Consider the following 108,904-nt stretch of genomic DNA (forward strand, 5'->3'; position numbering starts at 1 on the left):
TCTGCTCCAACGGCACACGTGTTTTCGTGCAGCGCAAGGTGAAGGACCGTTTCCTCGAGAACCTGAAAAGCCGGACCGAGGCGATGGTGCTGGGCGATCCCTTGGATTACGCCACCCACCTCGGCCCGCTGGTGTCGAAGGCCCAGCAGGAAAAGGTTCTGGCCTATATCGAAAAGGGCAAGGCCGAAGGCGCGACGCTTGTGACCGGCGGCGGCATTCCCAACAATGTTTCGGGTGAGGGCGCTTATGTGCAGCCGACCGTTTTTGCCGATGTGACGGATACCATGACCATTGCCCGCGAAGAGATCTTCGGGCCGGTCATGTGCGTTCTGGATTTCGATGATGAGGATGAGGTTCTGGCCCGCGCCAACGCCACGGAGTTCGGGCTTGCAGGTGGCGTCTTCACCGCCGACCTCTCCCGCGCCCATCGCGTCGTGGATCAGCTGGAGGCGGGAACACTGTGGATCAACACCTATAACCTCTGTCCGGTGGAGATACCGTTCGGTGGCTCCAAGCAGTCGGGATTCGGCCGTGAGAACTCGGCGTCGGCCCTCAATCACTACAGCGAATTGAAGACGGTGTACGTGGCAACGGGCAAGGTCGAGGCGCCTTACTGACGACAGGCGCTCCCCTGCTAAGGGAGTATACCGACCCGAACCCCCGACAGGACATTTGAGAGCAGAAGACATGCAGCAGGCAGATTTCGTCATCGTCGGTTCCGGCTCCGCAGGCTCTGCGCTTGCCTATCGTCTGTCGGAAGACGGCAGATATTCCGTCATCGTCATCGAGGCCGGTGGCTCCGATTTCGGTCCCTTCATCCAGATGCCCGCGGCACTTGCATGGCCGATGAGCATGAAGCGTTACAACTGGGGTTATCTGTCGGAACCCGAGCCGAACCTCAACAACCGCCGCATCACCGCGCCGCGCGGCAAGGTCATAGGCGGTTCGTCCTCTATCAATGGGCTGGTGTATGTTCGCGGCCATGCCGAGGACTTCAATCGCTGGGAAGAGCTCGGCGCGCACGGCTGGTCCTACGCGGATGTACTTCCCTACTTCAAACGCATGGAGCACAGCCACGGCGGCGAGGAGGGCTGGCGTGGCACGGACGGTCCGCTGCATGTGCAGCGCGGCCCCGTGAAGAACCCGCTGTTTCACGCCTTCATTCAGGCCGGTCAGCAGGCCGGTTTCGAGCTGACGGACGACTATAACGGCTCCAAGCAGGAAGGCTTTGGCCTGATGGAGCAGACCATCCATCACGGCCGCCGCTGGTCGGCCGCAAATGCTTATCTTCGCCCCGCGCTGAAGCGCGGCAATGTCACGCTGGTCAACGGGTTTGCACGCAGGATCGTTATCGAGAACGGCCGCGCCACAGGTGTCGAGATCGAGCGCAAGGGCGTGGTTGAAACCCTGCGTGCAAACCGCGAAGTCATCGTGTCTGCCTCGTCGTTCAATTCGCCCAAGCTGCTGATGCTGTCCGGTATTGGCCCCGCGGATCATTTGCGGGACATGGGTATCGAGGTGAAGGTGGATCGTCCCGGTGTCGGGGCCAACCTTCAGGACCACATGGAGTTCTATTTCCAGCAGGTATCCCTGAAGCCGGTATCGCTCTATTCGTGGCTGCCATGGTTCTGGCAGGGCGTGGCGGGCGCGCAATGGCTGCTGTCGAAGGGTGGGCTTGGCGCTTCCAATCAGTTCGAAGCCTGCGCGTTCCTGCGCTCAAGCGCCGGGTTGAAGCAGCCGGACATCCAGTTCCATTTCCTGCCCGTCGCGATCTCCTATGACGGAAAGGCAGCCGCGAAAAGCCACGGCTTTCAGGTGCATGTCGGCTACAACCTGTCCAAGTCACGCGGTAACGTGACCTTGCGCTCGTCGGACCCGAAGGACGATCCGCTTATCCGCTTCAACTATATGAGCCACGCGGAAGACTGGGAGAAATTCCGCCACTGCGTTCGCCTGACACGCGAAATCTTCAGCCAGAAGGCATTTGACGAGTTTCGCGGGCCGGAAATCCAGCCCGGCGAGAAGGTGCAGTCGGATGCCGAGATCGATGCCTTCCTGCGCGAGCATCTCGAAAGCGCCTATCACCCCTGCGGCACCTGCCGGATGGGTGATCGCAACGACCCCATGGCGGTCGTCGACCCTGAATGCCGCGTCATCGGCGTCGATGGCCTGCGCGTTGCGGACAGCTCGATTTTCCCGCATGTGACCTATGGAAACCTCAACGGCCCCTCGATCATGACCGGCGAAAAGGCGGCCGACCATATTCTCGGAAAGCAGCCGCTGCCGCGCTCCAATCAGCAGCCGTGGGAAAATCCGCGTGCAGCGGTGAGCGACCGGTGAAGGCTTAGTGGTAGTCGTCTTCGCGATGGTGGCGAGCTGCGGCAATTGTTACTGTTTCCGGGCCGTCGATCCTGAACAGAACGATGTATCCGGATGAGCCGAAGGGGATGAGGAGTTCGGGCATAAGGCTGGTGCCGCCTTGCGCCCGACGGCAACTGAATGGAAATTCGACCAGCATGTTAAGGCCGCTTCGAAGGGCTGTTATGGCTCGCTCTGCCGTTTCGATATTATAGATGACGATGTAATCATAAATCCGATCAAAGTCTTCAACCGCCTCCGCTGTGTTCCGAAGCGTATAGCTCATTTCTGTCTGGCTGCCTTAGCGGCATCCAGTTTTCATTGCACCATGGAGAGTATGTCGTCGGTTGTATAATAAACGCCGGTACGTTCAGCCTCCTCCAGCGACGCCAGTCCGCTCGCGACGAATTCTGGCTCGATGCGGAGGGAGGGGAGGGTCGCCGTTTTCATGGGAAGTCTCCATGCGTTGCAATTGCGATGCGTGATTGCGCGCCGGTCGGTGGCGATTGTCAAAGACGTGGTTGCAATCCCGGTCGGGGAGGCAGATAAACGGGCCTTCCCACCTGACGTTTGCCAAAAATCCGGTCTGGACTGCCATGCCTGCCAATTATAAGAAGATGAAGATGCTCCGCCGTTCCCGCGTTGTCTGGGGATCCTGGCGGGTGTGGAAACCGCGTGCCGTTTTCTGGCTTGGCGCGCTGGCCGTTGGTGTTATCAGCGTCGGCTTCGCATGGCTGGCGGACCGCGCCCAGCATCTGTTCTTTGCGGCAACATCGTCGGGTGAATGGTCCTTTCTTCTGCCGCTCCTCATCACACCGCTCGGCTTTACGCTGTGCGCATGGCTTGCGTTCACCGTGTTCCCGAATGCTGGTGGCAGCGGCATTCCGCAGGCCATTGCCGCCCGCCATCTGCGTGATCATGAGGATCGCTCGCGGCTACTGTCGCTCAAGCTTGCCTTCGGCAAGGTCGTGCTGACGGTCGCGGGGTTGCTGTCCGGCGCGTCGATTGGCCGGGAAGGGCCGACGGTGCAGGTCGGCGCCTCGATCATGCTGCAGGCGGCACGCTGGGGCGGCATGGCGCAGGCGAGGGGGCTTATTCTGGCGGGATCGGCGGCTGGCATTGCCGCGGCCTTCAATACGCCGCTTGCCGGCATCGTCTTCGCCATCGAGGAAATGAGCCGCACCTATGAATCCCGCTCCAACGGGCTGGTTCTGACCGCCGTCATCCTCTCCGGCCTTGCGTCTCTGGGGCTGGTCGGCAGCTATACATATTTCGGCACCAGTTCGGTGCTGGCTGAAACGGCAAGGGACTGGGCGCTGGTGCTGGTTTGCGGCATCGGTGGCGGTGCTTTCGGTGCACTGTTCAGCGCAGGCGCACTGCGCATTTCCCAGCGCATCCGTCGCTGGGCGCAGGCCATGCCGCTGAAAAGGATGCTTCTGGTCGCGGCGATCTGCGGCCTGGCTTCCGCTGTCATCGGCATTGCCACCGGCGGTGCGACATTCGGCACCGGGTATGAGCAGGCGAGGGCGGCCGTCGAAGGTGAAGCTGCTCCTGCATTCTTTTTCATCGAGAAGCTGGCATCAACCTTTCTGGCGATGATGTCTGGCATTCCAGGCGGCATCTTTGCGCCGTCGCTGTCCGTTGGTGCGGGTTTTGGCAGCACGGTCGCCACACTGCTTGGCACCAGCATCGGCCTTGGCGCAATCGTCGGCATGGCGGGATATTTTGCGGGCGTCGTGCAGGCACCGATGACGGCCTTCGTCATCATTCTTGAAATGACCGGCAACCATGAAGGTGTTATCCCGATCATGGCGGCGGCGATGCTTGGTTACATCACGTCGCGCCTTGTTTCGCGTGAGCCGCTCTATCACGGCCTCTCCCGCGTCTTCATCGCACAGAGCATTCGTGCCAAGCGGGCCGCACGCGCTGCGGAAGGCTGACCGTCAGCTGTCGATGCTGGCGACGCCGAAGTAACCCAGCCCCGGCACCTTGATGCCGGGCTGGTTGAAATCGATGCCTGCGACGAGGCCGAGGAAGTTCACCTCGAAGCCGCTGCGTACACCGGCAGAGACACCGAACAGGCCACCAAGCGACACGCTTATATCCTTCCAGTCATCGGCGATGTGGACGAACTCGCCATTCGGCAAATAATCGCGGCCCACGGCATCCGGTGGCAGCACCACGCCAAGTTCGGGAACGCTGCGCAGCACATGCGCGACGAAGGTATTGGAGTTGGGACCGGGATAGATACGGTAGCCGCCGGGCTTCCCGTAGGGGTAATCGGCAATCGCCTGCTCGATCCTCGGGATCAGCTGTTCCGCCGCCTCGCCATGAATGGCCACGACCTGACGCGGCATGTTCGAATACCAGTAGGCGTCGGCGGCATAATTGTTGCGACGGATCGGCGTTCCCCAGCCCACCTTGTCGTAACGGTCATAGGTATTGGCGCCCGGTTTCTTCAGAACGATCCATGCATGGCTGGCAACAGAGCCCTTGAAGCCGCCGGTCATCGCCGAAAACACGTAGACCGCCGCTTGGCCGTCGGCGCTCGCGTCGGGAAGTGTGCCGGATGACGACCAGCGGGCCTTGCTCCATCCCTGCGGATGGTCCTTCATGGCCCACAACCCTGCCGAGGAGAGCGCTGGCAGGAGGTAGATAACGGCGATTGCCAGAAGAAGACGTCTTGCAAATTTCACGAACTGCGCCCCGTGCATCTGAATGTGACTTGCGGTATCAGCGGAGTAGATTCCGGATTTTTTGAGGCTTGGAAAATGAACAATTCCGTTACCGTCGAAGTCACCCGCGGCAATCTCGTCGAAAGCCGCCATCACGGGCTTGCCGTGGTGGTGGATGGCGATGGCGGCGTGCTGTTTTCCGCCGGTGATGTCGATCGCGGCGTTTTCCCGCGTTCCGCCTGCAAGGCCATGCAGGCACTGCCGCTTATGGAAAGCGGTGCTGCGGATGCCTATGGCTTCGGCCACCGCGAGCTGGCGCTTGCCTGCTCCTCGCACTCGGGTGAAGACGCCCATGCCGAACTGGCCGCTTCCATGCTCGCAAAGGCGGGCAGGGATGTCGAAACGCTGGAATGCGGCGCGCACTGGTCGTCCGACCAGAAAACCATCATCCATCAGGCCCGCACGCTGGAAAAACCCTCGGCGCTTCATAACAACTGCTCGGGCAAGCATTCCGGCTTCATCTGCGCCTGCTGCCATACCGGCACGGATCCGAAGGGGTATGTCGCCTACGATCATCCGCTGCAGCGGGAGATTCGCGCCATCATGGAAAGCCTGACGGGTGCCGCGCTCGCCGAGGACAACTGCGGCGTGGATGGTTGCTCGATCCCGACCTATGCGGTTCCGCTGACAGGACTTGCGCATGGTTTCGCGAAGATGACGACGGGCAGGGGGCTTGAAGTCAAACGTGCCGCCGCATCGCGCCGCCTGATCGAAGCCTGCATGGCGGAACCGTTTTACGTTGCCGGAACCGGCCGTACCTGCACGAAGCTGATGCAGATCGCGCCGGGCCGGATTTTTGCCAAGACGGGCGCGGAAGGCGTCTTCGTCGCCACCCTGCCGGAAAAGGGCATCGCCATGGCCGTGAAATGCGAGGATGGCACGACGCGTGCGGCGGAAGCGATGATCACCGCACTGCTCGCCCGATATTTCGAAAAGGACAGCGCCGAGCAGGTGGCCCTGCTTGCCATGGCAAATCGTTCCATGAAGAACTGGAACGGCATTCATGTCGGGGATATCCGCGTCGTCGGCCTTTGATCGTTTCATGTGTTGACGCCAATGGATGGAGGCTGGATGATCGTCGTGCGCATGTCACGGCGGTCGCCCGAAATCTGCCGGCACGCGCCCGTTCGCGCCGTTCCCGGTGGCGAAGGTGTTCATTGTCCGGAGGTTGCCCACCATGTTTACACTGTTTTTCTCACCCGGCTCCTGCTCGCGTGCCAGCCATATCGTGCTCGAGGAATCGGGCCTGCCCTACAAGGCCGAGCGCGTCAATTTCGCTGAAGGCGAGCAGCGCTCCGAGGCGTTCCTGAAGATCAATCCGAAAGGCCGGGTGCCAGCGCTCGTCACAGCCAGCGGCGTGCTGACCGAAACACCGGCGATCCTTACCTTCATTGCCCAGATGGCGCCTGAAAAGAAGCTGGCGCCGCTGGACGACCCCTTTGAATTCGCGCGCATGCAGTCCTTCAACGCCTTCATCTCGTCCACGGTGCATGTCGCGCACGCCCACGGACGCCGCGGCAGCCGCTGGGCCAGCGAGGAAGTGTCACTGGCGGACATGAAGGCAAAGGTGCCGCAGACGATGACCGAGTGCTTCGAGCTGATCGAGCATGGCATGCTGCACGGCCCGTGGGTTCTCGGCACTTCCTATTCCGTCGCCGATCCCTATCTGTTCGTGATGTCCGGCTGGCTGGAAAGCGACGGCGTGGACATCGCCCGTTTCCCCAAGGTGCATGATCACTTCAAGCGCATGAACACCCGTCCGTCTGTGCAGAAGGTTCTGGCGGTGGAGAAGGGTTGAACCGCCACGCTTGCTTTCGTCATCCTCGGGCTTGACCCGAGGATCCAAAGGCGCCTTGCAACATCAAAGGTTTATGGATCCTCGGCACAAGGTCGAGGATAACCTAGAGTGTAGGGAGATGTTCGTTATGGTCGACTCCCTATGGTGGCCTCAGGCAGCTTCCGCTGAGCGAGAATCCCACATGGCCTTGAATGCCGTTCGGGCCTGGCAACGCTCCAGCCATGCCTTCAGCGCCGGGTGGGCGTCGAACAGAGCCTTGTGGCCCTGCGCATAACGTACGATTTCGGCGACGTTCAGATCAGCCACGGTAAAGCGGTCGCCGACCAGATAGTCGTGTTTGGAGAGATGCTGCTCGAGCACACGGAAAGGACGCTTCAGCAAGCGACCGGCAACGTCGATGACGGCCCGGCCGGTTTCGCTGTCGGCCAGTCCTTCTGCAACGGCGGACGAAATCTTCAGCGAATTTGTTTCGATCTCCGTGGCGGCGAAGAATGACCATTGCAGCATGGCCGCGTCTTCCTTCAGGTCCACGGGGGCGAGCGGTCCGCCATATTTGCGCGCAAGATAGAGGTTGATGGCCATGGATTCGTACAGCACCATGCCATCATCTTCGATGCAGGGGATGGTCCCCATGGGATTGATGGCCAGGAACGACGGGGAAAGCGTGTTGAGCGGCGCATCGGTGGCCAGCGGATCGGAGAGGCGGCGGGCCTGTATGACCGGGACATGCTTGAATTCTATGCCCAGCTCACCGGCAAGCCAGAGCGTGCGTGTGGCACGCGAGCGGTAGACACCGTAAATCGTCAACATCGACATAACCCTTTTCCCAGTTCGATGGCGGCAAATTAGGGTTTCGGTCGATTAAAGGGAAGCTACCAGAAGGGCTGGGATTTATGATTTTTTCTGATCCGTTGCGGGATCAGCATCGGGCGAAAGGCGGCTTTCGAAACGGCCGATGAACCTGTCGAAAAGGCGGGCAAAGGTTTCGATATCCTCTTCCGGCCACCCCTCCATGACATCCCGGACAATCCCCATCTTGGTATTGCGCATTTCCTGAAGAAGGCTCGTCCCCATGGGGGTGATCTCGACGATGCTGCGGCGGGCGTCTTCCTGCGAGACGGCACGTTTCAGCAGGCCGCGACCAACCATGTCCGCCACGATCCTGCTCCCGCGCGAGGGGTCGATCCGCATGCCTTCGGCAATCGCACCGATGGTTACTTCGCCCTCTGTCCTTCTCAGAATGTCGAGTACATCGATATGGGACAGCTCAAGGCCGGGGCCGAATTTGGCAATCGCCATGCGGCCGATCATCCGCCGCCCGATCATGATGCGCATCCGGGTCATCGTGTTGCCGATGCGGATGATGTTTTCGGGCATGTCCTCGTTCCGGTCCTCGTCTGTCGACACTCTCCGCCACTCCGTTCTCAGCGTCCCCAAATCACGTTCAACGCTCATAACACGCAATTCAAAAACCTGCTATTGACATATATATGCTGATAGCACACAAATTGCCGCAGCGAAATCGTAGAGATAATCTCATGGACATGTCCGCTGCTACCGTGGCGCCGCTGGTTTCGGATCGCCGACGCCGGCTCGTTGTTTTCCTGTTTCTGATGCTCGCCATGTTCATGGCGACGCTCGACAACCAGATCGTTTCCACCGCACTGCCGACGATTGTCGGGGAATTCGGCGCGCTTGAGCGGTTCGGCTGGATCGGTTCCGCCTATCTTCTCGCCACGAGCGCTGTCATGCCCGTCTACGGGAAGCTCGGCGATCTGTTCGGCCGCAAATATGTGATGATCGCTGCCGTGGTGATCTTCACGCTCGGTTCGCTTGCCTGTGGGCTGGCATGGTCGATGGAATCTCTGATCGCCGCACGCGTTTTGCAGGGACTGGGCGGCGGCGGCATCATGGTGTCGATCTTCTCCGTCAACGCTGACCTGTTCGAAACGCGTGAAAGAGCCCGTTATCAGAGCTATTCGAGCCTTGTCATCATGGCATCGGGCAGTGTCGGTCCGCTGCTGGGTGGAACGATGAGCGATCTGTTCGGCTGGCGGTCCATCTTTCTCATCAACCTGCCCATCGGGTTGGTCGTCATCGCCGGCCTGGTTTTCATGCTGCCGTACAGACGCCCGCAGCGTCAGCCGAAGATCGACTATCTCGGTGCCGTGCTGCTCGCGGCCACGATTGCAAGTGTTGTGTTCTGGGCAGACAGCAGCGAATTGTTCGGTTCGCTCATCGCAGGCCCGAGCCTCGGCATCATCGGTTTTGCCGTGGTCACTGCTTTTCTTTGGGTTCAGGTGGAGCGTCGCGCCCCGGAACCCGTGGTGCCGCTGCGCCTCTTCAAGGATTCCACATTTCCGTTGATGATGATTGTCTCGCTGACCAGCGGTGGCATTGGCATCGGCATGGTCAACTATTATGCCCTGTTCCTGCAAACGACGACGGGCCTGTCTCCGTCGCACGCCGGGCTTTTCTTCATTGCGGTGACGAGCGGTATCGTCATCGGTTCGCTGTCGGCCGGGCGGTTGATTTCCATCACCGGCGTCTACAAGCCTTTCTCCGTCGCGGGGCTGACAATCAACGTCATTGCCATGTTGTGCTTTTCGCAGGTCCATGCCGGAACGCCGCTTGCGCTGATTGCCGCGCTGATGCTGGTTCAGGGATTCGCTGTCGGGCTTGGCCAGCAGGCGCCGATCATTGGCGTGCAGAACTCTGCCCCCAAGGCCGATATCGGTGCGGCCAGCGGCGCGGTGACGCTGACGCGCATGGGCGGCGCTGCCATCGCGATTTCGGTGTATGGCGCGATCATCACATCGGGGCTCAAGGGCGTTGCCGTCGATATTCCGGGTGTCGGCAATATCGAGCAGCTGACGCCCAAGGTGCTGACTGAATTGCCAGCGGCGTCACAGAGTGCCGTCGCAGCGCTTTATGCGGATGCTTTTACACCGCTGTTTCTGGCCGCGGCCGCGACGGCGGCGATCGGGCTTGCCGCTGCTCTCATGCTCAAGCCGGTCAGGCTCCCGGCGCCAGATCAGGTGAAATGAACTTGGCGTAGGCCGGGCCGATATCGATGTCGCCACCCCTCACGACGCGGTTCCGGCCGCGTCGTTTTGCTTTTGTATAACCCGTGGTCCGTCTCGCCCCACAGCGGAACCATATCCCGGCGGTAGGTAAAGCTCACGGTTCCTCACCATCCGCCCGGCCGGGAAATCGGTCAAAAGGGAGCGAAGAAAACCTTACATCCGGGTGTCAGGCATGGCTGGTGTGAAATACGCTTGATGACGATGAAAATAATTAAGCTGCATGGCAGGGAAATTTACCAGCACCTTCCGCGTTTTCAGGCCGTCAACTTTCGATTACCTTCAGAACCTACGCGAAGACGTACCAGATGCCGATGAAGCCTGAACAATTTCTCAGCTCGACGCCCAAGGGTTTGTATTGCCCGGTCGGGGATTTTTATATCGACCCCGTGCGACCTGTCTCCCGGGCGCTCATCACGCATGGTCATTCCGACCACGCGCGGGCAGGACACGGTGCGGTGCTAGCGACTCGGCAGACTCTGGATATCATGCGCATCCGTTACGGCGACGATTTCTGCGGTAGCGAACAGGCTGTTGCATTCGGCGAGACGGTGGATGTCAACGGCGTGACGGTCGGTTTTCATCCGGCCGGGCATGTCCTCGGTTCCGCGCAGATCTCCGTTGAGCAGCTGGGTATGCGCATCGTCGCATCGGGCGACTACAAGCGCGGTGTCGATCCCACCTGCACGCCCTTCGAAACGGTGCCATGCGATGTTTTCATCACGGAGGCGACATTCGGACTGCCGGTGTTTCACCATCCGCTGCCGCGTGTGGAAATCGGCAAGCTGCTGACCTCCATCAAGCAGTTTCCCGAGCGAACCCACCTCGTCGGAGCCTATTCGCTCGGCAAGGCACAGCGTGTCATCCGGCTTTTGCGCGACAATGGTTACGCCGACCCCATTTACATTCACGGCGCGCTGGCAAGGCTCTGCGACTATTACGTTTCACAGGGTATCGAACTCGGCGATCTTCGGGCCGCGACGCTTGAAAAAAGCGATCCGGCAGCGTTCAAGGGCGCTATCGTCGTCGGACCGCCCTCCGCCTTTCAGGAGCGCTGGGCGCGCCGGTTCAACGAACCGCTCATCGCCTTTGCTTCCGGTTGGATGATGGTGCGGCAAAGGGCAAAACAGGGCGGTGTGGAACTACCGCTGGTCATATCAGACCATTGCGACTGGCCGGAGCTTCTCGAAACAATCCGCGAAATCGGGCCGCAGGCCGTCTGGGTCACGCACGGGCGCGAGGAGGCGCTGGTGCGCTGGTGCGAGTTGCAGGGCATCGCCGCCAAGCCTTTGCATCTCGTTGGTTACGAAGACGAGGGGGATTGAGCCATGAAAGCCTTCGCCACGCTTCTCGACCGTCTGGTTCTCACCCCTTCGCGCAACGGCAAGCTCAAGCTGCTGACTGACTATTTCCGCGACACGCCCGACCCGGACAGGGGTTACGGGCTGGCGGCGATTGCCGGCACGCTCGATCTCAAGAGCGTCAAGCCCGCCATGCTGCGCGAGCTTGTGCTGGAGCGCATGGACGAGGGGCTGTTCCGCTATTCCTATGATTATGTTGGCGATCTGGCCGAAACCATCTCGCTCGTCTGGGGTAATATCGGTGGCCGCGAGGATGGGCAGGCCGAAGACCCGCGCCTTGGCGACGTCGTGACGCTGATGAATTCGCTGGGCCGCACGGAAGTCCGCTCCGCGGTGCGCGATCTTCTCGACCGCCTCGATACCTCGTCGCGCTTCGCTTTCCTGAAGCTCGTCACCGGCAGCCTGCGCATCGGTGTTTCGGCACGGTTGGCGCGGCAGGCGCTCGCGGATTTTGCGGGTAGGGATATCACCGAGATCGAGACGCTCTGGCACGGTCTGACGCCGCCCTATACGTCGCTGTTTGCCTGGCTGGAGGGCGCCGCGGAGCGGCCTGTGCTGGCGACGCCCGCGATCTTCCACTCCGTCATGCTGGCGACGCCGGTGGCCGATGGCGATCTGGACACGCTCGACCCCGCTGATTACGCCGCCGAATGGAAATGGGATGGCATCCGTGTCCAGCTTTCTCGATCCGGCGCCACCCGAAAACTCTATTCCCGTTCCGGTGACGATATCTCCGCCGCCTTCCCGGATGTTCTGGGCGCTATCGATTTCGAAGGCGTGATGGATGGCGAATTGCTTATTGGCGGCACAGCCCGCTCCAACGCCACCACGCGCACCTTTTCGGATTTGCAGCAGAGATTGAACCGCAAGACGGTCACGTCGCGCATGCTGGATGACTATCCGGCCTTCATCCGCGCTTACGACCTGCTGTTCGATGGCGAGAGGGACGTCCGCGCTGTCAGCTATCTGGAACGACGGGAGCGCCTGACGGACATCATCGGCCACGCCCCGCATGACCGTTTCGATTTGTCGCCGCTGGTTCCTTTTGAAAGCTGGGCGGAGCTGGACAAGCTGCGCGCCGCACCGCCCGATCCCGTCATTGAAGGGGTGATGATAAAGCGCCGTGACAGCACCTATCAGGCAGGCCGTGCCAAAGGGCCGTGGTTCAAGTGGAAACGCGATCCCTATAATGTCGATGCCGTGATGATGTATGCGCAGCGCGGCCACGGCAAACGCTCGAGCTATTATTCGGATTTCACCTTCGGCGTCTGGGCGGAGGGTGAGGATGGCGAACAGCTCGTGCCGGTGGGGAAAGCCTATTTCGGCTTTACCGACGCGGAGCTGGAGGTGCTGGACAAGTTCGTGCGCGACAATACCGTCGAACGTTTCGGCCCGGTGCGCGCCGTGAGAGCCACGCCGGATTTCGGCTTCGTGCTGGAAGTTGCTTTCGAAGGCATCAATCGCTCCAGCCGCCACAAGTCCGGCGTGGCCATGCGCTTTCCACGCATCGCCCGGTTGCGCGCCGATAAATTGCCTGCCGAGGCGGATCGCCTGTCGACCCTGGTCGCCCTGATCGACGAGCGGGAGGCATAGAGCGTTTCCATTTTAACAAGGAAACGCTCTAGCGCCCGCCGCCGTCCAGAAATTGCCATGATGCCTGCCAATAAAATGTTGTTGTCATTCGCGAATCCGTGACTGGACAGCCTCCCGCCGCAGTGCTGAACTGTTTCCTCTGTTTTCGTCCCTCAGGTGCACACATGGCAGACAAGCACGTTTTTTCCTCGACCGGTGGACAGGAAGAGAAGGGTGCTGCGTTTGGAAACCTCACGCGCCGCAACCTGCTGATTGGCGCTGCGGGCCTGTCGGCTGCGGCTCTCCTGGGGTCAGGCGCGCGGGCGGCGATGCCGGCAGTGCCGACGCCAGAGGTTCTGCCTCTGGAAAAGCAGGACTATGCCGAGGCGCGGCGGCGGTTTCACACGCACCTGCTGCGCAAGATGCCGGCACCGGAAAAATCGTCAGTCCTCGGTACGCCGCCGGGCGCGGAGCGTGTCACCTATCGCGGCGGGCCGGATGGCTCCATCGAACTCGTCGCATGGCTGTCGCACTCTCAGCCGTCGAAAACCCTGAAACCAGCCGTCCTGTTCCTGCATGGCGGCAACGCGACGGGCGACGGCCACTGGGCGCTGATGAAGCCCTACTGGGATGCCGGGTTCGTTGTGCTTCTGCCGTCATTCCGGGGGGAAAACGGCCAGAGCGGCAACTATTCCGGTTTTTATGACGAAACGTCGGATGCGCTTGCGGCGGCGACATATCTGGAAAACCTGCCCGGCATCGATAAAAAGCGGTTCTTCATTGCCGGCCATTCGAATGGAGGAACGCTGACGCTGCTCGCCTCCATGAGCCGTAACTTCCGCGCTTCCGCGCCGATGTCTGCGGGTGTCAATTCGTGGCGCTATTTCAATCGTTATACGGATGAAATCTGCTTCGACGAAACGAACGAGATGGAATTCATCATGCGTTCGTCTGTCTGTTTCGGTCCCAGCCTCAAATGTCCGACACTCCTGCTGCGTGGAACGGAGGAGCGGCCTTTCGATGCCGATCACCAGCTTTTTGTCGAGCGCGCCTGGACGTCGGGTTTCAGGATAGACAAGAAACTGTTGCCCGGAACGCACAATGGCGTGGTCCCGGGCGCGGTGGATGAAAGCATCCGCTTCTTCAACCAGTTCAGCTAAACGGCTTTGCCCTTGAAGTAGCCGAGCAGCCGCATGGCATTGGCGGTGACGAGGACCGTGGCGCCGGTATCGGCGAAGACAGCCAGCCACAGGCCGGAAAGACCGGCAATCGTCGTTACCAGAAACACGGCCTTCAGGCCGAGCGCGATGGCGACGTTCTGGTGGATGTTGCGCATGGTGGCGCGAGACAGGCTGATGAGGCGTGCGGCGTCGCCGATATTGTTGCGCATCAGTGCCGCATCGGCCGCTTCCATCGCGACATCCGTGCCGGAGCCGATGGCGACGCCAACGCTGGCCGCCGCAAGGGCAGGCGCGTCGTTGATGCCATCGCCGACCATCACGACAGTTTCCTGTTCCGCCAGCTTGCGAATTTCCTCGACCTTGTTCTGCGGCAGCAGTTCGCCGCGTGCCTCAAGACCCAGCTTGTCGCCGATTGCCTTTGCCGTGCGGGCATTGTCGCCGGACAGCATGACCGAGGAAATGCCAATTTCACTGAGCGCCCTGATGCCGTTCGCCGCGTCCTGACGCGGCTCGTCACGCATGGCGATAAGACCGCTGGCTGTGCCGCCCGCCATCACCACGGCAACCGTCTTGCCTTCGCTTTCAAGTAAGGAGATACGCTCCATCAGCTCGAACGGCACTGTCCCTGCCTCAGTCGCGAAACGCGGTGCGCCGATGAAGAATGTCCTGCCGCCGATAACACCTTCCATGCCGCGCCCGGCAATCGCCTTGATGTCCGATCCGGGAAGCGGCTTGATGCCCTTCTGGCTGGCGTGATCGACAATCGCCTTGGCCAGCGGATGGCTGGATTCGTGCTCGATGGTGGCTGCCTCGGCGAGCAGCCTGCTTTCGTTGCCGTCGATGGCGATCACATCCGTCACCACGGGTTCGCCGCGTGTCAGCGTGCCGGTCTTGTCGAAGGCCACGGTTTGTGTGCGAGCCAGCGTTTCGATGACCGCGCCGCCCTTCACCAGCATGCCGTGCCGTGCCGCAGCCGAAAGGCTCGACGCAATGGCGGCCGGAACCGATATGACCAGTGCGCAGGGGCAACCGATCAGCAGCAGGGCAAGGCCGCGATAAATCCACGTGTCCCAGTCGCCCAGACCTGCAAGCGGCGGCACGATGGCGGTCAGCACCGCAATCGCCACGACCAGCGGCATGTAATAACGCGAGAAGGTGGCGATGAACCGCTCTGTCGGCGCACGCGCATCCTGTGCCTCTTCCACCAGCGCGATGATGCGGGCGATGGTATTGTCTTCCGGTGTACGGTCGACCCTGATGCGCAGCGAGCCGTCATGGTTGATCGAGCCTGCAAAGACGCGCTCGCCCTTGGTCTTGGAAACAGGAATGCTCTCGCCGGTCATAGGCGATTCGTCCACGCTCGAATTGCCATCCAGCACCTCGCCATCGGCGGCGATACGGTCGCCGGGGCGGGAGACAACCACCTGACCGATTTTCACCTGATCGGCGGTAATCTCTTTCAGCGATCCGTTTTCCTCGACAAGTGCGGTTTTCGGCAGCAGCGAGCCGAGCGCCTTTATGCCGGAACGGGCGCGGGCGGCGGCGAAACCTTCCAGCAGCTCACCGATTGAGAACAGAAGCACGACGATGGCCGCTTCTTCCGCCTCGCCGATGATGATCGCGCCAATGGCGGCAATGGTCATCAGCATCTCGATGGTGAAGATCGCGCCGAATCGCGCGGCGTTGAAGGCGTTGCGGGCAATCGGCAGGAGCGTCACCAGCGTCGCGACGATGAAGGCATATCCGCCCCAGGCCGGGAACGCCAGTTCCGCAGCATAGGCAACGGCGACGAGAGCCGCGCCTGTCAGGGTGTTTCGGGCCTTGGCACCCTGCCACCACGGGCCTTTTTCATCAGCGCCATGGGCGTGGCCCGCCGCCGCGACTGCCTCTGCCTTTTCGCCGTTGCCGTGTTTGTGTCCCAAGTGGTCATGCCCTGAGTGGTCATGATCCGACTGGTCATGGCCTCCGCAGCATCCGGCATGGCTGTGATCGTGGTCCTGATCGACCTTAGCGGCAAGCGCTGTCGTGCCACGCGGCAAGAGGGCAGGCGTGTAGCCGAGCTTGCGGATCGTATCCTCGATCTTCGCCACCGAGGTCTTTTCCTCGTCCAGCGACAGCTTCATGAGCTCGCGGGCGACTGAAACGGTAATGTCGGCCACACCCGGCAGCCGCGTCAGCGCGGTTTCGATCTTTGCCGCGCAGCTCGCGCAATCCATGCCGCCAACCGTGAAGGTCAGCTGCTCTTCGTCTTTTCCGCCCTGTGCTTCGGGTGTCGAGAGGCTCATGATGTCTGCTCCTGAATTCCAGTTCGCAGTCAATCTGCCACCTCTAGCAACTAGAGGTTCAAGAGGTGAAATGCGCTTTTTTCATTTTTTCGCAAGCCGGACACCAGCTTCGCGCCAGCGCCAGGAGTCATCATGCACCAACGATAGTTCTGTGAAGCGGTTTCCATGGCACCTCATATCTCGACAACCTGCCGCCGTGCGGCCTCGATGGCCGGCATCATGTTGCTGCCGCTTCTCAGCGGTTGCCTCTTCGTGACGGATACGACGCGGATGGACCCGGATGTCTTCGTGCGCGAAACCGCGCCGGTCTTCGGCTTCAACTCGGTGGGTTCCAATCGCCGGCCGGAATTGCCGCCTCAGCCGGGCCAGCTTTCCACACGTCCGCCGGATCTGTTCAGAACGCGCTTCCATCAGGAATACGGTCCGCCGACTCAGGGGCAGGGCCTGAACTATGTGCCGCCGACGCAGGGTCAGCCCGTCATCGGTCGGCCTGTGGCGGGCAGGTCCATGCCTGACCAGACGGTGACCTATGGTCTGCCCGTGTCGAACCCGCTGCACCGGGTCATCTACAATTCGATACGGGATGACGACCGGACCCTGCCGGCCATACCCTACAGCCGCATCGATCCGCGTTACCTTCGTCAGGAGGTTTCGTACCAGACGGCGGAAGCGCCCGGCACCATCGTGGTCGATACCAAACAGAACTTTCTGTATCTCGTGCAGTCCGGCGGCAAGGCGATCCGTTATGGCGTCGGCCTGGGTCGCGATGGTTATGCCTGGTCGGGCCGTGGCAAGATCCAGTGGAAGGCAAAATGGCCGCGCTGGACGCCTCCGGATGAAATGGTCGAGCGCCAGCCGGAACTCGCCCCCATCTCTGCCGCCAATGGTGGGATGACGCCGGGCCTCAACAACCCGCTCGGCGCGCGCGCTCTCTATATATTCAAGGACGGCAAGGACACGCTTTACCGCGTTCACGGCACCCCGGACTGGCAATCGGTGGGCAAGGCAACGTCTTCGGGATGTGTGCGCATGCTCAATCAGGACGTGATCGATCTTTACGAACGTGTGCCGCAGGGCGCGCAGATTGTGGTTATCTGACCACGTTTGCGAAGAAAGCGCTGCTCCTTTCGGAGCGCAAACAGGCTTGTGACTGGCTTTTAGCCGTCCATTAACTATTTTCGCAATACCTCTGATCCCGCGGAACAAACAACGTACATGTTGTGGCGTAATGCGGCGATCAAGCCGTTCGAAATGTGGGACAATCCGGCTTATGACAAGCACCGACACAGATCTTTCCAGACGTACTTTCCTTTCCCTTCTGGGTATTTCCTCGGCCTCGCTTCTGGCTGGCTGCGCGTCTTCTGGGACGGGTGATGCCATCCGTCAGCAGGCAAGCGCCATTGGTAGCGATTTCCGGCAGATGTTCTCGCCGGGCGCCAGCGCGGCCGAGCTGGCCGTCATGTACGGTTCGATTGAAGATGGCGGTTACGTCATTCCGGCCGTGCCTTACGAGAAAATCGACAGACGTTATTACCGCCAGCGTGTGGTCGATCCGACCGGCGAGCGCCCCGGCACCGTGGTGGTCGATACCCGCTCGCGCTTCCTGTATCTGGTGGAGCAGGGCGGCAGCGCCATGCGTTACGGCGTCGGCATCGGTCGCGAAGGCTTCGCATGGTCGGGCGAAGGCGTCATCCAGTGGCGTCAGAAGTGGCCGAAGTGGACGCCGCCGGATGAAATGGTCGCGCGCCAGCCTGAACTGGTCAAATATTCTTCCAAGAACGGTGGCATGCCGCCGGGCCTGAAAAACCCCCTTGGCGCCCGCGCGCTTTATATCTTCCAGAACGGCAAGGATACGCTCTACCGTCTGCACGGCTCGCCGGAATGGAACTCCATCGGCAAGGCCGTGTCTTCCGGCTGCGTTCGCCTGATGAACCAGGACATCATCGATCTTTACGACCGCGTGCCGAACAAGGCCCGCGTGGTCGTCTGGCAGTAAAAGGCCGAAAAACGGAAAATGAAAAGGCGGCCCTGAGCCGCCTTTTTCGTTTGTGCTGCCGATGTCGGTTTCGCAAGGCTGGTGTGTGCTTTTGCGTTGCGATGCCTCATGTATTGAGAAGATTTTGTCGCAGCGCGTTCACCCGGTCGCGTATCTGCACAAGCTCCTCAAGCCCGCAGCCGGTCGCACCGCCAATGGCGGCCATTATCTTGACGCCCTCTTTTTTGAGGTCCGCACCCTTGGGCGTCAGCGCGATCAGCACCTGCCGCTCATCCACGGTGCCGCGTCTGCGGGTAATCAGTCCCGCCTGTTCCAGCCGTTTGAGCAGGGGAGAGAGCGTGCCGGAATCGAGCCCTAGCATTTCGCCCAGCACCTTGACGGTCGCTGTCTCCTTTTCCCACAGCGCCATCATGACGAGATACTGAGGGTACGTCAGGCCCAGCGGCTCAAGCAATGGCTTGTAGGCGCGATTGAACGCATGCGCCGCGCCGTAAAGCGCAAAGCATATCTGCTGGTCCAGCCTCAGCATGTTGTCCAGCGTGGTGTCATCGCCATGGGCGCTCATTGATCGTGCTCCAAAAAATTGCCGGATAGGGAACAAATGAACCCGTCCTCCGGTTCCTGCCGCATGGGAGCGCGGCAAAACTTATTGGAAATTATCGCAAAAAAGAATTCGTTATTCAATGTGCAAAATTGTATTGCGCGCAATTGAATTGTGTATTATACAAAATCCAACACCAACCAAAGGGAGTACATCACATGGCAATTCTCTACACGACCAAGGCAACGGCAACCGGTGGCGGTCGCGCTGGCAACTCTAGGACCGAAGATGGCGTCCTCGACGTTACCCTGACCGTTCCGAAGGAACTCGGCGGTGACGGCGCCCATGGCACGAACCCGGAGCAGCTTTTCGCAACCGGTTATTCCGCCTGCTTCCTCGGCGCGCTGCGCTTCGTCGCTGGCAAGGAGAAGGTAAAAATCTCTGACGACACCACTGTGACAACCTCTGTCGGCATCGGCCCGCGCGATGATGGTACCGGCTTCGGCATCGAGGTTTCCATCAAGGTCGATATTCCGGGCCTCGACAAGGCGACGGCTGAAGATCTGGTTCAGAAGGCGCATATCGTCTGCCCTTACAGCCACGCAATGCGTACCTCCACGGAAGTGCCAGTTTCGCTGGCCTGATTCCCAGCGGTAATGACAAGGAGGCCGGGTTCACGCCCGGCCTCCTTGTTTTATGAAATATTTGAGCTATATTCTTTCTGTGGAAAGGATATGGACGATGAATATCCATGTAAACAATGCGCCCGAGCCCGCCGCACAGGGCAGGGTCGTTACGAAGGCCGTCATCGCGGCCACCGACAGGCTTGGCCTCAATGCCGCCCGCACGGCCGATATTCTCGGTCTTTCCGCGCCGACGATTTCCCGCATGAAGCGCCTCGATTTTCTGCTGGAACCGGGCAGCAAGCCGTTTGAGCTTGCCGTGCTGCTGATCCGTGTCTTCCGTTCGCTGGACGCGATAACCGGTGGCGACGAGGCGGTGGCGAAAAACTGGCTGCGCAACCACAACATCGCGCTTGGCGCAGCCCCCGCCGATATGCTTGCCACGATTACCGGATTGATCGATGTCCTTTCCTATCTGGACGCCCGCCGCGCTCCTGTCTGAAAAACGCAAGCTGTCAGGAAGGTACTGGCGGCTGGTGGAGGCGCAGCATCAGGTCTCCACCATGAAGCTTGTCGATACGGTCGATGAGCAATCGCTGCTGGAAGATATTCTCGAATCCAGCAAGCGGTCGTTTCCACCGGAATGCGCTGGTCTGGATTACCTCCTGGCGACGCCGTTCCGTTATGGCGCGGCTTATCCCCATGGTTCGCGCTTTCGCCGGGCAGGTTTCACCGAAGGTGTCTATTATGCTGCCGCCCGCGTCGAGACGGCGCTTGCCGAAATGGCCTTTTACCGGCTGCTGTTCTACGCGGAGTCGCCCGGCACGCCGCTGCCTGCCAATCCCGCCGAATATACCGCCTTTGCCGCCGCGATTTCCACGGATGCAGCGCTGGATCTGACAGAGCCGGAACTCTGCCGCGACGAAGCTGTCTGGACCGATCCCGGAAACTACGAGCCATGCCAGGCGCTTGCCGATGCGGCGCGCCAGGTAAAGGTGGAGGCGATCGTCTATCGCTCGGTGCGCGATCCCGATGGCGGAGACAATATCGCGCTTCTGACGGCGCTGGCTTTTTCGGAAAAGACGCCAGTGGAACGGGCCAGCTGGCGCATCAGGCTGTCAAAGGCCGGGGTGCAGGCGCTCTGCGAGTTTCCAATGCGCAGAATTGGCTTCTCTGCATCGGATTTCGCCGCCAATCCCCGGCTTGCAGGTCTGTTGAGTTAAGTTCGTCTCACTGGCGTGAAATGCGGTTGCGCAGCTCTTCCTCATGCGCGACGATTTCGGGCGTGAGCGCCTCGCCGAAGTCTTCCATTTCTAGAAACGGGCGGATTTCGATTTCGCTGCGTTCCGGCATGGGGTTCGGGCAGCGCTTGACCCAGGCGACGGCCTCATCCAGATCCTTCACCTCCCAGATCCAGAAGCCCGCGACGATCTCGTTGGTATGCGGGAAGGGGCCGTCAACGACGGTGCGGTCGTCGCCATCGAAAACGACACGTTTGCATCTGGAGGTCGGGCGCAGTCCTTCACCCGCAAGCATGATGCCGGCATTGACAAGCTCTTCGTTGAACTTGCCCATAGCCTCCATCATTTCGGTGGAAGGCATGGCGCCGTCCTCGCTGCTTTGGGTTGCCTTCACGAATACGATCACGCGCATTGCCGTTCTCCTCCCAGATAAGGCGTCGTGCCTTTTGACGTGGTTGAAACGCTGTTCGTCCCAACAGGTTTTCCTCGCTCGATATTTTTAACCGAGATCGATGAGATCGCGGCGCAGGCGGTCGGGGTCGCCGCTGCCGATCCTAGCCTCGATTTCCCCGTGTGTCTTTTCCCATATGGGCAGGGCAGCGGAAAGAACCGCCATGCCATCTGCCGTCAGGCGGAGCCGCTTGCCACGCTTGTCCTTCGGATCCTGCTCGATGCTGATAAGGCCGCGCCGCTCGAGCGGCTTCAGCGCCGCCGTCAGCGTCGTTCGGTCCATCGCCAGCAGGTTGGCAACAGGACCCATCGGTGGCGGCTCCGGCCGGTTGAGCGACATCAGCAGAGAGAATTGCCCGTTGGTGATGCCTGCCGGTTTCAGCGCATTGTCGAAAAGCCGGGCCAGCGACCGCGCTGCACGTTGCGCATGCAGGCACAGGCATGCATCCCGCACGAAAATGGTTGCCGAAAAAGGAATCAGGGCTGCGTTTGACATGATCTGAATATGTTGATATCAACGTAAATAGTCAAGCGGAACCTGCTGCAGTCTGGATGGTTGTTGCGAGGTGCGTGTGACGATGCAGGGCGCGCCTGCGGGATCAGGCCCGCTCTTTCGCGCCGAAAGACAGATCAAGGAGGAAAGATCATGTCTCATCCCGTCGTATCGAAAGAGGAATGGTTGGCGGCGCGCCGCGATCTGCTGGTGAAGGAAAAGGAGCTGACCCGCGCACGCGACCGGCTGAACGAGGCCAGGCGCGCCTTGCCGTGGGAGCCGGTGACGAAGGACTACATTTTCGACGCGCCATCCGGCCCGAAGTCACTGGAAGAGCTGTTCGGTGATTGCAGTCAGCTGATCGTTTATCACTTCATGCTGGCTCCCGACTGGGAGGAGGGCTGCACCGGATGTTCCTTCCTCGCCGATCACATCGACGGCGCCGTCATTCACCTGAAACATGCCGATGCGACCTTCGTTGCCGTATCGCGTGCGCCGCTTGAAAAGGTCGAGGCCTACAAGAAGCGCATGGGCTGGAAGTTTCCGTGGGTTTCGGCGAGCGGCAGCGATTTCAACTACGACTATCAGGCATCCTTCCGGGATGAGGATGTGGCTGCTGGAACGATCAATTACAATTACCGGGATATTCCGGCGATGGGTGATCTCAAGGATCTGCACGGCATCAGCGTCTTCGTGAAGGGTGACGATGGCAAGATCTATCACAGCTATTCCACCTATGCCCGCGGCGCGGAGGAGGCGCTCGGTACACTGATGCTGCTGGATCTCGTGCCGAAAGGCCGTAACGAGAATGAGGTGATGGACTGGGTGCGCAGGCACGATCAGTACGAGGATGCGCCGAAAGCGGCGGCTTCCTGCTGCCATTGAACGGCATGCTTCATCAAAAAGAACCGGGAGGAGAACACGACATGGCTATGGAAAGCCCCAAACCGCAGAAGGAACACGCCTTTCTCAATCGCATTGTCGGCGACTGGGTAATGATTTCAAGCACAGGCCACGAAAACTATGATGCCAACGATCCCGATCAGGTCTTTACGGAAAAGGTCCGCTCCATCGGCGGGTTGTGGATCGTGGGGGAAGGCTCTGGAAAAATGCCTGACGGCACGCAGATGACGGCAGTCATCACGGTCGGGTTCGATCCGCTCAAGGACAGGTTCGTCGGCACCTGGGTCGGCTCGATGATGAGCAATCTTTGGGTCTATGACGGCTGGCTCGAGGCGGATGGGAAAACGCTGACGCTCGAATCCGAAGGTCCGGCCTTCGACGGTTCCGGCCGCACCGACATCTACCACGATGTTCTCGTCCTGCACGACGACAATCACCGCAGCTTTTCCGGCAGCGTGAAAAAGCCCGATGGCAGCTTCGAGACATTCATGACCTCGGAGTTCCGCCGCAAGACATGAGATGATGCGAACGCCTTTCCAGACAACCGGAGAAAAGCAATGTCCGATACGCATGGGAAATTCATCTGGGTGGAGTTGATGACGCCGGACACCCCCGCGGCTGGCCGCTTTTACAGTCACGTGATTGGCTGGGGGCTGAAGGATTACGGATCGCCCGATATGGACTACACCATCTTTGAAGCCGATGGTGTCGGCATCGGCGGCATGATGGCACTGACCGAGACTTTCGCTGCGGAAGGCATTCCGCCGAACTGGACCGCCTATGTTGCCGTGGATGATGTCGATGCGTCGGCACGGCAGTTTTCGGAAAACGGCGGTTCGGTGATGCGCCAGCCGCAGGATATTCCCGAAATCGGGCGCTTCGCCGTCGTTACCGACCCGTTCGGCGCGGTGCTGTGCATCATGACGCCCCTGCCGATGGATACCGGCGATTTTCCGAAGGATACGCAAAGCCTTCAGGGCCACGTCGGCTGGTACGAACTGTTCACCGACAACGTGGACGAGGCGACAGACTTTTACGGCGCGGTTTTCGGCTGGACCAAAGACCATGATTTCGACATGGGCGAGATGGGGCCGTATCGCATCTTCGCCCATAACGGCAAGGCTGTCGGCGGCATGATGAAACGTTTGCCGCAGGTTCCCGTCTGCCATTGGGGATATTACTTCAATGTCGACGGTATCGACGATGCGATCACCCGCGTCAGCACCGGCGGCGGCAAGGTGGTCAATGGTCCGATGGAAGTCCCCGGCGGAAGCTGGATCGTCAACTGCGTCGATCCGCAGGGCGCCTATTTTTCGCTGCTGTCGCAGAAGAAATAGTGCCGTTTCTTAGCAGGGATGATCCGTCGCGGTACGGCGGATCATCCCGTCCTTGAAAACCGCATATGGTCGATGAAGGCGCGAAGTTTCGGTGCCAGATTGCGGCGATTTGGATAGTAAAGATAGAAGCCCGCAAACGTGGGAGAGTAATCGTCCAGAATGGAAACGAGTTGTCCCGCAACGATGTAGGGGCGAAACGTCTCTTCCATTCCAAACGTGATGCCAGCATCCGCACAGGCCAGTTTGATCATCAGTTGCATATCGTTGGTGGTGAATTCCGGCTCAACGGCCACGGCAAACTCGCGACCATTTTCCGCAAATTCCCAGCGATAGGGCGCAATGCCCGGACGGGGCCGCCAGCCGATGCACCTGTGATGGATCAGATCGCGCGGGTGCGAGGGCAGGGGGAAACGTGCCGCGTAATCCGGTGAGCAGACGGCAAGCTGACGCTGATGGGACGAAACCGGTACGGCGATCATGTCCTGCTCGATGAGTTCGCCCAGCCGCACGCCCGCATCGTAATGCTCGGCAACGATATCGAACTCCTCGTCCGTGACGGTAATGTCCAGCTGCACCTGCGGATGTGCTTCGGCGAAACTCGCAAGCAGCGGCCCTGACAGGAAACGTTCGGCAATGGAAGAGACGGCAAGCCGCAACTGTCCGCGGGCCGTCCCGCTCAGCGAAGAGGTGGCCTGCGCTGCATGAACAAGGCTGGCGATGGAAGGAGACACTTCCGCATACAGTTGCTGTCCCGCTTCCGTCAGGCTGACGCTGCGCGTGGTGCGGTGCACCAGCGCGATGCCCATTGTTTCCTCGAGCTTGCGAATGGTTTGGCTGACCGCGGAGCGGGTCACGCCCAGCCGGTCGGCAGCCGCGCGGAAATTTCGCTCATCGGCGACCATGCAGAAGATCGAAAGCGCATTGAGATCGATATTCATTGGTTAGAAAATCTACCCATTGAGTTAAACATTGAGGCGGTTATCGCGACAATGCCAGCGAATTATCTTTCTTGCAACGACGCCTTCAACGGGTGAACGCGTCGAAACACGAAGGAGATCAACCATGGCAATGAACAAGGTCGTTCTTATTACCGGCGCATCCAGCGGCATTGGCGTTGGCATCGCGCGGGAACTCGCTGCGGCGGGCGCAAAGCTCGTGCTGGGCGCACGTCGCACCGACCGCCTTGAAGCGCTGGCGCAGGAGCTTCGACAAACGGGAGCGGAGGTTCTGACGTATCCGCTCGATGTGATGGACCGAAGGAGTGTTGAAGAGTTCGCCGAGGCAGGCCGCAGGGGTTTTGGCCAGATCGACGTCATCGTCAACAATGCGGGTATCATGCCGCTGTCGCTTATGTCCTCGCTGAAGGTCGATGAGTGGGACCGCATGATCGACGTTAACATCAAGGGCGTACTCTATGGCGTTGCCGCGGTGTTGCCGGAGATGACCAGCCGCAAGTCCGGCCAGATTATCAATATCGCCTCCATCGGAGCGCTTGCCGTTTCGCCAACGGCAGCGGTTTATTGCGCCACGAAATTTGCGGTGCGTGCCATTTCCGATGGATTGCGGCAGGAGAACAGGGACATCCGTGTCACCTGCATTCATCCGGGGGTGGTGGAGAGCGAACTTGCCGGCACCATCACCGATCCGGTGGCCGCCGATCTGATGAAGACCTACCGTTCGGTCGCGCTGAAACCAGATGCGATCGGCCGCGCCGTGCGCTTCGCGATCGAGCAGCCGGACGGTGTGGACGTGAACGAAATCGTCGTTCGCCCAACCGCAAACCATGGAGGTTGAGATGAATGCGATTTTCGTGAGCACGATCGCCATCGCAACGCTGATGGCAGCCACCTCCGCTGCCGCCAATCCGGAGCAGCTGGACAGGCGGCAGCGTGGCGATCAGGTTGTCCGCACGCTTAACAACGGCCGCCCGCAGCAGAATCTCGAAGGCATGCGGCAGGAATTTCCGTTCCTCGCTGAAGCGACAGAAGGTTATGCGCTGGGTGAGGTCTGGTCCCGGCCGGGACTGGACAACCGCACCCGCCAATTGGCGGCGGTCGCGGTCATGGCCGCACTTGGCGAACGGGCTCTGATGAAGGTGCACGCCGGTTACGCGCTTAATGTCGGCGCGACCGATGAAGAACTCAAGGAGATGATCTACCTCATCACCGTGCCTGCTGGATTTCCCAGGGCGATTGCGGCGTCGCAGACGCTTTCGGAACTATTCGAAGAGCGCCGTCAGAGCGCTCCACAGGGGGTAGACAAGCCATGAATATTCTTTCCACATCTGTTGTTCTGGCACTTGCGACTGCCGTGTTCGAAGCAACTCCATCCCAGAAAGCCAGCATTGTGAAAGCGAACATGACGGACGCGGCGGCTCAGAATCAAAACCATCCCTATGTCGGCATGTGGGTGACAGGCGATGGCCGTATCCGGCAGGAACTTTTGCCGAACGGGCGCTATGATGAGGCGCGCGGAACGCGCAAAAGCGCCTATCAGGGACGGTATGAGGTCGAAGGGAATCATATCGAATACTGGGACGATACGGGCTTTACCGCCGATGGCGAGTTCATCGACGATGTTCTGTACCACGGCGGCATGATCTTCTACCGCGAGAAATGAGATGGACAAACGCGTCGCCGCTCCACAGCAGGCGGCGCGTCTGTTGTTATACGGGAATGACGAGGCCGTCTTTACCCACGTAAAGCCTGCCGCTCCAGACGGACGACACGGCATCCTGCCAGTGCTGTTCATGAAAATCGGGATCGTCGGACGGGATGAGATGGTGAAGCGCCAGCGCTTTTACATCGGCGTCGCGCGCGATCCTTGCGGCATCCGCCGCAGTCGTGTGGGAACGTAGCAGATGCGTCAGCAGCCGGTCATCGCCGTTGCCGACGCGGGCGACGAGCGCTTCGATCCCCTCGCGCAACATCGCCTCATGGATCAGAAGGTCCGCACCCTTGACAAAATCTGCCAGAGGCGGAAGGTACGCCGTGTCGCCGGAAAAGACGACGCGCTTGCCATTGCCTTCAAACGCCAGTGCATAGCTGTGCTTGAGAGGCGGGTGCTCGTTGAGCATCGCATGCACCCGAAGCGAACCGCTGTCGTGGAACAGCCCTTCCTGAATAGCGCGAACGGTGACGAGATCGCGCAGGTCAGGCCGTCCCTCATCCTCGATACGCAGATCGATATCGTCCCTCATCGACGAGAAGAAGTGGGCGATATAACGCTCCAGCCCCAGCGGACCATACACGGTGACGGGCGTTTTCAGCCCCGCCGTCCATGCCGTATGCAGCAGCGGCCCAAGCTCTAGGTAATGATCGGAGTGAAGGTGCGTGATGAAGATCAGCGCCACGTCCTTGAGCGATAGCCCCTGATCAACGAGCCCCCGTGTCACGCCAAGCCCACAGTCGATGATCACGGCTTGGCCGCCAAGCGTTAGCAGGCTGGATGTGGGCATGGTGGAGCCGGGCCGGATCGCCGGTCCGCCCTTGGTGCCCAGAAGCGCGATGTAATCGCCATTCGCCGTCATGACGTCTCCATGGGGATTGGCCGACTGTTTGCCGGATTCCCCTTTTTTGATTGAAATGTGCGAACGATCAGCGCTTCAGACTACCCAGAATACCGCGCACGATGGCGCGGCCGACGGAGGTGGCCACGGACCGGGCAGCGCTTTTCATGGCCGCCTCGATCACCGTTTCCCGCTGGTAGCCGCTCGTCTTGCGTGCCGTGCCGCCATTGCGTGCTCCGGTGGTGGAGGTCTGTGTCGGCTCGTCGTCCCCGAAGCCGGGCAGGCGCCAGCGTCCGGCGGCGCTGTCGGGCTGGTCTGCGGCATTTTCTTCCGCGGCGCGTTTGGCTGCTTCCGCTTCGGCAGCTTTGCGGGCGCGTTCAGCAAGGATTTCAAAGGCGGATTCGCGGTCGAGATCCTGATCGTACTGGCCCGTGACCGGGCTTGTGGAGAGGAACGACTGGCGCTCGGCGTCGGTCAGCGGTCCGACGCGGCCGGATGGCGGGCGGACCAGCGTGCGCTCGACGATGGACGGTGCGCCCTTGTCGTGCAGCGTGGAAATCAGCGCCTCGCCGGTGCCGAGTGTGGTGATCGTGTCGGAGGTGTTGAAGGCCGGGTTCTGGCGGAACGTGTCGGCTGCGGTTCGCACTGCCTTCTGTTCGCGTGGGGTATAGGCGCGCAGCGCATGCTGCACACGGTTGCCAAGCTGCGCGAGAACGGTTTCCGGCACGTCGAGGGGGTTCTGCGTGACGAAATAGACGCCCACACCCTTGGAGCGGATGAGGCGAACCACCTGTTCCACGCGCTCGACCAGAACCTTGGGCGCATCGTTGAAGAGGAGATGCGCTTCATCGAAGAAGAACACCAGGCGCGGCTTTTCCGGATCACCCACTTCCGGCAGCTCTTCGAACAGTTCGGACAGCATCCACAACAGGAAGGTCGCGTAGAGGCGCGGGTTCATCATCAGCTTGTCGGCCGCCAGCACCGAGATCGTGCCGCGCCCGTCGGTCGAGGTGCGCATGATGTCGGAAATCTTCAGCGCCGGTTCGCCGAAGAAATGCGCGGCGCCCTGCTGTTCGAGAACGAGCAGGCCGCGCTGCAGCGAGCCGACCGAAGACTTCGAAATCAGGCCGAACTGGTTGGAAAGCTCGGAGGCGTTTTCGCCCATGTAGTTCAGGAGCGATTGCAGATCCTTGAGGTCGAGCAGCGGAAGCCCGCCCTGGTCGGCAATCTTGAAGGCGATGTTCAGCACGCCTTCCTGCGCTTCGGATGCATCCATCAGCCGCGCGAGAAGCAGCGGTCCCATCTCGGCGATGGTGGCGCGCACCCGATGACCCTTTTCGCCATAGAGATCCCAGAAGATCACCGGCGACTTGCCATAGGCGAAATCCGTAAAGCCGATCTGTTCGGCGCGCTTGGTGATCCAGTCCTTCGGCTCGCCCTGCGCGGCGATGCCCGAAAGGTCACCCTTGATGTCGGCGCAGAACACCGGCACGCCAGCCTTGGAAAAACCTTCGGCGAGAACCTGCAGCGAAACGGTCTTGCCCGTGCCGGTGGCGCCGGTGATGAGGCCGTGGCGGTTGCCGAATTTCAGTTCCAGATATTCGCCCTTGTTCAGGCTGTCGTCCGGATTGCGGCTGGTCCCGATGTAGAGCTGTCCGTCCTGCAACATTGACTGTTTTCTCCTGCGGCCGAAGATAAGCTGTTCATAGTTTGGTTGTGATGATCTTATAAGGACAGTTCGAAGGCGCAACAACTGCTTGATGGCGATGGATAAAAACCGCTTCGGAAAGTTGTTTTGAACGCGCCTCCCGCACTTGAACGGGACTGACGATTGTTTTACGTTGACGTTAACGTCATTTATTCGATGTTGACGTCGTTTTTCAACAGGAGGCAAGAATGAACGAAGTCGTGAGCCAGATCGCTGACAAGGTGGGGATCAGCCCGGAACTGGCCGAAAAAGCCCTTGGCATGATGCTTGGTTTTCTCCAGCGCGAAGCGGAAGACGGCCCGGTCGCACGCATGATCGAAGCCATTCCCGGCGCCAGCGAACTCGTGGCGCAGTTCAACGGCGAAGGTTCCGGCGGTGGCGGTCTTCTCGGTGGCCTGATGAGCGCCATCGGTGGCGGCGGCATCATGGGGCTTGGCCAGCAGCTGATGAGTCAGGGCCTCGGCATGGGCGAGATTTCCGCACTCGCCAGGGAAACCATTTCGGTCGCCCGCCAGCATGCAGGCGACGAGGTTGTCGATCAGGTCGTTGCCTCGGTTCCGGGCCTCAGCCAGTTCGTCTGACAAGACAGGTCTATTCCGTCATAGGGCGCGGCGACTGTTCGCTGAACAGTTGTCGCGCATTTTCTATTTCGGCGTGATGGGTTTCCGCCCATATCCACACACCGCAGAAGGCGCTGCCAAGCGTTCTGCCGAGATGCGTGAGGCGGTAATCCACATGTGGCGGAATAACCGGATGCACGGTGCGCTGCACGAGCCCGTCGCATTCCATCTGCCGTAGGGTCTTCGTCAGCATCTTCTGGCTGATATTGCCCACCACCTTGCCGATCTGCGTGAAACGCATCGTGCCGTGTTCCTCCAGCGCCTCGAGGATCAGCATGGTCCATTTGTCCGCCACCTTCGAAATGATATCCTGAACCAGCGCCTCGATGACGGAATCCGTCTCTTCCGGCGGCGGGTGCTGGCGTCTGTTTTCAATGACGGGATCGGCCAGATGCCTTTTCATACAGACGCTCTCCTTTTGGTAAGTATAAATCTTTTGGGTGCCTACTTTCGATTGGAGAGCATCATAGCTAGTTTTCTGTCATCCAACAAGGAAGCCACGGCGAAAGGATTTCCCGATGAAAACGACAGGCAACACCATTCTCATCACGGGCGGCGGTTCGGGCATCGGACGCGCACTTGCCGAAGCGTTTCATGCCCTCGGCAACAAGGTCATCATCTCGGGCAGACGCAAGGCAGTGCTGGACGAGGTGACGGCGGCAAATCCCGGCATGGCCTCGCTGGTGATGGATGCGACGGACGCCGAAGGCATCCGCACCTTTGCCGATGAACTGGTCAAGACCCACCCCTCGCTCAACACCGTCATCAACAATGCCGGTATCATGAAGAACGAGGACATCGCGGCTGCGCCGGGTTATCTGGACATTGCCGAAGAAACGATTGCCACCAACCTGCTGGCGCCGATCCGGCTGACCGCGGCGCTGCTGCCGCATTTCCTCAATCAGCCCCAAGCCGCGGTGCTGACGGTTTCGTCCGGCCTGGCCTTCGTGCCGATGGTGGTGACGCCGACCTACAGCGCCACCAAATCCGCCATCCATGCCTATTCGGTTGCCCTGCGCGAACAGCTGAAGGACACCCCGGTCGAGGTGATCGAGATCGTGCCGCCTTACGTGCAGACGACCTTGCAGGGCAATCATCAGGCGACCGACGAGCGCGCCATGCCGCTCGATGCCTTCATCTCGGAGGTCATGGACATCCTCACCAACCGTCCGGATGAAAAGGAAGTGGTGGTGGAACGATGCAAGCCGCTGCGTTTTGCCGTGCAGAACGGCAACTTCGACAAGGTATTCACGATGGTCAACGGCATGCACGGCTAAACGGCATGGTTCCCCGCCACCCCGGCCTTTTAGCCGGGGTCCCGCCAATCCAGGTCGGGCTATGTTGACCCGACGGGCGTCTGGTCGCCGCATTCCGGCTCAGGGCCGGAACGGCGAAGGAATTCCGCGACGAGGTTGGCTCAAGCATCCCATTCCGGCGCGAGATGGCCGGGATTGACGATGCGGCCGTCCGGTTTGGCCAGCGCGTGAATGGCCCGCATCTCTTCCAGCGTCAGGGTGAAGTCGAAAATATCGAAATTCTCCTTGAGCCGACTTGCCGTGGCGGTCTTGGAAAGCGCGATCACGTCCGATTGCTGCACGGCCCATCGCAGCGCCACCTGTGCAGCCGTCTTGCGGTGGCGGGAACCGATGTCCTTCAGAACCGGGTCGTTCGGCACCGCGCCGTTTGCCATCAGGTAATAGGCGGTGATGGACAGGCCATGCTTGCGGGCGGCGGCAATCACCTTCGTCTGGCTGAGATAGGGGTGATACTCGATCTGGTTGGTGGCAAGCGGCGCATCGGAGAGCTTCACGGCTTCCTCCGTCAGCGCCATGTTGAAGTTGGAAATGCCGATGTTACGGGCCTTTCCGGCCTTGTGTACCTCGTTCAGCGCACCGATGCGCTCCGCCAGCGGCACATCGCTTTTCGGCCAATGCAGAAGAAGAAGATCGACGTGATCCGTTTTCAGCTTGGTGAGGCTTTCGTCCACCGATTTGAGGAAATCGTCGTGGCGGTAGCGGTCCACCCACACCTTTGTCGTCACGAAAAGGTCGGCGCGCGGGATGCCGGAAGAGGCGAGAACCTCACCGACTGCGGCTTCGTTCTGATAAATCTGCGCCGTGTCGACATGGCGGAAACCGAGTTTCAGCGCTTCCGGCAGGATGCGTCTCACGTCGTCTTCCGGCATGCGGAATGTGCCGAAACCGAGTGCGGGGATATTCGCGCCGTTGGCGTTTACAACATACATCGTGTCGTCTCCATCGTCTTTCGGGATTGCCTGATCGGATTGCCCGATCGGATTGTCTGGCAGGCGGCTTCCAGGAAAGCTACCCTATTAACGGCTGCAAACGGCGTGGGTTTCAAGCGGAAGATGTCTTTCCTCGCGGTATTTTACATCAGCACGTAATCCACCGGGCGCGGATAGGCCGGAAGGTCCGTCTCACCCATGCCTTCACGCAGATTGATCTCGATGACGGTCGCAAGCGCATCGATCGGCAGGGCGTTCAGCCCTTCGCCGAAGGGTTCTTCCAGCTCGTCCGAAAGCGCGTCGAGGCCAAAGAAGGTGTAGGCGATCAGGGCGCTGGTGAAGGGGGTGGCCCAGCCGAGGAGGTCGGTGAAACCGAACGGCAGCAGAAGGCAGAACAGGTGCGCCGTTCGATGCAGAAGCAGCGAGTAACCGAAGGGAACCGGCGTGTGACGGATACGCTCGCAGGAGGCCAGCGCATTGCCCATCTGCTGTACCGTCGTGTCCAGCATCTGTAGCTGGATGTCGCTGATCTGCTGTTTTGCATTGGCGCGGAACAGGTCGGAGGAGAGGCAGCGCAGCAGCGTATCCGGCCTGTTGCGGCTTTGCGCGTAACGTTCGGCAAGGTCGGTGGGAACGAGTTTGACGATGGCGCTTTTGCTGCCGCCGGGCCGCAAGCAGCTGACCATCTCATGACAGAACGCGATCGTCACGTCGACCACCCGGCGGCGGCTGACGGGATCGGCAACATTGTCTTTCATCTCAAGCATTTCGCTCTGCCGCCCGAAGGTGCGCGCCGCCATGATGAGCACGCCCCATTGCTTGCGGGCCTCCCACCAGCGGTCGTAACAGGCGTTGGCGCGAAAGCCGAGAAAGACCGAAAGCGCAATGCCGAGCAGAGAGAACGGTGCGCCGTTCAGGGCCGGAATAACATCCGGCCGATCCTTGTGCGCCCAGACGACCAGCGCCGACAACAGGAAAACCGCAAGAACCTGCGGGAAAATCCGGCCGACGATGGAGCCGCGCATGATGAAGAACAGTTGAAGGAGACTCGGGCGGGAGCGAACGATCATGATGAAACTCGAAGGGAAAATCAGGCTATGGCCAAGGAGGCTGGCAGGCTCTTATTCGCACCGGAAAACTGACATTTGCCAGCCTTCATTTTCTCGGCCGTGCGGGACATATTGCCGCAATGCCGCCCCTTGGGAAATCCTCTGTGGCCATGTTTTTCGGGTGAGCGTGCTGCGTCCTACTTCTTCACCGCGACCACGAACAGACGCGGGAACCGCAGCAGCAGTCGTCCATCCGCCATCGGCGGATAGGCCGCCGCGACGCGGGCGGTATAGTCCGTGAGGAAAGCCGCCCGGTTTTCCTCGCCCGCCGCTGCAAGGTAGGGGCGAAGGCCGGTGCCTTTCACCCATTCCACGATGGCTTCGGCATTGGCCATCGGATGATTGTAGATCGTGTGCCACACATCGACGCGCGCGGACTTCGGCATCAGCCGGTCGAAATAGGCCGATGGCGGGGGCAGGGGCTTGCGGCGCAGGAGATTGCCCGCAAACGCGTCCTTCCATGGACCCGCAGCAGCGGTTTCCTGCATCATGACATGGGTCGGTTCGGCAAGATTGTCGGGCATCTGCACGGCCAGAACACCGCCTGGCGACAGGCTGTCCATCAGTCGTTCCAGAACGGACAGGTGATCGGGTACCCACTGGAACACGGCGTTGGCGTAAAGCAGGTCGGCCGGTTGCGCCGGTTTCCATGCGGTGAGATCCGCCTTGCCGAACTGTGTCGTCGGCAAGCGATCGGCGGCTTTGGCCAGCATGTCGTCGTCGCTGTCGATGCCGGTTATGACGTTCACGCCGAAGCGGTCCGTCAGAAGCTCCGTCGAATTGCCCGGCCCGCAGCCAAGATCGTAACCGTTCATGACGCGCTCGAGCGGCACCTGTGCCAGAAGATCACGCGCCGCACGCGTCCTTTCATCCTCGAATTTCAGATATTGCTGCGCGGACCAGGCCATGGCGTCCTCCTGCTGAAAACCGATGAGGTCGGAACATGGCACGCGCCACACATCGTCACCACCGGATTATCCATGAATTCTTGTGATGAATATATTCATCAACTGATTGTTCCGGCTTGGAAAATATCGTCACCACAGCTCGCTGGGGTAATTTTCCATCAAAATCGTAGACCGTGGAAATAAAAACTTGACCTTGAAGGGCGACAGGCATTCACTCCGGCCACTTTCAAGACAGGAGACAGTTATGACCGTCGATACCGCACCCCGATCAACCACCTGGACCTATGTTGACGGTCAATGGCTGCCGGGCAATCCGCCCCTCATCGGCCCGACCTCACATGCCATGTGGCTGGCCTCGACGGTGTTCGACGGTGCGCGCTGGTTCGAGGGTGTAGCGCCCGATCTTGACCTGCATTGCCAGCGCGTCAACCGCTCCGCGACCAACATGGGCATGAAGCCGACGATGACGGCGGAAGAAATCGAGGCTCTGGCGCTGGAAGGCGTCAAGAAGTTCGACGGCAAGACCGCCATCTACATCAAGCCGATGTACTGGGCGGAACATGGCGCGCCCGGCAGCGTCGTCGCGCCAGATGCGGCTTCAACGCGTTTTGCGCTTTGCCTGTTCGAAGCGCCGATGGATGCGGGCAAGCCGCTGACGTTGACGGTTTCGCCGCTGCGCCGCCCGTCGCCGGAAACCGCCATGACCGATGCCAAGGCGGGCAGCCTTTATCCCAACAGCGGCCGCGCCATTCTCGAAGCCCGTTCGCGCGGCTTCGATAACGCACTGATGCGCGACATGAACGGCAATGTTGCCGAAACAGCCGCCTCCAACATTTTCATGGTCAAGGACGGCGTGGTCATGACGCCGGTGCCGAACCGCACCTTCCTCGCTGGCATCACCCGTTCGCGTGTCATCGGCCTGCTGCGTCAGGCGGGTTTCGATGTTCGTGAAGCAACTCTTTCAGTGGAAGATTTCCGCGACGCCGATGAAATCTTCTGCTCCGGCAACTATTCGAAGGTTTCGCCGGTCACCAAGCTCGATGACCGCGAGTTCCAGGAAGGTCCCGTGGCCCGCAAGGCGCTCGATCTCTACATGGATTGGGCGCGTCTCGGCAGCGACGTCTGAGCCGACCTGAACTCAATCCTTGAAACCGCGGAAAGCTGAAGCTTCTCCGCGGTTTTTTTATGCGCCATCCGACATTGCGAAATGGTTTCTCGATGTTGCAGAAAAGCGTTCGAGCATAGGAAAAAGGAACGATTTTAATCCAATCTTAGAAATCCCCGGTCAGAAATATATGTCGATGCCTGCAGGCCATAGGGGCTTTTGAAATGTTGTTCAGCATACGTAATATTCTCATCGGGTTTTTTCTTCTCGTCAGTGTCGCTTTGGCCGGATTTGTCGGCAATGCGATGTGGGCATCCGTCAACAAGGCGCGCGCATTTACCCAGGTCGCGCAGCTCGTCTCGCTCGACAAACTTCTTTTTAACACGTTGTTGAATTTCCGCAGCGAACGCGGCGACAGCGCCACCGCGCTGACGGTCGATCCATCGAAGGCGGCGGGTTCGATTGCCAGCGTTCAGGGGTCGAGAAAGAAGGTCGATGAGGCCATGACTGCGTTTCTGGAGCAGTCGGCGTCCCTCGATCAGGCAAAGCTTCAGGCACCTCTCGGCAAGGTGAAGGATATCTACAGGCAGTTCGTTGATCTGCGTAAAAAAGTGGATGCCAACCTTGCGCTACCGCTGGATCGCCGTGAGGCGGGCTTCGACAAGACGGTCATGGCAATGGGGGGCGACTTCCTCACCTCGCTCGAAGCCGGCTCCGTCGCGTTGGAGGGAGAGATCCGTTCGCTGGACCAGACTCTCACTGGCCTGATCCAGTTGCGTTCCTATGCCTGGGCCGCCCGCGCGATGGGTGGCAGCGCCACGGTTGTCCTGAATGGCGCCGTCGCACAGCAGCGCGCCTTGACGCCGCAGGAAAACCAGCAGCTCGGCGCTTCCGATGCCGGTGCGGCATTTGCATGGAAGGCTGCCGGAGAGCTCGTGGCACATGAATCCGCGCCGCAAGAGTTGAAGGATCTCTATGCCTCGGCAGACAGCGCCTATTTCAAGGGCGATTTCGCCGCGCAGCGCACCAAACTCATCGATGACCTGATGAACGGCCGCACGCCTGCCTTCACCATGGACACATGGCGCACGACGGTGACCAACAATCTGGGCGCGATTGCCAAGATTGCTTCGACGGCGATGGATATCCTCGATGCCAACGCCGCCAAGGCAAAGCAGGGCGCGATCTTCGACGCAGGGCTCTATCTCGCCGTCTTTGCACTCGTTGTCGCAATCTGCGCTGCCTCTATGGCGGTCATCATCGGTCGCGTCACTGGCCCGATCGCCCGTATGACGAAATCGATGATGGAATTGTCGAATGGTAATCTTTCCATCGACGTCCCTGGCGCAAAGCGCAGCGATGAAATCGGCGAGATGGCCCGTGCGGTCGAAATCTTCCGTGAAGCCGCCATTCGCAACAAGCAGCTCGAATCGGAAGCGGAAGCAAACCGCGAAAAGGCAGAGCGGGACCGCATCGAATTGCAGCGGCGTGCCGAAGCAGAGGCGGAAGAGCGTCTCAATCAGGCAACTGGTTCTCTGGCCAGTGGCCTTCGCAAGCTCGCGTCCGGCGACATGACATGTGAAATCGCCACGCCCTTCGCACCGCAGTTCGAAGACCTTCGCCACGATTTCAACAGCTCCGTCCACCAGCTTCGCGAGACGCTGGCGAGCGTCGGCCAGTCCGTCCAAACGGTCAATGGCGGCGCACATGAGGTGTCGTCGGCCTCCGACGACCTGTCCCGCCGCACCGAACAGCAGGCTGCGTCGCTGGAAGAGACAGCCGCAGCGCTCGAGCAGATCACTGCCAACGTATCGGCGACCTCCAGGCGTGCCTCCGAGGCGCGTGACACGGTGCGCGATGCCCGCTCGAAGGCTGACGTATCTGGCAAGGTGGTGCGTGATGCCGTCGCCGCCATGGAGCGCATCGAGCACTCGTCGCGCCAGATCGGTCAGATCATCGGTGTTATTGACGAGATCGCATTCCAGACCAACCTGCTCGCACTGAATGCAGGCGTCGAGGCGGCCCGTGCTGGTGAGGCCGGTAAGGGTTTTGCCGTCGTGGCTCAGGAAGTACGTGAACTTGCGCAGCGTTCGGCGAGCGCAGCGAAGGAAATCACCCAGCTCGTCAATACCTCTGCCGTTGCAGTGGGCGAAGGCGTGAAGCTGGTGGCAGACACCGGCGCCGGACTGGGTGAGATTGAACAGCTCGTCTTGTCGGTCAACGCGCATATGGAGGCGATCGCCACAGCCGCGCAGGAACAGTCTGCCGGTCTTTCCGAGGTCAACACCGCAGTCAACCACATGGACCAGGCCACGCAGCAGAACGCTGCGATGGTCGAGGAAATGAACGCCGCCGGGGCCGGACTTGCGCAGGAGTGCGTCAACCTCCAGACGCTGTTGTCCCAGTTCCAGCTCGGTCATCAGGTGTCGGCGCTTCATGGAGCCGCACGTCAGATGCAGAAGGCGGCAAGCCCGGCGAGAGCCGCAGCACCGCCAAGGCAGGTGGCCTCCGCACTGAGGGCTGCTGCAACCGCATCTTATGGCAATACGGCGCTGGCCGTGAAAGGTGACAACTGGACGGAGTTCTGAGTTAAGCTCTTTCGTCGATACGAAGCCCGCGCCGAAAGCGCGGGCTTTATTGTTTGGACGATCTGGAAAGTGCGGCAGCCAGTGCGCGCAATGGCGCTGTCATATGCTTGTCGCGGCGAAGCGCCAGCGCGATCCGGCGTTCGAGCGGTGGCGTCAATGATCGCCACGCCAGTCCGGACGTACCGTCTTTCTGCTCCACCGCCATGCGCGGCACGATGGCAATGCCAAGCCCGGCCTCGGTCATCTTCTTGATGGCTTCGACGCTGCCAAGCTGCATGGCGGGCTGCACCGTGTGTCCTCCCGCCGTGAACCACTGATCCGTCAGCTTGCCGGTATTGCCACCTTCGTAAAGCAGAAGGGGTTGTGTCGAAAGAAACGCGGCGCTCATCGCCTGATCGTCCGAAACGCTGCCGGCGGGAAATGCCGCCACCATCTCATCCAGATAAATCTCGCGGATATCGAGGCTGCGACCGCTGGCGGGCAGCGACACAACCGCCGCATCGACGGTGTTGGCTTCCAGCAGTCGCAGAATGTCCGGTGTGTTGCCGGTCTGTACCTCGATATCGAGGCCGGGCATGGTCTTTCTGATTTTCCCGAGCACGGGCGGCAGAAGATAGATGCAGGCCGTTGCCCCGGTGCCAATGCGCAGACGTCCGCTGGCACCGTTGCGGTGTGGAACGACGGTATCGAGCGCATGGGCCACTTCCTCGGCGATCCGCCTTGCATGAACGAGAAAATCACGACCCGCCGCCGTCGGCTGCGCCCTTCGTCCCACCCTCTCGATCAGCCGCACGCCAAGCTGCTTTTCCAGTAGCCGGATGTGCAGGCTGATAGCGGGCTGTGTCAAACCCGCCTTGTCGGCGGCTGCTGAAAAGCTGCCGAAATCGGCAACATCCATGAAACTGCGAACCTGCCGGAGATCGACATCCATAATAAAAGAAAACCTTATCGTTTGTATAAGGTCTATAATCTTTAATTTGCTTCAGCCGCAATGCACAATGGTTGCGTGAATGATTGCAGGACGTTTTGAATGACCCTCCCGAAAGCCTCGAACCTCACCATCCGCCCCTGTGACGAGGCGGATATTCCCACGATCACGACGATCTATCGCGATGCGGTGCTGAACGGCAGCGCCAGCTTCGAGATCGACCCGCCTTCGGTGGAAGACATGCTGGCGCGGCGCGCCGCACTCATGTCGGGCGGTTTTCCCTATCTTGTGGCCGAGCTTGACGGGCAGGTTGCGGGTTATGCCTACGCAGGCGCTTACCGCGCCCGTCCGGCCTATGGCGCTACCGTAGAGGATTCGGTCTATGTCGATCCGGCCATGAAGGGCCATGGCATCGGGCGAAAGCTGCTGGATGCACTGATCGATGAGGCAACAGCGCGCGGCTTCCGGCAGATGATCGCCGTCATCGGCGATTCGGCGAACACCGCCTCCATCGGCGTCCATCGCGCCGCCGGTTTCGAGCATGTCGGCACCTTCCGCGCCATCGGCTGGAAGCATGGACAATGGCTGGATACGGTGCTGATGCAACGGCCACTCGGCGAAGCGGATACCACGCCCCGCTTCTGAGGGGTCACGGTTTCGTCGAGCCGGGAATGTCGATTTTCACCGTATCGCCCGCAAGCTCGCTGCCAAGTTCGGCGACTTTTGTCTTCTTGTCGTAGACGCAGATGTGGCTGACCGTGACATCTGTACCCTTTGCCTTGCCGGTGAGGATCGCGAGGCCGAAATTCTCGCTGCCGATCGGATCGACAACGGCCTTGGCGTCGTCGATCGTGCCTTCGCTTACTGCGAGGCACTTCGCCTGCACATCCGCGACAAACTCCTGCCACGCCTCGTCGGAGGAGGCGGAGACCGCGCCGGCAGCAAGGAGGAACAGGGCAGTGGCGATGGCGCTGGTTTTCATCTCTGGATTCCTTTTTTTAAACTCGCGGCTGGCAACGGAACTAAAGAGCGAAAAACGGTACGCCCGGCATGTGAAACAAATGTGGTCATGGGTGTGGCGAGAGGAATTTTCTCTTTTGCTGGAACATTTTGATAATTCACAGGTTGCCCAAAAAGGCAGACCCTCCTATGGTCCGCGCACACGGTTTCAAGGAGCGGTCACGCCGCTGCAACAAGGAGTAAAACCATGGCCTTTGAACTTCCCGAACTGCCTTACGATTACGATGCGCTGGCGCCTTACATGTCGCGCGAAACGCTCGAGTTTCACCACGACAAGCACCACAAGGCATATGTCGACAACGGCAACAAGCTGGCCGCTGAAGCCGGTCTGGCCGATCTGTCGCTGGAAGAGGTCGTGAAGAAGTCCTTCGGCACCAATGCCGGCCTGTTCAACAACGCTGCCCAGCACTATAACCACGTTCATTTCTGGAAGTGGATGAAGAAGAACGGCGGCGGCAACAAGCTGCCCGGCAAGCTGGAAGCCGCTATCGCTTCCGATCTCGGCGGCTACGACAAGTTCAAGGCTGATTTCATCGCCGCTGGCACGACGCAGTTCGGCTCCGGCTGGGCATGGCTCTCCGTCAAGAACGGCAAGCTCGAAATCTCCAAGACCCCGAACGGCGAAAACCCGCTGGTTCACGGTGCAGAGCCGATCCTCGGCGTCGATGTGTGGGAACACTCCTACTACATCGACTACCGCAACCTGCGTCCGAAGTACCTGGAAGCGTTCGTCGACAGCCTCATCAACTGGGACTACGTTCTGGAGCGCTACGAAGCCGCTACCAAGTAAGCTTCTGACCTTCCGTTTTTTCGAGCACCCGGCCTTCGTGCCGGGTGTTTTGTTTTTGTGCGCCACCTGTCACAAGCCTGTCATGAGCCCCGTTTATCGCCGCGCATCATGACTGACATCACGCCCCCGCTGTTCTCCTTCGGCATCGTCGCCGATCCCCAATATGCCGACATTGCCCCGCGCCCGGAAATGGGCCGGTATTATGCCGAAAGCCCCAAAAAACTGGCGCAGGCGATAGACGTCTTCAACGGGCGTGATCTCGCATTCGTCGTCACGCTGGGCGACATCATCGACCGCGGGTTCGAAAACTTCGAAACCATGCTGGCCGTTTACGCGAACCTGCGGCACCGTTCGATCCTGCTGCCGGGCAATCACGATTTTGCCGTGAATGCCGAACTTTTGCCGGAGGTCCACGCACGGCTCGGCATGCCGTCGCCATGGTACGATTTCGCCGTCGGCAAGATGCGTTTTGTCGTGCTGGACGGAAACGATGTCAGTCTGTTCGCACCGCCGGTTGGCGATCCGCGCCGCAGGATTGCGCAGGAGCGTCTGAGCGCGCTGCGTGACGCAGGCGCGATCAATGCGCAGGACTGGAATGCTTCGCTGAGCGATGAGCAGTTTGCGTGGCTGGGTGATGTTCTCTCAACGGCGGATGCGGCAGGAGAGCGCGTTGTCGTGTTCTGCCATTATCCGCTGTCCCCGGAAAACGCTCATAACATGTGGGATTCGCCGCGCATCATCGATCTCCTGACCTCGCGTGCCTGCGTTGCCGCCTGGTTCTGCGGTCACAACCACGAGGGCAATTACGGCACGGTGAACGGCAGGCATTTCGTCAACTTCAAGGGCATGGTAGATACGCCCGACGAAAACGCCTTCGCCATCGCTGATGTCTACACCGACCGGATCGAAATCAACGGTTTTGGCCGTGAAGAAGACCGGTCGTTAGCTTTTTGACGCGACCGCTCTCGGCTGGTTGATCTCCCAGCCGCTGATCCAGAGCTGCCGCAAAGCTTCGCCTTCATTTCTGAAGAACGAGCCGGTGCTATTGCATGCAACGACGCGATCTGACCTGAAGTTACGGATCGCCTGCCTCAGTTCGCACCACGCGACGATGTTGGTTGTCTCGGAGTAATAGATAACGGCGATGGGCCGGACCCTTCTTTGGGTTTCCATGCCGCTTTCGTCGTGATAGGCAAGGTCGAGCTTTTCTTCGTCGCGCACCGCCCGCCGTACCATGCCAAGGTCGATGCTTTGCGGCACGGGCGCGACGCTTCCCCAGGCGTGCAGCGCATTGGCCGAAAGGGTGCGCGACAGGGGTTCTGGAAGGGAAGCGGCGATCTTGTCGCTAACCCGTTTTGCCGCCTGCCGCAACTCCGTGTCGGCGGTTCGGTCGATGAGTGCAAGCGCGAGGACGATGGCCTCCGTTTCCTCGATGGAGAACATCAGCGCCGGAAGATTGAAGCCTGGCCGCAGGATATAGCCGACCCCGCGCTCGCCTTCGATCGGCACGCGCATGGTCTGGAGCGCCACGATATCGCGATAGACCGAGCGTGGCGTCACCTCCAACGCATCGGCGATCTGCTGCGCCGTCACGGGTTTGCGCGCCACCCGCAGGATCTGGATGATCTCGAACAGTCTCGATGCCTTGCGCATTGCAGTTTTCCGCCCGCTCTCCCCACACAACTGACACAACGCTGTCAGTTGGCCTTTCCTATAAGCGATAAAACACATTGAGAAGCATGGTGTTTCCTGAATGTGGTCCGTTCCGTTATGGGGAGATACTGACATGAGTTACGCGGAAAATCTCTGGCTTTTCTTTCTGGTGCTGTTTGGCATCGTCATCCTGCCCGGCATGGATATGCTGTTCGTTCTGGCAAGCGCTCTGACGGGTGGCCGGAAAACCGGCCTGTCGGCGGCCAGCGGCATGAGCGCGGGCGGCATCGTGCATTCCCTTTACGGTGCAGCGGGCGTCGGCGCGTTCGCGGCATGGATGCCGTCGCTGTTCAAGCCGCTTCTGGTGGTCGGTGCGGTCTATATGGTGTGGATCGGTATCAGTCTGGTGCGCAGTTCCATCGTTGTGAGTGGCGGCGAGGCAGATGCCAGCGCGTCGGCCAGAAAGGCCTTCTGGCGGGCGATGCTGACATGTCTGTCGAATCCCAAGGCTTATCTGTTCATGATGGCGATCTATCCGCAGTTCCTCAAACCCGCCTATGGGCCGATCTGGCTACAGGGCGCGGTGATGGGGGTCATGGTCGCGGCCACGCAGTTTGCGGTCTATGGCGGGCTGGCGTTGACGGCGGGCAGAAGCAGGGCCTGGCTTGTATCCTCGCCAGCCGCCACGGTCTTCATCGGTCGTGCGGCCGGTGTCATGCTGGTTGCAGTGGCGCTGCTGACCCTATGGGAAGGGTTGTCCTAGTCTGCTGTTTTTACGCTGAATTTCACTTCAATGTGACTTCTTTTTGCCCAACGGAACAGGCATCCTCGCCGCGTTCGTATCAAGCCCGTTACCAGTCGGGATCAAGGAGAGAATTCATGAAACTGAAAACCATCACGGCGGCGATGCTGTTCGGCTGTCTTTGCGCCGGTGCGGTTTACGCGGCCGGCGAAGTCGAAAAGCGCGAAGGAATGATGAAGCAGATCGGCGGCTCGATGGGGGCGCTTTCCGCTATTGCAAAGGGGCAGAAGCCCTTTGACGCCGAAGCGGTGAAGGCGGCCGTGACGACCATCAGCACCAATGCCAAGGCTTTCCCTGACCAGTTCCCTGCCGGAACCGAGGCAGGCAGTACCGCTGCCCCCGCCATCTGGCAAAACTTCGAGGACTTCAAGGCCAAGTCTGCCAAGCTGGGGGAAGATGCCGACGCTATTCTTGCCAGCATGCCCGTTGACCAGGCGGGCGTTGCAACCGCCATGCAGAGCCTGGGCGACGACTGCGGCACCTGCCACCAGACCTATCGTCTGAAGAAGTGAGTTGATTGTGCCGGGAAAGCCGCCTGGGGGCGGCTTTCTGTGGTCGCGGAACTCTGTGAATGGTCCTGAGACGGGGAGAGGGGTATGCCTTCCATCTGGACGAAACTCGCAGGCGGTGGCGTGCTGGCCGCAGCCGCCGGTTTTGGCATTTTTATGTTGATTACGGCGCCGGAGCGCCAGCCGCCAAGCCACTGGGTAAGCCTTGGCGAGCCTGATCTTGCCAATGGTGAAACACTGTTCTGGGCGGGCGGCTGCGCCAGCTGCCACGCCGCTCCGGGCGCGACCGGCGATGCGCTGCTGACGCTGGGTGGAGGCCAGGCGCTGCCAAGCCCGTTCGGAACCTTCCATGTGCCGAACATTTCGGCGGATCCGCAGCACGGCATCGGCGGCTGGACGCTGGCGCAGTTCGGTGACGCCATGACGCGTGGCGTCGGCAGGGATGGCGAACATCTCTATCCGTCTTTCCCTTATGCTTCCTATGCCCGCATGACGCCCAAGGACATAAACGATCTGTTCGGCTATCTGAAAGCGCTTCCCGCAAGCCAGAACGATGCTCCGGATCATGATCTGCCATTCCCGTTCAATATCCGTCTGGTGCTTGGCGGCTGGAAGTTCCTGTATTTCGACAAGGGCGCGCCGCATGTCGAACTTGCCAATGCCGATGCCGAATTGCTTCGCGGCCAATATCTCGTCGAGGGACCGGGCCATTGCGGCGAGTGTCACACGCCACGCAATGCGCTGGGCGGTTTCCTTCCCGGCAAATGGCTGGCTGGCGGTCCCAATCCGGAAGGCGAAGGACAGATCCCCGACATTACCCCGGCATCGAAAAGCATCGGCTCATGGGCTGCGGCCGATATTGCCAGCTATCTCGAAACCGGATTCACGCCCGAATTCGACAGTGTTGGCGGATCCATGGTCAAGGTGCAGCAGAACATGGCGCACCTGACGGCGGAAGACAGGGAAGCGATCGCCGCATACCTCAAAGCTGTTCCGGCACGTTGATCGGGGAGGCATTGACTCTCCGGTTTCTCCGGCGGATAACAGGATCGTGATGGTTCCTTCCGGGTTTCCGGAAGGTGAAAAGGGAACACGATAGGGAGCGATCCTCATTCGTGGCTGCCCCCGCAACTGTGAGCGGAGAGCCTGAGACGAAAATGCCACTGATCGGCTGTATGAACCGGAACCGCGAGGTCTGGTCCATGTGGGGATAAACCGATCGGGAAGGCGTTTCAGGTTTTGACCCGCGAGCCAGGAGACCTGCCCTCACGGAAATGTCCATGCCGGCGGGGTGTCCGGAGCAGCAGGATCTCAGGTGCGGGCAACTGCGCCTGTATCAGTCTCGCATTCCCCGTGGTGATTTGTATCGAATGCGTTCGTGTGGCCTGATCCGCCGCCTGTCCGCTTCACAATGGCGCGAAATGCGCCGGGAGAGGCTCACCATGTCCATCAACCAGAATACGGCCAATGCGGCCGTTTCAGCAAAAAACACCAGCGTCGCGCAGTCCCTGACGGCGATCATGCTTGGCCTGTTCGTCGTCGGTTTTGTCGGTTTCTCGCATGTCGAGGCCGTTCACAATGCAGCGCACGACACGCGCCACGCCAATGCGTTCCCTTGCCACTAGAGCTTTCTGACGTCCGGGTCACGCCACCCGGAAGATTGAAGATGCTCGAGAACTGAAAAATGGGGCATGATGGCATTCGAAAGCCAGCGGTGCTTTCACGTTCATGCTCCTGAAAGGGAAATTGCATGTCTGCTTTTCGTAATATCGTTTTTACATCCGTGCTTGTGGGGCTGATTGGCGGCGTTGCCGTCTCCGCCATGCAGGCAGTCGGAACCACGCCGCTCATCCTCCAGGCGGAAACCTATGAAAGTGCCGGTGGTGAAGCGCCGCACAGCCACGATGCGGCACCTGCAGCCGGGGCAGAGGCGACGGCTCAGGCCGCTGCACATAGCCACGAGCATGATGCTGAGGCATGGTCGCCAGCCGACGGCTTTGAGCGTACGGCCTATACGCTTGCCGCCAATGTTCTGACGGCGATCGGTTATGCGCTCGTCCTGACCGGCCTTCTGTCGCTGCGCGGCACGAATGGCGGCTGGCGCGAAGGCTTGCTCTGGGGCGTCGCCGGTTTCGTGGCCGTCATGCTCGCGCCGATGGTCGGCCTTCCGCCGGAACTGCCGGGAAGCCCGGCTGCGGAACTGGCTGCGCGTCAGACATGGTGGATTGCAACCGTCGCCGCGACCGCTGGCGGCATCGCGCTCATCGCCTTCCGGCGTGAGCCTTGGGCGGCGCTCCTTGCGGTGGTTCTCATCGTGGCACCACATGTCGTCGGTGCGCCCTTGCCGCCCGAAGGCGAACACGCGCTGGCGCCTCTGCCTCTGGAGCGTCAGTTCATCGTGGCCGCAACGGTGACGAGCTTCGTGTTCTGGGCGCTGATCGGTACCTTGAGCGCGTTCTTCCTGAAGCGCTTCCAGTCGGTTTGATGACATGCAGGACGCAGCGCACTGGAGCGATGGACTCGATGCACTGCGTTTTGCCGTTCCTGGTCACGGCGCGTCCTGCGCCGTGCATCGCCTTGCCTTCAAGGCGCTGCTGAAAACCGAGCCCGATAAGGTCGCCGCTCTGGCTTTTTTCAATGAGCATCATGCTACCTTCATCGCCGCCGCTCACGCCAAGATCGACCGGCTCCATCTGCCTTCCGACCGCAGCCTGCATCTGAACAGCCGCGATATCCGTCGCGCCATGGCTGGCGAGGGCATTGATATCGTCGCCCGCATCTGCCGTGTCCTGGATCAGGCCGGATAAACGCCTTTACCGATGCTCTGCCGCAAAAACTCTCAATTCCGCTTCGGCCTCCGGACCAAAGAGGCCAAGGGCTTTGAGAATTTCCGCAGCGAAGCTGACCGGCGCGCTGCCGGGTGCCGTGACGAAGCCGCCATCGCTGACGGCCTGCGATTGAGCGCGATAGAGGTGCTCGCCCCGATAGCCGGGATAGGCACGGTGCGAACCCAGCGAATTGCCGGTATGGGCAACGTCGTTGAGGACACCGGTTCCCGCCAGTGCACTTGCCGCAGCGCAGATGCCTCCGATCACGCGGCCCCTGTCTCGGAAGCGGTGGACGAGGCTGGCGATATCGGCAGCCGTCCCCTTTTCCCAGCTCATGCCGCCGGGAATGACCAGCGCATCGGTGTCTGCCGGATCGAGTGCATCATAACCCGCGTGCGGGGTCACGTTCAGCCCGCCCATCGAAACAACCGGCTGTCCGTCCGGCGACGCATAACAGATCTCGACGCCCAGATAGCTGCGCGCCGCGGCAGTAAGCAGCGCTGGCTCCCAGTCGGCGAAATCCTGCGCGAAGGCAATGGCGATCCGTGTCATGGCTGTCTCCGTTGAAGGAAATCAGGCGATGGACTGCATGTAGCGCATGCCGGTGACCGGACGTGGGATGAAGTCCATGTTTTCATAGAAACGATGTGCGGCGATGTTGCCGGTGGCGGCGCCGACCGAAAGATAGTCGCAACCGAGACGCTTGGCGATATCGCGGGCGCGGGCGACGAGATGCTGGCCGGTGCCGTGGCCACGATGACCGTCACGGACGAAAAGATGATGCAGCTCGAGGCCGCGGCGGCCTTCCTGCGCCCTGTAGAGCGGCACAAGCAGAGCGTAGCCGATCAGTTCGCCATCAGCTTCGGCAACGAGGCCGTGGACCCAGGGCAGGGTACCGAACAGGTCACGCTCGAGCTTTTCGGGCGTCATCGCCGACGCGTCGCCGTGATGGGAGGCAAGCAGCGTGATCATCTCGTTGAGTTCGGGCAGATCGGCCTTGCGCGCGCCGCGAATGATGACGACGGGCGGTCTTGGCAGGGTAAGGGAGCTATCTTCGGTCATTTTCTGGTCCTTCGGTTTTATTGGTGCCGTCAGGACGCTTGAAAACAACAAAGCCGCCTGACGGCGGCTTGTTGACAATATGATCTTGTCGAGCCGCCCTTTACAGGTAGGCCCAAAAGTACGAGCAGGAGATGGGTGCGCGTTCGTTGATCATGCGCAATGCATGCGCTCGAATCGAAAATCTGTCAAGCCCTGTTTCCGCGATCAGTGTTCGCCATGGCACATGCCATGATCTGAGAGCGCACGGATGACGTAGCAATCCTCGATCGAATGACCGTCGCAATGGGAAACGATGCGCTCCAGTTCGTGTTCGAGCTTCTTCAGCCGGGCGATCTTTTCGCGCACATCGGCAAGGTGCTCGGCGGCGATACGGTCCGCACCTTCACAGGGCAGTTCGCGATGCTGGCTAAGTGCGATCAGTTCGCGGATGGCGTCGATGTTGAGGCCAAGATCGCGCGCATGGCGAATGAAGGCTAGGCGCTCGAGGTCGGATTTCCCGTAACGGCGCTGGTTGCCCTCCGAGCGTTCCGCCTCTCGGATGAGGCCCATCTGCTCGTAATAACGGATCGTCGGCACCTTGACGCCGGTACGTTTGGAAAGTTCGCCGATCGAGTACATGTATATCTCCATAGCTATAGCGACTGGAGATATAGGTTTTTCCCGCTGATTGCAACATTACAGGATGAATGTCGTCCGCTGTTTGTCATCGTCATTTGCGGCCACCTGATTGTCCGGGGCAAGCGACTTCTTGATGGCGTCGGCGATCTTGTCCTCGATGATCTTGCGTTCATCGGCAGGCAGCGCGGCAAGTTCGTCTTCGCTGATACCCATCTGTTCCAGCGCTTGGGCGCGGATCATTTCGGCGGGCGTCATGCGGGACCATTCCTGAAGTTCGACCAGAAGACGGTCGGTGGAACTCGGCTCGGCGGCTTCCCCGGAAAGCGTGGTGCGCACGGCCTGTGAGCTGTCCATGTCCCAGAGGGCGGAGGCAAGCGAGGCGGAACTCGCTCCGCTTATGTCATCGCTTCCGACGGAGGGAGGTTGGTTGCTGGCGACCGGCTGCGCAGGCACGGCACCGGGCGATGCAAATCCGGCGTCGATTGTCAGGTCCCGCATCCTGGAACGCGTCAGATAATAGCTGTCCGAGTTTGAGATTGTGGTCACTGCGATTCTCCTTCCCGCAATCCGCGTGACTGACCTCTATGATGCGAAGCATTCGCGAGGGTTGTGTCCCCGTGGTTGCGGCGTGGAGAATGCCACTTCCCATCCGGCCCCAAGAATAGTATACCCCCCTATAGTATATGGAGCGTGATGATGTCGCATACCATTCGAGACAAGGACAAGCTGCTGGCCCGCATCCGCCGCCTCAAGGGGCAGATGGACGCGGTGGAGCGTGCGCTGGAAAGCGGAAAACCCTGCGGCGATGTTTTGCAATTGCTGGCTTCGGTGCGCGGTGCGCTGACCGGGCTGACGGGCGAGATCATGCATGAGCATCTGCATGAGCATGTCGTCCACGCCGAGAGTGAAGATGAACGGGCACGTGCGGCAGAAGAACTCGCTGCCGTGCTCAAGACCTATATCCGATAACAGCTGCAGGGCAGGGCATCATGACGATGACTTCCGATACATTCTCGACGGTTTCCCACGAGCATGTTTTTCTGGGTGAGAACCACGACCGCAACGCACGGCGCGTCTGGATGGTGATTGCGCTGACGACGGTGATGATGATCGCCGAGATCGTCGCGGGGAGCTGGTTCGGCTCCATGGCGCTGACGGCCGATGGCTGGCACATGTCGACCCACGCCGGCGCGATGCTGATTTCCGCGCTGGCCTATATGTATGCACGCCGCGAAATGAAAAATCCGCGCTTCACCTTCGGGACCGGCAAGTTTGGCGATCTGGCGGGTTTTGCGAGTGCCGTGGTGCTGGCCGTCGTGGCCCTGATGATCGCCTGGGAGAGCGCCCTTCGTTTCATCGATCCGGTCGAGATCGATTTCAACCAGGCGATCCTCGTCGCGGTGGTGGGCCTCGTCGTCAACCTCGTGAGCGCATGGTTGCTGAAGGACGATCATCATCACCATGGGCACGATCACGGCCATTCCCATACTCATGGAAGCCATGCTCATCATGGCGACCACGCACACCACGGCGAACATGCTCACCACAAAAGTCATGGCGGCAGGGATAACAACCTGCGCGCGGCTTATCTGCATGTGATTGCGGACGCGCTGACCTCGGTTCTCGCCATCCTGGCGTTGCTGCTTGGCAAATGGAACGGGTGGTCGTTTCTGGATCCCGCCATGGGCATTGTAGGCGGGCTTGTCATAGCCCGCTGGTCATGGGGGCTGATCCGTGTAACGGCGGCGACGCTTGTCGATGCCGTACCGATGGCGGAAGATCTGCCAAAGGAAATCCGTGAGAGGGTGGAGACGGACGAAGACCGGATTACCGATCTGCATGTCTGGCAGGTTGGTCCCGGCCATCACGCCGCGATCGTCGCCATTCGCTCGCAGGTGCCGAAAGAGCCAGCTTTCTACAAGCGGAAACTTGCAGCGATACATGAGCTTTCGCATGTCACGGTAGAGGTCAACCCCGTAACGGCCTGAAAAGAATCGTCAAAGCACATCGTCTGAAAGCGTCGGGCGGTTTTGCGATCACGGCATGCGGGAATATGGGGAAGTGAAGCGTAGGCGTTGATCTGAAAGAACGCGCTGACGCTTTACTCTCCGGAATGCTCTGAATACGCGCTACGAACCCACTCGGCCTGTGCTTCCGCCTTGTCTTCGGCAGAGGCGTGTGCCTGTACGTCCACATAGCCCGGTGCATTGGTGCTGCCCACGGCCCAGAGCATGTTCGCCAGCGATGTGGAAAGCACCGTGCTGGAAACAGTCGGGTTGCCCGGACCGCGCTTCACGGCCTGCTCCTCGGCGGCATTCGGCTTGCCGCCTGTTTTTTCCACGTCCCGGACACGTTGATAATTGTATCCGCTGAGGCTGCTATCGATCTGCATTGCAGTGATCCCGCGTTAAAAAGTTAACAAATGGTTAACGTGGATAGCTTGTCTGAAACTTGCAGATATTGCGTTGCAGCGACGTATTGGCTTGACAGCATGGAAAGTGGTGCTTCGTTTTTGTATTGTCCGGTCTTGTAAAATAGGAAAACGCCTCGAATGATCCGATTCCCGGACACATAAAGTCCCTCGCAACGTGAGTCGCGAGGGACATGGAAGAATCAGGCCAGTTGTTTTTCCGGCGTTGCTGTTTGGATTTCGTCGAACGTAGCCTCAGGCTCCTCGCGTTCAGCCTCCGGCTCCTGCGCCGCCGGTGTCACCATCGCTGCCACCAGCGTTTCGATGCCGATGGTGCCGACCGGCTTGCCATCCTCGTCGACCACATGCGCGGTCGTCTCGTTGGCCTCGGAAAGATCGCGGGCGATGGTTTCCAGCGTCGCCGTTTCCGGCACAGGCATGCCTTCCGGCTTGGCGACCAGCGGCTCCATGACGGTCGTCGCCTGCAGCACGCGGCCACGGTTGACGTCGCGCACGAAGTCGCTGACGTACCCGTCTGCGGGCGAAAGGATGATGCTCTGCCCGTCGCCCTGCTGCACCACTTCACCGTCTTTCAAGATGGCGATGTGGTCGCCCAGACGCAGCGCCTCATCCAGATCGTGGGTGATGAACACCACCGTCTTCTGCAGTTCCTGCTGGAGATCGAGCAGCATCGTCTGCATGTCGACGCGGATCAGCGGATCGAGCGCCGAATAGGCTTCGTCCATCAGCAGGATGTCGGCATCGTTGCTCAGCGCGCGGGCAAGGCCGACACGTTGCTGCATGCCGCCGGACAGCTGGTTCGGATAATAGTCCTCATATCCGGAAAGCCCGACGCGCTCCAGCCAGTAACGGCCTTTCTCTTCGCTCGTCTTGCGCGGCACGCCCTGGATATCGAGGCCGTAGACGCTGTTTTCCAGAACGGTACGATGCGGCAGCAGGCCGAATTTCTGGAACACCATCGCCGTCTTATGGCGGCGGAATTTCCTGAGTGCGGAAGCATTCATCGAGCAGATATCCTGCCCGTCATAGAGCACCTCACCGGCAGTCGGGTCGATCAGCCGGTTGATATGGCGGATCAGTGTTGACTTGCCGGAACCCGATAGCCCCATGACGACGGTGATCTTGCCGCCCGGCATGGTGATGTTGATGTCGTTGAGGCCAAGCACATGGTTGTGCCTGTCGTTCAGTTCGGTCTTGTCCATGCCGGCGCGCACCGCTTCGAGGTATTTCTCGGGATGTTTGCCGAAGATCTTGTAGAGATTCTTGATTTCGATGCTTTTAGCCATGGCTGACCTCGCGGTGTTTCTGGAGACGTTTGCCGAATGCCTGGCTGGCACGGTCGAACATGATGGCGATGGCCACCAGCGCGAAGCCGTTCAGGAAACCGATCGTAAAGAACTGGTTGTTGATGGCCTGAAGCACGTTCTTGCCAAGCCCGCCGACGCCGACCATCGAGGCCACGACGACCATGGCGAGCGCCATCATGATGGTCTGGTTGATGCCGGTCATGATAGTGGGCAGGGCCAGCGGAAGCTGCACGTTGAACAGTTTCTGCCTGTTCGAGGAACCGAACGCGTCGGCCGCTTCCAGCACTTCCCGGTCCACAAGGCGGATGCCAAGGCTGGTGAGACGAATGACCGGCGGAATGGCGTAGATGACGACGGCAATCAGGCCCGGCACCTTGCCGATGCCGAAAATCACGACCACCGGGATCAGGTATACGAAGCTCGGCAGCGTCTGCATCACGTCGAGTATGGGGTTGATGATGCGCTGCATTCGATCCGACCGGCCCATGACGATGCCCAGCGGCAGGCCGATGACCATTGCGATGAGGGTCGCGATCGCAACGATGGAAAGCGTCGTCATCGCATCGCGCCACAGGCCGACGGCGCCGATGAGGCAGAGCGACAGGGCCGTTCCGGCGGTGATGCGGATGCTGCGCCCGGCAAGATGCACCAGAGCCAGGATGCACAGGAAGATGATGATCCACGGTGTCTGAATGAAGAAGCGTTCCGATGAGTTCAGGAACAGCTGCAGCGGATGCACCACAGTATCGATGACGTCGCCGTAGTTGCGAACGATATCGCGGAAGCCGTCATCGATTGTCTTGCGTGCCACGCGCATGGTGCTGTTGCTGATGGCCGGAAACTTGCAGAACATGTCCGGCATGTAGTCGCATAAGGCCATTATTGTTGTTTTCCTTATTGTCGCTCTCTACAGGGAGCAGAATGGCGGCGTTCCGGGATGTCGCGCCGCCCGATTGGAAATGCCCATAGCCGTTCAAACCACGGTTGGTTTGAAGGGATAGGGGCGAACGAAGGCAATCCGCCGGGTAGTGTTCCCGGCGGCTGCATGGTCTTCGGTAGTCAGGGTCAGATCGAAGCCTTGATCTTTTCCGCCACTTCGGGCGAAACCCACTTCGACCAGATGTCCTCGTGGTTCTCGAGGAAGTAGGCTGCACCGTCTTCGTTGGTGCCCTGGTTTTCGTCCATCCAGGCGAGGATTTCGGCAACCGTGCCGTTGTCCCACTGACGCTTTTTCACGTAGTCGGCCGAAGCGCCTGCCTTTTCGGCAAAGTCCTTGGTGACGACGGTGAAGACGTCAGCGACCGGATAGGCATTGGGCTTGGGATCGGCGCAATCCACCTTTGCGGTGCAGGCGTCGAAGGCCGCACGGTCGAGTTCAACGCCGTCGTCCAGTTTCACCATCTCGTATTTGCCGAGAATGGCCGTTGGCGCCCAGTAGTAGCCGAGCCAGCCCTGCTTCTTTTCAAAGGCGTTGGCGATGGAGCCGTCAAGACCGGCGGCAGAGCCGGTGTCAACCAGCGAGAAGCCCTTCTTGTCGCCTTCGCGAGCCTTGTAGAGATTGGTCGTCGTGACCTGGCAGTTCCAGCCGGACGGGCAGTTGTGGACCGCGCCCTTGCTGGCATCTTCAGGGGCGGGGAAGAGGTCGGGACGCTTCAGCGCGTCTTCCACGGTTTTGATGTCGGGATTGGCGTCCGCAACGAATTTCGGAATCCACCAGCCCTCGACGCCGCCGTCGGTCAGTATCTTGGTGGTTTCAACGAGGCGGCCTTCCTTGATGGCTGCATCGAGCGGATCGCGGACCGCATTCACCCACAGTTCGGGCGCCATATCCGGCTGGCCCTTTTCGTTCATGGAGGCGAAGGTCGGCATTGTGTCGCCGCTGACGATGTTGACCGTGCAGTCGTAGCCGTTTTCCATGATGAACTTGTCGACATAAGCCGCAACACCCGCGGATGCCCAGTTCATTTCGGCGATTGAGATTGAGCCGCATTCTTCTGCGGCGTTGGCGGAACCCGCTGCACCGGCAGCGATGACGAAGCCCGTGACGAGAATGGTCGAGGCGAGGAGTTTCTTCATGGTTATAAGACCCCCAAGTCTGTGCAGTGTTTTAAACAGGCATACCGGGGCACTGCAAAGCCCGGCCTGCCAGAGCGTCGACCTTGAGGCGCGACGCATTGCGAAACCCGTGAAGTGCCGTTCGTGCCGGCGCTACAGGGCAGACTGACATGGCGCTGGAAAAGCCGGAAAAGACCGGCCGGAAGAATAGTCGCAAAGCGAGCGACAAGGGCGCCGCGAAACGGGCGGCGAAAATGCGCATAAATATGTCAACGAGCTGAATAATAAGGCTGAAACGTGATATTGCAACCCAAGGCATCGCATTGCTGCCATGCACATGATTTGCGGAACCATTTCGAGATTTGTTTATACTTAGAATTTGTGCGGATTATTCTTTATTGCTTCTTGGTTATTCGGAAAATAGAAATAAGATTCCTTGTTAGGCAAATAGTAACCGAAGCGAGCGGCAAGTAGTAAAATATTCTGGAAAAAACGTCCCGCAAAGTGCGGTTGGACGGTATTTTTCTCCGAAATGGAGTGGCGGACGGCCATTTTGGCCGTCCGCCGATGTTGCCGGGTCAGGCGGCGGCCTTGTCCGCCACCTTCAGCGCGAAGGCATATTCGAAAGCGATTTCCTCAAGCCGCTGGAAGCGTCCGGATTTGCCGCCATGACCTGCCGCCATGTTGGTCTTGAGCAGGATGGGAGCATCGCCAACGGTCTTCTCGCGCAGCTTCGCCACCCATTTTGTCGGTTCCCAATAGGTCACACGCGGGTCGGTAAGCCCGGAGATCGCCAGGATCGGCGGATAGGATTTCGCGCCGACATTGTCGTAGGGCGAATAGGCGGCGATCCACTGGTACTCCTCTTCCGATTCCAGCGGGTTGCCCCACTCCGGCCATTCCGGCGGCGTCAGCGGCAGGGTGTCGTCCAGCATGGTGGTCAGAACATCCACGAAAGGAACGGCGGCGATGATACCCGCGAATTTCTCCGGTGCCATGTTGGCGACGGCGCCCATCAGCATGCCGCCCGCCGAACCGCCTTCGGCAATGATCCCGCCATAGGACGTGAAGCCTTCCTGAACCAGATGATCCGCAGCCGCGATGAAGTCCTTGAAGGTGTTCTGCTTGTGCTCCATCTTGCCGGTTTCGTACCATTCGAAACCCTTTTCCTTGCCGCCGCGGATATGCGCGATGGCGTAGACGAAACCGCGATCTGCCAGCGACAGGTTGTTGGTGCTGAAAGAGGCCGGAATGGTGATGCCGTAAGCGCCGTAACCGTAGAGCAGGCAGGGTGCCGAGCCATCCAGCGGCGTATCCTTGCGGTAAAGTAGGGAAACGGGAACCAGCGCGCCGTCATGCGACGGGGCCATGATGCGTCGTGTCACGTAGTCGTCCGGGTTGTGGCCGGACGGCACTTCCTGCGTTTTCAGAAGCGTGCGCTCGCGCGTGACCATGTTGTAGTCGAAAAGCTGCGAAGGCGTCGTCATCGACGAATAGGAAAAACGGATGACGTCGGTGTCGTATTCGGCGGCGCCATGCAGTCCGAGCGAATAGGCTTCCTCGGCAAAGGCGATGGCATGTTCCTGGCCCGTCGCCCGGTCGCGGATGATGATGCGCGGCAGGCCGTCGCGGCGCTCGAGCCAGATCAGGTGGCGGGCATAGGCGTCGACGGACAGAATGAGGCGACCCGGCTCGTGCGGAACCACTTCCTTCCAGTTTTCCTTGCCCGGTGCGCTCACGGGAGCTTCCATGATCCGGAAATCCTTGGCCTCGCCGTCATTGGTCAGGATGAAGAAGACGTCGCCGCCTTCGGTCATCGAATATTCGATGCCTTCCTCACGCTCCGCCACGATCTTCGGCTCGGCCAGCAGGTCCTTGGTCGAGAGAAGGCGATATTCGCTCGTCTCGTGGTCGTGAATGTCGATGAAGATGAAGTCGTCCAGCACAGACGCGCCGACGCCCATGAAGAAGCCGGGGTCTTTCTCCTCATAGACCAGACGGTCTGCGGATTGCGGCTGGCCGATGATGTGGTGGAAGACCTTGGAAGGGCGATGGTTCTCGTCCTGCAATGTGTAGAATAAGCTCTTGCCATCCGGCGCCCATGCGCCGCCGCCGCCGGTGTTCTCGATCACGTCGTCAAGGTCTTCTCCGGTCGCCAGATCGCGGATGCGCAGCGTGAAATATTCCGAGCCCTTGTCGTCATAGCTCCAGATGCCGCGGCTGTGGTCGGTGGACTGATCCAGCCCGCCCAGCCGGAAATAGTCCTTGCCCTCGGCTTCCTTGTCGCCGTTGAGCAGAACGTGCTTTTCACCACCATCGCGCGGCGTGCGGAAATAATGCGGTTGCTCGCCGCCGGTTACGAACAGCGTTCCGTAGGCATAAGGGCCGTCATTGACCGGCACGGAAGAATCGTCCTGCTTGATGCGGCCCTTCATTTCTTCGAAAAGCTTTTCCTGAAGCGCCTTGGTGTCACCCATGGCCGCTTCCATATAGGCATTTTCCGCTTCCAGATGGGCCCGGATGGCTGGGTCGAGAAGGGTTGGATCCTTGAACATGGCCTGCCAGTTGTCGGCCCGGAACCAGGCATAGTCATCCGTGCGGGTAATGCCATGATGCGTGTCGCTGACCGGTTTTTTCTCGGCAGTCGGCGCGGCGGGCAGGTTTTTGAAAATGGACAAGGGAAACTCGCTTTCGTAACAAAATCGGTCGTCGTTGCCAGAGATGTAGAGTGCGGCTCAAGGCCGATCAAGTTTCAAATCTCCACAGGTCAAACGAAGCACGGGCACATTTTCGTCAGGTTTAGATCACAATTTGGCAATATCCGGCAAACAAGCCCCTCCGGGCTGCTGCGAGTCGAAAGAAGAAACGAAAGAATCTGACTGAACCCATGCGAACGCTTTTTCCCCTTGTCCTTTCCGCGGTGCTTGCGACCCTTCCTGCCTTCTCTCCCGCCTTTGCGATCGACGCCAGCGTCATGCGTCAGCTGAACAAACTTGCGCCGGAAGAACGTCTGGAACAGCGTTGCGATATCGAGGCGATGGAACGCATCGCCACGGAACAGAAGGGCATGCGGCCGGACAAGGTGATCGCCTACACCTTCGGCGATCCGACGGTAGGCAAGAACTCCATCAAGGCGCCGGGCGCGGCGTTCAGAAGTGCGGGCGAATGGTACAAGCTGAAATACAAGTGCCAGCTCAAATCCGATTCGCTCAGCGTCCAGTCCTTCGATTATCGCGTCGGAGACAGGATTCCCGAGGCGCAGTGGAGCAAGTTGTATCTTTATGACTGACCGCTGATATTTTTAAGTCGTGTCGTTTTTTGCCGCCCGCTTTCCTTGCCGGGGCGGTTTCCGGCCTGTACCCCTTCTCCTGAAACGACTTTAGGGGAGACAGCATGCCATCGCGGTTCAAGGGACTTTCGGCATTTCCGATCACACCGGCCGATGAGGACGGTCGCGTCGATACGGAGGCTTTTTCGGAGCTGCTCCAGCGCCTGGACGACGCGGAGGTCGATTCCGTCGGCATTCTCGGCAGCACCGGCAGCTACATGTATCTGTCGCGTGAGGAAAAACGCCGCGCGGTCGAGGCCGCTGCCTCGGTCCTCAAGGGGAAACGCACGCTGTTGGCTGGTGTCGGTGCCTTGCGCACGGATGAGGCGGTGGCGCTGGCGAGGGATGCCGAGGCTGCGGGCGCGGACGCCCTGCTGCTTGCGCCCGTTTCCTACACGCCGCTGACGCAGGAGGAAGTCTATCACCACTTCGCCGCCGTTGCTGGCGCAACTGCGCTTCCGCTGGCGATCTACAACAACCCGACCACCACGCGTTTCGTGTTCAGCGATGACCTTCTGGTGCGGCTTGCCTATATTCCCAACATCCGCGCCATCAAGATGCCTTTGCCCGCCGATCATGATTTTGCCGGAGAACTGGCGCGCCTGCGGCCCAAGCTGCCGGACGATTTCGCCATCGGCTACAGCGGCGACTGGGGTTGCGCGGCGGCAACGCTCGGCGGCGGCGATGCCTGGTACAGCGTCGTCGGCGGTCTGCTGCCGGTTCCCGCCCTCAAGCTCATGCGGGCCGCGCAGGCGGGCAATGCCGAGGACGTCGAGCGGATTGACACGGCATTTCAGCCATTATGGACGCTGTTCAAGGAATTCGGCAGCTTCCGCGTCATCTATGCCGCCGCTAACCTCATGTCGGTGACGCTGACCGAACCGCCGCGTCCCATTCTGCCGCTGACCAGCGCCGAACGCCAGCGGGTGGAAGAGGCTCTGAATGTTCTGTCTGGGCTGGAAGACCTGCCTTAATTCGGGCGTTTTGCAGGCGGATGGCCACGCGATCATATCTGGAATACCAAATGCTGCGTTACCTCCTCTCCGCCATTTTTGTTCTGTCTGCCTCGACCGCTGCTTCCGCCGGGACGGGCCTCGTTGAGCCGACGCTGAAAATGACACCGCACCGTGACGGCGCGGTGCATGTCGCGGTCACGCTCGACGCCTGCATGGGCAAGACGGACCACCGTATTCTCGATACGCTAGTGCGGGAGAAGATCCCGGCGACGATCTTCGTGACGGCGCGCTGGCTGAAGCACAATAAAGAAGCGCTGGACGTGATGTTGGCGCATCCCGATCTGTTCGAGATCGAGAATCACGGCGAAAACCACATTCCGGCCGTCGACAGGCCCGTATCGATCTATGGCATCGCCGCTGCCGGGTCGCAGGCTGCCGTGGAGCAGGAAGTCGAAGGCGGCAGGCAGGCCATCGTCGCCGCAACGGGAATGCAGCCGCAATGGTTTCGCGGCGCGACTGCCAAATACACCACCTCATCCATGGCCGAGATTAACCGGCTCGGCATGCGGGTCGCGGGTTACTCCGTGAACGGCGATGGCGGCTCGCTTCTGGGCGCGGCCGCAACCGCAAGACATATCGCCTCGGCCCGGGACGGCGACGTCATCATTTCCCACATAAACCAGCCGACCCATGAAGCGGGCGAGGGTGTGGTGAAGGGGCTGCTTGCATTGAAAGCCCGCGGTGTGATTTTCACCCGGCTCGACGACCCCGCCTTTGCTCCGCCGGTAAACTAGGGGCTGTTTCTCTCCTCGTTCCTGTAACAAGCACAGGAATGAGGGACATCGAAATATTTCAACCCCACATCAACGCCCGTTTTTCGGCGGCGTATGTCTGCGATTTGCGTTAGCATCTTCCCATGCTGTTCAAACGCCCCGACACCGAAACCCTTTATTCCGCCCTTGTGAACAAGGATCCCGCCTATGAGGGCGTGGCCTATGTCTGCGTCACCTCGACGAAGATCTTCTGTCGATTCACCTGCACGGCGCGCAAGCCGAAGCCGGAGAATTGTCGGTTTCGTGAAACCATCGCCGAGTGCCTGGAGGCCGGGTTCCATCCCTGCAAGCGCTGCAAGCCGATGCTGGCCTACGGTTCGGCCGATCCGACCGTCACCGATCTGCTGACGGCGCTGGAACAGGAGCCGTCGCGCCGGTGGCGCGAGGAGGATGTCGCGGCCATGGGCTATGATACCTCCACCGTGCGGCGTGCCTTCAAGCGCCGCTTCGGCATGAGCTTTCTGGAAATCGCCAGGCTGCGCCGCGTGGGCGATGCGGCAACAGGCCTTGCTTCCGGTGAGGCGGTGATCGGCGCGCAACTCGATGCCGGTTATGAATCCGGCAGTGGTTTCCGCTCGGCGATCAACCAGTTCTTCGGCACGTCTCCGGCGGCGCTGAAAGGTAAGGCGTTTCTGAAAGGTGACTGGATCGAAACGCCAATCGGTCCGATGCTGGCCGTCGCGGATGACCACGCGCTGCATCTGCTTGAATTCGCCGACAGGCCAGCACTGCCCGCCGAACTCAAGCGGCTGAAAGCCCGCACCGGCGCTAATATGGTTCTGGGCCGCACGCCTGTCACCGCCGAGATCGGCCGGGAGCTGGACGCCTATTTCGCCGGGCGGTCCACGACATTCGAAACGCGTCTGGCCGGTCACGGCACGCCTTTTGAGCGAGCGGTGTGGGACGAGTTGCGGCGAATGCCTTCTGGCACCATCGCCAGCTATTCCGCCCTTGCCGAAAGGCTGGAGAAACCGTCCGCTGTGCGTGCGGTGGCCCGAGCAAATGGTGCGAACCAGATTGCCATCGTTATTCCCTGCCACCGCGTTCTCGGAGCGGACGGCAGTCTGACGGGCTATGGCGGCGGACTATGGCGCAAGAAATGGCTGATCGAACACGAGCGCCGCATCGCGCAGAAGATGGCTTTTCCGCTGGCGTCCTGAGCCCGTCAGTCCGGCAGGTGCGGCACGATCCGGCGTGACGGAAACAGTTCGCGGGTGACGGTCATGGCGATCAGTGAAAGTGGCAGCGCCAGCATGGCGCCAGCAGCCCCCCACATCCACGTCCAGAAAATGATCATCACGAAGACGAGGAAGGGGTTGATCTCCATATTTCGGCCCACCACCGCCGGAAACGCCAGGTTTTCCATCAACAGGTGAATGATGAAGAAGAGAGCGGCGGGCAGCAGGGCGAGTACCATGTTGTCATGGGTGATGATGCCGGCGACCGTCAGCGCAATCGTCATGGCGGTGATGCCGAGGAAAGGCACGAAGCTGGAGAGGAAAGCGAACAGTCCCCAAAGCAGCGGCATGGCCAGTCCGCCGAAATAGGCGATGATCACCATTGTCACGCCAAGCCCCGCATAGATCAGCGCCGCCGTTGCGAAATATGTGCCGAGCACTTCTTCGATCGATGCAATGATGCGGATCGTTCTCAACCGTTGATGCCGGGCCGGAAACGCCATGATGAGCGCCTTGCGCAACCGTAGGCGGCTGTAGATGAACATCAGAAGTGCGGCGAAGAAAATCAGCCCCTGCACGATGGCGGGCGTGACGTTGGCCCCAAGCACCGAAATGATTTCACCGCTCCTCGCCAGCAGCGATTCCATCGACATCGACCCCATGCTGAATGTCGCCGTTGAAATATGCAGCCAGCTCAGCCGTTGCAGGTAGGGAAGAAAGCGGTCGATGCTTCGTTCGATCAGCGCTGGGGCTTCGGAGGCGAGCAGGGAGAGCGGATCGACGAGGGAGTTGATGACGAAGAAGATCACTGCTGCAACGAGCGTCGAGAGAATGACCGCGACGCCGGAGCCGGGAATGCCGTAGGAGCCGAGTTTTTCCGCGGCTATGCCAAGGATCATGCCGACCACGATGGCCATCACGACCGGAATGAGGATCAGGGAAAGCTCGTGGATGATCGCCATCATCATGATTGCGAAGATGCCGATGATCGACCACGCAACGGCGACGTCCAGCGCTTCACGGCCAAGCGGCTGCTGGCTTCTCGCATCGTCGCGGCGGGAACTCGCCTGCGACATGTCGGATTTTAAACCCGGTATCGAAGCCGCGGCGGCACGGTCCGGCTTGGCATTTTCATTCATCGAACAGTCCCCCATATCCGGTTGGAAACGTTCGGGGAATGAGCAGGTTCCGGTGCGATGAAAATTTTGCGCCACCCCGGAAAATTGATCGTAAAATCAGGCCGATAGCTTGAGGCCGATGCCCCACGGGTCGCGGATCGCGATGCCATCGCTCCGGCGTTCGGTCGAAATCTCCAGGCGCTCGAGCGCAGCCATCGCCCTGTCGAGACTTTCTTTCTCGTTGAACTTCAGAGAGTAGCCGGAAAGTCCGGTCATGTTCTCACTTCGGGCCTGCGCACCACGGCTGTTCCAGATGTTGGCCGCGACATGGTGGTGGTAGGCGCCGGAGCCGAAGAAGCTCGCGCCCGGATAACGGGCCATGATCTTCAGGCCGAGAACGTCCTGATAGAACTCGTCCGCCTGCGGAATGTTGCCGACCTGAAGATGGATGTGGCCGATGGCCGTTCCGTCAGGCGCGCCTTCCCATTCGGTTTTCGGGGCGCTATTGTAAAGCTCCTGAAGGTTGAGGCCCAGCGTCGCCATCTCCACCGTGCCATCCTGCTGGTAGTTCCATTCCATCGGTGCGCGGTCGCGATAGACCTCGATGCCGTTGCCTTCCGGATCAGCGAGATAGATGGCTTCGCTGACCAGATGATCCGATGCGCCCTGAAGCTGCACGTTGTTGTGGGCGGCATTCGCCAGCCAGTGGGCCAGATCCTTGCGGCTCGGCAACAGGAAGGCCGTGTGGAACAGGCCGGCTGCATTGCGCGGCGCGCGCTCTGCCGTATCCGACGTTTCGAGCGTGAGCAACGGCTGGCCGTGCGCGCCCAGAATCTGACCGCTCGGCGTGCTTTCGAGGACGCTGAGGCCTATGATTTTCTGATAGAAATCGGAGACGCGGGGAAGATCGCGGACGACCAGATGGGCCTGCCCGACATAGGCTGGCCGCGTCAGGGCGAATTGTTTGATTTCACTCATCATAATCTCCATATTGATTGTGATGGGCCGACGATGGAAATTTTTCGCAGCCGTCACGGAACGCCGCTTGGCGGCGTTTGTTGACAGGGAATATGCGGCGTTTTCATCGTTCAGAAAAGATCGCCGTTTGGTGATTCACCGTCCACCATTTGTTGACAATACCCTTTCCCGGCTTTGACTTCGATCAAGGCGGGGAGGGCTCCAGCAAGGAAGTATGAGTTGGCCCGATAACTGAACCGGCGCGTTTCGCCGAAAGGAAGGAGACACCATGTACAAGAAGATCATCGTGGCAGTGGATTTGAGCTCGATCGAAAAGGGTGAGAAGATACTGGGCAAGGCCAAGACGCTTCTCGACGCTGACGGCGAGATCGTCCTGGTCAATGTCGTCGAGGAACTGCCCGGCTATCTGGCTGTCGATCTTCCTGTCGACCTGATCGACAACGCCCTCAAGGACGCATCGGCGAAACTTGCCGCGCTGAAGGCGAAAGTTTCTTTCCAGGGCAAGGAAGAAATCAGAAGCGGTGCGCCTGCACGGGAAATCATTGCGGCTGCCGCCGATCACAAGGCCGATCTCATCATCATCGCGTCGCACACGCCGGATTTCAGCAATTACTTCATCGGCGCCACCGCCGACCGCGTCGTCCGCCACGCGAAATGTTCGGTTCTGGTCGACCGCTAAGTCCGTCTTGAGCGCAGGGCTGCGGGCGAAGGTTTCCCGCAGCCTGCCGGAGGAGAAGTACATGAACGTTAAAAGCTATGAAAAAATCCTGCGTGATCGCCAGCGTGAACTGAACCTGCGTCTTCACAAGATCGAGGCCGACTTTGAACAGCCGCGCAACCCGGACGATGACGACCGCGCCATCGAGCGCAGCAATGACGAGGTGCTGGACGAGCTTGGACAGGTGGGGCAGGACGAGCTGCGCGCCATCGACGCCGCTCTCGACCGGGTGGCGCACGGCACGTTCGGCAAATGCGTGAAATGCGGCAAGCGGATTTCCGAGGAGCGGCTGAATGCCGTCCCCTATACGCCTTTCTGCCAGAAATGCGCCGCGGCGCTGTAAGCGGCACGTCTCTCATTTCGCGACAGCTGTGTACGCAATTTGATTGCCGTTAACCGGCTGCTGTCTTGTTCCTGTCTAAAATTGCCTTCATGCTTCAGGCAAAGTAGGCAGACGGGAACAGATTATGAATGGGCGGTTCGGACGCCAGTATGACTTTCACGAAATCGTCGCCGATGGCATCGTCCATGGCGTCGGTATCGTTTTTGCGCTGATCGGTGCGACGGCGCTGATATTCTATGCGACGGTATGGGACAGCCTCAGCGCCATAGCCGCCGCATGGATTTACGGTCTTGGCCTCGTTGCCTGCCTGTCCGTTTCCTTCATCTACAACATCTGGCCGCATTCCGACGTGAAGTGGGTCTTGCGGCGGTTCGATCATTCGGCGATCTTCGTGCTGATCGCGGCCACCTACACGCCGTTTCTCCAGCGCGGCATCCACGAACCGCTGATCGCCGTGACGCTGGCGCTGATCTGGGTCGCTGCCATTGGCGGCGTGTTGCTCAAGTGCCTTTGTCCCGGTCGCTACGATAAGGTCGCCATTCTGCTTTATCTCGGCATGGGCTGGAGCGGCGTCATGGTGGCGGAGCCTCTGTCCTTGCATCTGGCTCCTGTCACGCTCTGGCTGATCGTGGTCGGGGGCATCATCTATTCGCTGGGCGTGATTTTCCACGTCTGGGAAAAGTTGAGGTTCCAGAACGCCATCTGGCACGGCTTCGTCGTTTCGGCAGCCATGGTGCACTACGTTGCGGTGGTCACGTCCTTCAGCATCGTTCCCGCCGTTTCCTGATTTGGCTGGACAGCGATCCCGCCCGTCGCCTAGATCATGCCGGTCTAGCGCATCGGCCTGAAAAATCGGCGCCGATGTTCCAAAAGGACAGGAGCATCCTTCAAGGATGCGCGGGGCTGCAAAGACGGCAACAAAAGGGCGAACGGATAATGACGACTGAACTGCGCGACGCGACCGCGGACGATCTCTCGGGCATAATGGAGATTTACAACGACGCGGTGGCGAACACGACGGCGATCTGGAACGAAACGCTTGTCGACCTCGAAAATCGCCGGGAATGGTTCGCCGTCCGCAAATCGCGCGGCTTTCCGGTTATCGTCGCGATCCTGGAAGGCAAGGTGGCCGGTTACGCATCCTATGGGGACTGGCGCGCCTTCGACGGTTATCGTCACACCCGCGAGCATTCGGTCTATGTGCACAAGGATGCCCGCGGCCACGGCATTGGCAAAAAACTGATGCAGGCGCTCATCGAGCACGCAGCCGGCAACGACGTGCACGTACTGATCGCGGCTATCGAGTCGGAAAACACCGCCTCCATTCGTCTGCACGAAAGCCTCGGTTTCCGTGTCGTGGGCCGTTATTCCGAAGTCGGCACCAAGTTCGGTCGCTGGCTGGATCTGACCAGCATGGAATTGAAGCTGGGCTGACGGTCAAGAATGTAAAGACCTTGGAGCTTTGGCGAAGGCCGCTCTCCACACACGAGGTCATCCTCACACCTCACCCTAGGATCCAGCGGCAGCGGCACAATGGATCCTCGCCTCAAGGGCGAGGATGACGGAGAGGTATTTGGTTTCAAAGGCTCGTGGCCCCTCGGGTCAAGCCGAGGGTGACGTCGGGTGCGGGATATCCTCAAACCGCCTCGAACACCATGGAATGGCCGTTGATGCAGTAGCGCAGGCCGGTAGGGGGCGGGCCGTCTGGGAAGACGTGGCCGAGATGGCCGCCGCAGCTGGCACAACGGATTTCCGTCCGCACCATGCCGTGGCTGGCATCGCGATGTTCCGTGACCGCATCCGGCTTCACGGGTTCGAAGTAGCTTGGCCAGCCGCATCCGGCATCGAATTTCGTGTCCGAAAGAAACAGAGGCTCGTCGCAGGCAGCGCAGCGGTAGAGGCCCGCCTGGAAGCTGTCCCAGTAGGGGCCGGTAAAGGCGCGCTCCGTGCCGTGTTCACGCAGGATGCGATATTGCTCGGGCGTGAGCTGTTCGCGCCATTCGGCGTCCGTCTTGTTCACCTTGGGAGATTTGAGATCGCTCATGGAATGATCCTTTCTGTTCCCGACAGAAATAGTCATTCGGGGTGCGTCTTGAAAGAGGCTGTCGACCATAACGAATCTGTTATGACGCCGTACAGGAGTCGATTTGGGTTGAGGTGCCTCTCCCTTTGCCTTAACTGAAACATTCGTTTTCTGAGGGAGTCGCCGCAAAGGCGACGGGGCCGGGAGATCCAATGACAGAAAATGTCACGACGCTGACATTCCTATCGCTATTTTTGCCATTTCTGGCGGCGCTCGCCGCTCCTGCGCTTGTTCGCAGGTTTGGCCAAAATGCGGCGTGGATACTGGCGATCGCGCCCGCGCTGGCTTTTCTGAATTTCGCCGGAATGCTGCCTGAAGTCGCCGCAGGCGGCGTCGTGACCGGTGGTTACGCCTGGGTTCCGAGTTTCAACCTCAGCTTTTCTTGGTTCATAGACGGTCTTTCGCTCACTTTCGCGCTGCTGATCACCGGCATCGGCCTGCTGATCGTGCTTTACGCGGGTGGCTACATGAAGGGGCATCCGCAGCAGGGTCGTTTCCTGTCCTTCCTGTTGCTGTTCATGGGGGCTATGCTCGGCGTCGTGGTGTCGGACAGTCTCATGATGCTGTTCGTCTACTGGGAACTGACCTCGATCACCTCCTTCCTGCTGATCGGCTTCGATCATGAGCGTGCCGCCTCCCGCCGTGCCGCGCTTCAGGCGCTTGTCGTCACCGGCGGCGGCGGCCTGCTTCTGCTGGCTGGTCTGATCTTAATCTGGAACATGAGCGGCATAACGCAGCTGTCCCTCCTGGTGCATCGCGGCGATGTGCTGCGCGAAAGCCCGTTCTATCTGGCCGCCCTTCTGCTGGTCCTCGGTGGCGCATTCACCAAGTCGGCGCAGTTTCCGTTCCATTTCTGGCTGCCAAACGCCATGGAAGCGCCCACACCCGTTTCGGCCTACCTGCATTCGGCCACCATGGTGAAGGCGGGTGTCTACCTTCTGATGCGCCTCAACCCGGTTCTCGGCGATACGGCCGCATGGCAGATCCTTCTGCCGTTCTTCGGCGGGCTGACGATGCTCGTTGGCGCGCTGCTGGCGGTAAGGCAGACCGATCTGAAACTCATGCTGGCCTACACCACCGTGTCGTCGCTCGGCCTTCTCGTCATGCTGACGGGGTTCGGTTCCGAGCGCGCCATCGAGGCGGCGGTGCTGTATCTTGTGGCGCATTCGCTGTTCAAGGGCGCACTGTTCATGGTCGCCGGTATCATTGACCACGAAACCGGAACCCGCGACGTGAGGAAACTGGGTGGGCTTCGCAAGGCCATGCCGATCACCTTTGCCGCGGCACTCGGCGCGGCCATCTCCATGGCCGGACTGCCGCCGTTCTTCGGCTTTCTTGCCAAGGAAGAAATCTATTATGCGCTTGCTCATGGCGATCCGCGCAGCGTGCTGTTTACCGGCGTCGCGATTCTTGGCAATGCGCTGATGTTTGCCGTGGCTTTTGCCGTCGCCCTCAAACCTTTCCTCGGCCAGCCGGTGAAAACCCCGAAACACGCCCATGAAGGTCCGGTGCTGCTCTGGCTCGGGCCAGTGCTGCTGGCGGTCAAGGGGCTGACCATCGCGCTCTTTTCGGGCGCGGCACATTTTTACGTGTCGAGCCCGATGGCAAGCGCCATCGCCGCAAAACCGCGCACGGTGGATATCTCGCTTGTGCCGCATATCGGCGTTGCGCTCGGCCTGTCCCTGCTGACGGTCGCCATCGGTGTCATGATCTACTCCAAGCTTGATACGGTGCGCGGCCTGACCGCCCGCTCGCTCGAAGCCATGGGGCCGGGGCCGGACAGGGGCTTTGATGTCTTCATCTCCGCTTTGGTGAAGGTGTCGTTCCATCTGACGCGTTTCCTTCAGCCGGGGCGGCTGGAGTTCTACGTCACCGCCACATTCGCGGTCGTGGCTGTTGCGCTGCTTGCGCCGCTGTTCATCTATGACGAGCTTCCGGCCATGCCCGCCTGGCCGCAGGATGTGCTCATCCACGAGCTGACCTTCGTCGTCATCGCCGTTGCCGGTCTGGTGGCGGTATTGACGGCGACAAGCCGCCTCACGGCCATCATCGCGCTCGGCATTCAGGGTTTTGCTGTCGCCGTGATCTTCCTGCTGTTCGGCGCGCCCGATCTGTCGTTCACGCAGTTCATGGTTGAAACACTGTCGGTCGTCATCCTTACCCTCGTCATGACGCGGCTTCGCCTGTCGCCGTCCGATCATCGTGGCCTTGGCCAGAAGCTGCTTGACAGTACCATTGCCATCGCCTGCGGCACTGGCTTCGCGTTGTTCCTGCTGCGCGCCACGCAGGTCAGTTTCGACAATCGCCTGACGGATTTCTATAACGCCTATTCGAAGATCATCGCCCACGGCGCAAATGTTGTAAACGTCATCATCGTCGACTTCCGTGGTACGGATACGCTGGGCGAGATCGCGGTGGTGATGATTACCGGCCTTGCCATCCTGGCGCTGATCCGCATCCGTCCCGCCGCCGTCAGGGTGGAGAAGCCCGCGAAAACGCCGAAGAAGGGAGCCCGCGCATGAACACGCTGATCCTGCGCACCGTCGCCCCCGTCATCACCAGTCTCATGGTGCTGTTTTCCATCTTCGTATTGCTGCGCGGCCATAACGAGCCGGGTGGCGGCTTCATCGGCGGGCTGATCGCGGTATCGGCGCTGGCCATCTACGGCATCGCTTACGGCGTCGTGGCGGTCAGGCGCGCCATCGTCTTTCATCCGCTGTCGATTGCCGGCGCAGGTCTGTTGCTGTCGCTGCTCTCCGGCGTCGTGTCGATTGCCGTTGGCGTACCCTTCATGACCGGTCTGTGGATCTATCCCGAAATTCTGGGCGTCGAGATACCGCTGTCCACCGTCATGTCCTTCGATGTTGGCGTCTATCTTGTCGTGGTGGGCGCCATCACCTCCATTGCGCTTGCGCTGGAAGAAAGGGAGAGCGACTGATGGAAGCGATCTTCTCCATTCTCGTCGGCATCTTCTTTTCGGTGGCGATCTATCTTATGCTGTCGCGCCACAGCATCCGCATCCTGCTCGGCATCGCCGTTCTCGGCAATGCGGTGAACCTTTTGCTGTTCACGGCGGGAAGGCTGACGCGCGAGGTGCCGCCGATCATTCCCGCCGGTATGGATGCCTTGCCGGCCGGTACGGCCAACCCCTTGCCGCAGGCGCTGATCCTGACGGCGATCGTCATTTCATTTTCCTTCTTCTGCTTCCTTCTCGTCCTGACATGGCGCGCCTTTCAGGAACTGAACACCGACGATACGGACGAGATGCGCACCGCAGAACCCGCAGGCGAGCCCTTGCCGCCGCTCGGTTACTGAGCGGCACGGGGACAGACAGACATGGCTTCACCGACCACCACCGTCATTTCCGATCTCTCCGTCGCGCTTGTCATGGACAGGGTGCCGCTGGCCGACTGGCTGGTCATTTTGCCGATTGCGCTGTGCATCGGCACGGGCGCCGTGCTGATGATGCTGCGCAAATCCATCCGCCTGCATGCGACGATTGCGATTTACTCGCTTGGCCTTCTGGTGTTCCTGAACGCGGCGCTTCTGCGCAAGGTCGTGTCCGACGGGCCGTTCACCATGGTCATGGGCCGCTGGCTGCCTCCGTTCGGCATCGCCTTCACCGCCGACCTGACGGGCGTACTTCTGGCCTTGGCGGCATCGATTGTTGCTTTCGCAGCTGCCATCCACGCCAGCGCGGATATCGACAACAGCGGACGCCGCTACGGTTTCTTCCCGTTCCTGATGCTCTTGATGGCGGGCGTCAACGGTGCATTCCTGACGGGTGATATCTTCAATCTCTACGTCTGGTTCGAGGTGCTGCTGATATCGTCCTTCGGCCTCATCGTGCTCGGCTCGACACGGGAGCAGATCGACGGCGCGCTGAAATACGCCATCCTGAACCTTATCGGCACGACGCTGTTCCTGATCTCGGTCGGGTATCTCTATGCCATCTTTGGCACGCTCAACATGGCCGATATCGTGGTGAAGGCAACGGAGTTGCGCGCCACCGCCCCGCTGATGACGCTGGCCACCCTGTTTGCGCTGGCCTTTGCCATGAAGGCGGCTGCGTTTCCGGTGAATTTCTGGCTGCCTGCATCCTATCACACGCCGCGCATCGTCGTGTCGGCGCTGTTCGGCGGCCTGCTCACCAAGGTCGGCATCTATTCTCTCCTGCGCGTCATGGTCATGCTGTTTCCGGTCGAGAGGGAGGAGCTGAGCCTCGTCATCGCCGTGTCCGCAGTGCTGACCATGGTGCTGGGCGCGATGGGCGCGCTCGCCCAGAACGATATCCGCCGTATGCTGGGTTACATCGTCATTTCCGGCATAGGTTACATGATGGCGGGTGTGGCCATCGGAACGCCGGCCGGCATTGGCGGCGCGATCTTCTACGCCCTGCATTCGGTGGTGCTGATGACGGCGCTCTATCTCGTCGCCGGTCATGCCGCGCGCCTGGGTGGCGGCTGGACATTGTCGGCGCTTGGCGGTCTCTACAGGCGTGCGCCGTGGTTTTCGGCGGCTGCACTGGCGCTGTTCTTCGCCGGTTCGGGCCTGCCGCCGTTCTCGGGCTTCTGGCCGAAGGCTGTTCTGGTCAAATCCGCACTCGATATCGGCGCATGGTGGCTGGCGGCGGGTATTCTCCTGTCCGGTTTCATTGCCACGATTGCCTTCGGGCGTTTTTTCCTGCTGTGTTTCTGGCGGCCGCACGTCACGGAGCCTTCCGTCCCGTCGGTACCGGCACCCAAGCCGCCATCCTTTGCACCTGTTGTCATCCTGACCGCGCTGGTGGTGTTCTTCGGGCTGTTCCCGCAGACATTGCTCGATCTCAGCCAGCAGGCGGCGGACGGGCTTGCCGATCCTGCCCTTTACATCCAGTCCGTCTTTCCGAAGGGGGGCAACCCATGAGCCTCTATGTCGTGCAATTGCTGTTCGTGATCGTCTGGGTGGCCGTGAGCGGCAGCCTGACGCTGGCCAACATCCTGTTCGCGCTTCTCGTCTCGACGCTGGCGCTGGGCCTTATCCGCCACCAGATACCCGGCGGCGGCATTTACTGGCTGCGGCTGTTTCGCGTGCTGTCGCTGGTGCTGCTGTTCTTCAAGGAACTGGCGCTGTCCGCGTGGAAGGTGGCCGTGATGGTCGTCAGGCCGAAGCTCGATGTGAAACCCGGTATCTTCGCCTATCCGCTGACGGTGACGAGCGACTTCGAGATCACGCTGCTCGCCAATCTCATCACCCTCACTCCGGGTACGCTTTCCGTCGATGTCTCGGCCGACCGCAAGACGCTCTACGTTCATGCGATAGACTGCGGGGATATCGAGGCGACCCGTAACGATATCCGCAACGGTTTCGAAAAGAAGATCATGGAGGCGTTTCGCTGATGACGCCCGAACTGCTTGTTTCCGCCACCACAATACTGGCGTCCGGTCTTCTGTCCGTCGCCTTTCTGCTGACGGTCTACCGCGTCGTGGTCGGACCGACGCTTCCCGACCGCATCATCGCGCTCGACATGCTGGTCGGCATCGCCATCGGCTTCATCGCCGTTATCGCCATTCGCACCGGCTTCAATCTCTATGTCGATATTGCCATCGCGCTCGGTCTGGTCGGTTTTCTGGCGACCGTCGCCTTCGCCCGCTTCGTGCTGTCGCGTGGGCCTGATGGGCGAAGCAGGGGGAGGGCGTTCCTCGATGGGGAAAAGGCTTCCGATGTTGCGTCAGACGGGCGCGACAAACCGAAGAACGGCAAGACAAGGGGCAGAAACTGATGGGCTGGATTGTTGCTGTTCTCGTGGCGCTTCTGATGATATCGGGTGCCGCCTTTTCGCTGGTGGCCGCCGTTGGGATCAACCGCCTGCCGGATCTCTATACGCGCATGCACGCTGCCTCGAAGGCGGGTACGGTCGGCTCCGGCCTGCTGCTGCTTGCCGTTGGCCTCCACTCCATGGAACTTTCAACTCTGGCGCGATCTCTGGCGGGTTTTCTGTTCTTTGTTCTGACCGCGCCAGTTTCCGCACATCTTCTTGCAATTGCGGCTCACAAGGCAGGTTATTCGCTCGACAAAAACTCGGTTGTCGATGATTTAAAGAAAATGCAAAGTTGAAATCATCCCAAATAATCACGGGTACTTATTTTTGATTATGTCACGCGTCATTATTTTATTACCCGTGATTTTTTGTATTCCAATTAGACTGTTTTGAACTGGAAAAGCGGCAAATAGCAATTTGACTTTCGTTGTTTTAATGTTATCCAAAACAAGTGTAAGATTGCTGATCGCGGTTTGCATTATATCTCTTCGTAGTCAGGTTAGGCATTTTATTGATGGCTAAACTGTGGCCCAACTGGTCATTGCTGTCTGTGTTGCTAGCCAAATGTCAAATCGCGCACAAATAAGATCCGGTCTTTCGCCTGAAATCTAGGGGTAGGTTTCATGTTGGTTTCAACGCGGCGAAGGTTGGGGGGATCGGGTAACTTCACATCGCTCGAAGCGGCGTTATTGTTGCTTCTAGAGGTAAATGAACAGGAGATACTTAAATGACGGAAACTACATACGGTAACGCCCAGGATCTGCTGGTCGAACTGACTGCGGATATTGTGGCTGCCTATGTTAGCAACCACGTCGTTCCGGTAACAGAACTTCCCAGCCTCATCTCGGATGTCCATACGGCACTCAGCGGCACATCTGCACCCGCATCGGTAGCGATCAATGTCGAAAAGCAGAAGCCTGCCGTTTCGGTTCGCAAGTCGGTACAGGACGATCATATCGTTTGTCTTGAGTGCGGCGGTTCGTTCAAATCGCTCAAGCGTCATTTGACGACGCATCACAGCATGACGCCTGAGGAATACCGCGAGAAGTGGGATCTGCAGGTCGACTATCCGATGGTTGCGCCAGCCTATGCCGAGGCGCGTTCGCGTCTCGCAAAGGAAATGGGTCTGGGCCAGCGCCGCAAGTCCAGCCGCTAAGGCTGGGCCTGTCCGACAGGTTGCAACGCAGGCACATGATAAGAAGCCGGTCATTTGACCGGCTTTTTTGTTTTTCAATGTTTGGATGCAGGTGGCAATAGAGGAAAAAAATCCTTTATCGGTGACGCTTTCCCCTTAAAATATAATAAAAACAAACCTCTTTCTTCGGGGTCAAAAATGGGGCTTCCACGGATCGTTGTTCGGGTATATGAATTAATTCCTATTAACAGAGGAGTTGCACATGCCTTCGGAGACGTCTTTCCTGCTTTCCGCTGACCGGGTGTCTATGCCGGCCATGCATGCAACAGGCCGCCCGTGGCTTGCTGCCATCGGTAACCAGAACCGCAGACGTGCGATTTCTCCCGTTTGCAGGCTGGTGCGCCAGCTGACAGGTGAAATGGCATTGCTGGCAGGAGAGCGTTCGTTGCCGCGCCGGGATCTGCGTCGCACCGATTGCCATATCCGCCAGATCGCCATGTATGTCTGCCATGTCGGGCTGGGTATCTCCATGTCGGATATCGGCCCCTGCTTTGGTCGTGATCGCACCACCGTCAGTCATGCCTGCCAGGTGGTCGAGGATCGTCGCGACGAGCCTGCCTTCGATGAGTTCGTCGCTTCCGTGGAACGACTGGCAGCTAGCATCGTGCATGTCATGAAAGGCAGCCCTGATGAATGACATCAAGCATGCACCAGCCGATCCCGATCTGCTGCGACTGCTCCGTGTTCTTGCAAAAGGTGCCGTCAATTCCGTCACCGACGGCAACGAATTTCTTCTGTCGCCACGCGATGCACCGGGTACTGCGAAGCGTTTCCAGGCCGCAACGATAGGGCATGCCGTTTCAGCCGGTCTGATCGTGAAAAGGGGCGATAGCCTTCATCCGGCCGAACCTCTGTTACCGTTCCTGAAACGTGCGATGCTGAAAGAAAGGGACGAGGCTTTTCAGGAGCAGCACCGCGTTTCGCAGACGGTGAGCGTGGATCTCGACGGTCATGCGCATATGGCCCGTCGTAACATTCTATCGTCTCCTCTGGCGGCGCTGTCGCGGTTGAAGGAGCGGAGCGGTGATGCTTTTTTTCCGGCCGATGCGCTGGAGGCGGGGGAGCGTCTGGCGGTCGATTTCCATCGCGGCCATCTGAGCCCGCGCATCACGGCATCATGGGAGCCGCGCCTTGCCAGGCGCACCAAAGGCGAGGCCGGCGGTGCAGCTGATATCACCGACACCGCGATGTCGGCACGCCTGCGCTTTACACATGCAGCAGACGCAATGGGACCGGAACTCTCCGGCGTCGCCATCGATGTCTGCTGCTTCGAGAAAGGTCTGGAAATGGTCGAGCGGGAGCGTCAATGGCCCGCCCGGTCGGCAAAGCTGCTGCTGCGGGCGGCGCTGCTGACGCTCGCCCGGCATTATGCCCCGGAGCCACGCGCCGCAAGGCGCACCAGCCATCATTGGGGTGCTGATGGCTACCGTCCGTCGATGGAGAAGGGCTGAGATCAGGCGGTGAGAAGCCGCGCCTCGCTGCGGATGCGATTGACCATCGAGCGCAGGCCGTTGGCGCGTTGCGAGGACAGATGCTCGACAAGGCCGATCTTGTTGAATACCTCGATGGCATCGAGAGCGGCGATTTCAGATGCCTTTTTTCTCGAATAGACCGCCAGCACAATGGCGACGAGGCCACGTACGATATGCGCGTCGGAATCGCCCTCGAAGGTCATGACCGGATCGTTGGCGCCATCGCGGTGGCTGACCAGCCAGACCTGACTGGCGCAGCCCTGCACCTTGTTGTCGGCGGTGCGCTTGTCTTCGGCAAGCTCCGGCAGCGCCTTGCCCAGTTCGATCACGTAGCGATAGCGGTCTTCCCAGTCATCGAGGAAGGAAAAATCGTCAAGGATCGTGTCAAGCGAGGTCATCGGTATCCGCCAATAGTGGTCTATGCTGCACCATATAGGCCAAGCGTGGCGGAAATTGAACCATGTGTCGCGGGAAAATCCACTGTGCGCCGGATCAGAGGGCAGGGCGCTTCTGCGGCAGGGGAATGATAGTGCCGGTCTTCAACGTATCGGCGTCCTTGGGAGGTTCGTTGCTGGTGAGAGGGGTTTCGGCGCGCTCGGCCTCGGCTTTGATGGCGGCTGCGACGGCATCCGGCGTCTCTTCGGTGGCAAGCTGGGCATCGATCAGCTGGTACGCGACCTTTGCGCCTTCACGGGCCCGTTCACCCAGAGCATGGAAGGTTTCCGCACCCTTGACGCAGACGTCCGGCTTTTCCGCGCAGATCGCGCTGACATAACGGTAGGCGTCGCCAGCCGCCGAAACGGCGCTGGTGATGTCGAATGTAGACGGTTCCTTCGATGCCTCGTTGCCGCCGCCGAAATAGGACAGCGCCACCAGCACCAGCGAAAACCAGAATGTTCCTTTAATCAGAAACCACATGTCAGACTACCCTGCCAGACCGTTTGATCTTACGCCCCGTTCATTCCGAATCATCGGCGCTTGCCCCGTTTTCGGGCTTGAAGACAACCTACCGGCAACCGGCGAACACCCGATTGCAAAAAGCCGCGCAATTTAATTCAAATTGTATCTATTCTCCTCGCTGTGTTTTGCCACCCGTCAATTCGCTCGCATTTTAACGACTGATGTTAAGCATAATTGCGACGCTTGCCATGGAATGTCGGGAGAAGCGCCAGCCCCGTCTGCCACAAAGGTTAATATGACGGCGAAAATAAAGCGAAATCCGTCGCTTACCCGTCATTAACCATGAATTCCAAACCTTCGATCAATTGCCCCGTTCTGGGACTCTCAGGGCGTTTGCGGCCGTTTCGGGCGTTTCATTTTATCCATTCTTTAAGCCACGGTCTTCTATTGTCGGCACCGTTAGATCCGCCTCAGGGATTCGGTGTGCTGGTATTGCGTAACATTACAGAAAAAGCGGTCGCGTTGGTTGACCACGCCTCAGGCAGATGGCTCGCCCGCATGGAAGAGGACGCTGAACGGCGTGCCGCCACGGTTGCGCAGCTGCGTCGTCTGATCGCTTTTGCGGGAGCTGGCCTCGTTGTCGTTCCCGCCGTCTTCAGCCTCATCTTCAGCCCGGCTCTGGCGATGCCGATCGGTGCTGCGCTGGTGCTCGCACTGTTTCTTGCCGCCGCTGCCCTGTTGATAGCCTTTTCCCATCCCACGCGTGGCGTATCGTCGGCTCCACACGGCGACGAGAACGATGTCGTTCTCGCTTCTCAGGTTCCGGGCCTTCTTCTGGTTCTGAATGAAAACGGTGTGGTGGAGCGCGTTTCGGGCCGTGATCGTGACCGCTTTCCGGGCCACCTGCGCGAGTGCGCCGGGCAGATCTTTGCCGAACACGTCTATGTTTCCGACCGGATTTCGCTGATGCAGTCTTTCGATCTGCTGCGGCAGGGCGATGATAGCGCCAGTGCCGAACTCAGGTTCGAAATCGGCTCCCAGACGCGTAGCAAGGCGCAGTTCATGCATCTGCGTGCCGAAATGACCGCGGTTCGCGGCACCACCGGCCGCCTTCGCCGCATCGTGGCCCAACTGTCCGACATGACGGCAATCGAGGATCTTCGTCGCGAAGCTGCCCGCAAGACCGCTGAGGCGGAATCGGCCAACGACGCCAAGTCGCGTTTCCTGGCGGCCGTCAGCCACGAACTGCGCACGCCACTGAACGCCGTTCTCGGATTTTCCGATATTCTGGCGGGCGAATATTTCGGCAAGCTCGAGAATGACCGCCAGCGTGAATATGTGGCGCTGATCCGTCAGTCTGGCGCGCATCTTTTGTCCGTGGTCAACACCATGCTCGACATGAGCAAGCTGGAAGCTGGCCGTTATGAACTGATGATGGAAGCCTTCCCCATCGCTGAATCGATCGAATCCTGTGAAGCGATGCTCGGTCTTCAGGCAAAGGAGAAGGGCATCACGTTGACCAGCCGCATCCAGCGCGGTATCGGCGAGGTCACGGCAGACGAGCGGGCGATCCGACAGGTTCTGATCAATCTGGCCGGCAATGCCATCAAGTTCACGGACGCCGGTGGTGTCGTCTCGATGGACGCGGCGCGGGAAGGCACTATGCTGAAACTGACGGTCAGCGACACCGGCATCGGCATCGCCGCCGACAAGATAGAATTCCTGGGCCAGCCCTTCATGCAGGTCCAGAACGAATATACCCGTCGCTATGAAGGCACGGGACTGGGACTTTCGCTGGTCAAGGGACTGGTGGCATTGCATGGCGGCACGTTCGCCATTGCCAGCAGGCCCGGCGAAGGAACAGTCGTAACGATCATGCTGCCTGCCGATGGCTCCGGCGTCGCAGGTGGAAGCGAAGACGCAGAGGCTGGGCGCATGGTGGAGTTTCCGCCGCGCATCAGGCAGCTCGGCGACCTCGCCGAAGTTATGAAAAAGGATGTTGAGGATGGCCCCGCGAAAGCGAAAATCGCCTAAGAAAGCAGCCGCCCAGCAAGGGGCAGGCATGGTTTACTTGGTGGTTTCGGCCATCGGGCGCGAAGTCATGCGCCGTCCGAAACTGGTGGGCGGCGTCGGTGCCTTTGCAGTGGTGTTCGGCTTTGTCGCCGCCAATGCGCTCTGGTATCAGCCGGGCGTGCATCCGTCGCCTTTCCTCAGAACCCGCGATGAAACCGATCCGAACGGTATCGCCGGCTATCGCATGACACAGACCCTCGGCACCGAGGGCAATGTCACGACGTTCCGCATCGAACGCCCTGAAGCGGCGGATACGCCAACGCCGCAGACCGCGGATGCGAACCAGACGGCGCAGCAGCCGCTGGCCCCCGCTGCGCATCAGCGCCTGCAGATCGTTGCCGATATTCAGGGCGAATTGAAGCGGCGCGGGCTCTACGACGGAGAGGCCGATGGCCTGATGGGGCCGCGCACTGCTGCCGCCATCATGTTCTTCGAGGAAACCGTCGGCATGGAACAGACCGGCGAACCGACCAGCCGCGTGCTGTCGGCGCTGAAGATCGATGGCGCGACCGTCGCCGCCATTCCCAGGGACCGCCCCTCCGATAATGTCGCAAGCGGCGCTGTGGAGATCGATCCCGTGGCCGCGGCCATCCGCAAGGCGGAAACGGCAACGCCGAAGGCCGAAACCGTATCGCTGACGGGCAACCCTTCCACCGCCAGGCCGGTGTCGCGCGAAATGGTCGCGAAAATCCAGCAGGGGCTGGTGAACATTGCCTATGCAGGCGTGAAGGTCGATGGTTTCGCAGGTGAACAGACCCGCACCGCCATCCGCCAGTTCGAGAAGCACTATCGCCTGCCCGAAACCGGCGAGCCGAGCGAAGCCGTGCTGAAAAAGCTGAAATCCATCGGCGCGCTGTAGGGGTTTGCTGTGTTGCGGCATATACTCCCTCGTCATACAGGCCTTGAGCCGGAATGACGAAGGTGAGTGCCACCGCGCATAAATGACATTCACAGGTCCGCCAAGATTGGGCCATCTGGAAAAGCCCGCTCATGCGCCTGAAATCCGATATCTTCGTTTCCGCCCTTGTCCGACGCGTGTTCTCCGCGGGCGGGTTTGCCGCCGTGGAAAAGAAGGGTGCGGAGGAGGCAGGGGCGATCTTCATCCGCCAGCGCTTCCGCGACGGCACGGAGAACCTCTACGGACCTGCGCCGCAAAGCTTTGCTGAAGATGACGAGACAAGAGCCGAGCGCCGGTTCGAAACGCGGCTTGCTGGGGTGGATGCGCTGGAAAGCGCCGCATTGCTCGACCGTGAGCGTCGCTTCGACAGCGACCTGTGGATCGTCGAGCTCGAAACAGACGATATAACCGGACTTCTGAAGCTGGTGGATCAGCCAAAAACATAAGGGCGGCAATGACGCCCTTTTTTCAGCTTGCCGCCGTCTTGCGTGGCAAGGGAGTGAACTGGCGCTCGCCGCGCTGACTGTGCGTGTAGCTGTCGGCCCGCCGCCAGTTTTCGACGCGCTCCTCGCAGTCCACGGTGTCCAGCCGGTCGATCAGCGCTTCGGCGCGGCTCATGTCGCCGTCAGCTGCGGAAAGATGCGGATAGAAGCATTGCAGCACGAAGGCTGCCTCCGAAAACTCCATGCCGAGGCCGGTCAGTGTCATGGCAAGCTGGTTGCCGGAAATGTCGAGCATGATGCGTTCGGAAAGCCAGTAGCTGGACGACAGCGAATCCGCCAGCGCCACGGCGAACTGGCGCGCATCGCGTTCGCGAGCAAACCTCACCAACAAGGCTTCCTGCACCTCGGTCAGGCGCCGCAGGCCCAGAACGTCATGCGCCGGCCGGTTGAGATGGCGTGCCATATCCCGGATCTGCTGACGCATCTGTTCCTCAAGGTCCGATGCCGGCTGCACCTCCGGCGTCGGCTGCGGTTCAGCCGATGCCGACGCCACGGGTGCTTCCTGTGCGGGGGCCGCATCGTCGCTCTGGCGCGGCACGTCACGGGTGTGACGCATGCCGACGAGCGCATCGATGACGGTGGGAGAGAGATCGTCGCGGCGGACGATGGCGCGCGCATGCGCGGCGCCCTGGGTGCGGGCGATGGCGATCAGCGTTTCGTCATCAAGGCACTTTGATGAAATCAGGAAGGGTGCGGCCAGCGCGATCGGCTGGCTGGCAATGAAGAAGGCGACGGCCGAGGGAACGGTCGGATGCTGGGAGAGGGCCGCGATGGCCTCGCGTTTCGCCTCATCGGTCGAAGCGTTGAAAAGCGGCATGAAGAGTTCGGCGAACTGACGCAGATCGGATTTGGAAGGACGAGATACGCTTTCAAAATTCGTCACGGTGGCCATCAGCACCACATCTTTCTTCCTCACGGCTCTTGGCCTCTCAAGTTCTCGAAACCGGTCGGTCAACGCACTACCCAACAAAAACGCGAACACAATATTCGCTCAACTTAGAGCAAATCCGTTGACGTCCTGTTAACTATGGGGGTGGGCAAGCGATGTTTGATGCTTATCAACAACGAAATTTTAAAGGTGCCGAAATTGCCGGAAAGCGCGGAACTTTGCCGGAGTTGCGGGGTTTCCAACCCGTTCTACCGGGCAGCGGAGAGCCGGACCGGCGTAAATTAAGGTTAACGGATCATTAACCTGTCCGTGATTGTAATTTCATGGGCAATATTAGGATTCCATGTTATCCTCGACACCGGAATAAAAGCCCGAATGGCATGCGCTGATATGTGATGGTGACGAAATTCCCGATGCAAGACGAGGCTTGCACGGTTCCCAGTAGCAACGACAATCATGTCCCGAAGAGGAGATGAGCATGGCAGAAATTATTCCGCTGGACGAAGCCCGCCGAAGTTCAAGGCCCGGTGTGGATGCCGCGGCGCGGGGCATCGGTCCGGCTAAGGTCGTGCTGTTTACCGGCGTGCGCTACGAAAAGCGCGATACGCATCCGAAGAAGTCGCCGCGTAAGCCCAAGTCAAATACCGAAACCGCGCTCAAGTCCTGATCGCGCAGTCAATATAGACGTCACTTCCACGGCGTCGGCTGGCATTTCGCCTCGTTCAGAAAGCGTTCCGCTTCTTCCCCGAAACTCGGCTGCGGCACCATCGTCCGCAACACCACATATCCTTCCGTCTGATCCGCCTCCACCAGAATGGCCTGTGACAGCGCTGGCGGCTGCGCCTTGCGGATGGCGGCGATCTGTACGGCATCCGCCACGAGAATATCCATGACGCCGCCCGCTGACGTGCGGTCGTTCATGCTGAAAACCTCGTTCGACGCCCTGTCGTAAACGGCGACCGACCAGAACGGCACCACGCCGATGGCCGTCAGTCGAACCGGATTTTCCTCGATGTTGAAGGTGCAGACCGCGACGCGCATGAACGGGTCGCCGCTGCCCAGCGTCGCCTTCTCAACCGTTTCTTCCAGCAGATGGAAGTCGTGCGGCTTTCCCTCCGCCACGGCGCGGGTGTAGGCGTCGCGGTTGGAAAAATGCGGGATCGACAGAAGGATGACGAAGTGTAGCGCCGCAGCGCCAACCAGACCGGTGACGATGGTCAGCAGAAACCTAAGCATTGCCGCACTCCAGCCTGCGGATGCCCGGCATCGAGATGTCGATGAGGCCCGAGCTTCCGGCGACCGGCGTATCGAGCAGGGTCATCACCAGCTTGAACGTCTGGCCCTGTGGCACGGCAAGCCAGTTGTAAGTCTGCGCGGCGGCGGCGATGGCGACGTCGATGCCGCCTTCCGGGTCGCGCAGCAACGTCCTGGAGTTGAGAGCGAAGGGCCTGCCTGTGGCGTCTGCCAGCACGTTGCCCTGCTGGTCTGCGGCATAGATCGTCCAGAAGCGGGAAGGGGGCACGGTGCCCTCCAGCCGGTATTGGCATGCGCCGGTGAGCCGCTGTCCATCGCTGTCGACGGCGGCGGTGAAGCTCAGACCCTCGGCCGTGCCGTAAAGCAGCTTGCCGGCATCGGCACGATGCGATTTCGCGTAAGGGTCGGCCTCGATCGTCTGCGCTTCAGGAAAAGCATCCCACGGTCCTATGCGGATCGAGCCGAAGCCGGAGGTGGCTTCGAGCGCGACCAGCGTCGAGGCGATGCCGCCGCCGAAAGCGATCAGAAGGGCGATACCGACGAGGAATGGAACTCGAAACACGCTGTCTTCCCGTTTCTAGAGCGCCGTGCGTCCTTTCGGACGAACAAAGGACGCTCTAAACTATTGAATCTGCGCATCGTGCTTTCCGAAGATCGATTCCGATTTTCGGGCCGATGCGCTGAACAGGTCGAGGGTTATCACTGATTCCCGCTTTGGAAAATGCCGGGTCTTCTTTAGTCATTGTGAAAACGACGAAATCAGGGGATTCTTTTCATGACGCGACAGGCTGCCATCGATCACGCCACCACACATTTCGATGATGGCGGCTTTGCCCGCGATCTGGCACGGCGGGTGGGTCTGCGCACCGAAAGCCAGAATGAGGCCAACGCCGGCGAACTCCGGCTCTATCTCGAAAATGAAATGAGACCCGCTTTTGCCGACATGGGTTTTACCAGTGACATTATCGAAGACAGCGCTTCCGGCCTGCCGTTTCTGATTGCCGAACGTTTTGAGGATGAGAACCTGCCGACGGTGCTCGGTTACGGCCACGGCGACGTGGTGCGCGGGCTGGACGATGGCTGGGCGGGCGGCCTTTCGCCCTGGGCAATGACCGACAAGGACGGCAAATGGTACGGGCGCGGCACGGCAGACAACAAGGGGCAGCATTCCATCAACATGGCGGCTCTGAATTCCGTGATCGAAACGCGCGGAAAGCTCGGTTTTAACGCCAAATACCTGATCGAAATGGGAGAGGAACGCGGCTCGCCGGGGCTGAGGGACATCTGCCGCGACCATGGCGACCGGCTCGGCGCCGACCTGCTGATCGCCTCGGACGGGCCACGGCTGAACGCCGAACGCCCGACCGTGTTTCTCGGCGCACGCGGCGGCATCACCTTGGATCTGGTCATCGAGGCGCGTGAGGGCGGCCACCATTCCGGTAACTGGGGTGGGGCGCTGTCCAACCCCGGCGTGCAACTTGCCCATGCCATAGCGAGCCTTGTCGGGCCGACCGGGCAGATCCGGGTGCCGGACCTCGTGCCGCCGGAGCTGCCGCAGGCAGTACGGGATGCTGTGGCCGATTGCGAGATCGATGGCGGACCGGACGGTCCGGCGATCGACCCGGACTGGGGCGAACCCGGCCTTTCCACGGCTGAGCGGGTGTTTGGTTGGTGCGCGCTGGAGGTGCTGGCGTTTGAGACGGGCAATCCACGCTCGCCGGTCAACGCCATTCCGCCGAAGGCATGGGCGCGGCTGCAACTGCGGTTCGTCGTGGGCATCGATCCGGAAGCCGTCATTCCCGCCGTGCGCCGCCATCTGGATCGGCAGGGTTTTCCCATGGTGAGGATCGTGGTTGCGGGCGACGAGATTTTCCGCGCCACCCGGCTTGATCCGCAAGACCCGTGGGTGGGCTGGGCGGTCGGTTCGATTGCCCGCACCACGGGAAAGAAACCTGCGCTTTTACCCAATCTCGGAGGCTCGCTGCCCAACGACATCTTCGCCGATATCCTGAAGCTACGCACCATCTGGGTGCCGCATTCCTATCCCGGCTGTTCGCAGCACGCGCCGAACGAACATCTGCCGAAAGCGATTGCCCGCGAAGGTCTGGCGATCATGGCCGGGCTTTACTGGGATCTGGGCGAGCCGGGTATCCCCGGCGTTTAGACGCCTCTCAGCAGCATGAAGGCGATGGCCCACATGGTGACGGCGATCACCCCTTCGAGGATGCGCCAGGCGGCGGGTTTCTCGAACAGCGGCCGCAGCCAGCGCGCGCCGTAACCGAGCGAGAAGAAAAACACCAGCGAGCCGGTTGCCGCACCGGCCGCGAAGGTCTTTTCCAGGCCCGGAAACTGTGTGGAAATCGAGCCGAGCAGTACGACGGTATCGAGGTAGACGTGCGGGTTGAGGAAGGTCAGCGCCAGGCAGATGGCAAGCGTCTGCCACAGGCTCGTCTCCCGCCGCTCCGCAACGGACAGCGCGCCTGAAGAGCGGAACGCCGAGTGAAGGCTTTTGGCGCCGTACCAGATCAGGAAGGCCGCACCGGCGTAGCGCATGATCGGGTCCAGCGCGGGCATCACAGCGCTGATCTGCCGGAAGCCGGTGACGCCGACGACGATCAGCATCGCATCGGAGACGGCGCAGGTCAGGCACACGGCGAAGACATGCGAGCGCATCAGCCCCTGCTTCAGCACGAATGCATTCTGCGCGCCGATGGCGACGATCAGGCTGAGGCCCATCGTCAGGCCGGTGAAGAAAACCTGTAAGTCCATGTTGTCCTGTAACCTGTTGTTGTGTTTCCGTCATTCCGGCCTCGAGCCGGAATCCGGTGCGATAAGGACTTCGACCGCCAAAACTCTTTTCGCCATCCGGACGCAAGGTTCTTGGAATACCTTGCTCACGGCCTTGGATAGTCGGTTCTTTTGCATTAACATAATTAAACAATCTCATCCGGATTAAGCGCTGCTAATGATTGATTACCCTTCCATGCGCGCCGTGGCGCTGGTCGCGCAGACCGGCAGTTTCGAAAAGGCCGCCGCGGCTCTCTATGTTACGCCCTCGGCGGTGTCGCAGCGCGTCAAGCAGTTGGAAGAGAGACTTGGCGTGGTGCTGATCGTGCGCGGCAACCCCTGCACGGCAACGGAAAAGGGGGAGTGGCTCTGCCGGCACATGGAGCAGGTCGGCATGCTGGAGACGGAGTTATTCCGGCAGCTTCCGGCGTTGGCCGATGAGGGCGCGCCCCATGAGCGCGTGACGCTGAACATCGCCACCAATGCCGACAGTCTCGGCACATGGTTTCTCGATGCCGTTTCTACGTTTAGCCGCGGCTCGGACTTCCTCGTCAATATCGCCGTGGACGATCAGGATCACACGGTCGAGTGGCTGCAACGCGGCAAGGTTCTGGCCGCCGTCACCGCGCATGCCAAGCCGGTGCAGGGCTGCCGGGTCACGCCGCTTGGTATCTTGCGTTTCCATGCGACGGCCAGCCCGGATTTCATGCGGCGCTTCTTCGCCGAGGGTGTGACACCCGCCACGCTTGCCCGCGCGCCGGGCCTCACCTTTAACCAGAAGGACCGGCTGCAAAGTCGCTGGATCAAGGCCGTGCTCGGACGCGACGTATCCTATCCCACCCACTGGCTCGCCTCGACCGAAGGCTTCGTGACGGCGAGCCTTTCCGGGATGGGCTGGGGCATGAACCCCGGCCTGCTGGTGTCCGGCCATCTCGATGCCGGGCGGCTGGTGGAACTGATCCCCGGAACGCCGCTCGACATCCCGCTGTACTGGCAGGTCAACCGCATGGCCGCCGACCGCCTGACCAGCCTGACGGCGCGCGTGGTGGAGACGGCACGGGCGAGACTTCCAGCTGCCTAGCGACGGATCGCCTGCCATTCGTTCCAGCTTTTGACCTGCGGTATATCGGGTCGCGGCTGATCGTCCAGAAAGGCGATGTATTCCAGCGAGTGGCCGTCAGGATCGTTGAAATAAACACTCGCGGCGGGCATCCATGGAAAGACGACCGGCTCGCTGATGTTGGGAGCGCCAGCGAAACCAAGCGGCTCCACATTCTTCGACCGAAGATAGTCCGGCGCGGCGAGAACCTGCGCGAGATCCACGGTGAACGCGAGATGGAGCTTCGTGCTGATCGGTGCGGAATGAATAGACCATAGCCCGAGCATCGACGTCCCGCGTCCGCCGATCCAGAAAAACGCCAGATGTCTGTCTGGCACCGTGTGGGCGAGTTCCAGCCCAACAATGTCGCGATAAAAATCGATTGATCGTTCCAGATTCGAAACCGTCAAATGTGTTTCGAACAAAGCCTTTACCTTCACCATCTGTCTTCCTCGATGCGTATGCGGATTACGGTTGCAAGCGCCGGATCGCGGTTGCGAATGCACTGTGCAACCTCAAGCATAGTTGAGGTCAAGCGTGAAAATCGAAGTTTTGGACAGCATTTCAGCGCACGCCAATGCGGTTGGCGTGCGACGGTACGAAAGAGCCGTGGAGATTTCGGTCAGCGCTGTTCCGGCTTGTCCGTTCCGGCACGCACGGCCGCGACCTTCTGTGTCGTCACGGTCAGCGGCGCGGCTTCCTTCATCTTCTTCGAGATGGAACGGATGACGCGGGTTGCCTCGGCGGAAAGCGAGCGCGGGCGGGTCAGCGCGGGCATGGTCTGCCCTGTTGCGGACGCCGTTGCCGCTTCGGCGGAGGGCTGCGGGCGAACGCCGGTCGGCAGCGGGTTCTGGATGCCGGGAATGGCGCGAAGCTCCATGCCCTGATGCGCATAATCCATCAGCCGCTTGTAGGTCATGGCCGGAAGCGCGCCGCCGGTCATCTCGTTGGTCGACGTGAAATCGTCGTTACCGAACCAGACAGCCGTGGTGTAGTTTCCGGTGAAACCCACATACCATGCGTCGCGGTAAGCCTGCGACGTGCCGGTCTTGCCACCGGAGACGATGCCGTTTTCCAGCGCACCGCGGCGCGCCGTTCCCATCACCGGGATCGTGACCAGCATCTGGTTCATCTTGGAATTGGCGTCTTCCGAGAGGACCCGTCTGGCGGGCGGTTCGTCGCGACTGAAATCGTAAAGCACGTCGCCGTCGTAGTTCAGGACCTGCTCGATGCCGTGGCGGCGCGATTGCATGCCGTCCGCGGGGAAGACGGCGTAGGCCGTCGCCTGATCGAGAACCGTCACTTCCGATGTGCCGAGCGGGATGGTCTTGTCGCTGCGAAGCGGTGTGGTCACTCCCATCGCTTTGGCGGTATCGACGATGACCTGCGTACCGAGCACGTCCTTGGCCAGCCGGACCGGGACCGTGTTGTAGGATTTGGCAAGCGCCATCTGCAAGGTCACCTTACCCGCATAGGAGCGGCCGTAGTTCTGCGGCGACCAGCCCCGCCACGTGACAGGCGCATCCGAAATCTGCGTTTCGGGCTTCATGCCCTTCTCCATAGCGGCGGAGTAGGTGTAGACCTTGAAGGAGGAGCCCGGCTGGCGAAGCGCCGACGTGGCGCGGTTGAACTGGCTTTCACCGTAGTCGCGACCGCCGACCATGGCGCGGATGCCGCCGCCGTTTTCGATCATTACCATCGCGCCCTGCTTGACGCGGTAGCCTTCTCCGTACTCGCGCAAGCCCATTTCCATCGCTTGTTCGGCGGCCTGCTGAAGGCCGGTATCGATGGTGGTGCGCACGACGACGGTGTGGTCCTTGAACTTGCCTTCGCTGGCGAGGCGCTGCACCTCGTCGAAGGCCCAGTCGAGGAAATAGTCCGGCGCCTTCACGTCCGCACGGTCGATGACGGTTGCCGGGTTGCGGCGTGCGCCGATCACCTGTCCCTCGGTCATCAGCCCGCTCTGTACCAGATTGGACAGAACCGTGTTGGCGCGGGCGCGTGCGGCGGGAAGGTTGACGTGCGGCGCGTATTTGGCAGGGGCCTTGAACAGGCCCGCCAGAATCACGGATTCGGCCAGCGTCACGTCCGTCAGGTTCTTGCCAAAATAGAACTGCGATGCCGCAGCCGCGCCGAAGGTGCCGCCGCCCATATAGGCGCGGTCGAGATACAGCGCGAGGATTTCCTTCTTCGACATGTTGGTTTCGAGCCACAGTGCCAGGAAGGCTTCCTTGATCTTGCGCTCCAGCGAGCGTTCGTTGGTCAGGAACAGGTTCTTGGCAAGCTGCTGTGTCAGCGTCGAGCCGCCCTGAACCACGCCGCCCGCACGGGCGTTTTCACTCATGGCGCGGGCGAGGCCGATGAAGTCGATGCCGAAATGCTCGAAGAAACGCCGGTCTTCCGTCGCCAGCACCGCCTTGATGAAGTGGTCCGGCATCTGGTCGATCGGTACGGAACCTTCATGGATGATGCCGCGATGGCCGATGGTGTTGCCGAAACGGTCGAGGAAGGTGACGGCGAAGTCGCCGCGATAACGCCAGTCCTTCTTGGTTTCCTCGAAGGCCGGCATGGCGAGCGCCAGGAGCACGACGGAACCGGCGGTCCCGAAGGTCAGCGCGTCTCCGGTGAGGTTGATAAGAAGCTTTTTCCAGCCGCGGACATGCAGCTTGCGCGAGGCAATGGTGACTTCTTCCCAGAAATCGAAAAAACGGGCCGCAGTTGTCCAGAGGCCGGAATCGATGAAAGAATCGATCCGAAGCAGAATGTGGCGTTTGCGGCGCGCCTGTTTCTTGTCTTTATCTTCCTGCACCTGAAACGTATTCCTGTTCGATAGGATGAGGGAATGCTTGACGCAGTAACCTTGCGCGGGTCATTCCTCATCACCACTCTGCCGGAATTAAGGATTATCTTATATTCCGGCCGATTGCGATACGACAAAACGGGCTAACCTCGGTCTAGCCCGGTGGATCAAAATGAGACGAAAATGTTAACGATGAATGATGCCCCGTTCTGGAAAACCAAAACGCTGGGAGAGATGACCGGTGAGGAATGGGAAAGCCTTTGCGATGGCTGCGGCCTCTGTTGTCTCAACAAGCTGGAAGACTGGGACACCGGCGAAGTGGTGTTCACGTCGGTAAGGTGTCAGCTGATGGACGGTGAAAGCTGTCGCTGCTCCGACTACGAAAACCGCTTTGCCACGGTGCCTGACTGCATCCAGCTGGACCTGAAAAAGGTCAACGAGATCGGCTGGCTGCCGCCGACCTGCGCCTATGCGCTGGTGCGTGACGGACGCGATCTCTATTGGTGGCACCATCTCGTTTCCGGCGATACCGAAACCGTGCATCAGGCCGGTATTTCGGCCAAGGGGCGAACCGTCAGCGAAACGGACGTCGATGTTGACGACTTCGAGGATTATGTGGTCGATTGGCCGCTGACCGTGGGTGAGAGGTCTTAGAACGCCGGTTGGCCCTAATCCTGCCCCATGGGTTTTCTAGGCAGTAAGCAATTCAGGTAAAAGCCCGCAAAACGACGGGCAAGGGACATCAACACGCATGCACTACCGGCTGACCGCGACGGTTTTATCATGTCTGGCTTTTGCGGGTGTCGCCCCCGTTGTCGCATCCGCCCAGCAGCCACAGCCGCAGGCTTTCGAGTGTACGCTTGTCACGTCCATCGAGACGGGATCGGTCATCAATCAGCAAGGCGCGTGCGACCAGCGGGTGGCACCGGCCTCCACCTTCAAGGTGCCGCTGGCCGTGATCGGCTTTGACAGCGGCATTCTTCAGGATGAGAAAAATCCCGCATGGAACTGGAAGCAGGGCATCGAGGCACCTGCGAAAGACCGCAAGACCGTGGATCCTACCGTGTGGGAAAAAGACTCCGTGCTATGGTACTCGCGAGAACTGACCCGCAGGCTCGGCCCGGAAAAATTCGCCGCCTACGTGAAGCGCCTGGGTTATGGCAATGCCGATGTTTCAGGCGATCCCGGTAAGGACAACGGTCTGACCCATTCCTGGCTCGGTTCGTCGCTGACCATTTCGCCGGTGGAGCAGGTCGGCTTCATCCGTCGCCTGCTGGCGGGCAATCTGCCGATTTCACGCGACGCGCAGGCGAGGACACGCGCCCTTCTGCCGCTGTTCGATGCGCCGGAAAGCTGGCGGGTGCATGGCAAGACCGGAAGCGGTTTCATGCGCGATGCCAGCGGCAATCCCGACATCAACCGGCCTTTCGGCTGGTTCGTCGGGTGGGCGGAGCGTGAAGGTCAGCACATCGTGTTCGCCCGGCTGCAGGTGTCAGACAAACCCTCCACCGAGCCGCTGGGGCCGGTGGTGCGGGACGCTTTCCTGCGCGATATTCCAAAGCTTGCGGTTCACCGGTAGTTTCTGCCGTCACGCGAAGGAGAAGCCACATCGCGAACGGATCGAACGACATCATTGCGATCTACACCGATCACGCCGCCGATTTCGACGCGCTGAGAGGGCGTCGACTGGTGGAAAAACACTGGCTCGACAGGTTCCGCTCCCTCTTGCCCTCGAATGGCTCGATCCTCGATATCGGCTGTGGAGCCGGAGATCCGATTGCCCGGTATTTCATCGAGAACGGCCATGAGGTGACGGGCATCGATGCATCAGAGCCACTGATAGCCCTCTGCCGGGAACGTTTCCCTTCCAGCCTCTGGGCCATTGCCGACATGCGGGATGTGGCGCTCGGCCGTCGCTTCGACGGGCTGATCGCCTGGCATAGTTTCTTCCATCTGACGGCGGCGGACCAGCGGCGCATGTTCGGCGTTTTCCGCGCCCACGCCAATCCCGGCGCGGCGCTGATGTTTACCGCCGGACCGGATGATGGCGAAGCGATCGGCACGTTTCAGGGACGACCGCTGTATCACGCCAGCCTCGCCCGCAGCGAATATGAAAGTCTTCTGGCAGGTCATGGATTTCGCCTGATGGATCATGTCGTCAACGATCCTGATTGCGGCGGCGCGACCGTCTATCTGGCAAAATGCGAAAACGGCTGAACGGGCCTTGACCTTCCCATGATGGGAAGCATTACATGGGGTATGCCGCGCGAAAATCTCCGGTGGTTTTGCGGATCGCGGCATGCTGCAACACAGATTCCTCGAAAGGGGATTTCCCATGAATGAGACAGTCAGAAACCCTCACGCCGCCAATCACGCTCATGGTCACAGCCACGAGCCGGTGTCCATTCCCGTGGAAGGCATGACCTGTGCGTCCTGCGTGCGGCGTGTGGAGACGGCGGCGGCAAAAGTGCCGGGCGTCGCATCGAGTTCGGTCAACTTCGCCACGAAGAAACTGACGGTTGAACCTGCGGACGGGTTTTCGGCAAAGACGCTCAGCGCGGCAATCAAAAAGATCGGTTACGAGGTTGCGCCCGAGCGGCAGACCTTTGTTGTGGAGGGGCTGAAGGGCGAGGCGGATGCAGCGCGCCTGAAAGGCATTCTCGAAGCGATCGCCACGACCTTTTCCGCCGAGGTGGATGCGGCAAGCGGCAGGGTTTCCGTCGACGGCATTGGCGGCAGGCGTGAACGCGATATGCTGGTGGAAACGGCAAAGACAGCCGGGTTTTCCCTCAAGACGCCGATGGCGCACCATCACCATGCCCATTCGGGACATCAGCACCATGACCACATGGAACATGCCGGGCATGACCACATGCACCACGCAGGCGATGAAGCGGCGCTGAAACGCGACCTGACGATTGCCGCAATCCTTACCGCGCCGCTGTTCGTGCTGGAAATGGGCGGACACCTCTACGCACCGATTCATCATTGGCTGATGGGGATCATCGAGACACAGAACCTTTATTATGTCTATTTCCTGCTGGCGACCGCGGTGATCTTCGGACCCGGCATGCGGTTCCTGAAAGCCGGTTTTCCAGCGCTGCTGCGCGGTGCGCCGGAAATGAACTCGCTGGTGGCGCTGGGTGTCACGGCGGCTTACCTCTATTCCGCCGTCGTCACCTTTGCCCCGTCGCTGCTGCCGCAAGAGGCGCACTACGTTTATTACGAGGCGGCGACGGTCATCGTCACGCTGATCCTGACCGGACGTCTGCTGGAGGCCCGCGCCAGCGGCAGAACAGGCGACGCGATCCGCAAGCTGGCAAGCCTCCAGGCGAGGGCGGCGCGTGTCGAGCGTGACGGGCAAACCGTCGAGATTTCTCCCGATGATGTGCGGGAAGGCGACATCGTCATCATCCGTCCCGGCGAACGGCTGGCGGTGGACGGCGAGGTGATCGAAGGTGCGTCTTACGTCGATGAATCGATGATTTCCGGTGAGCCGGTGCCGGTGGAAAAGACCGTCGGTGCAAAGGTGGTTGGCGGCACGATCAACAAGACCGGCGCGTTCAAGTTCCGGGCGACCAGAGTGGGCGCCGATACCATGCTCGCCCAGATCATCCGCATGGTGGAGGAGGCGCAAGGCTCCAAGCTGCCGATCCAGTTGCTGGTAGACCGTGTGACTGCGCTGTTCGTGCCGGTCGTCATTGCCATCGCCGTGCTGACATTTGCTGTCTGGGCGATCTTCGGCCCCGATCCGGCCTATAGCTTCGCGCTGGTCAATGCCGTGGCGGTTCTCATCATCGCCTGCCCATGCGCCATGGGCCTTGCCACGCCGACCTCGATCATGGTCGGAACCGGTCGTGCTGCGGAACTTGGCGTGCTGTTCCGCAAGGGACAGGCGTTGCAGGAACTGCGCTCGGCGCAGATCGTCGTGGTCGACAAGACCGGCACGGTGACGAAGGGTAGGCCCGAGCTGACCGATCTGGTCGTGGCCGAAGGTTTTGAGGAAAACGAGGTTCTGGCGCTGGTTGCCGCCGTTGAAAGCCGTTCGGAGCATCCGATTGCCGAGGCCATCGTCAGGGCTGCTGAAGAACGGAAGGTGGCGACCCCTGCAGGACTCGAACCTGCGACCGTTGAGAACTTCGAAAGCGTTACGGGTTACGGCATCGCCGCCACTGTCAATGGCAGGAAGATCGAGGTTGGCGCGGACAGATACATGACCAAACTCGGCCTTGCTGTCGATGTCTTCAGGGACACCGCCGCCCGCATGGGCGACGAGGGCAAGACGCCGCTCTACGCCGCCATCGATGGCAGGCTTGCAGGGGCGATTGCCGTTGCCGATCCCTTGAAGTCGTCGAGCGTAACCGCGATCAAGGCTCTGCAGGCCATGGGCATCGAGGTGGTCATGGTGACGGGAGACAATGAACGCACCGCAAAAGCCGTCGCAAGACAGGTCGGCATTGCGAAGGTCGTCGCTGAAGTATTGCCGGAGGGCAAGGTGAAGGCGATCCACGACCTGCGCGCCGGTGGAAAGACCCTTGCCTTCGTGGGCGACGGCATCAACGATGCACCGGCGCTTGCCGAAGCCGATATCGGCATCGCCATTGGCACGGGTACGGATGTCGCCATCGAAAGCGCCGATGTCGTGCTGGTCGGCGGTGATCTGACGGGCGCGGTCAATGCCGTCGAGATGAGCCGGGCGACGATCCGCAACATCAAGGAAAACCTGTTCTGGGCCTTCGGTTACAACGTCGCGCTGATCCCGGTTGCGGCAGGTGTTCTCTATCCCGCCTTCGGCATCACGCTGTCGCCGATGATCGGGGCAGGCGCCATGGCGCTGTCCAGCGTCTTCGTTCTGGCCAATGCGCTGAGGCTGAAGACGGCGAAGGTTTCGCAAAAGGAGGTGGCGGCATGAATATCGGACAGGCATCGGAAGCGTCAGGCGTTTCGGCCAAGATGATCCGCTATTACGAGCAGATCGGCCTGATTTCTCCCGCCTCCCGCACCGGCAACAATTACCGGGTTTATGGCGAGCAGGACGTGCACAATCTGCGTTTCATCAAGCGCGCCCGCACCCTCGGCTTTTCGCTGGAGGAGACGGAGACGCTGCTGAAACTCTGGCAGGACAAGAGCCGCGAAAGCTCGGCGGTAAAGGATATCGCCATGGCCCATGTCGCCGATCTCGAACGCAAGATCGACGAGATGAAGGCCATGGTAAAAACCCTGTCTCACCTTGCCCATTGCTGCGGCGGCGATCACCGGCCCGATTGCCCCATTCTGGACGATCTGGCCGGAGTGGAGCCGGCGCATCACAAATCCGCGGAAACCGCTTGACCTTGCCATCGTGGGAAGGTGCACAAACATCGATAGACGCTTAGAAACTGGAGAATATCATGACCACCACATTCCTCGTGCCTGACATGACCTGCGGCCACTGTGAGAAAACCGTGCGTGGGGCACTGGCCGAGGCGCTGCCCGGCAGCGCCGTTAACATCGACCTTGCTGCCCACACCGTCACCGTCGGTGGCGATGCCGCCAAGGCGGAAGAGGCGATCCGCGATGTTGGGTACAGCCCGGAACGGGCCGCTTGATCTAAGGCCAACGTTCGGAGCGGGATGGTGAAAAGCGCTTGTTCTTTTTGCCATCCAGTGCAGACCCTGGCGGCGCTCAATACTGCGCGGTGATTGGAAATATCTCCAACTCATGCTACTGAGTAGTATAGCCTCCAGCCAAAGGATGACCGTCATGTCCGTCAAGGCATCTGTTTCCATTTCCGATCAGCAGGAAAGTTTTGCTCGTAAACTCGTTGAGGAAGGCCGTTATGCCAGCCTCAGCGCTGTCGTCCAGCGCGGTCTTGAACTGGTGCGGGAAGAAACGGAGATGAAGGAAGCGGAGCTTGCCGCCCTGCGCTTGCTGCTTATCGAGCGGAGCGAAGGCGATTTCGTTTCCATCGATGAGGGCAGAAGCCGCATCGACGCCATGCTGACGCGGAAAAAAGCCTCCCATGGCCTATAGGGTTATCCGGTCCACGGCGACGGATCTCGATCTGGATCTCATCTTCGATTTTCTGGTCGGAGGCTATCGCAATTTCGGCGACCCGGTAGAGGATGCGTTCGAGCGCGCTGCTGCACGCATTCGCGGCATCGAAGCCGATATGAAGGCGGTGGGCGAGATGCCGCATCAAGGCACCCTGATGCCGGAGATCATGGCGGGGCTGCGCCACGTCACGAAAAACCACGCCATTTTCTATTTCAACATCGATGAAGGTGAGAAGGTCGTGCGTATCCTCGCCGTCTTTATCGGCAGTCAGGATCACCGGCGTCATATGCTCAGGCGCCTGATGTCGCGGTTTGACGAAGAATGATCTTGGCTGGGAGGAAGCATGATGGCCAGCATGACGAAAGCCCAAAAAGCCGCTTGACCTCAACTGCGCTTGAGGTTCTAGTTTGCCCGCCGTATCGAAAAACGGAAAGGATACGGCAGTGGTGAATTCACAAATGGTCGAGCGAAACGGGTGGCCGGAGCTGTTGAGCGGTGCGAATCTTTCGCTGCTCACGGTTATCTCCTCGGGTATCGGCCTGCACGCCTTCAACCAGTTCGCCGTGGTGACGGCATTGCCCGTCGCGGTGCGCGAGATCGGCGGGGCGGCGTTTTACAGCTGGGCATACAGCGTCTATTTCGTCGGCTCCGTCGCGGGCGGTGTCACCGCCGTTCTTTTCCGCGAGCGTTTCGGCGCACGGTCCGTGCTTCTGCTCTGCTGCCTGATCTTTTCGCTCGGCTCCATCCTGTCGGCGGTTGCCGGCGACTTTCTCTGGGTTGTCATGGGCCGCGCCTTGCAGGGCGTTGCGGACGGCCTGATCGTTGCCGTTTGCTACAGCCTCATTCCGGCAGGTTTCCGCCCCGGCCTGTTGCCGAAGGTCTTTGCCATAGAAGCGGCGATCTGGGCAATTGCTTCCTTCATCGGGCCATTGACCGGCGGTTTCGCCACCGAACATGTGTCATGGCGGGCGACATTTCTGCTGTCCGCGCCGCTGATCCTGCTGCTCGTCGTTTACACGGTTGTTGCCGTGCCTGCCGAAAAGCCTGTCGCTGCGACGCGCAGACCCTTCGTGCCGCTGTTCCTCTGCCTTGCTGGCGCACTTGCCTTCTCGGCACCCACCGCGTTTGAAGACACGGTGTTGCGTGCGCTCGCGCTTCTGGCCGGGGCAGTCCTCCTGTGGGCGTCGCTGAAGTCCGGCGTGCGTCCGTCGACAGGCCTGTTTCCGAAAGATGCCTTCCGCCTGAACACGGTGCTTGGAAGCGGTTTCTGGGTCCTGTTCCTGATGTCCTACGCGCATGCGCTGGGTAACGTCTACCTCGCCTATGTCGCCATCGATCTGTGGCGCTACGAGCCGACATTTGCCGGTTTCATCGTGGTGACTATGCCGCTGTCGTGGAGCTTCATCGCGATGCTCATCGGAAGCCTGAAATCGGAGAAGGTGCGCACGTTCTGCCTGCACTTCGGTCCGTGGCAGATGATACCGGGATGCGCGTTGCTCGGCCTTGGCCTCGTGACCGGCAACTGGATGGAAATGCTGGCCGGGCAGATATTGATCGGCTCCGCCTTCGGCATGTCGTGGGCAGGGATCAGCCAGGCGGCGATGGAGGCCTCCCCCGAGGCCGAACGGAAGATGACCGGAGCGCTGTTGCCTACGGTGTCGACGCTCGGCGCTGCGGCAGGCGCAGGCGCCAGCGGAACCGTGGCTGCCGCCAGCAACCTCGTTGCGGAGATGGACGGTGGCAGCGTGCTGATGCCCATGATCTATCTCTATGGCCTCGGCGTCGTCGTCTCGGCGCTCGCGCTGCTGACGGCCCGCGGCCTGCGCGGTCAGCGGGCCTGCAGCGGAGCGAAAACTACAATTTCAGAGCCCAGACCGTAGCATGGGTGACTGTTCCGGCTTCGGCCTTGAGAATGGCCGAACTCACCGGCTCGAAACCTTCTATCCGCTTCGTGCCGACGTAACGTCCGCGGTTCACGAAAACCTCCATCGAACCGTAGTCGAGGAAGATGCGCAGGCGGGACGCCCTTGCACCCTTGGCGATGTAGAGTGGCGAGGGGCCGTCACGACCGTTCTCATGCCGGATCCACACGCCGGTTTCGTCGGATACGACGCCGAGGCGGACCGTGGGATGGTCGAGCTGCAGTTCGAACGGCACGCCGGGGCTTGAAAGCTCGAACAGCAGTTCGACCGCGCCATTGAGGAAGGTGACGCGTTCGCCGGATGCCAGCCGTGTGCGGTCGAGAATATGGCTGCGCAGGCTTTCGGCAGCTCCGATCGGCGGCGTCAGCAATTCGCCGTTGGCGTAATGCAGACGGCGCGGCAGGGTCATGGAGGTGGGGAAATCGATCTCCGGCGTGGCGTCGGCCCAGTTGGCGAGCCATCCGATGCCCACGATGCCATCACCATCCAGAAACGCCTGAAATGCGTAGTTGTCGGTGCCGAAATCCAGCTCCTGTCCGGTTTCCTTGGTAAAGGTCTTGCCGTCGAACCAGCCGACATCCGCCATGGTGAGGTTCCTGCGGCCGGTTGCGGGATCTTCCGAATGCATCAGTCCGTAGATCAGAACCCAGCGTGTGGTGCGGGCATTGGCCGGACCGTCGAGCGGCAGCAGGCAGGGGCACTCAATGGCGGTCGTCCTGTAGCGTGTCTCCACCCACAGCTTGCCGACATAGGTCCAGCCGGAGGCTGCGGTGGGGTCCTGCGTTTCGTAAAGCAGGATGACGCCCCCGCCGTCGCTCTGGCTGCCGAGCAGCATCTTCCACAGACCATCCGGCCCGCGGAACACGTACGGGTCGCGAAAGTCGGGCGTCAGCCCCTGTCCATCCGGGCGCACGCCAAGAATGACGTCCGCCTGTCCGGCCATGATGAGATCGGAGGAGGTGGCTGTCAGCTGTATCTGCTGCTCCGGCATGCGGTCCTGCACCTGCTCGGTGAAGAACACCCGGATGCCCGACCCTTCGACGAGCGGAATAGTGGAGCCGGAAAACGCACCGCCGCGCTTGTCCGGTCTTGTCGTCAGGTCTTCGGACGGAAACAGGAAGATCGGCAGATGCCGCCAGCGCAGATAATCCGACGAAACGGCGTGGCCCCAATGCATGGTGTTCCAGCGAAGCCCGTGCGAGTAGTGCTGGTAGAACAGATGCGGGCGGCCTTCGAAACGCCCGAAACCGTTGGGGTCGTTCATCCAGCCGAAGGGCGGGCGGAAGTGATAGCTCTCCGGCAGGTTGGGCGGGGCATTGTCCGGCTTGGTGTGGACGACGGTGATGCCGGTTTCCAGAACATCTGAGGCCGTGAACCAGTAGATCACCGAGACGGCGGTGGTGACGGTATCGTAGCTGAGATCCACCGGCCCGCCGCCGAAGATCTGGTAGATTCGAAAACTGAACTCTTCCGTGTTGACGCTTGAAACCTCGGCGAATTTTCCGTTGGCGTTGGAGAAGGCCACAGCACCCGGTTCTGTCGTCTTCTTGGCTTTCAGCCAGACATGAAAGGTGGTGTTGACGGGAAGATCGGTGTGGATGGTGCGCATGGCGCTTTCGGGTTCTGCCAGCACGGCGTCGACGACGGTCATTCCTCTTCCTTTCCTGCTTGAGGCCACGGCACAGTCTATCATCCTGTCTGTCAGCAATGAGGCGCCGCGCGTGCTTCGTACACGGCTGTAGTCTTGGGCGAAGCAACCTGGTCAAAACGAAAGTTAACCCTAAAAGTTCAACTGTAAGCCATGGACGATTCTGTGTTTGTTAGGAGTTTCAAACTATTCAGAATCTTACTGGAATAGTCATTCTTCATAACTTTTTTGATGGATAAACGTGGATGTCCTCGACCTACCAGGAAAAACAGAAGGCTGCCGTGCCGGCGGAGCTGAGGGCATTCAACCAGATCTTCGCGACGCTCCGCTTCGACGGGCATGGGCGCATCGTTGGCGCCAATCACCAGTTTCTGCGGATGATGGGTTATGATCTTGACGATCTTCTGGGGCAGGAAGACACGTTTTTCGTCTCAAAAAGCTATGAGCGCAGCCAGCAGCTGGCGTTGTGGCGCAACGTGCGCAAGGGCGAGCCACAGCAGCAGAAGGCGCTGTGGGTAAGCAAGTCGGGCAAGGAAATCTGGCTGAATTGCCGTTATATTCCGCTTGCCGATGAAGAAGGTACGATCACCGAAGTCGTGCAGGTTCTCGAAGATATCTCCGAGCGTGAGGTTCGTGAGGCGGACGCGCGCGGCCAGCTCAAGGCCATAAACCGCACGCAGGCGGTGGCGCATTTTTCTCTCGATGGCCACGTGATCGAAGCCAACGATCTGTTCCTCAGGGCGGTCGGCTACGATCACGATCAGCTCGTCGGCAAACATCACTCGGTCCTTGTCGATGATGAGGAGCGCGACAGCGACGCGTACCGGGCCTTCTGGGCCGGGCTGGCGCAAGGCGAACATCGCTCGGGAGAGTATCGCCGCATCCGCCGGGACGGCCGGGACGTCTGGCTTCAGGCCGTCTACAGCCCCATTCTCGATGCTGCGGGACGCCCGCTGAAAGTCGTGAAGTACGCGTCGGATATCACCGAGGCGAAGATGATGCAGGCGGACTACCAGTGGCAGATCACCGCCATTCACAAGTCCAATCTCGTCATCACCTTCGACATGTTCGGCGCAATCCTCGAAGCCAACGACCTGTTTCTTGAGGCGACCGGTTACGAATTCGAGGAGATCGAAGGACGCCACCATCGTATGTTCGTCGATCCGGCCTATGCGCACGGCAGCGAATATCAGGCCTTCTGGCGCGAGCTCAGACAGGGCAAGCACCGGATGGGGCATTACAAGCGGTTCGGCAAGAACGGTCGCGAAGTATGGCTGCACGCCACCTACAATCCGATTTTCGATGCGGACGGCAAGCCGGTGAAGGTGGTGAAGTACGCGTCAGTCGTCACCGATGAGAAGCTGATTGAGGCCGAATGCCAGGGGCAGATCGCCGCCATTCACAAGGCGCAATGTGTCATTTCCTTCGCGCTGGACGGTACTATCCTCGATGCCAACGAAAACTTCCTCGACGCGACAGGATACCGCTACGCCGAGGTCATGGGCCAGCACCATCGCATGTTCGTTCCCGCCGAGGATGCCGAATCCAAGGACTACCGCGACTTCTGGAGTGATCTTGCGGAGGGTTGCCACCGGGCCGGGGAATACAAGCGTGTCTGCAAGGACGGTAGCGAGATCTGGTTGCAGGCGACGTACAGCCCGATCTTCGACATGAACGGCAAACCGTTCAAGGTCGTGAAATACGCTATCGACGTGACGGCAGACAAACTTCAGCAGGCCGGTTATCGCGGCCAGATCGAGGCGATCAACAAGTCGCAGGCGGTTGCGGTCTTCGGTCTTGACGGCGTTCTCTCGGATGCCAATGAAAACTTCATCGCGTTGTTCGGTTACGGCCTCGACGAGCTGAAGGGCGCGCACCATTCGATGTTCGTGGAGCGGGATTTCTACGTCAGCGACGATTATGTGACGTTCTGGGAAATGCTCAGAAGCGGCAAGTATCACAGCGGGCTTTACAAGCGTCTCGCCAGGGGCGGCCGCGAGGTCTGGATCCAGGCGTCCTACAATCCGGTCCTCGACCTGAACGGAAAGCCGGTCAGTGTCATCAAATACGCAACCGATGTCAGCTCGAATGTCGCGCTTGCCGAGGCGTTCGAGGATGCCCGTCGTCAGGCGCATCACGATGCCGCGACATCGCTTCCCAACCGCGTCAAGCTCGCTTCCTTCATGGACGCTTCCCTCGCAGGTCCGGGCGCTGCCCTGACCGTCTTCTACATCGACCTTGATCGGTTCAAGCCGGTCAACGATACATACGGACACCATGTCGGCGACCGGGTTCTCGGTGAAGTCGCCGACCGCATGCGCCGCACCATCGATGAGGACCAGATGGTTGCCCGTGTCGGTGGCGACGAATTTGTCATCGTTGCACCCGGCATGGCGGTCGAAAACATCGAGGCGTTCTGCCGCAGACTGATAAAGGCGGTGACCAGGCCCATTCCATACGAAAGCGGTGAAATCAGCATCGGCCTGTCCATCGGCATCGCCGTTGCGCCGACGGATGGCGAAACGCCGGACGATCTGCTGCGTGCTGCCGATGCCGCACTCTACCGTTCCAAGCAGAACGGCAGGGGCGTCTACAGCTTCTTCTCGACGGAAATGAACGACAGGATTGTCAGCCAGAGACGGCTTGCCGAAGACATGCGCCACAGCCTTGCGGCGGGCGATTTTTATCTGGAATTCCAGCCGCGTTTCGACACCCGCCAGCGCTGCGTGCGAAGCGCCGAGGCGTTGGTGCGCTGGGCACATCCCGAGCGCGGCCGCATTCCGCCAGCAGACTTCATTCCGCTGGCCGAGCGCAACGGTATGATCGTGCCGCTGGGCGACTGGATTCTGCGCGCCGCCTGCACGACAGCCAGAAGCTGGAACGGTATCGGCGTTTCGGTCAACGTTTCTCCCGCGCAGTTCCGCGATCCGCAATTCGTGCAAAAGGTCAGGGATTGCCTTGCCGATACCGGCCTTTCCGCCCATCTGCTCGAGCTTGAAATCACCGAAGGCGTGCTTCTCGAGGATGCAGACCGCGCTGTCGCTGTCTTGAAGAGCCTGAAGGCGCTGGGCGTGAAACTGGCCATGGACGACTTCGGCACGGGATACTCCTCGCTCTCCTACCTGCGCAATTTCCCCTTCGACGTCATCAAGATCGACCGCAGCTTCATCACCGATCTGGAAGCTGACGGCAGTGCGCGTTCCATCGTTCAGGCGATCCTTGGACTGGGGCAGGCGCTTGGGCTTCAGGTCACGGCGGAAGGCGTGGAAACCAACGAGCAGCTTGCGGTGCTGACGGCGGACAGGTGCAGCGAAGTGCAGGGCTTCCTTATGGCCAAGCCGCTGCGTGCCGAAAAACTTCAGGCTCTGCTGTCCGAAATGCCGGAACTGAACAAGGCAATTGCCGAAAACGACATTCTGAAATCCGCTTGATCCGGATTTTGATCTCGCAAGCGCAAGGCAGACACTCCATATAAAGGCAAAGCAGGAGTGCATCCGTAATGAAATTCGACAATTCCTATGCCCGACTGCCGGAGCGCTTCAGCGCCGCAGTACTGCCGACGCCGGTCAAGGCGCCGCAGCTCATCGCCTTCAATCGTCCGCTCGCCGACGAACTGGGGCTGGATGTGGCGGGTCTTGACGATGACCGGCTGGCGGCGATCTTCTCCGGCAACACGGTGCCGCAGGGCGCCGAGCCGCTGGCCATGGCCTATGCCGGACATCAGTTCGGCGGTTTCGTGCCGCAGCTTGGCGACGGGCGGGCCATCCTGCTGGGCGAGGTGATCGACAGGAATGGAAAAAGGCGGGATATCCAGCTGAAAGGCTCCGGCCCGACGCCATTCTCACGGCGCGGCGACGGACGTGCCGCACTTGGCCCGGTGCTGCGCGAATATATTGTCTCCGAAGCCATGTATGCGCTGGGCATCCCCGCCACGCGGGCGCTTGCCGCCGTCCTGAGCGGTGAGCGGGTGCAGCGCGAGATCGGGCTGCCGGGCGGCGTCTTCACGCGTGTCGCGGCAAGCCACATTCGCGTCGGTACGTTCCAGTTCTTCGCAGCACGCGAAGACAATGAAGGCATCCGGGCGCTGGCCGATTACGTCATCGACCGCCACTATCCGGAAGCCCGGCAGGCTGAAAACCCCTATCTCGCGTTGTTGCAGGGGATCGCGTCGCGGCAGCTCGATCTGGTGTCGCGCTGGCTGATGGTGGGCTTCATCCATGGCGTGATGAACACCGACAATATGGCGGTCTCCGGCGAAACAATCGATTTCGGACCTTGCGCCTTTCTCGACGAATACCATCCGAACAAGGTGTTTTCGTCCATCGATGCGCAGGGGCGCTATGCCTACAACAACCAGCCCGGCATCGCCCAGTGGAATATCGCACGGTTGGCGGAGTGCCTGTTGCCGCTGCTCGACCCCGAGGTGGATAGGGCGGCGGAACTGGCAAACGCCGTGCTTGCCGATTTTGCCGCAAACTTCCCCAAACGCTGGCTTTCCGGCATGCGCCGGAAGCTCGGCCTCGTGACGCAAGAGGATGACGACACGGCGCTGGTTCAGGCGCTTCTGGCAATGATGCAAACGTCCGAGGCCGATTTCACGCTGACCTTCCGGCGGCTTTCGCATGCGGCGGACGGCGATGCGGAGGCATTCCGCGGCATGTTCATCGATCTGGCCGGAGCCGATGCCTGGCTGGAACGCTGGCGGGACAGAGCCGGACGCGAGGGCATCCCGGCTGGCGAGCGCAAAGCGGCGATGCTGGCGGTCAACCCGGCCATCATTGCGCGCAACCACCGCATCGAGGAACTGATCGCTGCTGCTGTGGAAGACCGCGACTTCGAGCCGTTCCACGAGATGCTGGCGGCAATTGCACAGCCGTTCGAGGAGCGCGATGAATTCGCCATCTACATGCAGGCGCCGATGAACCACGAGCGCGTGTCCCGGACGTTCTGCGGCACGTGATTGCATCACGGCTGCCACGAGTGAGGCAGCCACTGAAAAGTCTTTCAGCCCAAAGACCTGGGCTGCCTGGAGGCCGGATCGAGCCGGGAATGACGAGAGAGGTCCGTATCACCCCACCTTCGCCAGCGGTTCGTGCGCGCCGTAATAGCGGCCGAAACGATTGGCGAGAAATTTTGCCAGTGCGATTTCTTCCTGACGGACGAAGCCCTTCTGCGGCAGGGCGCCTTCGGCCAGAAGATCGAGAACCGTGCAGATGCCAGCGGCCGTGGTGATCTGGATCGCGCTCATCATGCGGCCCGATACGGGGCCGGCATAGACCTTGTTGGCGTAGGTTTCCTGCAGGAAGCGGCCATGCTGCGTGCCGCAGACGGTGACGAACACGATCACTACATCCTGCATGGTGGCGGGTAGGGCGTTTTCGAACAGGTCTTTCAGCACATCGCGGCGGTTGCGTAGGTTGAGGTCGTTGAGCAGCGCCTTCATGATCGACACATGGCCGGGATAACGGATGGTGCGGTAGTTCATGGTCCGCACCTTGCCTTCCAGCGTGGCGCAGAGCGTCCCAAGCCCGCCCGAGGTGTTGAACGCCTCGTATGTCACGCCATCCAGAGAAAACTCTTCGCGCTCCTCCAGCGCCGGAACGGCGGTGAGGCGGCCTTCGACGATGGCCTCGCACGGTTCGATATACTCGTTGATGAGGCCATCCGTGCTCCAGGTGAGATTGTAGTTCAGCGCGTTGGACGGATATTGCGGCAGCGCACCGACGCGCATGCGCACGCTGTCCAGCTTTTCAAAGCGGGAGGCCACGTCCGCCGCGACTATGGAAATGAAGCCGGGCGCGAGGCCGCATTGCGGGATGAGCGCCGTGCCGGCGGTTTCCGCAAGCGCCTTGACCCTGCGGGTGGATTCGACGTCTTCCGTCAGGTCGAGGTAATGGGTGCCGACAGCGACGGCTGCTTCCGCAATACCCGCCGTGAGGTGGAACGGAGCCGCTGAAAGAACCGCGAACCGGCCTTTCAGAAGCGCCTCGAGCGCCGTGCGGTCGGTGATGTCGACGATTTCCGTATCGACGTTTTCGTGCGCCGGAACGTTGGCGAGCTGGTCGGCTGACCGGTCCGCGACCGTGATCCGGTAGTCGCTAGTGGTGGCCAGCATCCAGGCGATAGCCGACCCGATGTTGCCCGCACCGACAATGACGATATTTTTCATGAGTTTGTTCCCCGCAGTTCGAATTCATATGAATACAGAATGCCGGATTTTGCTTTCGATTCGCAGCTTCACTCCGTCAGCATTGCAGGGTAATATTGGTCAGATTGACGACAGGAATAGTCAATATGACGATCACGGACAAAGACCGCGCATTGCTTGCCCTGCTTTCGGAAAATGCCCGCATGCCGGTGGCAGAACTGGCGCGCAAGCTCGGCCTTTCTCGCACCACGGTACAGGCCCGCATCGAGCGGCTGGAGGCGGACGGTGTGATTGCCGGTTATGGCTTGCGGTTCTCGGAAAGCTATCTTTCGGGGCTGGTGCGCGCCCATGTGCTGATTACCATTGCGCCGAAGGCGCTGCCGGGCGTGACGGCGTCGCTTTCGGCCATCCGCGAGGTGACGACGCTGCATTCCGTCGGCGGCAGTTTCGACCTCATCGCCATTCTGGCCGCGCCGTCGATTGCCGATCTGGACCGCCTCATCGACCGGATCGGTGCACTCGACGGCGTGGAACGCACGCTGTCGTCAATCATCCTGTCGACGCGGATTTCACGCTGACGCCCGTTCGTTCGCGGCGTCGTAAGCCTTCTGGGCCTCCATCACGGCTTCGATGTTGCCCTCGGCCCAATGGGCAAGTGCAGCCACCGTTTCGGTTAGCGTTTTTCCAAGCGGCGTCAGCGAATATTCCACCGTGACCGGAACCGTTGGAAATGCCTGCCGTGCGATCAGCCCGTCGCGCTCGAGCTTTTTGAGCGTCTGTGACAGAACTTTCTGGGATATCCCCTTGATCTCCCGCCGCAGGATATTGAAGCGCAACGCTTCACCGCGAAGCCGGTCAAGGATCAAAAGCGCCCACTTGTCGGCCAGCCTGTCCAGCACCAGACGTGTAGGGCAACGGTCTTCGTAAACATCGTAGAGATATTGCATACTGTCCTTCCCGCATTGCTGCGACGCTGCATCGGTTTCCTGCACGATACCAGGTGACCGAAAAGTGCTCTCTTTCGGCGATTTCAAATCCGCAGTATCTGTCTTTTGGAAACATGGTTTCTAATAGATACTAAGGAGATTTGAAATGACAGGCAAGATACTCGTTCTCGGTGCGACCGGAACCGTGGGAACCCCTCTCGTGAAGGCGCTGGTGGCGAAGGGCGAGCGCGTCAAGGCTGCGTCCCGAAGCGGCAAGCCAGCGGAAGGCGCAGAAGGCGTCCGGTTCGATTACGCCGACACTTCCACTTTCGCCGATGCCTTCGACGGCGTTGACCGGCTCTATCTGTTGTTGTCTACCGGGCATGTGGATGTTGGCGGTGCGCTGACGCCGGTTGTCGACGAAGCGATCCGCCTTGGCGTGAAGATCGTCTTCATGAGCGTCTTCGGCGTCGATGCCGACGATTCCATTCCCTATCGCCAGATCGAGCTGAAGATCATCGCTTCCGGTGTGCCTTATGTCATTCTTCGCCCCAACTGGTTTGCAGACAACTTCCATACCTTCTGGAAGGCAGGTGTGGATCACGGCCAGATCGCCGTTCCGGCTGGCGACGGCAAGTCGAGTTTTATCGACGTGCGCGACATTGCCGACAGCGCGGCCGCCGCGCTGACCACGGACGCTTTCGACGGAAAGGCATTCAACCTGACCGGCCCGCAGGCGTTCGGTTACGCCGAGGCTGCTGCGGCCATTTCACAGGCAATCGGCAAGCCGGTGTCCTACAATGCGGTTTCCGACGATACCTTCATTGGTATTCTGACCGGCGCAGGCGTGCCGCAGGACTATGCAGGCTTCCTCGCATCGATCTTCTATCCGGTCCGGGAAGGCTGGACGTCGGCTGTGACGGGCGATGTCGAAACGCTGACGGGCCGCGCGCCGCGTTCGCTGGAAGCCTATATCGCCGATCATGTGGATGCGCTGAGGGGCTAAGGCTCCGGGCGCCGCGGCTTCCCGCCAGATCACGCCGGATCGGTGGAGCCGCGGCGGGCCTTGAAGAACATTTTCAGGCGCTGGATGTCTTCCGAGGTCCAGCCCTGCGGCTGCGTCACCTCCATCCACGCATCGATGTAATGTTCGGGCGCATAGACGTGGCCGTAACCCATGGGCGCGGTCGTCGCGGCGGCGACGTCGAGGCCGAGCTGAAGCAGCGTGACGACCGGAAACCAGCGGAACGACGCCGACACGTCCGGCCCATGGCGCACCATCCATTCCGGGCGGCGGTAAAGCGAGGATGCCTCGAAAAAGGTGATCGGATCGCTGGCATATTGCAGATAGACGATACGCATCGGGCCCCATTCGGTTCCCGGCATGTGCGCGGTCGTATACTGGTTGGCGAAACGGATGACGGATGAATCGCGGAAACGCGGCAGCCATTCCGGAGATCCGGGGTTCCTGCCATTGGTCGCCATACGCCAGGTGGGACTGGAGAAAGGCGGGCCGCTCCACAGCGCGCCCTGAAACGGATCGGCAATGACATCGTAAAGATCCGAGGACTTCTGCGAATTGAGCGACCCGAGGCTGAGGCCGTTCAGATAGAGTTTCGGGCGGGTTTCCTTCGGCAGGGTCGTCCAATATCCGTAAACGGCCTGAAACAGCGCACGGGCCGTTTCCACGCCGTAATCCGGCTCGGTCAGCAGCGCGATCCAGCTCGAGAGGTAGGAATATTGCACGGCGACGCTGGCGACGTCGCCGTCATGCAGATATTCCACCGTATCCAGCGCTTCCGGGTCGATCCAGCCCGTGCCGGTGGGAATGACGACGAGCAGAACCTTGCGCTCGAAGCCGCCGACGCGTTTCAGCTCCTCCAGCGCAAGGACGGCTCGTGTTTCCGGCGTGTCGGCGGAATTGAGGCCTGCGTAAACCCTGACCGGTTCCAGCGCCGGGCGGCCGGTGAACGCTGAAATATCCGTGCCGTGCGGGCCGCTGGCGACGAACTCCCGACCGCGCCTGCCAAGGGTTTCCCAGGTCATCAGCGAGGCGCTGCTGCCGGTCTTCATCGGATCGTCCGGGCGCGGTACATCCGGCTCGATCAGCGAATCCACCTGCTTGAGCGAGGAATCGGCAAAGCGCAGCCCGATATCGAAGATCAGGCCGTTCAACAGCATCCATGACAGGACGACGGCCACGGCAATGCCGAGGACATTGGCGAGGCGGCGCGGGAGAAAATGACGACTGCGCAGGGCGAAGAAACGCTGCACCAGCTGGAACAGCCGCCCGAGCACGATGAGGACAGCCGCCACCGCGACGGCCAGCGCCCCGGTCTTGGTGGGGTGCGCGCTTGGTAACGGATCAAGCTCCATCAGAACCCGGATGGAGTTCTGCCAGTTCGCCGCCTGCCACAGGAACACGCAGGCCATGATCAGCGAGGAGAGCGCCAGCAGGAAATGGATCGACCTCTTGTTGCCGCGCGAGGGATGGGGCAGTTCCAGATAGGCCCAGATCGCGCACAGGCAGACGCCGATGAGATACCCGATGGCGAAGGAAAATCCGCTGAGCACGCCCTGCATCAGCCAGCTTCGCGGCAGAAGTGAGGGGGTGAGAGATGCGCAGAACAGAGCGGTTCCGATGACGATACCGGTTGTCGAAAGACCCGCGACCAATCGCGCAACCCATTGCTTCATGGACCTTATTACCCTCTGCATCCGCACCGTTTGCGGGCGAGTGTAATATGCATGCCGCGCCGAGGCAAATCGTGATTAGAGACAAAATTCATACAATAGGAAAATAATCCTTGACGGCGTGACGGTGCTTTGATAGGGTTCAGTCATCGTCGTAGATGTGTGACCTGAAGCGTTTTCGGGTGAACCCATCTTTCATGACTGATCCCCATTTTTCTCTTTTTTGCTGTGATCGGAAACGCCATGCTCGCCTTTGATGAGGCCGACCTGTCGCTGTTTGGCGACTGGCCGGACAGCTGCGTCTATCGCCACGGGGTGGCGACGGATTGCGATCTTGAGGCCGCGCCCGAGATAAAGTCCGCGCCAGTGGAGGATACGACGCAGGACGATCTGCGGCAGTTGCTGAATGCGTTGACGGCGGAGCTGCGCGAACAGTGCCGCATGTACCAGAGAATGCGGGAAGTGAGTGAGCCGCTGCTGTCTGTCGCGATCGACGAGACACCGGGCAAGCAGGGGCGGGCGGACGTGAAGGCCGCAACGGAATCGCTTTCCGTGGTCGTGCGCACGCTGGAAAAGATCGACGTGCTACAACGCCAGATCGCCGAGGAGCGCGAGCGCAATGCCGACAGGGCCGAGGAGAGCGAGGACTATGACGCCGCCGTGGCCTTCTTCCTGCAAAGGATCGATGCTCTGGCCGAGCAGAAGGCCGCAGCGATCTGTGCCGCCCGCGGAATGTCGCTTGATGCCGCGCCCGAGGACGCCGAATGATCGACGTCTCGCTTGAAAGCTTTCTTGAGAGCAATCTTGCCAGCCTGCGCCGTGACTGGCGGTTTCTGGGCAACCTGCCGCAGCAGCCGCCAGCCGGTGACTGGCGCACATGGCTGCTGATCGGTGGACGCGGTTCCGGCAAGACGAGGGCCGGGGCCGAATGGGTGCACCGGGTCGCCTCCTCGGGAAAACGCTCGACGCTGCGCATCGCGCTGGTGGCGGAAACACTGGGAGATGCGCGTGAGGTGATGATCGACGGCGTGTCCGGTCTGTGCCGTATCGCCCGGCGCTGCCGTCCCGATTTCGAGGTGTCGCGCCGCAGGCTGATCTGGCCGAATGGAGCCATGGCACAGATATTTTCGTCCGAAGACCCCGAAAGCCTGCGGGGGCCGCAGTTTCATATGGCATGGGCGGACGAGCTGGGAAAATGGAAATATGCGCAGGAAACCTGGGACATGCTGCAGTTCGGCCTGCGTCTGGGGGATGCGCCACGGCAGCTCGTGACCACGACGCCGCGGCCCATTCCGCTTCTCAAGGCGCTGATGGCCGATCCGGCGACGCGGGTCATACGGATGCCGACGGTAATGAATGCCGCGAACCTCTCGCCCGGTTTCATCGACGCACTGCGCCGCCGTTATGGCGGGACGCGGCTCGGGCGGCAGGAACTGGATGGGGAGCTGATCGAGGAGCGCGAGGACGCTCTGTGGAAACGCTCAAGCCTTGAAGGGCTGGTCGAGCGGCTGGACGAGCCGTTGAAACGGATCGTGGTCGCCGTCGATCCGCCTGCCGGTTCGGGAAAAAACTCTTGCTGCGGCATCGTCGTGGCGGGGCTCGCCATGTCGGGCAGGCTGATTGTTCTGGCGGATCGTTCGGTCGAGGGCGCAACGCCCGCGGGATGGGCGCGGGCGGTGGTGAATGCCTGCCGCATGCACGAGGCCGACCGTGTGGTGGCGGAAGTCAATCAGGGCGGCGATATGGTGAAGGCCATGCTGCAGAGCATCGACGCCGATCTGCCGGTGACGATGGTGAGGGCAAGCCGCGGGAAATTCACTCGCGCCGAACATGTCGCCGCGCTCTACGAGCAGGGCAGGGTGAGACATGCGGGCCGTTTCGAAAAACTGGAGGACCAGATGGTCAATTTCGGTCCGGACGGACTTTCCATCGGGCGCTCGCCCGACCGCCTGGACGCTCTTGTCTGGGCGATTACGGCGCTGACAGGGGATACGACCAGCGAACCGAGGGTAAGGGGTATGTGAGGCGGCTTGACAGAAGCAGACAGTTTGCGTCCCGCCGCAAACTATTTTCGGTCATCTTCAACATTGAAGCGTGGATCCACCCACCGATGAACGATGTCATCATCGGGTCATGCCCGAAGATGACATCGAGATTGCATGGGATGACACTGGTATCGATGAGCCGTTCGGCTGAACTCGAACGGTCTTACTTCTTCGGCGTCTGGGCAGGCTTCTGCTGAGAGCTGGTTTCGCGCATCTGGCGCCACTCGTTTTCGAGGCGGTCATACGTGGTCTGGGGGATTGTCGCTGTCATGGTGGCATTCCTCCTGATTGGGTAACGCTGCGGAATTGCGCGGTAAATCGAGTTAGCGCCGCAGGGTTCCGCAATTCAAGGAATTTTTTACCCCGAAACTCCGATCTGCGGATTAAAATCGATTAAGATTTTTTCAAATCGATTTAGTCCTGACGGTCGTCATGTGGAAAAACAAGGGTGTTAGGGCATCTGCGATTTTCAGGAGCCGGAAATGGGATTCGGGAAGCGCCGATTCTTCGACGCGGTGCGATCAGACGT

118 protein-coding genes and 1 riboswitch (2 of these 119 cut by a window edge) are annotated in these 108,904 nt (G+C 60.3%); of the genes, 75 read left to right on the forward strand and 43 right to left on the reverse strand.

Features of this window, described 5'->3' with window-relative positions; all coding sequences use genetic code 11:
• Positions 1–617, forward strand: the 3' end of a protein-coding gene (gene betB / locus N7578_RS12980) for a betaine-aldehyde dehydrogenase (protein WP_311112498.1). Its footprint begins 847 nt before the window's first position; the window shows 617 of its 1,464 coding nt (coding positions 848–1,464); its start codon lies beyond the left edge, outside the window; it ends in the stop codon at positions 615–617.
• 70 nt (positions 618–687) lie between these two features.
• Positions 688–2,340: a choline dehydrogenase gene (gene betA, locus N7578_RS12985; RefSeq protein WP_311110727.1), complete on the forward strand. Its 1,653-nt coding sequence runs from the start codon at positions 688–690 to the stop codon at positions 2,338–2,340.
• A gap of 4 nt (positions 2,341–2,344) precedes the next feature.
• Here the strand turns inward: betA and N7578_RS12990 are convergent, their stop codons facing one another.
• Together N7578_RS12990 and N7578_RS12995 are read right to left on the reverse strand one after the other, a co-directional pair.
• Positions 2,345–2,644, reverse strand: a complete 300-nt coding sequence (locus tag N7578_RS12990) for a type II toxin-antitoxin system RelE/ParE family toxin (RefSeq protein WP_311110728.1) — start codon at positions 2,642–2,644, stop codon at positions 2,345–2,347.
• Positions 2,645–2,676: 32 nt separating this feature from the next.
• On the reverse strand, positions 2,677–2,808 hold the full coding sequence (locus N7578_RS12995) for a hypothetical protein (RefSeq protein ID WP_311110729.1): 132 nt from the start codon (positions 2,806–2,808) through the stop codon (positions 2,677–2,679).
• 146 nt (positions 2,809–2,954) lie between these two features.
• On the opposite strand from N7578_RS12995, the gene N7578_RS13000 reads away from it, so the two are divergent.
• Complete coding sequence (locus N7578_RS13000; protein ID WP_311110730.1) at positions 2,955–4,298, forward strand: chloride channel protein; 1,344 nt, start codon at positions 2,955–2,957, stop codon at positions 4,296–4,298.
• Between the two features lie 3 nt (positions 4,299–4,301).
• On the opposite strand, the gene N7578_RS13005 is transcribed toward N7578_RS13000, so the two are convergent.
• Positions 4,302–5,054 carry a DUF3750 domain-containing protein gene (locus N7578_RS13005; RefSeq protein ID WP_311110731.1) on the reverse strand — a complete coding sequence of 251 codons (753 nt, stop codon included), beginning with the start codon at positions 5,052–5,054 and terminating at the stop codon, positions 4,302–4,304.
• A gap of 75 nt (positions 5,055–5,129) precedes the next feature.
• Between N7578_RS13005 and N7578_RS13010 the strand changes: the two genes are divergently transcribed.
• Both N7578_RS13010 and N7578_RS13015 read left to right on the forward strand, forming a co-directional pair.
• Positions 5,130–6,128: an asparaginase gene (locus tag N7578_RS13010; protein ID WP_311110732.1), complete on the forward strand. Its 999-nt coding sequence runs from the start codon at positions 5,130–5,132 to the stop codon at positions 6,126–6,128.
• A gap of 142 nt (positions 6,129–6,270) precedes the next feature.
• Entirely contained in the window at positions 6,271–6,891 is a 621-nt protein-coding gene (locus N7578_RS13015; protein WP_311110733.1) for a glutathione S-transferase family protein, read from the forward strand.
• Between the two features lie 150 nt (positions 6,892–7,041).
• Here the strand turns inward: N7578_RS13015 and N7578_RS13020 are convergent, their stop codons facing one another.
• Positions 7,042–7,701, reverse strand: coding sequence for a glutathione S-transferase family protein (locus tag N7578_RS13020; RefSeq protein ID WP_311112499.1), 660 nt, complete (start codon positions 7,699–7,701; stop codon positions 7,042–7,044).
• A gap of 81 nt (positions 7,702–7,782) precedes the next feature.
• Positions 7,783–8,268 carry a MarR family winged helix-turn-helix transcriptional regulator gene (locus N7578_RS13025; RefSeq protein WP_422646726.1) on the reverse strand — a complete coding sequence of 162 codons (486 nt, stop codon included), beginning with the start codon at positions 8,266–8,268 and terminating at the stop codon, positions 7,783–7,785.
• A gap of 161 nt (positions 8,269–8,429) precedes the next feature.
• Here N7578_RS13025 and N7578_RS13030 point away from each other — a divergent pair, with 161 nt between their 5' ends.
• From N7578_RS13030 to N7578_RS13045, 4 genes are all read left to right on the forward strand, one after another.
• Positions 8,430–9,938: an MDR family MFS transporter gene (locus N7578_RS13030; RefSeq protein ID WP_311110735.1), complete on the forward strand. Its 1,509-nt coding sequence runs from the start codon at positions 8,430–8,432 to the stop codon at positions 9,936–9,938.
• A gap of 350 nt (positions 9,939–10,288) precedes the next feature.
• Positions 10,289–11,299 carry a ligase-associated DNA damage response exonuclease gene (locus N7578_RS13035; protein ID WP_311112500.1) on the forward strand — a complete coding sequence of 337 codons (1,011 nt, stop codon included), beginning with the start codon at positions 10,289–10,291 and terminating at the stop codon, positions 11,297–11,299.
• Between the two features lie 3 nt (positions 11,300–11,302).
• Positions 11,303–12,928, forward strand: coding sequence for a cisplatin damage response ATP-dependent DNA ligase (locus N7578_RS13040; RefSeq protein WP_311110736.1), 1,626 nt, complete (start codon positions 11,303–11,305; stop codon positions 12,926–12,928).
• A 164-nt stretch (positions 12,929–13,092) separates the two neighbouring features.
• Entirely contained in the window at positions 13,093–14,067 is a 975-nt protein-coding gene (locus tag N7578_RS13045; RefSeq protein ID WP_311110737.1) for an alpha/beta fold hydrolase, read from the forward strand.
• On the opposite strand, the gene N7578_RS13050 is transcribed toward N7578_RS13045, so the two are convergent.
• A complete protein-coding gene (locus N7578_RS13050; protein WP_311110738.1) occupies positions 14,064–16,373 on the reverse strand; it encodes a heavy metal translocating P-type ATPase in 2,310 nt (769 codons plus the stop codon). The two genes, N7578_RS13045 and N7578_RS13050, sit on opposite strands and share 4 nt — an antisense overlap.
• 165 nt (positions 16,374–16,538) lie before the next feature.
• Here N7578_RS13050 and N7578_RS13055 point away from each other — a divergent pair, with 165 nt between their 5' ends.
• Complete coding sequence (locus N7578_RS13055) at positions 16,539–17,471, forward strand: L,D-transpeptidase (RefSeq protein WP_311110739.1); 933 nt, start codon at positions 16,539–16,541, stop codon at positions 17,469–17,471.
• A gap of 172 nt (positions 17,472–17,643) precedes the next feature.
• Positions 17,644–18,369: a L,D-transpeptidase gene (locus N7578_RS13060; RefSeq protein WP_311110740.1), complete on the forward strand. Its 726-nt coding sequence runs from the start codon at positions 17,644–17,646 to the stop codon at positions 18,367–18,369.
• A 106-nt stretch (positions 18,370–18,475) separates the two neighbouring features.
• Here the strand turns inward: N7578_RS13060 and N7578_RS13065 are convergent, their stop codons facing one another.
• Positions 18,476–18,934: a MarR family transcriptional regulator gene (locus N7578_RS13065; protein ID WP_311110741.1), complete on the reverse strand. Its 459-nt coding sequence runs from the start codon at positions 18,932–18,934 to the stop codon at positions 18,476–18,478.
• Between the two features lie 194 nt (positions 18,935–19,128).
• Here N7578_RS13065 and N7578_RS13070 point away from each other — a divergent pair, with 194 nt between their 5' ends.
• The 3 genes from N7578_RS13070 (at position 19,129) to N7578_RS13080 (ending at position 20,756) form a co-directional block, all read left to right on the forward strand.
• The gene (locus tag N7578_RS13070; RefSeq protein WP_311110742.1) at positions 19,129–19,554 is read left to right on the forward strand and encodes an organic hydroperoxide resistance protein; all 426 of its coding nucleotides are present in this window, start codon (positions 19,129–19,131) and stop codon (positions 19,552–19,554) included.
• A gap of 97 nt (positions 19,555–19,651) precedes the next feature.
• Complete coding sequence (locus N7578_RS13075) at positions 19,652–20,035, forward strand: MbcA/ParS/Xre antitoxin family protein (protein ID WP_311110743.1); 384 nt, start codon at positions 19,652–19,654, stop codon at positions 20,033–20,035.
• Positions 19,995–20,756, forward strand: a complete 762-nt coding sequence (locus N7578_RS13080; protein WP_311110744.1) for an RES family NAD+ phosphorylase — start codon at positions 19,995–19,997, stop codon at positions 20,754–20,756. The genes N7578_RS13075 and N7578_RS13080 overlap by 41 nt, the downstream gene beginning before the upstream one ends.
• Before the next feature lie 7 nt (positions 20,757–20,763).
• Here N7578_RS13080 and N7578_RS13085 read toward each other — a convergent pair whose 3' ends face one another.
• Positions 20,764–21,186 (reverse strand): YciI family protein, encoded by a 423-nt coding sequence (locus N7578_RS13085; RefSeq protein ID WP_311110745.1) that lies wholly within the window; start codon positions 21,184–21,186, stop codon positions 20,764–20,766.
• Positions 21,187–21,273: 87 nt separating this feature from the next.
• A complete protein-coding gene (locus N7578_RS13090; RefSeq protein ID WP_311110746.1) occupies positions 21,274–21,720 on the reverse strand; it encodes a MarR family transcriptional regulator in 447 nt (148 codons plus the stop codon).
• Positions 21,721–21,870: 150 nt separating this feature from the next.
• On the opposite strand from N7578_RS13090, the gene N7578_RS13095 reads away from it, so the two are divergent.
• The 3 genes from N7578_RS13095 to N7578_RS13105 are packed head-to-tail and all read left to right on the forward strand — an operon-like array spanning position 21,871 to position 23,957.
• Entirely contained in the window at positions 21,871–22,602 is a 732-nt protein-coding gene (locus tag N7578_RS13095) for a thioredoxin family protein (RefSeq protein WP_311110747.1), read from the forward strand.
• Positions 22,603–22,643: 41 nt separating this feature from the next.
• Positions 22,644–23,138, forward strand: coding sequence for a DUF1579 domain-containing protein (locus N7578_RS13100; RefSeq protein WP_311110748.1), 495 nt, complete (start codon positions 22,644–22,646; stop codon positions 23,136–23,138).
• Positions 23,139–23,177: 39 nt separating this feature from the next.
• Positions 23,178–23,957, forward strand: coding sequence for a VOC family protein (locus N7578_RS13105; protein ID WP_311110749.1), 780 nt, complete (start codon positions 23,178–23,180; stop codon positions 23,955–23,957).
• A gap of 41 nt (positions 23,958–23,998) precedes the next feature.
• Here the strand turns inward: N7578_RS13105 and N7578_RS13110 are convergent, their stop codons facing one another.
• Positions 23,999–24,895, reverse strand: coding sequence for a LysR family transcriptional regulator (locus tag N7578_RS13110; RefSeq protein WP_311110750.1), 897 nt, complete (start codon positions 24,893–24,895; stop codon positions 23,999–24,001).
• 124 nt (positions 24,896–25,019) lie between these two features.
• On the opposite strand from N7578_RS13110, the gene N7578_RS13115 reads away from it, so the two are divergent.
• Genes N7578_RS13115 through N7578_RS13125 form a run of 3 tightly spaced genes read left to right on the forward strand, consistent with a single transcriptional unit; the run spans position 25,020 to position 26,576 of the window.
• Positions 25,020–25,751 carry an SDR family oxidoreductase gene (locus tag N7578_RS13115; protein WP_311110751.1) on the forward strand — a complete coding sequence of 244 codons (732 nt, stop codon included), beginning with the start codon at positions 25,020–25,022 and terminating at the stop codon, positions 25,749–25,751.
• 1 nt (position 25,752) lies between these two features.
• A complete protein-coding gene (locus N7578_RS13120) occupies positions 25,753–26,226 on the forward strand; it encodes a carboxymuconolactone decarboxylase family protein (protein WP_311110752.1) in 474 nt (157 codons plus the stop codon).
• Positions 26,223–26,576 (forward strand): Atu4866 domain-containing protein, encoded by a 354-nt coding sequence (locus tag N7578_RS13125; RefSeq protein ID WP_311110753.1) that lies wholly within the window; start codon positions 26,223–26,225, stop codon positions 26,574–26,576. The genes N7578_RS13120 and N7578_RS13125 overlap by 4 nt, the downstream gene beginning before the upstream one ends.
• A gap of 46 nt (positions 26,577–26,622) precedes the next feature.
• Here the strand turns inward: N7578_RS13125 and N7578_RS13130 are convergent, their stop codons facing one another.
• Both N7578_RS13130 and N7578_RS13135 read right to left on the reverse strand, forming a co-directional pair.
• On the reverse strand, positions 26,623–27,486 hold the full coding sequence (locus tag N7578_RS13130; protein ID WP_311110754.1) for an MBL fold metallo-hydrolase: 864 nt from the start codon (positions 27,484–27,486) through the stop codon (positions 26,623–26,625).
• Between the two features lie 67 nt (positions 27,487–27,553).
• The gene (locus N7578_RS13135; protein ID WP_311110755.1) at positions 27,554–29,134 is read right to left on the reverse strand and encodes a DUF853 domain-containing protein; all 1,581 of its coding nucleotides are present in this window, start codon (positions 29,132–29,134) and stop codon (positions 27,554–27,556) included.
• A 227-nt stretch (positions 29,135–29,361) separates the two neighbouring features.
• Here N7578_RS13135 and N7578_RS13140 point away from each other — a divergent pair, with 227 nt between their 5' ends.
• Positions 29,362–29,754, forward strand: a complete 393-nt coding sequence (locus tag N7578_RS13140) for a hypothetical protein (protein WP_311110756.1) — start codon at positions 29,362–29,364, stop codon at positions 29,752–29,754.
• A 10-nt stretch (positions 29,755–29,764) separates the two neighbouring features.
• Here the strand turns inward: N7578_RS13140 and N7578_RS13145 are convergent, their stop codons facing one another.
• Positions 29,765–30,196, reverse strand: a complete 432-nt coding sequence (locus N7578_RS13145; RefSeq protein WP_311110757.1) for a helix-turn-helix domain-containing protein — start codon at positions 30,194–30,196, stop codon at positions 29,765–29,767.
• Positions 30,197–30,311: 115 nt separating this feature from the next.
• Between N7578_RS13145 and N7578_RS13150 the strand changes: the two genes are divergently transcribed.
• Entirely contained in the window at positions 30,312–31,070 is a 759-nt protein-coding gene (locus tag N7578_RS13150) for an SDR family oxidoreductase (RefSeq protein ID WP_311110758.1), read from the forward strand.
• Positions 31,071–31,210: 140 nt separating this feature from the next.
• Here the strand turns inward: N7578_RS13150 and N7578_RS13155 are convergent, their stop codons facing one another.
• The 3 genes from N7578_RS13155 to tam all read right to left on the reverse strand — a co-directional run bounded on the left by N7578_RS13155 (position 31,211) and on the right by tam (position 34,055).
• Entirely contained in the window at positions 31,211–32,038 is an 828-nt protein-coding gene (locus tag N7578_RS13155; RefSeq protein WP_311110759.1) for an aldo/keto reductase, read from the reverse strand.
• A 143-nt stretch (positions 32,039–32,181) separates the two neighbouring features.
• Complete coding sequence (locus tag N7578_RS13160; RefSeq protein ID WP_311110760.1) at positions 32,182–33,108, reverse strand: bestrophin family protein; 927 nt, start codon at positions 33,106–33,108, stop codon at positions 32,182–32,184.
• Positions 33,109–33,284: 176 nt separating this feature from the next.
• Positions 33,285–34,055: a trans-aconitate 2-methyltransferase gene (tam, locus tag N7578_RS13165; protein WP_311110761.1), complete on the reverse strand. Its 771-nt coding sequence runs from the start codon at positions 34,053–34,055 to the stop codon at positions 33,285–33,287.
• A 244-nt stretch (positions 34,056–34,299) separates the two neighbouring features.
• Here tam and N7578_RS13170 point away from each other — a divergent pair, with 244 nt between their 5' ends.
• Positions 34,300–35,181 carry a branched-chain amino acid aminotransferase gene (locus N7578_RS13170; RefSeq protein WP_311110762.1) on the forward strand — a complete coding sequence of 294 codons (882 nt, stop codon included), beginning with the start codon at positions 34,300–34,302 and terminating at the stop codon, positions 35,179–35,181.
• A gap of 203 nt (positions 35,182–35,384) precedes the next feature.
• On the forward strand, positions 35,385–37,748 hold the full coding sequence (locus N7578_RS13175; protein ID WP_311110763.1) for a methyl-accepting chemotaxis protein: 2,364 nt from the start codon (positions 35,385–35,387) through the stop codon (positions 37,746–37,748).
• 46 nt (positions 37,749–37,794) lie between these two features.
• Here N7578_RS13175 and N7578_RS13180 read toward each other — a convergent pair whose 3' ends face one another.
• On the reverse strand, positions 37,795–38,682 hold the full coding sequence (locus tag N7578_RS13180; RefSeq protein ID WP_311112501.1) for a LysR family transcriptional regulator: 888 nt from the start codon (positions 38,680–38,682) through the stop codon (positions 37,795–37,797).
• Positions 38,683–38,778: 96 nt separating this feature from the next.
• Here N7578_RS13180 and N7578_RS13185 point away from each other — a divergent pair, with 96 nt between their 5' ends.
• Positions 38,779–39,321 (forward strand): N-acetyltransferase family protein, encoded by a 543-nt coding sequence (locus tag N7578_RS13185; protein WP_311110764.1) that lies wholly within the window; start codon positions 38,779–38,781, stop codon positions 39,319–39,321.
• A gap of 4 nt (positions 39,322–39,325) precedes the next feature.
• On the opposite strand, the gene N7578_RS13190 is transcribed toward N7578_RS13185, so the two are convergent.
• Positions 39,326–39,658 (reverse strand): hypothetical protein, encoded by a 333-nt coding sequence (locus N7578_RS13190; RefSeq protein WP_311110765.1) that lies wholly within the window; start codon positions 39,656–39,658, stop codon positions 39,326–39,328.
• Positions 39,659–39,883: 225 nt separating this feature from the next.
• Between N7578_RS13190 and N7578_RS13195 the strand changes: the two genes are divergently transcribed.
• On the forward strand, positions 39,884–40,486 hold the full coding sequence (locus N7578_RS13195) for a superoxide dismutase (RefSeq protein WP_311110766.1): 603 nt from the start codon (positions 39,884–39,886) through the stop codon (positions 40,484–40,486).
• A 108-nt stretch (positions 40,487–40,594) separates the two neighbouring features.
• Positions 40,595–41,440, forward strand: a complete 846-nt coding sequence (locus N7578_RS13200; RefSeq protein ID WP_311110767.1) for a metallophosphoesterase — start codon at positions 40,595–40,597, stop codon at positions 41,438–41,440.
• Here N7578_RS13200 and N7578_RS13205 read toward each other — a convergent pair.
• Positions 41,429–42,139 carry a YafY family protein gene (locus N7578_RS13205; protein WP_311110768.1) on the reverse strand — a complete coding sequence of 237 codons (711 nt, stop codon included), beginning with the start codon at positions 42,137–42,139 and terminating at the stop codon, positions 41,429–41,431. The two genes, N7578_RS13200 and N7578_RS13205, sit on opposite strands and share 12 nt — an antisense overlap.
• Before the next feature lie 133 nt (positions 42,140–42,272).
• Between N7578_RS13205 and N7578_RS13210 the strand changes: the two genes are divergently transcribed.
• The 6 genes from N7578_RS13210 (at position 42,273) to N7578_RS13235 (ending at position 46,257) form a co-directional block, all read left to right on the forward strand.
• A complete protein-coding gene (locus tag N7578_RS13210; RefSeq protein ID WP_311110769.1) occupies positions 42,273–42,902 on the forward strand; it encodes a LysE family translocator in 630 nt (209 codons plus the stop codon).
• A gap of 116 nt (positions 42,903–43,018) precedes the next feature.
• A complete protein-coding gene (locus N7578_RS13215) occupies positions 43,019–43,453 on the forward strand; it encodes a cytochrome c (RefSeq protein WP_311110770.1) in 435 nt (144 codons plus the stop codon).
• Positions 43,454–43,537: 84 nt separating this feature from the next.
• On the forward strand, positions 43,538–44,455 hold the full coding sequence (locus N7578_RS13220; protein ID WP_311110771.1) for a cytochrome c: 918 nt from the start codon (positions 43,538–43,540) through the stop codon (positions 44,453–44,455).
• A 33-nt stretch (positions 44,456–44,488) separates the two neighbouring features.
• Positions 44,489–44,733, forward strand: a riboswitch (cobalamin riboswitch).
• A gap of 159 nt (positions 44,734–44,892) precedes the next feature.
• Positions 44,893–45,075 (forward strand): CbtB domain-containing protein, encoded by a 183-nt coding sequence (locus tag N7578_RS13225; protein WP_311110772.1) that lies wholly within the window; start codon positions 44,893–44,895, stop codon positions 45,073–45,075.
• Positions 45,076–45,200: 125 nt separating this feature from the next.
• On the forward strand, positions 45,201–45,935 hold the full coding sequence (locus N7578_RS13230; RefSeq protein ID WP_311110773.1) for a CbtA family protein: 735 nt from the start codon (positions 45,201–45,203) through the stop codon (positions 45,933–45,935).
• A gap of 4 nt (positions 45,936–45,939) precedes the next feature.
• Positions 45,940–46,257 carry a hypothetical protein gene (locus N7578_RS13235; protein ID WP_311110774.1) on the forward strand — a complete coding sequence of 106 codons (318 nt, stop codon included), beginning with the start codon at positions 45,940–45,942 and terminating at the stop codon, positions 46,255–46,257.
• Between the two features lie 6 nt (positions 46,258–46,263).
• On the opposite strand, the gene N7578_RS13240 is transcribed toward N7578_RS13235, so the two are convergent.
• The 4 genes from N7578_RS13240 to N7578_RS13255 form a co-directional block, all read right to left on the reverse strand.
• Positions 46,264–46,830, reverse strand: coding sequence for a type 1 glutamine amidotransferase family protein (locus N7578_RS13240; RefSeq protein ID WP_311110775.1), 567 nt, complete (start codon positions 46,828–46,830; stop codon positions 46,264–46,266).
• 21 nt (positions 46,831–46,851) lie between these two features.
• Positions 46,852–47,340 (reverse strand): GNAT family N-acetyltransferase, encoded by a 489-nt coding sequence (locus tag N7578_RS13245; RefSeq protein ID WP_311110776.1) that lies wholly within the window; start codon positions 47,338–47,340, stop codon positions 46,852–46,854.
• A 204-nt stretch (positions 47,341–47,544) separates the two neighbouring features.
• Positions 47,545–47,958 (reverse strand): helix-turn-helix domain-containing protein, encoded by a 414-nt coding sequence (locus N7578_RS13250; RefSeq protein ID WP_311110777.1) that lies wholly within the window; start codon positions 47,956–47,958, stop codon positions 47,545–47,547.
• Positions 47,959–48,015: 57 nt separating this feature from the next.
• The gene (locus tag N7578_RS13255; RefSeq protein WP_311110778.1) at positions 48,016–48,504 is read right to left on the reverse strand and encodes a hypothetical protein; all 489 of its coding nucleotides are present in this window, start codon (positions 48,502–48,504) and stop codon (positions 48,016–48,018) included.
• A gap of 150 nt (positions 48,505–48,654) precedes the next feature.
• On the opposite strand from N7578_RS13255, the gene dmeR reads away from it, so the two are divergent.
• Both dmeR and dmeF read left to right on the forward strand, forming a co-directional pair.
• Positions 48,655–48,927: a Ni(II)/Co(II)-sensing transcriptional repressor DmeR gene (gene dmeR / locus N7578_RS13260; protein WP_311110779.1), complete on the forward strand. Its 273-nt coding sequence runs from the start codon at positions 48,655–48,657 to the stop codon at positions 48,925–48,927.
• A 20-nt stretch (positions 48,928–48,947) separates the two neighbouring features.
• The gene (dmeF, locus tag N7578_RS13265; RefSeq protein WP_311110780.1) at positions 48,948–49,946 is read left to right on the forward strand and encodes a CDF family Co(II)/Ni(II) efflux transporter DmeF; all 999 of its coding nucleotides are present in this window, start codon (positions 48,948–48,950) and stop codon (positions 49,944–49,946) included.
• A 113-nt stretch (positions 49,947–50,059) separates the two neighbouring features.
• Here the strand turns inward: dmeF and N7578_RS13270 are convergent, their stop codons facing one another.
• The 5 genes from N7578_RS13270 to N7578_RS13290 all read right to left on the reverse strand — a co-directional run bounded on the left by N7578_RS13270 (position 50,060) and on the right by N7578_RS13290 (position 56,429).
• Complete coding sequence (locus tag N7578_RS13270) at positions 50,060–50,350, reverse strand: hypothetical protein (RefSeq protein ID WP_311110781.1); 291 nt, start codon at positions 50,348–50,350, stop codon at positions 50,060–50,062.
• 221 nt (positions 50,351–50,571) lie between these two features.
• Entirely contained in the window at positions 50,572–51,675 is a 1,104-nt protein-coding gene (locus tag N7578_RS13275; RefSeq protein ID WP_311110782.1) for a glycine betaine/L-proline ABC transporter ATP-binding protein, read from the reverse strand.
• A complete protein-coding gene (locus N7578_RS13280; RefSeq protein ID WP_311110783.1) occupies positions 51,668–52,576 on the reverse strand; it encodes a proline/glycine betaine ABC transporter permease in 909 nt (302 codons plus the stop codon). Before N7578_RS13280 ends, N7578_RS13275 begins: the two co-directional genes overlap by 8 nt.
• 185 nt (positions 52,577–52,761) lie before the next feature.
• A complete protein-coding gene (locus tag N7578_RS13285; protein WP_311110784.1) occupies positions 52,762–53,772 on the reverse strand; it encodes an ABC transporter substrate-binding protein in 1,011 nt (336 codons plus the stop codon).
• Between the two features lie 557 nt (positions 53,773–54,329).
• Positions 54,330–56,429: a S9 family peptidase gene (locus N7578_RS13290; RefSeq protein ID WP_311110785.1), complete on the reverse strand. Its 2,100-nt coding sequence runs from the start codon at positions 56,427–56,429 to the stop codon at positions 54,330–54,332.
• Between the two features lie 209 nt (positions 56,430–56,638).
• Here N7578_RS13290 and N7578_RS13295 point away from each other — a divergent pair, with 209 nt between their 5' ends.
• The 4 genes from N7578_RS13295 to N7578_RS13310 all read left to right on the forward strand — a co-directional run bounded on the left by N7578_RS13295 (position 56,639) and on the right by N7578_RS13310 (position 60,028).
• Entirely contained in the window at positions 56,639–57,040 is a 402-nt protein-coding gene (locus tag N7578_RS13295; RefSeq protein ID WP_311110786.1) for a DUF930 domain-containing protein, read from the forward strand.
• A 104-nt stretch (positions 57,041–57,144) separates the two neighbouring features.
• Complete coding sequence (locus tag N7578_RS13300; RefSeq protein ID WP_311110787.1) at positions 57,145–58,053, forward strand: dihydrodipicolinate synthase family protein; 909 nt, start codon at positions 57,145–57,147, stop codon at positions 58,051–58,053.
• Between the two features lie 50 nt (positions 58,054–58,103).
• A complete protein-coding gene (locus N7578_RS13305) occupies positions 58,104–58,829 on the forward strand; it encodes a polysaccharide deacetylase family protein (RefSeq protein ID WP_311110788.1) in 726 nt (241 codons plus the stop codon).
• A 122-nt stretch (positions 58,830–58,951) separates the two neighbouring features.
• Positions 58,952–60,028 carry a trifunctional transcriptional activator/DNA repair protein Ada/methylated-DNA--[protein]-cysteine S-methyltransferase gene (locus N7578_RS13310; RefSeq protein WP_311110789.1) on the forward strand — a complete coding sequence of 359 codons (1,077 nt, stop codon included), beginning with the start codon at positions 58,952–58,954 and terminating at the stop codon, positions 60,026–60,028.
• A gap of 5 nt (positions 60,029–60,033) precedes the next feature.
• On the opposite strand, the gene N7578_RS13315 is transcribed toward N7578_RS13310, so the two are convergent.
• Positions 60,034–61,185, reverse strand: coding sequence for an AI-2E family transporter (locus N7578_RS13315; RefSeq protein ID WP_311110790.1), 1,152 nt, complete (start codon positions 61,183–61,185; stop codon positions 60,034–60,036).
• 96 nt (positions 61,186–61,281) lie between these two features.
• Positions 61,282–62,142 (reverse strand): VOC family protein, encoded by an 861-nt coding sequence (locus tag N7578_RS13320; RefSeq protein ID WP_311110791.1) that lies wholly within the window; start codon positions 62,140–62,142, stop codon positions 61,282–61,284.
• Positions 62,143–62,410: 268 nt separating this feature from the next.
• On the opposite strand from N7578_RS13320, the gene N7578_RS13325 reads away from it, so the two are divergent.
• The 4 genes from N7578_RS13325 to N7578_RS13340 all read left to right on the forward strand — a co-directional run bounded on the left by N7578_RS13325 (position 62,411) and on the right by N7578_RS13340 (position 64,637).
• Positions 62,411–62,821, forward strand: a complete 411-nt coding sequence (locus N7578_RS13325) for a universal stress protein (RefSeq protein ID WP_311110792.1) — start codon at positions 62,411–62,413, stop codon at positions 62,819–62,821.
• A 61-nt stretch (positions 62,822–62,882) separates the two neighbouring features.
• The gene (locus N7578_RS13330) at positions 62,883–63,203 is read left to right on the forward strand and encodes a TraR/DksA C4-type zinc finger protein (RefSeq protein ID WP_311110793.1); all 321 of its coding nucleotides are present in this window, start codon (positions 62,883–62,885) and stop codon (positions 63,201–63,203) included.
• Positions 63,204–63,327: 124 nt separating this feature from the next.
• Positions 63,328–63,990, forward strand: a complete 663-nt coding sequence (gene trhA / locus N7578_RS13335) for a PAQR family membrane homeostasis protein TrhA (protein WP_311110794.1) — start codon at positions 63,328–63,330, stop codon at positions 63,988–63,990.
• Between the two features lie 149 nt (positions 63,991–64,139).
• Positions 64,140–64,637, forward strand: coding sequence for an N-acetyltransferase family protein (locus tag N7578_RS13340; protein ID WP_311110795.1), 498 nt, complete (start codon positions 64,140–64,142; stop codon positions 64,635–64,637).
• Positions 64,638–64,839: 202 nt separating this feature from the next.
• Here N7578_RS13340 and msrB read toward each other — a convergent pair whose 3' ends face one another.
• Positions 64,840–65,247 carry a peptide-methionine (R)-S-oxide reductase MsrB gene (msrB, locus tag N7578_RS13345; RefSeq protein WP_311110796.1) on the reverse strand — a complete coding sequence of 136 codons (408 nt, stop codon included), beginning with the start codon at positions 65,245–65,247 and terminating at the stop codon, positions 64,840–64,842.
• Between the two features lie 191 nt (positions 65,248–65,438).
• Between msrB and N7578_RS13350 the strand changes: the two genes are divergently transcribed.
• The 10 genes from N7578_RS13350 (at position 65,439) to N7578_RS13395 (ending at position 73,732) form a co-directional block, all read left to right on the forward strand.
• Positions 65,439–67,808: a putative monovalent cation/H+ antiporter subunit A gene (locus N7578_RS13350; protein ID WP_311110797.1), complete on the forward strand. Its 2,370-nt coding sequence runs from the start codon at positions 65,439–65,441 to the stop codon at positions 67,806–67,808.
• Positions 67,805–68,224: a Na(+)/H(+) antiporter subunit B gene (locus N7578_RS13355; RefSeq protein WP_311110798.1), complete on the forward strand. Its 420-nt coding sequence runs from the start codon at positions 67,805–67,807 to the stop codon at positions 68,222–68,224. The genes N7578_RS13350 and N7578_RS13355 overlap by 4 nt, the downstream gene beginning before the upstream one ends.
• Positions 68,224–68,601 carry a Na+/H+ antiporter subunit C gene (locus N7578_RS13360; RefSeq protein ID WP_311110799.1) on the forward strand — a complete coding sequence of 126 codons (378 nt, stop codon included), beginning with the start codon at positions 68,224–68,226 and terminating at the stop codon, positions 68,599–68,601. Before N7578_RS13355 ends, N7578_RS13360 begins: the two co-directional genes overlap by 1 nt.
• Before the next feature lie 21 nt (positions 68,602–68,622).
• A complete protein-coding gene (locus tag N7578_RS13365) occupies positions 68,623–70,191 on the forward strand; it encodes a Na+/H+ antiporter subunit D (protein WP_311110800.1) in 1,569 nt (522 codons plus the stop codon).
• Entirely contained in the window at positions 70,188–70,664 is a 477-nt protein-coding gene (locus N7578_RS13370) for a Na+/H+ antiporter subunit E (RefSeq protein WP_311110801.1), read from the forward strand. Before N7578_RS13365 ends, N7578_RS13370 begins: the two co-directional genes overlap by 4 nt.
• Positions 70,664–71,047: a cation:proton antiporter gene (locus N7578_RS13375; protein ID WP_311110802.1), complete on the forward strand. Its 384-nt coding sequence runs from the start codon at positions 70,664–70,666 to the stop codon at positions 71,045–71,047. The genes N7578_RS13370 and N7578_RS13375 overlap by 1 nt, the downstream gene beginning before the upstream one ends.
• Positions 71,044–71,382, forward strand: a complete 339-nt coding sequence (gene mnhG / locus N7578_RS13380; protein ID WP_311112502.1) for a monovalent cation/H(+) antiporter subunit G — start codon at positions 71,044–71,046, stop codon at positions 71,380–71,382. Before N7578_RS13375 ends, mnhG begins: the two co-directional genes overlap by 4 nt.
• A gap of 431 nt (positions 71,383–71,813) precedes the next feature.
• A complete protein-coding gene (gene ros / locus N7578_RS13385) occupies positions 71,814–72,242 on the forward strand; it encodes a MucR family transcriptional regulator Ros (protein ID WP_311110803.1) in 429 nt (142 codons plus the stop codon).
• Positions 72,243–72,483: 241 nt separating this feature from the next.
• The gene (locus N7578_RS13390) at positions 72,484–72,918 is read left to right on the forward strand and encodes a helix-turn-helix domain-containing protein (RefSeq protein ID WP_311110804.1); all 435 of its coding nucleotides are present in this window, start codon (positions 72,484–72,486) and stop codon (positions 72,916–72,918) included.
• The gene (locus N7578_RS13395) at positions 72,911–73,732 is read left to right on the forward strand and encodes a DUF6456 domain-containing protein (protein WP_311110805.1); all 822 of its coding nucleotides are present in this window, start codon (positions 72,911–72,913) and stop codon (positions 73,730–73,732) included. Before N7578_RS13390 ends, N7578_RS13395 begins: the two co-directional genes overlap by 8 nt.
• A gap of 2 nt (positions 73,733–73,734) precedes the next feature.
• Here N7578_RS13395 and N7578_RS13400 read toward each other — a convergent pair whose 3' ends face one another.
• Together N7578_RS13400 and N7578_RS13405 are read right to left on the reverse strand one after the other, a co-directional pair.
• Entirely contained in the window at positions 73,735–74,151 is a 417-nt protein-coding gene (locus N7578_RS13400; protein WP_311110806.1) for a SufE family protein, read from the reverse strand.
• A 94-nt stretch (positions 74,152–74,245) separates the two neighbouring features.
• Positions 74,246–74,671 carry a DUF5330 domain-containing protein gene (locus tag N7578_RS13405; RefSeq protein ID WP_311110807.1) on the reverse strand — a complete coding sequence of 142 codons (426 nt, stop codon included), beginning with the start codon at positions 74,669–74,671 and terminating at the stop codon, positions 74,246–74,248.
• 483 nt (positions 74,672–75,154) lie between these two features.
• Between N7578_RS13405 and N7578_RS13410 the strand changes: the two genes are divergently transcribed.
• The 3 genes from N7578_RS13410 (at position 75,155) to N7578_RS13420 (ending at position 78,070) form a co-directional block, all read left to right on the forward strand.
• The gene (locus N7578_RS13410; protein WP_311112503.1) at positions 75,155–76,687 is read left to right on the forward strand and encodes a HAMP domain-containing sensor histidine kinase; all 1,533 of its coding nucleotides are present in this window, start codon (positions 75,155–75,157) and stop codon (positions 76,685–76,687) included.
• A complete protein-coding gene (locus N7578_RS13415; RefSeq protein WP_311110808.1) occupies positions 76,659–77,585 on the forward strand; it encodes a peptidoglycan-binding domain-containing protein in 927 nt (308 codons plus the stop codon). Before N7578_RS13410 ends, N7578_RS13415 begins: the two co-directional genes overlap by 29 nt.
• 131 nt (positions 77,586–77,716) lie before the next feature.
• Entirely contained in the window at positions 77,717–78,070 is a 354-nt protein-coding gene (locus N7578_RS13420) for a DUF1491 family protein (protein ID WP_311110809.1), read from the forward strand.
• 22 nt (positions 78,071–78,092) lie between these two features.
• On the opposite strand, the gene N7578_RS13425 is transcribed toward N7578_RS13420, so the two are convergent.
• A complete protein-coding gene (locus tag N7578_RS13425) occupies positions 78,093–79,019 on the reverse strand; it encodes a DUF2336 domain-containing protein (protein ID WP_311112504.1) in 927 nt (308 codons plus the stop codon).
• 475 nt (positions 79,020–79,494) lie between these two features.
• Here N7578_RS13425 and N7578_RS13430 point away from each other — a divergent pair, with 475 nt between their 5' ends.
• On the forward strand, positions 79,495–79,683 hold the full coding sequence (locus N7578_RS13430; protein WP_311110810.1) for a hypothetical protein: 189 nt from the start codon (positions 79,495–79,497) through the stop codon (positions 79,681–79,683).
• A gap of 20 nt (positions 79,684–79,703) precedes the next feature.
• Here the strand turns inward: N7578_RS13430 and N7578_RS13435 are convergent, their stop codons facing one another.
• Together N7578_RS13435 and N7578_RS13440 are read right to left on the reverse strand one after the other, a co-directional pair.
• Positions 79,704–80,252: a DUF1254 domain-containing protein gene (locus N7578_RS13435; protein ID WP_311110811.1), complete on the reverse strand. Its 549-nt coding sequence runs from the start codon at positions 80,250–80,252 to the stop codon at positions 79,704–79,706.
• Positions 80,245–80,832 (reverse strand): DUF1214 domain-containing protein, encoded by a 588-nt coding sequence (locus N7578_RS13440; RefSeq protein ID WP_311110812.1) that lies wholly within the window; start codon positions 80,830–80,832, stop codon positions 80,245–80,247. Before N7578_RS13440 ends, N7578_RS13435 begins: the two co-directional genes overlap by 8 nt.
• 213 nt (positions 80,833–81,045) lie before the next feature.
• On the opposite strand from N7578_RS13440, the gene N7578_RS13445 reads away from it, so the two are divergent.
• Positions 81,046–82,434, forward strand: coding sequence for a M20 family metallopeptidase (locus tag N7578_RS13445; RefSeq protein WP_311110813.1), 1,389 nt, complete (start codon positions 81,046–81,048; stop codon positions 82,432–82,434).
• Here the strand turns inward: N7578_RS13445 and N7578_RS13450 are convergent.
• Positions 82,431–83,039 carry a LysE/ArgO family amino acid transporter gene (locus N7578_RS13450; protein WP_311110814.1) on the reverse strand — a complete coding sequence of 203 codons (609 nt, stop codon included), beginning with the start codon at positions 83,037–83,039 and terminating at the stop codon, positions 82,431–82,433. The two genes, N7578_RS13445 and N7578_RS13450, sit on opposite strands and share 4 nt — an antisense overlap.
• A 196-nt stretch (positions 83,040–83,235) precedes the next feature.
• On the opposite strand from N7578_RS13450, the gene N7578_RS13455 reads away from it, so the two are divergent.
• Positions 83,236–84,138: a LysR family transcriptional regulator ArgP gene (locus N7578_RS13455; protein WP_311110815.1), complete on the forward strand. Its 903-nt coding sequence runs from the start codon at positions 83,236–83,238 to the stop codon at positions 84,136–84,138.
• On the opposite strand, the gene N7578_RS13460 is transcribed toward N7578_RS13455, so the two are convergent.
• Both N7578_RS13460 and N7578_RS13465 read right to left on the reverse strand, forming a co-directional pair.
• Positions 84,135–84,599, reverse strand: a complete 465-nt coding sequence (locus tag N7578_RS13460) for a VOC family protein (RefSeq protein WP_311110816.1) — start codon at positions 84,597–84,599, stop codon at positions 84,135–84,137. The genes N7578_RS13455 and N7578_RS13460 overlap by 4 nt on opposite strands.
• Before the next feature lie 179 nt (positions 84,600–84,778).
• Positions 84,779–86,965: a transglycosylase domain-containing protein gene (locus tag N7578_RS13465; RefSeq protein ID WP_311110817.1), complete on the reverse strand. Its 2,187-nt coding sequence runs from the start codon at positions 86,963–86,965 to the stop codon at positions 84,779–84,781.
• A 183-nt stretch (positions 86,966–87,148) separates the two neighbouring features.
• On the opposite strand from N7578_RS13465, the gene N7578_RS13470 reads away from it, so the two are divergent.
• The 9 genes from N7578_RS13470 (at position 87,149) to N7578_RS13510 (ending at position 94,872) form a co-directional block, all read left to right on the forward strand.
• Positions 87,149–87,610 carry a YcgN family cysteine cluster protein gene (locus N7578_RS13470; RefSeq protein WP_311112505.1) on the forward strand — a complete coding sequence of 154 codons (462 nt, stop codon included), beginning with the start codon at positions 87,149–87,151 and terminating at the stop codon, positions 87,608–87,610.
• A 97-nt stretch (positions 87,611–87,707) separates the two neighbouring features.
• Positions 87,708–88,535 carry a class D beta-lactamase gene (gene blaOXA / locus N7578_RS13475; RefSeq protein ID WP_311110818.1) on the forward strand — a complete coding sequence of 276 codons (828 nt, stop codon included), beginning with the start codon at positions 87,708–87,710 and terminating at the stop codon, positions 88,533–88,535.
• Positions 88,536–88,564: 29 nt separating this feature from the next.
• The gene (locus N7578_RS13480; RefSeq protein ID WP_311112506.1) at positions 88,565–89,173 is read left to right on the forward strand and encodes a class I SAM-dependent methyltransferase; all 609 of its coding nucleotides are present in this window, start codon (positions 88,565–88,567) and stop codon (positions 89,171–89,173) included.
• A gap of 118 nt (positions 89,174–89,291) precedes the next feature.
• Positions 89,292–91,868, forward strand: a complete 2,577-nt coding sequence (locus N7578_RS13485; RefSeq protein ID WP_311110819.1) for a heavy metal translocating P-type ATPase — start codon at positions 89,292–89,294, stop codon at positions 91,866–91,868.
• Entirely contained in the window at positions 91,865–92,287 is a 423-nt protein-coding gene (gene cueR, locus N7578_RS13490) for a Cu(I)-responsive transcriptional regulator (protein ID WP_311110820.1), read from the forward strand. The genes N7578_RS13485 and cueR overlap by 4 nt, the downstream gene beginning before the upstream one ends.
• Positions 92,288–92,343: 56 nt before the next feature.
• On the forward strand, positions 92,344–92,544 hold the full coding sequence (locus N7578_RS13495) for a heavy-metal-associated domain-containing protein (protein WP_311112507.1): 201 nt from the start codon (positions 92,344–92,346) through the stop codon (positions 92,542–92,544).
• Positions 92,545–92,698: 154 nt separating this feature from the next.
• Positions 92,699–92,968 (forward strand): type II toxin-antitoxin system ParD family antitoxin, encoded by a 270-nt coding sequence (locus N7578_RS13500; RefSeq protein ID WP_311110821.1) that lies wholly within the window; start codon positions 92,699–92,701, stop codon positions 92,966–92,968.
• The gene (locus N7578_RS13505) at positions 92,958–93,317 is read left to right on the forward strand and encodes a type II toxin-antitoxin system RelE/ParE family toxin (protein ID WP_311110822.1); all 360 of its coding nucleotides are present in this window, start codon (positions 92,958–92,960) and stop codon (positions 93,315–93,317) included. Before N7578_RS13500 ends, N7578_RS13505 begins: the two co-directional genes overlap by 11 nt.
• Before the next feature lie 133 nt (positions 93,318–93,450).
• Positions 93,451–94,872, forward strand: coding sequence for an MFS transporter (locus N7578_RS13510; RefSeq protein ID WP_311112508.1), 1,422 nt, complete (start codon positions 93,451–93,453; stop codon positions 94,870–94,872).
• Here the strand turns inward: N7578_RS13510 and N7578_RS13515 are convergent.
• Entirely contained in the window at positions 94,847–96,565 is a 1,719-nt protein-coding gene (locus tag N7578_RS13515) for a glycoside hydrolase family 32 protein (protein WP_311110823.1), read from the reverse strand. The two genes, N7578_RS13510 and N7578_RS13515, sit on opposite strands and share 26 nt — an antisense overlap.
• Positions 96,566–96,807: 242 nt before the next feature.
• On the opposite strand from N7578_RS13515, the gene N7578_RS13520 reads away from it, so the two are divergent.
• Both N7578_RS13520 and N7578_RS13525 read left to right on the forward strand, forming a co-directional pair.
• A complete protein-coding gene (locus tag N7578_RS13520) occupies positions 96,808–99,993 on the forward strand; it encodes a PAS domain S-box protein (RefSeq protein ID WP_311110824.1) in 3,186 nt (1,061 codons plus the stop codon).
• A gap of 68 nt (positions 99,994–100,061) precedes the next feature.
• Positions 100,062–101,522, forward strand: a complete 1,461-nt coding sequence (locus N7578_RS13525; RefSeq protein ID WP_311110825.1) for a protein adenylyltransferase SelO family protein — start codon at positions 100,062–100,064, stop codon at positions 101,520–101,522.
• Positions 101,523–101,630: 108 nt separating this feature from the next.
• Here the strand turns inward: N7578_RS13525 and N7578_RS13530 are convergent, their stop codons facing one another.
• Positions 101,631–102,731 (reverse strand): saccharopine dehydrogenase family protein, encoded by a 1,101-nt coding sequence (locus tag N7578_RS13530; RefSeq protein ID WP_311110826.1) that lies wholly within the window; start codon positions 102,729–102,731, stop codon positions 101,631–101,633.
• A gap of 125 nt (positions 102,732–102,856) precedes the next feature.
• On the opposite strand from N7578_RS13530, the gene N7578_RS13535 reads away from it, so the two are divergent.
• Entirely contained in the window at positions 102,857–103,288 is a 432-nt protein-coding gene (locus N7578_RS13535; RefSeq protein WP_311110827.1) for an Lrp/AsnC family transcriptional regulator, read from the forward strand.
• Here N7578_RS13535 and N7578_RS13540 read toward each other — a convergent pair.
• A complete protein-coding gene (locus N7578_RS13540) occupies positions 103,280–103,657 on the reverse strand; it encodes a helix-turn-helix domain-containing protein (RefSeq protein WP_311110828.1) in 378 nt (125 codons plus the stop codon). The genes N7578_RS13535 and N7578_RS13540 overlap by 9 nt on opposite strands.
• A 145-nt stretch (positions 103,658–103,802) precedes the next feature.
• On the opposite strand from N7578_RS13540, the gene N7578_RS13545 reads away from it, so the two are divergent.
• Positions 103,803–104,642, forward strand: a complete 840-nt coding sequence (locus N7578_RS13545; RefSeq protein WP_311110829.1) for an SDR family oxidoreductase — start codon at positions 103,803–103,805, stop codon at positions 104,640–104,642.
• Positions 104,643–104,671: 29 nt separating this feature from the next.
• Here N7578_RS13545 and N7578_RS13550 read toward each other — a convergent pair whose 3' ends face one another.
• Positions 104,672–106,333, reverse strand: coding sequence for an alpha/beta-hydrolase family protein (locus N7578_RS13550; protein ID WP_311110830.1), 1,662 nt, complete (start codon positions 106,331–106,333; stop codon positions 104,672–104,674).
• 240 nt (positions 106,334–106,573) lie between these two features.
• On the opposite strand from N7578_RS13550, the gene N7578_RS13555 reads away from it, so the two are divergent.
• The 3 genes from N7578_RS13555 to N7578_RS13565 form a co-directional block, all read left to right on the forward strand.
• On the forward strand, positions 106,574–107,098 hold the full coding sequence (locus tag N7578_RS13555) for a hypothetical protein (RefSeq protein ID WP_311110831.1): 525 nt from the start codon (positions 106,574–106,576) through the stop codon (positions 107,096–107,098).
• Positions 107,095–108,354: a terminase large subunit domain-containing protein gene (locus N7578_RS13560; protein ID WP_311110832.1), complete on the forward strand. Its 1,260-nt coding sequence runs from the start codon at positions 107,095–107,097 to the stop codon at positions 108,352–108,354. Before N7578_RS13555 ends, N7578_RS13560 begins: the two co-directional genes overlap by 4 nt.
• Positions 108,355–108,857: 503 nt before the next feature.
• A protein-coding gene (locus N7578_RS13565; protein ID WP_311110833.1) for a hypothetical protein crosses the window boundary here: on the forward strand, positions 108,858–108,904 show its 5' portion. 577 nt of this gene lie beyond the right edge of the window; the window shows 47 of its 624 coding nt (coding positions 1–47); the start codon lies at positions 108,858–108,860; the stop codon falls past the right edge of the window.

Source organism: Agrobacterium tumefaciens (genome assembly GCF_031801495.1).
Taxonomy (GTDB): domain Bacteria; phylum Pseudomonadota; class Alphaproteobacteria; order Rhizobiales; family Rhizobiaceae; genus Agrobacterium; species Agrobacterium tumefaciens_K.

What these genes read in the sequence shown, in the direction of transcription:
- betA (WP_311110727.1), top strand. Translation starts at nt 688, where the DNA reads ATGCAGCAGGCAGATTTCGTCATCGTCGGTTCCGGCTCCGCAGGCTCT.
- N7578_RS12990 (WP_311110728.1), bottom strand. Translation starts at nt 2,644, where the DNA reads ATGAGCTATACGCTTCGGAACACAGCGGAGGCGGTTGAAGACTTTGAT.
- N7578_RS12995 (WP_311110729.1), bottom strand. Translation starts at nt 2,808, where the DNA reads ATGAAAACGGCGACCCTCCCCTCCCTCCGCATCGAGCCAGAATTCGTC.
- N7578_RS13000 (WP_311110730.1), top strand. Translation starts at nt 2,955, where the DNA reads ATGCCTGCCAATTATAAGAAGATGAAGATGCTCCGCCGTTCCCGCGTT.
- N7578_RS13010 (WP_311110732.1), top strand. Translation starts at nt 5,130, where the DNA reads ATGAACAATTCCGTTACCGTCGAAGTCACCCGCGGCAATCTCGTCGAA.
- N7578_RS13015 (WP_311110733.1), top strand. Translation starts at nt 6,271, where the DNA reads ATGTTTACACTGTTTTTCTCACCCGGCTCCTGCTCGCGTGCCAGCCAT.
- N7578_RS13020 (WP_311112499.1), bottom strand. Translation starts at nt 7,701, where the DNA reads ATGTTGACGATTTACGGTGTCTACCGCTCGCGTGCCACACGCACGCTC.
- N7578_RS13025 (WP_422646726.1), bottom strand. Translation starts at nt 8,268, where the DNA reads ATGCCCGAAAACATCATCCGCATCGGCAACACGATGACCCGGATGCGC.
- N7578_RS13030 (WP_311110735.1), top strand. Translation starts at nt 8,430, where the DNA reads ATGGACATGTCCGCTGCTACCGTGGCGCCGCTGGTTTCGGATCGCCGA.
- N7578_RS13035 (WP_311112500.1), top strand. Translation starts at nt 10,289, where the DNA reads ATGAAGCCTGAACAATTTCTCAGCTCGACGCCCAAGGGTTTGTATTGC.
- N7578_RS13040 (WP_311110736.1), top strand. Translation starts at nt 11,303, where the DNA reads ATGAAAGCCTTCGCCACGCTTCTCGACCGTCTGGTTCTCACCCCTTCG.
- N7578_RS13045 (WP_311110737.1), top strand. Translation starts at nt 13,093, where the DNA reads ATGGCAGACAAGCACGTTTTTTCCTCGACCGGTGGACAGGAAGAGAAG.
- N7578_RS13050 (WP_311110738.1), bottom strand. Translation starts at nt 16,373, where the DNA reads ATGAGCCTCTCGACACCCGAAGCACAGGGCGGAAAAGACGAAGAGCAG.
- N7578_RS13055 (WP_311110739.1), top strand. Translation starts at nt 16,539, where the DNA reads ATGGCACCTCATATCTCGACAACCTGCCGCCGTGCGGCCTCGATGGCC.
- N7578_RS13060 (WP_311110740.1), top strand. Translation starts at nt 17,644, where the DNA reads ATGACAAGCACCGACACAGATCTTTCCAGACGTACTTTCCTTTCCCTT.
- N7578_RS13065 (WP_311110741.1), bottom strand. Translation starts at nt 18,934, where the DNA reads ATGAGCGCCCATGGCGATGACACCACGCTGGACAACATGCTGAGGCTG.
- N7578_RS13070 (WP_311110742.1), top strand. Translation starts at nt 19,129, where the DNA reads ATGGCAATTCTCTACACGACCAAGGCAACGGCAACCGGTGGCGGTCGC.
- N7578_RS13075 (WP_311110743.1), top strand. Translation starts at nt 19,652, where the DNA reads ATGAATATCCATGTAAACAATGCGCCCGAGCCCGCCGCACAGGGCAGG.
- N7578_RS13080 (WP_311110744.1), top strand. Translation starts at nt 19,995, where the DNA reads ATGTCCTTTCCTATCTGGACGCCCGCCGCGCTCCTGTCTGAAAAACGC.
- N7578_RS13085 (WP_311110745.1), bottom strand. Translation starts at nt 21,186, where the DNA reads ATGCGCGTGATCGTATTCGTGAAGGCAACCCAAAGCAGCGAGGACGGC.
- N7578_RS13090 (WP_311110746.1), bottom strand. Translation starts at nt 21,720, where the DNA reads ATGTCAAACGCAGCCCTGATTCCTTTTTCGGCAACCATTTTCGTGCGG.
- N7578_RS13095 (WP_311110747.1), top strand. Translation starts at nt 21,871, where the DNA reads ATGTCTCATCCCGTCGTATCGAAAGAGGAATGGTTGGCGGCGCGCCGC.
- N7578_RS13100 (WP_311110748.1), top strand. Translation starts at nt 22,644, where the DNA reads ATGGCTATGGAAAGCCCCAAACCGCAGAAGGAACACGCCTTTCTCAAT.
- N7578_RS13105 (WP_311110749.1), top strand. Translation starts at nt 23,178, where the DNA reads ATGTCCGATACGCATGGGAAATTCATCTGGGTGGAGTTGATGACGCCG.
- N7578_RS13110 (WP_311110750.1), bottom strand. Translation starts at nt 24,895, where the DNA reads ATGAATATCGATCTCAATGCGCTTTCGATCTTCTGCATGGTCGCCGAT.
- N7578_RS13115 (WP_311110751.1), top strand. Translation starts at nt 25,020, where the DNA reads ATGGCAATGAACAAGGTCGTTCTTATTACCGGCGCATCCAGCGGCATT.
- N7578_RS13120 (WP_311110752.1), top strand. Translation starts at nt 25,753, where the DNA reads ATGAATGCGATTTTCGTGAGCACGATCGCCATCGCAACGCTGATGGCA.
- N7578_RS13125 (WP_311110753.1), top strand. Translation starts at nt 26,223, where the DNA reads ATGAATATTCTTTCCACATCTGTTGTTCTGGCACTTGCGACTGCCGTG.
- N7578_RS13130 (WP_311110754.1), bottom strand. Translation starts at nt 27,486, where the DNA reads ATGACGGCGAATGGCGATTACATCGCGCTTCTGGGCACCAAGGGCGGA.
- N7578_RS13135 (WP_311110755.1), bottom strand. Translation starts at nt 29,134, where the DNA reads ATGTTGCAGGACGGACAGCTCTACATCGGGACCAGCCGCAATCCGGAC.
- N7578_RS13140 (WP_311110756.1), top strand. Translation starts at nt 29,362, where the DNA reads ATGAACGAAGTCGTGAGCCAGATCGCTGACAAGGTGGGGATCAGCCCG.
- N7578_RS13145 (WP_311110757.1), bottom strand. Translation starts at nt 30,196, where the DNA reads ATGAAAAGGCATCTGGCCGATCCCGTCATTGAAAACAGACGCCAGCAC.
- N7578_RS13150 (WP_311110758.1), top strand. Translation starts at nt 30,312, where the DNA reads ATGAAAACGACAGGCAACACCATTCTCATCACGGGCGGCGGTTCGGGC.
- N7578_RS13155 (WP_311110759.1), bottom strand. Translation starts at nt 32,038, where the DNA reads ATGTATGTTGTAAACGCCAACGGCGCGAATATCCCCGCACTCGGTTTC.
- N7578_RS13160 (WP_311110760.1), bottom strand. Translation starts at nt 33,108, where the DNA reads ATGATCGTTCGCTCCCGCCCGAGTCTCCTTCAACTGTTCTTCATCATG.
- tam (WP_311110761.1), bottom strand. Translation starts at nt 34,055, where the DNA reads ATGGCCTGGTCCGCGCAGCAATATCTGAAATTCGAGGATGAAAGGACG.
- N7578_RS13170 (WP_311110762.1), top strand. Translation starts at nt 34,300, where the DNA reads ATGACCGTCGATACCGCACCCCGATCAACCACCTGGACCTATGTTGAC.
- N7578_RS13175 (WP_311110763.1), top strand. Translation starts at nt 35,385, where the DNA reads ATGTTGTTCAGCATACGTAATATTCTCATCGGGTTTTTTCTTCTCGTC.
- N7578_RS13185 (WP_311110764.1), top strand. Translation starts at nt 38,779, where the DNA reads ATGACCCTCCCGAAAGCCTCGAACCTCACCATCCGCCCCTGTGACGAG.
- N7578_RS13190 (WP_311110765.1), bottom strand. Translation starts at nt 39,658, where the DNA reads ATGAAAACCAGCGCCATCGCCACTGCCCTGTTCCTCCTTGCTGCCGGC.
- N7578_RS13195 (WP_311110766.1), top strand. Translation starts at nt 39,884, where the DNA reads ATGGCCTTTGAACTTCCCGAACTGCCTTACGATTACGATGCGCTGGCG.
- N7578_RS13200 (WP_311110767.1), top strand. Translation starts at nt 40,595, where the DNA reads ATGACTGACATCACGCCCCCGCTGTTCTCCTTCGGCATCGTCGCCGAT.
- N7578_RS13205 (WP_311110768.1), bottom strand. Translation starts at nt 42,139, where the DNA reads ATGCGCAAGGCATCGAGACTGTTCGAGATCATCCAGATCCTGCGGGTG.
- N7578_RS13210 (WP_311110769.1), top strand. Translation starts at nt 42,273, where the DNA reads ATGAGTTACGCGGAAAATCTCTGGCTTTTCTTTCTGGTGCTGTTTGGC.
- N7578_RS13215 (WP_311110770.1), top strand. Translation starts at nt 43,019, where the DNA reads ATGAAACTGAAAACCATCACGGCGGCGATGCTGTTCGGCTGTCTTTGC.
- N7578_RS13220 (WP_311110771.1), top strand. Translation starts at nt 43,538, where the DNA reads ATGCCTTCCATCTGGACGAAACTCGCAGGCGGTGGCGTGCTGGCCGCA.
- N7578_RS13225 (WP_311110772.1), top strand. Translation starts at nt 44,893, where the DNA reads ATGTCCATCAACCAGAATACGGCCAATGCGGCCGTTTCAGCAAAAAAC.
- N7578_RS13230 (WP_311110773.1), top strand. Translation starts at nt 45,201, where the DNA reads ATGTCTGCTTTTCGTAATATCGTTTTTACATCCGTGCTTGTGGGGCTG.
- N7578_RS13235 (WP_311110774.1), top strand. Translation starts at nt 45,940, where the DNA reads ATGCAGGACGCAGCGCACTGGAGCGATGGACTCGATGCACTGCGTTTT.
- N7578_RS13240 (WP_311110775.1), bottom strand. Translation starts at nt 46,830, where the DNA reads ATGACACGGATCGCCATTGCCTTCGCGCAGGATTTCGCCGACTGGGAG.
- N7578_RS13245 (WP_311110776.1), bottom strand. Translation starts at nt 47,340, where the DNA reads ATGACCGAAGATAGCTCCCTTACCCTGCCAAGACCGCCCGTCGTCATC.
- N7578_RS13250 (WP_311110777.1), bottom strand. Translation starts at nt 47,958, where the DNA reads ATGTACTCGATCGGCGAACTTTCCAAACGTACCGGCGTCAAGGTGCCG.
- dmeR (WP_311110779.1), top strand. Translation starts at nt 48,655, where the DNA reads ATGTCGCATACCATTCGAGACAAGGACAAGCTGCTGGCCCGCATCCGC.
- dmeF (WP_311110780.1), top strand. Translation starts at nt 48,948, where the DNA reads ATGACGATGACTTCCGATACATTCTCGACGGTTTCCCACGAGCATGTT.
- N7578_RS13270 (WP_311110781.1), bottom strand. Translation starts at nt 50,350, where the DNA reads ATGCAGATCGATAGCAGCCTCAGCGGATACAATTATCAACGTGTCCGG.
- N7578_RS13275 (WP_311110782.1), bottom strand. Translation starts at nt 51,675, where the DNA reads ATGGCTAAAAGCATCGAAATCAAGAATCTCTACAAGATCTTCGGCAAA.
- N7578_RS13280 (WP_311110783.1), bottom strand. Translation starts at nt 52,576, where the DNA reads ATGGCCTTATGCGACTACATGCCGGACATGTTCTGCAAGTTTCCGGCC.
- N7578_RS13285 (WP_311110784.1), bottom strand. Translation starts at nt 53,772, where the DNA reads ATGAAGAAACTCCTCGCCTCGACCATTCTCGTCACGGGCTTCGTCATC.
- N7578_RS13295 (WP_311110786.1), top strand. Translation starts at nt 56,639, where the DNA reads ATGCGAACGCTTTTTCCCCTTGTCCTTTCCGCGGTGCTTGCGACCCTT.
- N7578_RS13300 (WP_311110787.1), top strand. Translation starts at nt 57,145, where the DNA reads ATGCCATCGCGGTTCAAGGGACTTTCGGCATTTCCGATCACACCGGCC.
- N7578_RS13305 (WP_311110788.1), top strand. Translation starts at nt 58,104, where the DNA reads ATGCTGCGTTACCTCCTCTCCGCCATTTTTGTTCTGTCTGCCTCGACC.
- N7578_RS13310 (WP_311110789.1), top strand. Translation starts at nt 58,952, where the DNA reads ATGCTGTTCAAACGCCCCGACACCGAAACCCTTTATTCCGCCCTTGTG.
- N7578_RS13315 (WP_311110790.1), bottom strand. Translation starts at nt 61,185, where the DNA reads ATGAATGAAAATGCCAAGCCGGACCGTGCCGCCGCGGCTTCGATACCG.
- N7578_RS13320 (WP_311110791.1), bottom strand. Translation starts at nt 62,142, where the DNA reads ATGAGTGAAATCAAACAATTCGCCCTGACGCGGCCAGCCTATGTCGGG.
- N7578_RS13325 (WP_311110792.1), top strand. Translation starts at nt 62,411, where the DNA reads ATGTACAAGAAGATCATCGTGGCAGTGGATTTGAGCTCGATCGAAAAG.
- N7578_RS13330 (WP_311110793.1), top strand. Translation starts at nt 62,883, where the DNA reads ATGAACGTTAAAAGCTATGAAAAAATCCTGCGTGATCGCCAGCGTGAA.
- trhA (WP_311110794.1), top strand. Translation starts at nt 63,328, where the DNA reads ATGAATGGGCGGTTCGGACGCCAGTATGACTTTCACGAAATCGTCGCC.
- N7578_RS13340 (WP_311110795.1), top strand. Translation starts at nt 64,140, where the DNA reads ATGACGACTGAACTGCGCGACGCGACCGCGGACGATCTCTCGGGCATA.
- msrB (WP_311110796.1), bottom strand. Translation starts at nt 65,247, where the DNA reads ATGAGCGATCTCAAATCTCCCAAGGTGAACAAGACGGACGCCGAATGG.
- N7578_RS13350 (WP_311110797.1), top strand. Translation starts at nt 65,439, where the DNA reads ATGACAGAAAATGTCACGACGCTGACATTCCTATCGCTATTTTTGCCA.
- N7578_RS13355 (WP_311110798.1), top strand. Translation starts at nt 67,805, where the DNA reads ATGAACACGCTGATCCTGCGCACCGTCGCCCCCGTCATCACCAGTCTC.
- N7578_RS13360 (WP_311110799.1), top strand. Translation starts at nt 68,224, where the DNA reads ATGGAAGCGATCTTCTCCATTCTCGTCGGCATCTTCTTTTCGGTGGCG.
- N7578_RS13365 (WP_311110800.1), top strand. Translation starts at nt 68,623, where the DNA reads ATGGCTTCACCGACCACCACCGTCATTTCCGATCTCTCCGTCGCGCTT.
- N7578_RS13370 (WP_311110801.1), top strand. Translation starts at nt 70,188, where the DNA reads ATGAGCCTCTATGTCGTGCAATTGCTGTTCGTGATCGTCTGGGTGGCC.
- N7578_RS13375 (WP_311110802.1), top strand. Translation starts at nt 70,664, where the DNA reads ATGACGCCCGAACTGCTTGTTTCCGCCACCACAATACTGGCGTCCGGT.
- ros (WP_311110803.1), top strand. Translation starts at nt 71,814, where the DNA reads ATGACGGAAACTACATACGGTAACGCCCAGGATCTGCTGGTCGAACTG.
- N7578_RS13390 (WP_311110804.1), top strand. Translation starts at nt 72,484, where the DNA reads ATGCCTTCGGAGACGTCTTTCCTGCTTTCCGCTGACCGGGTGTCTATG.
- N7578_RS13395 (WP_311110805.1), top strand. Translation starts at nt 72,911, where the DNA reads ATGAATGACATCAAGCATGCACCAGCCGATCCCGATCTGCTGCGACTG.
- N7578_RS13400 (WP_311110806.1), bottom strand. Translation starts at nt 74,151, where the DNA reads ATGACCTCGCTTGACACGATCCTTGACGATTTTTCCTTCCTCGATGAC.
- N7578_RS13405 (WP_311110807.1), bottom strand. Translation starts at nt 74,671, where the DNA reads ATGTGGTTTCTGATTAAAGGAACATTCTGGTTTTCGCTGGTGCTGGTG.
- N7578_RS13415 (WP_311110808.1), top strand. Translation starts at nt 76,659, where the DNA reads ATGGCCCCGCGAAAGCGAAAATCGCCTAAGAAAGCAGCCGCCCAGCAA.
- N7578_RS13420 (WP_311110809.1), top strand. Translation starts at nt 77,717, where the DNA reads ATGCGCCTGAAATCCGATATCTTCGTTTCCGCCCTTGTCCGACGCGTG.
- N7578_RS13425 (WP_311112504.1), bottom strand. Translation starts at nt 79,019, where the DNA reads ATGGCCACCGTGACGAATTTTGAAAGCGTATCTCGTCCTTCCAAATCC.
- N7578_RS13430 (WP_311110810.1), top strand. Translation starts at nt 79,495, where the DNA reads ATGGCAGAAATTATTCCGCTGGACGAAGCCCGCCGAAGTTCAAGGCCC.
- N7578_RS13435 (WP_311110811.1), bottom strand. Translation starts at nt 80,252, where the DNA reads ATGCTTAGGTTTCTGCTGACCATCGTCACCGGTCTGGTTGGCGCTGCG.
- N7578_RS13445 (WP_311110813.1), top strand. Translation starts at nt 81,046, where the DNA reads ATGACGCGACAGGCTGCCATCGATCACGCCACCACACATTTCGATGAT.
- N7578_RS13450 (WP_311110814.1), bottom strand. Translation starts at nt 83,039, where the DNA reads ATGGACTTACAGGTTTTCTTCACCGGCCTGACGATGGGCCTCAGCCTG.
- N7578_RS13455 (WP_311110815.1), top strand. Translation starts at nt 83,236, where the DNA reads ATGATTGATTACCCTTCCATGCGCGCCGTGGCGCTGGTCGCGCAGACC.
- N7578_RS13460 (WP_311110816.1), bottom strand. Translation starts at nt 84,599, where the DNA reads ATGGTGAAGGTAAAGGCTTTGTTCGAAACACATTTGACGGTTTCGAAT.
- N7578_RS13470 (WP_311112505.1), top strand. Translation starts at nt 87,149, where the DNA reads ATGAATGATGCCCCGTTCTGGAAAACCAAAACGCTGGGAGAGATGACC.
- blaOXA (WP_311110818.1), top strand. Translation starts at nt 87,708, where the DNA reads ATGCACTACCGGCTGACCGCGACGGTTTTATCATGTCTGGCTTTTGCG.
- N7578_RS13485 (WP_311110819.1), top strand. Translation starts at nt 89,292, where the DNA reads ATGAATGAGACAGTCAGAAACCCTCACGCCGCCAATCACGCTCATGGT.
- cueR (WP_311110820.1), top strand. Translation starts at nt 91,865, where the DNA reads ATGAATATCGGACAGGCATCGGAAGCGTCAGGCGTTTCGGCCAAGATG.
- N7578_RS13500 (WP_311110821.1), top strand. Translation starts at nt 92,699, where the DNA reads ATGTCCGTCAAGGCATCTGTTTCCATTTCCGATCAGCAGGAAAGTTTT.
- N7578_RS13505 (WP_311110822.1), top strand. Translation starts at nt 92,958, where the DNA reads ATGGCCTATAGGGTTATCCGGTCCACGGCGACGGATCTCGATCTGGAT.
- N7578_RS13510 (WP_311112508.1), top strand. Translation starts at nt 93,451, where the DNA reads ATGGTCGAGCGAAACGGGTGGCCGGAGCTGTTGAGCGGTGCGAATCTT.
- N7578_RS13515 (WP_311110823.1), bottom strand. Translation starts at nt 96,565, where the DNA reads ATGACCGTCGTCGACGCCGTGCTGGCAGAACCCGAAAGCGCCATGCGC.
- N7578_RS13520 (WP_311110824.1), top strand. Translation starts at nt 96,808, where the DNA reads ATGTCCTCGACCTACCAGGAAAAACAGAAGGCTGCCGTGCCGGCGGAG.
- N7578_RS13525 (WP_311110825.1), top strand. Translation starts at nt 100,062, where the DNA reads ATGAAATTCGACAATTCCTATGCCCGACTGCCGGAGCGCTTCAGCGCC.
- N7578_RS13530 (WP_311110826.1), bottom strand. Translation starts at nt 102,731, where the DNA reads ATGAAAAATATCGTCATTGTCGGTGCGGGCAACATCGGGTCGGCTATC.
- N7578_RS13535 (WP_311110827.1), top strand. Translation starts at nt 102,857, where the DNA reads ATGACGATCACGGACAAAGACCGCGCATTGCTTGCCCTGCTTTCGGAA.
- N7578_RS13540 (WP_311110828.1), bottom strand. Translation starts at nt 103,657, where the DNA reads ATGCAATATCTCTACGATGTTTACGAAGACCGTTGCCCTACACGTCTG.
- N7578_RS13545 (WP_311110829.1), top strand. Translation starts at nt 103,803, where the DNA reads ATGACAGGCAAGATACTCGTTCTCGGTGCGACCGGAACCGTGGGAACC.
- N7578_RS13550 (WP_311110830.1), bottom strand. Translation starts at nt 106,333, where the DNA reads ATGAAGCAATGGGTTGCGCGATTGGTCGCGGGTCTTTCGACAACCGGT.
- N7578_RS13555 (WP_311110831.1), top strand. Translation starts at nt 106,574, where the DNA reads ATGCTCGCCTTTGATGAGGCCGACCTGTCGCTGTTTGGCGACTGGCCG.
- N7578_RS13560 (WP_311110832.1), top strand. Translation starts at nt 107,095, where the DNA reads ATGATCGACGTCTCGCTTGAAAGCTTTCTTGAGAGCAATCTTGCCAGC.